This window comes from Nonomuraea pusilla, from assembly GCF_900109355.1.
In the GTDB taxonomy this organism is placed as follows: Bacteria; Actinomycetota; Actinomycetes; order Streptosporangiales; family Streptosporangiaceae; genus Nonomuraea; species Nonomuraea pusilla.
In genome coordinates this window covers 393275-504238 of record NZ_FOBF01000005.1, presented here as the reverse complement: position 1 = coordinate 504238, position 110964 = coordinate 393275, and the positions used below count along the sequence as shown (strand labels likewise).

At 71.5% G+C, this 110964-nt stretch carries 114 protein-coding genes (2 of these 114 only partly in view); 33 read left to right on the top strand and 81 right to left on the bottom strand.

Annotated features, from left to right (window positions below; all coding sequences use genetic code 11):
* The 4 genes from BMX74_RS46630 to BMX74_RS14170 form a co-directional block, all read left to right on the top strand.
* Nucleotides 1-65: the 3' portion of a putative leader peptide gene (locus tag BMX74_RS46630; RefSeq protein ID WP_350669203.1), read on the top strand. Its footprint begins 25 nt before the window's first position; only the last 65 of its 90 coding nucleotides appear in the window; its start codon lies beyond the left edge, outside the window; the stop codon is at nucleotides 63-65.
* 134 nt (nucleotides 66-199) lie between these two features.
* Nucleotides 200-2044: a 2-oxoacid:acceptor oxidoreductase subunit alpha gene (locus BMX74_RS14180; RefSeq protein WP_091100665.1), complete on the top strand. Its 1845-nt coding sequence runs from the start codon at nucleotides 200-202 to the stop codon at nucleotides 2042-2044.
* Nucleotides 2037-3083, top strand: coding sequence for a 2-oxoacid:ferredoxin oxidoreductase subunit beta (locus BMX74_RS14175; protein ID WP_055504721.1), 1047 nt, complete (start codon nucleotides 2037-2039; stop codon nucleotides 3081-3083). Before BMX74_RS14180 ends, BMX74_RS14175 begins: the two co-directional genes overlap by 8 nt.
* Nucleotides 3084-3149: 66 nt before the next feature.
* On the top strand, nucleotides 3150-4019 hold the full coding sequence (locus BMX74_RS14170) for an NAD-dependent epimerase/dehydratase family protein (RefSeq protein ID WP_082535137.1): 870 nt from the start codon (nucleotides 3150-3152) through the stop codon (nucleotides 4017-4019).
* Here the strand turns inward: BMX74_RS14170 and BMX74_RS14165 are convergent.
* Genes BMX74_RS14165 through BMX74_RS14155 form a run of 3 tightly spaced genes read right to left on the bottom strand, consistent with a single transcriptional unit; the run spans nucleotide 4009 to nucleotide 8218 of the window.
* Nucleotides 4009-5352 carry a hypothetical protein gene (locus tag BMX74_RS14165; protein WP_091100662.1) on the bottom strand — a complete coding sequence of 448 codons (1344 nt, stop codon included), beginning with the start codon at nucleotides 5350-5352 and terminating at the stop codon, nucleotides 4009-4011. The two genes, BMX74_RS14170 and BMX74_RS14165, sit on opposite strands and share 11 nt — an antisense overlap.
* Nucleotides 5352-7403, bottom strand: coding sequence for a glycosyltransferase (locus tag BMX74_RS14160; RefSeq protein ID WP_091100660.1), 2052 nt, complete (start codon nucleotides 7401-7403; stop codon nucleotides 5352-5354). The genes BMX74_RS14165 and BMX74_RS14160 overlap by 1 nt, the downstream gene beginning before the upstream one ends.
* A gap of 14 nt (nucleotides 7404-7417) precedes the next feature.
* Nucleotides 7418-8218, bottom strand: coding sequence for a WecB/TagA/CpsF family glycosyltransferase (locus BMX74_RS14155; protein WP_256256943.1), 801 nt, complete (start codon nucleotides 8216-8218; stop codon nucleotides 7418-7420).
* A 267-nt stretch (nucleotides 8219-8485) separates the two neighbouring features.
* On the opposite strand from BMX74_RS14155, the gene BMX74_RS14145 reads away from it, so the two are divergent.
* Entirely contained in the window at nucleotides 8486-9034 is a 549-nt protein-coding gene (locus tag BMX74_RS14145) for a dTDP-4-dehydrorhamnose 3,5-epimerase family protein (RefSeq protein ID WP_055505402.1), read from the top strand.
* On the opposite strand, the gene BMX74_RS46275 is transcribed toward BMX74_RS14145, so the two are convergent.
* Both BMX74_RS46275 and BMX74_RS14135 read right to left on the bottom strand, forming a co-directional pair.
* A complete protein-coding gene (locus tag BMX74_RS46275) occupies nucleotides 8973-10424 on the bottom strand; it encodes an O-antigen ligase family protein (protein ID WP_091100655.1) in 1452 nt (483 codons plus the stop codon). The two genes, BMX74_RS14145 and BMX74_RS46275, sit on opposite strands and share 62 nt — an antisense overlap.
* The gene (locus BMX74_RS14135; protein ID WP_055504717.1) at nucleotides 10421-11152 is read right to left on the bottom strand and encodes a hypothetical protein; all 732 of its coding nucleotides are present in this window, start codon (nucleotides 11150-11152) and stop codon (nucleotides 10421-10423) included. The genes BMX74_RS46275 and BMX74_RS14135 overlap by 4 nt, the downstream gene beginning before the upstream one ends.
* 148 nt (nucleotides 11153-11300) lie before the next feature.
* Between BMX74_RS14135 and BMX74_RS14130 the strand changes: the two genes are divergently transcribed.
* Nucleotides 11301-12107, top strand: a complete 807-nt coding sequence (locus BMX74_RS14130; protein WP_091100652.1) for a 2OG-Fe(II) oxygenase — start codon at nucleotides 11301-11303, stop codon at nucleotides 12105-12107.
* Between the two features lie 35 nt (nucleotides 12108-12142).
* Here the strand turns inward: BMX74_RS14130 and BMX74_RS14125 are convergent, their stop codons facing one another.
* Nucleotides 12143-13012, bottom strand: a complete 870-nt coding sequence (locus BMX74_RS14125) for a hypothetical protein (protein WP_091100650.1) — start codon at nucleotides 13010-13012, stop codon at nucleotides 12143-12145.
* Between the two features lie 343 nt (nucleotides 13013-13355).
* On the opposite strand from BMX74_RS14125, the gene BMX74_RS14120 reads away from it, so the two are divergent.
* Nucleotides 13356-14576: an acyltransferase family protein gene (locus BMX74_RS14120; protein WP_091100648.1), complete on the top strand. Its 1221-nt coding sequence runs from the start codon at nucleotides 13356-13358 to the stop codon at nucleotides 14574-14576.
* A 270-nt stretch (nucleotides 14577-14846) separates the two neighbouring features.
* Here BMX74_RS14120 and BMX74_RS14115 read toward each other — a convergent pair whose 3' ends face one another.
* The 4 genes from BMX74_RS14115 to BMX74_RS14100 are packed head-to-tail and all read right to left on the bottom strand — an operon-like array spanning nucleotide 14847 to nucleotide 19146.
* Nucleotides 14847-16061 (bottom strand): alpha-L-fucosidase, encoded by a 1215-nt coding sequence (locus tag BMX74_RS14115; protein WP_091100645.1) that lies wholly within the window; start codon nucleotides 16059-16061, stop codon nucleotides 14847-14849.
* A gap of 6 nt (nucleotides 16062-16067) precedes the next feature.
* Nucleotides 16068-16934, bottom strand: coding sequence for a carbohydrate ABC transporter permease (locus BMX74_RS14110; protein WP_055504712.1), 867 nt, complete (start codon nucleotides 16932-16934; stop codon nucleotides 16068-16070).
* Nucleotides 16931-17869 (bottom strand): carbohydrate ABC transporter permease, encoded by a 939-nt coding sequence (locus BMX74_RS14105; RefSeq protein ID WP_055504711.1) that lies wholly within the window; start codon nucleotides 17867-17869, stop codon nucleotides 16931-16933. The genes BMX74_RS14110 and BMX74_RS14105 overlap by 4 nt, the downstream gene beginning before the upstream one ends.
* Nucleotides 17866-19146, bottom strand: a complete 1281-nt coding sequence (locus BMX74_RS14100) for a sugar ABC transporter substrate-binding protein (protein ID WP_082535227.1) — start codon at nucleotides 19144-19146, stop codon at nucleotides 17866-17868. The genes BMX74_RS14105 and BMX74_RS14100 overlap by 4 nt, the downstream gene beginning before the upstream one ends.
* Before the next feature lie 191 nt (nucleotides 19147-19337).
* On the opposite strand from BMX74_RS14100, the gene BMX74_RS14095 reads away from it, so the two are divergent.
* The 3 genes from BMX74_RS14095 to BMX74_RS14085 all read left to right on the top strand — a co-directional run bounded on the left by BMX74_RS14095 (nucleotide 19338) and on the right by BMX74_RS14085 (nucleotide 22604).
* Nucleotides 19338-20318, top strand: coding sequence for a hydroxyacid dehydrogenase (locus tag BMX74_RS14095; RefSeq protein ID WP_091100643.1), 981 nt, complete (start codon nucleotides 19338-19340; stop codon nucleotides 20316-20318).
* Nucleotides 20319-20323: 5 nt separating this feature from the next.
* A complete protein-coding gene (locus BMX74_RS14090) occupies nucleotides 20324-21136 on the top strand; it encodes an AraC family transcriptional regulator (protein WP_236714897.1) in 813 nt (270 codons plus the stop codon).
* A gap of 67 nt (nucleotides 21137-21203) precedes the next feature.
* Entirely contained in the window at nucleotides 21204-22604 is a 1401-nt protein-coding gene (locus BMX74_RS14085; RefSeq protein ID WP_176573417.1) for a polysaccharide lyase 6 family protein, read from the top strand.
* Here the strand turns inward: BMX74_RS14085 and BMX74_RS14080 are convergent.
* From BMX74_RS14080 to BMX74_RS14035, 10 genes are all read right to left on the bottom strand, one after another.
* Entirely contained in the window at nucleotides 22601-23506 is a 906-nt protein-coding gene (locus BMX74_RS14080) for a hypothetical protein (RefSeq protein WP_236714838.1), read from the bottom strand. The genes BMX74_RS14085 and BMX74_RS14080 overlap by 4 nt on opposite strands.
* A gap of 70 nt (nucleotides 23507-23576) precedes the next feature.
* Nucleotides 23577-24467 (bottom strand): glycosyltransferase family 2 protein, encoded by an 891-nt coding sequence (locus tag BMX74_RS14075; RefSeq protein ID WP_055504706.1) that lies wholly within the window; start codon nucleotides 24465-24467, stop codon nucleotides 23577-23579.
* Nucleotides 24468-25916 (bottom strand): oligosaccharide flippase family protein, encoded by a 1449-nt coding sequence (locus BMX74_RS14070; RefSeq protein WP_091100641.1) that lies wholly within the window; start codon nucleotides 25914-25916, stop codon nucleotides 24468-24470.
* A gap of 10 nt (nucleotides 25917-25926) precedes the next feature.
* The gene (locus BMX74_RS14065) at nucleotides 25927-26931 is read right to left on the bottom strand and encodes a hypothetical protein (protein ID WP_143078652.1); all 1005 of its coding nucleotides are present in this window, start codon (nucleotides 26929-26931) and stop codon (nucleotides 25927-25929) included.
* Entirely contained in the window at nucleotides 26928-28199 is a 1272-nt protein-coding gene (locus tag BMX74_RS14060; protein WP_218153949.1) for a DUF4910 domain-containing protein, read from the bottom strand. The genes BMX74_RS14065 and BMX74_RS14060 overlap by 4 nt, the downstream gene beginning before the upstream one ends.
* Nucleotides 28196-29215 (bottom strand): NAD-dependent epimerase/dehydratase family protein, encoded by a 1020-nt coding sequence (locus BMX74_RS14055; protein WP_055504703.1) that lies wholly within the window; start codon nucleotides 29213-29215, stop codon nucleotides 28196-28198. The genes BMX74_RS14060 and BMX74_RS14055 overlap by 4 nt, the downstream gene beginning before the upstream one ends.
* A 4-nt stretch (nucleotides 29216-29219) precedes the next feature.
* Nucleotides 29220-29879: a PIG-L deacetylase family protein gene (locus tag BMX74_RS14050; protein WP_256256942.1), complete on the bottom strand. Its 660-nt coding sequence runs from the start codon at nucleotides 29877-29879 to the stop codon at nucleotides 29220-29222.
* Entirely contained in the window at nucleotides 29867-30643 is a 777-nt protein-coding gene (locus BMX74_RS14045) for a glycosyltransferase family protein (RefSeq protein WP_055504701.1), read from the bottom strand. Before BMX74_RS14045 ends, BMX74_RS14050 begins: the two co-directional genes overlap by 13 nt.
* A complete protein-coding gene (locus tag BMX74_RS14040; RefSeq protein ID WP_055504700.1) occupies nucleotides 30640-31848 on the bottom strand; it encodes a class I SAM-dependent methyltransferase in 1209 nt (402 codons plus the stop codon). Before BMX74_RS14040 ends, BMX74_RS14045 begins: the two co-directional genes overlap by 4 nt.
* A complete protein-coding gene (locus BMX74_RS14035; RefSeq protein ID WP_091100635.1) occupies nucleotides 31849-32748 on the bottom strand; it encodes a phytanoyl-CoA dioxygenase family protein in 900 nt (299 codons plus the stop codon).
* 57 nt (nucleotides 32749-32805) lie between these two features.
* Here BMX74_RS14035 and BMX74_RS14030 point away from each other — a divergent pair, with 57 nt between their 5' ends.
* Nucleotides 32806-33384, top strand: a complete 579-nt coding sequence (locus BMX74_RS14030) for a dTDP-4-dehydrorhamnose 3,5-epimerase family protein (protein WP_091100632.1) — start codon at nucleotides 32806-32808, stop codon at nucleotides 33382-33384.
* Here the strand turns inward: BMX74_RS14030 and rfbD are convergent.
* The 9 genes from rfbD to BMX74_RS13985 all read right to left on the bottom strand — a co-directional run bounded on the left by rfbD (nucleotide 33366) and on the right by BMX74_RS13985 (nucleotide 41408).
* Nucleotides 33366-34247 (bottom strand): dTDP-4-dehydrorhamnose reductase, encoded by an 882-nt coding sequence (gene rfbD / locus BMX74_RS14025; RefSeq protein ID WP_082535134.1) that lies wholly within the window; start codon nucleotides 34245-34247, stop codon nucleotides 33366-33368. The genes BMX74_RS14030 and rfbD overlap by 19 nt on opposite strands.
* Nucleotides 34248-34330: 83 nt before the next feature.
* Complete coding sequence (gene rfbB / locus BMX74_RS14020; RefSeq protein WP_091100630.1) at nucleotides 34331-35266, bottom strand: dTDP-glucose 4,6-dehydratase; 936 nt, start codon at nucleotides 35264-35266, stop codon at nucleotides 34331-34333.
* Nucleotides 35266-36330, bottom strand: a complete 1065-nt coding sequence (locus tag BMX74_RS14015) for a glucose-1-phosphate thymidylyltransferase (protein WP_091100628.1) — start codon at nucleotides 36328-36330, stop codon at nucleotides 35266-35268. The genes rfbB and BMX74_RS14015 overlap by 1 nt, the downstream gene beginning before the upstream one ends.
* On the bottom strand, nucleotides 36331-37785 hold the full coding sequence (locus BMX74_RS14010) for a sugar transferase (RefSeq protein WP_055504696.1): 1455 nt from the start codon (nucleotides 37783-37785) through the stop codon (nucleotides 36331-36333).
* 280 nt (nucleotides 37786-38065) lie between these two features.
* Entirely contained in the window at nucleotides 38066-38416 is a 351-nt protein-coding gene (locus BMX74_RS14005) for a hypothetical protein (protein WP_055504695.1), read from the bottom strand.
* Nucleotides 38417-38512: 96 nt separating this feature from the next.
* On the bottom strand, nucleotides 38513-39145 hold the full coding sequence (locus BMX74_RS14000; protein ID WP_091100625.1) for a GntR family transcriptional regulator: 633 nt from the start codon (nucleotides 39143-39145) through the stop codon (nucleotides 38513-38515).
* Nucleotides 39142-40017, bottom strand: a complete 876-nt coding sequence (locus BMX74_RS13995; protein ID WP_055504693.1) for a DMT family transporter — start codon at nucleotides 40015-40017, stop codon at nucleotides 39142-39144. Before BMX74_RS13995 ends, BMX74_RS14000 begins: the two co-directional genes overlap by 4 nt.
* Before the next feature lie 264 nt (nucleotides 40018-40281).
* Nucleotides 40282-40659, bottom strand: coding sequence for a hypothetical protein (locus tag BMX74_RS13990; RefSeq protein WP_055504692.1), 378 nt, complete (start codon nucleotides 40657-40659; stop codon nucleotides 40282-40284).
* 185 nt (nucleotides 40660-40844) lie between these two features.
* Complete coding sequence (locus BMX74_RS13985) at nucleotides 40845-41408, bottom strand: GNAT family N-acetyltransferase (RefSeq protein WP_055504691.1); 564 nt, start codon at nucleotides 41406-41408, stop codon at nucleotides 40845-40847.
* A gap of 37 nt (nucleotides 41409-41445) precedes the next feature.
* Here BMX74_RS13985 and BMX74_RS45555 point away from each other — a divergent pair, with 37 nt between their 5' ends.
* Entirely contained in the window at nucleotides 41446-41571 is a 126-nt protein-coding gene (locus BMX74_RS45555; protein WP_256256941.1) for a hypothetical protein, read from the top strand.
* Between the two features lie 23 nt (nucleotides 41572-41594).
* Here the strand turns inward: BMX74_RS45555 and BMX74_RS13975 are convergent, their stop codons facing one another.
* The 6 genes from BMX74_RS13975 to BMX74_RS13950 all read right to left on the bottom strand — a co-directional run bounded on the left by BMX74_RS13975 (nucleotide 41595) and on the right by BMX74_RS13950 (nucleotide 46681).
* Complete coding sequence (locus BMX74_RS13975; RefSeq protein WP_055504690.1) at nucleotides 41595-41960, bottom strand: MmcQ/YjbR family DNA-binding protein; 366 nt, start codon at nucleotides 41958-41960, stop codon at nucleotides 41595-41597.
* Nucleotides 41961-42213: 253 nt separating this feature from the next.
* Nucleotides 42214-42918, bottom strand: coding sequence for an ABC transporter ATP-binding protein (locus BMX74_RS13970; protein WP_055504688.1), 705 nt, complete (start codon nucleotides 42916-42918; stop codon nucleotides 42214-42216).
* Entirely contained in the window at nucleotides 42911-43678 is a 768-nt protein-coding gene (locus BMX74_RS13965) for an ABC transporter ATP-binding protein (RefSeq protein WP_055504687.1), read from the bottom strand. Before BMX74_RS13965 ends, BMX74_RS13970 begins: the two co-directional genes overlap by 8 nt.
* The gene (locus BMX74_RS13960; protein WP_055504686.1) at nucleotides 43675-44643 is read right to left on the bottom strand and encodes a branched-chain amino acid ABC transporter permease; all 969 of its coding nucleotides are present in this window, start codon (nucleotides 44641-44643) and stop codon (nucleotides 43675-43677) included. Before BMX74_RS13960 ends, BMX74_RS13965 begins: the two co-directional genes overlap by 4 nt.
* Nucleotides 44640-45533: a branched-chain amino acid ABC transporter permease gene (locus BMX74_RS13955; protein ID WP_055504685.1), complete on the bottom strand. Its 894-nt coding sequence runs from the start codon at nucleotides 45531-45533 to the stop codon at nucleotides 44640-44642. The genes BMX74_RS13960 and BMX74_RS13955 overlap by 4 nt, the downstream gene beginning before the upstream one ends.
* Nucleotides 45530-46681, bottom strand: a complete 1152-nt coding sequence (locus tag BMX74_RS13950) for a branched-chain amino acid ABC transporter substrate-binding protein (protein WP_055504684.1) — start codon at nucleotides 46679-46681, stop codon at nucleotides 45530-45532. The genes BMX74_RS13955 and BMX74_RS13950 overlap by 4 nt, the downstream gene beginning before the upstream one ends.
* 238 nt (nucleotides 46682-46919) lie before the next feature.
* On the opposite strand from BMX74_RS13950, the gene BMX74_RS13945 reads away from it, so the two are divergent.
* The 4 genes from BMX74_RS13945 to BMX74_RS13930 all read left to right on the top strand — a co-directional run bounded on the left by BMX74_RS13945 (nucleotide 46920) and on the right by BMX74_RS13930 (nucleotide 50212).
* Nucleotides 46920-47846, top strand: coding sequence for an SPFH domain-containing protein (locus BMX74_RS13945; RefSeq protein ID WP_091100621.1), 927 nt, complete (start codon nucleotides 46920-46922; stop codon nucleotides 47844-47846).
* A gap of 2 nt (nucleotides 47847-47848) precedes the next feature.
* On the top strand, nucleotides 47849-48094 hold the full coding sequence (locus BMX74_RS13940; protein ID WP_091100619.1) for a type II toxin-antitoxin system antitoxin: 246 nt from the start codon (nucleotides 47849-47851) through the stop codon (nucleotides 48092-48094).
* A gap of 13 nt (nucleotides 48095-48107) precedes the next feature.
* The gene (locus BMX74_RS13935) at nucleotides 48108-48734 is read left to right on the top strand and encodes a GOLPH3/VPS74 family protein (RefSeq protein WP_063792154.1); all 627 of its coding nucleotides are present in this window, start codon (nucleotides 48108-48110) and stop codon (nucleotides 48732-48734) included.
* A 155-nt stretch (nucleotides 48735-48889) separates the two neighbouring features.
* Entirely contained in the window at nucleotides 48890-50212 is a 1323-nt protein-coding gene (locus BMX74_RS13930; RefSeq protein WP_055504681.1) for a serine hydrolase domain-containing protein, read from the top strand.
* A gap of 151 nt (nucleotides 50213-50363) precedes the next feature.
* Here BMX74_RS13930 and BMX74_RS13925 read toward each other — a convergent pair whose 3' ends face one another.
* On the bottom strand, nucleotides 50364-50714 hold the full coding sequence (locus BMX74_RS13925) for a hypothetical protein (protein WP_091100617.1): 351 nt from the start codon (nucleotides 50712-50714) through the stop codon (nucleotides 50364-50366).
* A 147-nt stretch (nucleotides 50715-50861) separates the two neighbouring features.
* On the opposite strand from BMX74_RS13925, the gene BMX74_RS13920 reads away from it, so the two are divergent.
* Both BMX74_RS13920 and BMX74_RS13915 read left to right on the top strand, forming a co-directional pair.
* Nucleotides 50862-52856, top strand: a complete 1995-nt coding sequence (locus BMX74_RS13920; RefSeq protein ID WP_091100615.1) for a sensor histidine kinase — start codon at nucleotides 50862-50864, stop codon at nucleotides 52854-52856.
* Nucleotides 52844-53485 carry a response regulator transcription factor gene (locus BMX74_RS13915; protein ID WP_091100613.1) on the top strand — a complete coding sequence of 214 codons (642 nt, stop codon included), beginning with the start codon at nucleotides 52844-52846 and terminating at the stop codon, nucleotides 53483-53485. Before BMX74_RS13920 ends, BMX74_RS13915 begins: the two co-directional genes overlap by 13 nt.
* Before the next feature lie 448 nt (nucleotides 53486-53933).
* Here the strand turns inward: BMX74_RS13915 and BMX74_RS13910 are convergent, their stop codons facing one another.
* The 3 genes from BMX74_RS13910 to BMX74_RS13900 all read right to left on the bottom strand — a co-directional run bounded on the left by BMX74_RS13910 (nucleotide 53934) and on the right by BMX74_RS13900 (nucleotide 55922).
* On the bottom strand, nucleotides 53934-54224 hold the full coding sequence (locus BMX74_RS13910) for a helix-turn-helix domain-containing protein (RefSeq protein ID WP_055504676.1): 291 nt from the start codon (nucleotides 54222-54224) through the stop codon (nucleotides 53934-53936).
* Entirely contained in the window at nucleotides 54221-54571 is a 351-nt protein-coding gene (locus tag BMX74_RS13905; RefSeq protein WP_055504675.1) for a type II toxin-antitoxin system RelE/ParE family toxin, read from the bottom strand. Before BMX74_RS13905 ends, BMX74_RS13910 begins: the two co-directional genes overlap by 4 nt.
* Nucleotides 54572-54791: 220 nt before the next feature.
* Nucleotides 54792-55922: a helix-turn-helix transcriptional regulator gene (locus BMX74_RS13900; protein WP_055504674.1), complete on the bottom strand. Its 1131-nt coding sequence runs from the start codon at nucleotides 55920-55922 to the stop codon at nucleotides 54792-54794.
* 94 nt (nucleotides 55923-56016) lie between these two features.
* Here BMX74_RS13900 and BMX74_RS13895 point away from each other — a divergent pair, with 94 nt between their 5' ends.
* Nucleotides 56017-56415 (top strand): VOC family protein, encoded by a 399-nt coding sequence (locus BMX74_RS13895; protein ID WP_055504673.1) that lies wholly within the window; start codon nucleotides 56017-56019, stop codon nucleotides 56413-56415.
* 39 nt (nucleotides 56416-56454) lie between these two features.
* Here the strand turns inward: BMX74_RS13895 and BMX74_RS13890 are convergent, their stop codons facing one another.
* The gene (locus BMX74_RS13890; RefSeq protein WP_055504672.1) at nucleotides 56455-57069 is read right to left on the bottom strand and encodes a histidine phosphatase family protein; all 615 of its coding nucleotides are present in this window, start codon (nucleotides 57067-57069) and stop codon (nucleotides 56455-56457) included.
* A gap of 44 nt (nucleotides 57070-57113) precedes the next feature.
* Nucleotides 57114-58370: a PEP/pyruvate-binding domain-containing protein gene (locus tag BMX74_RS13885; protein ID WP_055504671.1), complete on the bottom strand. Its 1257-nt coding sequence runs from the start codon at nucleotides 58368-58370 to the stop codon at nucleotides 57114-57116.
* Between the two features lie 58 nt (nucleotides 58371-58428).
* Here BMX74_RS13885 and BMX74_RS13880 point away from each other — a divergent pair, with 58 nt between their 5' ends.
* The 6 genes from BMX74_RS13880 (at nucleotide 58429) to BMX74_RS13855 (ending at nucleotide 65037) form a co-directional block, all read left to right on the top strand.
* On the top strand, nucleotides 58429-58824 hold the full coding sequence (locus BMX74_RS13880) for a hypothetical protein (protein ID WP_055504670.1): 396 nt from the start codon (nucleotides 58429-58431) through the stop codon (nucleotides 58822-58824).
* On the top strand, nucleotides 58821-59456 hold the full coding sequence (locus tag BMX74_RS13875; protein WP_055504669.1) for a hypothetical protein: 636 nt from the start codon (nucleotides 58821-58823) through the stop codon (nucleotides 59454-59456). Before BMX74_RS13880 ends, BMX74_RS13875 begins: the two co-directional genes overlap by 4 nt.
* Nucleotides 59457-59575: 119 nt before the next feature.
* Entirely contained in the window at nucleotides 59576-62266 is a 2691-nt protein-coding gene (locus tag BMX74_RS13870) for a helix-turn-helix transcriptional regulator (protein ID WP_055504668.1), read from the top strand.
* Nucleotides 62267-62375: 109 nt separating this feature from the next.
* Nucleotides 62376-63623: a M24 family metallopeptidase gene (locus BMX74_RS13865; protein ID WP_055505396.1), complete on the top strand. Its 1248-nt coding sequence runs from the start codon at nucleotides 62376-62378 to the stop codon at nucleotides 63621-63623.
* Nucleotides 63620-64042 (top strand): SRPBCC family protein, encoded by a 423-nt coding sequence (locus tag BMX74_RS13860; protein ID WP_091100611.1) that lies wholly within the window; start codon nucleotides 63620-63622, stop codon nucleotides 64040-64042. The genes BMX74_RS13865 and BMX74_RS13860 overlap by 4 nt, the downstream gene beginning before the upstream one ends.
* Nucleotides 64039-65037, top strand: a complete 999-nt coding sequence (locus BMX74_RS13855; RefSeq protein WP_201784612.1) for an MBL fold metallo-hydrolase — start codon at nucleotides 64039-64041, stop codon at nucleotides 65035-65037. The genes BMX74_RS13860 and BMX74_RS13855 overlap by 4 nt, the downstream gene beginning before the upstream one ends.
* An 89-nt stretch (nucleotides 65038-65126) precedes the next feature.
* On the opposite strand, the gene msrA is transcribed toward BMX74_RS13855, so the two are convergent.
* Nucleotides 65127-65789 carry a peptide-methionine (S)-S-oxide reductase MsrA gene (gene msrA / locus BMX74_RS13850; protein WP_055504665.1) on the bottom strand — a complete coding sequence of 221 codons (663 nt, stop codon included), beginning with the start codon at nucleotides 65787-65789 and terminating at the stop codon, nucleotides 65127-65129.
* A 118-nt stretch (nucleotides 65790-65907) separates the two neighbouring features.
* On the opposite strand from msrA, the gene rarD reads away from it, so the two are divergent.
* Complete coding sequence (gene rarD / locus BMX74_RS13845; protein ID WP_055505395.1) at nucleotides 65908-66831, top strand: EamA family transporter RarD; 924 nt, start codon at nucleotides 65908-65910, stop codon at nucleotides 66829-66831.
* Here rarD and BMX74_RS13840 read toward each other — a convergent pair.
* From BMX74_RS13840 to BMX74_RS13760, 17 genes are all read right to left on the bottom strand, one after another.
* The gene (locus tag BMX74_RS13840; protein ID WP_055504664.1) at nucleotides 66799-67788 is read right to left on the bottom strand and encodes a polyprenyl synthetase family protein; all 990 of its coding nucleotides are present in this window, start codon (nucleotides 67786-67788) and stop codon (nucleotides 66799-66801) included. The genes rarD and BMX74_RS13840 overlap by 33 nt on opposite strands.
* A gap of 11 nt (nucleotides 67789-67799) precedes the next feature.
* Nucleotides 67800-69386, bottom strand: a complete 1587-nt coding sequence (gene nuoN, locus BMX74_RS13835) for an NADH-quinone oxidoreductase subunit NuoN (RefSeq protein ID WP_055504663.1) — start codon at nucleotides 69384-69386, stop codon at nucleotides 67800-67802.
* On the bottom strand, nucleotides 69383-70939 hold the full coding sequence (locus BMX74_RS13830; RefSeq protein ID WP_055504662.1) for an NADH-quinone oxidoreductase subunit M: 1557 nt from the start codon (nucleotides 70937-70939) through the stop codon (nucleotides 69383-69385). The genes nuoN and BMX74_RS13830 overlap by 4 nt, the downstream gene beginning before the upstream one ends.
* Nucleotides 70939-72786, bottom strand: coding sequence for an NADH-quinone oxidoreductase subunit L (gene nuoL / locus BMX74_RS13825; RefSeq protein ID WP_176573451.1), 1848 nt, complete (start codon nucleotides 72784-72786; stop codon nucleotides 70939-70941). Before nuoL ends, BMX74_RS13830 begins: the two co-directional genes overlap by 1 nt.
* A 73-nt stretch (nucleotides 72787-72859) precedes the next feature.
* Nucleotides 72860-73156, bottom strand: coding sequence for an NADH-quinone oxidoreductase subunit NuoK (gene nuoK, locus BMX74_RS13820; protein ID WP_055504660.1), 297 nt, complete (start codon nucleotides 73154-73156; stop codon nucleotides 72860-72862).
* Nucleotides 73153-73938: an NADH-quinone oxidoreductase subunit J gene (locus BMX74_RS13815; protein ID WP_055504659.1), complete on the bottom strand. Its 786-nt coding sequence runs from the start codon at nucleotides 73936-73938 to the stop codon at nucleotides 73153-73155. The genes nuoK and BMX74_RS13815 overlap by 4 nt, the downstream gene beginning before the upstream one ends.
* Nucleotides 73931-74446: an NADH-quinone oxidoreductase subunit NuoI gene (gene nuoI / locus BMX74_RS13810; protein ID WP_082535225.1), complete on the bottom strand. Its 516-nt coding sequence runs from the start codon at nucleotides 74444-74446 to the stop codon at nucleotides 73931-73933. Before nuoI ends, BMX74_RS13815 begins: the two co-directional genes overlap by 8 nt.
* A complete protein-coding gene (gene nuoH, locus BMX74_RS13805; RefSeq protein WP_055504657.1) occupies nucleotides 74433-75734 on the bottom strand; it encodes an NADH-quinone oxidoreductase subunit NuoH in 1302 nt (433 codons plus the stop codon). The genes nuoI and nuoH overlap by 14 nt, the downstream gene beginning before the upstream one ends.
* Nucleotides 75731-78118 carry an NADH-quinone oxidoreductase subunit G gene (locus BMX74_RS13800; RefSeq protein WP_091100608.1) on the bottom strand — a complete coding sequence of 796 codons (2388 nt, stop codon included), beginning with the start codon at nucleotides 78116-78118 and terminating at the stop codon, nucleotides 75731-75733. Before BMX74_RS13800 ends, nuoH begins: the two co-directional genes overlap by 4 nt.
* Nucleotides 78115-79404, bottom strand: coding sequence for an NADH-quinone oxidoreductase subunit NuoF (gene nuoF / locus BMX74_RS13795; protein WP_091100607.1), 1290 nt, complete (start codon nucleotides 79402-79404; stop codon nucleotides 78115-78117). The genes BMX74_RS13800 and nuoF overlap by 4 nt, the downstream gene beginning before the upstream one ends.
* Entirely contained in the window at nucleotides 79401-80057 is a 657-nt protein-coding gene (gene nuoE / locus BMX74_RS13790; RefSeq protein ID WP_055504654.1) for an NADH-quinone oxidoreductase subunit NuoE, read from the bottom strand. The genes nuoF and nuoE overlap by 4 nt, the downstream gene beginning before the upstream one ends.
* The gene (locus BMX74_RS13785; RefSeq protein ID WP_055504653.1) at nucleotides 80054-81379 is read right to left on the bottom strand and encodes an NADH-quinone oxidoreductase subunit D; all 1326 of its coding nucleotides are present in this window, start codon (nucleotides 81377-81379) and stop codon (nucleotides 80054-80056) included. Before BMX74_RS13785 ends, nuoE begins: the two co-directional genes overlap by 4 nt.
* The gene (locus BMX74_RS13780) at nucleotides 81376-82080 is read right to left on the bottom strand and encodes an NADH-quinone oxidoreductase subunit C (RefSeq protein WP_055504652.1); all 705 of its coding nucleotides are present in this window, start codon (nucleotides 82078-82080) and stop codon (nucleotides 81376-81378) included. The genes BMX74_RS13785 and BMX74_RS13780 overlap by 4 nt, the downstream gene beginning before the upstream one ends.
* Nucleotides 82077-82628 carry a NuoB/complex I 20 kDa subunit family protein gene (locus BMX74_RS13775; RefSeq protein WP_055504651.1) on the bottom strand — a complete coding sequence of 184 codons (552 nt, stop codon included), beginning with the start codon at nucleotides 82626-82628 and terminating at the stop codon, nucleotides 82077-82079. Before BMX74_RS13775 ends, BMX74_RS13780 begins: the two co-directional genes overlap by 4 nt.
* Before the next feature lie 4 nt (nucleotides 82629-82632).
* Nucleotides 82633-83028, bottom strand: coding sequence for an NADH-quinone oxidoreductase subunit A (locus BMX74_RS13770; RefSeq protein ID WP_055504650.1), 396 nt, complete (start codon nucleotides 83026-83028; stop codon nucleotides 82633-82635).
* A 76-nt stretch (nucleotides 83029-83104) separates the two neighbouring features.
* Complete coding sequence (locus tag BMX74_RS13765) at nucleotides 83105-84358, bottom strand: geranylgeranyl reductase family protein (RefSeq protein WP_055504649.1); 1254 nt, start codon at nucleotides 84356-84358, stop codon at nucleotides 83105-83107.
* 813 nt (nucleotides 84359-85171) lie between these two features.
* On the bottom strand, nucleotides 85172-85888 hold the full coding sequence (locus tag BMX74_RS13760; RefSeq protein ID WP_055504648.1) for a demethylmenaquinone methyltransferase: 717 nt from the start codon (nucleotides 85886-85888) through the stop codon (nucleotides 85172-85174).
* A gap of 78 nt (nucleotides 85889-85966) precedes the next feature.
* Between BMX74_RS13760 and BMX74_RS13755 the strand changes: the two genes are divergently transcribed.
* Nucleotides 85967-87175 carry a hypothetical protein gene (locus BMX74_RS13755; protein WP_256256940.1) on the top strand — a complete coding sequence of 403 codons (1209 nt, stop codon included), beginning with the start codon at nucleotides 85967-85969 and terminating at the stop codon, nucleotides 87173-87175.
* Here the strand turns inward: BMX74_RS13755 and BMX74_RS13750 are convergent.
* Nucleotides 87172-87390: a DUF4229 domain-containing protein gene (locus tag BMX74_RS13750; RefSeq protein ID WP_055504646.1), complete on the bottom strand. Its 219-nt coding sequence runs from the start codon at nucleotides 87388-87390 to the stop codon at nucleotides 87172-87174. The two genes, BMX74_RS13755 and BMX74_RS13750, sit on opposite strands and share 4 nt — an antisense overlap.
* Before the next feature lie 256 nt (nucleotides 87391-87646).
* Between BMX74_RS13750 and BMX74_RS13745 the strand changes: the two genes are divergently transcribed.
* Complete coding sequence (locus BMX74_RS13745) at nucleotides 87647-87868, top strand: BldC family transcriptional regulator (RefSeq protein WP_026214226.1); 222 nt, start codon at nucleotides 87647-87649, stop codon at nucleotides 87866-87868.
* Nucleotides 87869-88027: 159 nt separating this feature from the next.
* Here the strand turns inward: BMX74_RS13745 and BMX74_RS13740 are convergent, their stop codons facing one another.
* Together BMX74_RS13740 and BMX74_RS13735 are read right to left on the bottom strand one after the other, a co-directional pair.
* A complete protein-coding gene (locus BMX74_RS13740) occupies nucleotides 88028-88270 on the bottom strand; it encodes a hypothetical protein (protein ID WP_055504645.1) in 243 nt (80 codons plus the stop codon).
* 10 nt (nucleotides 88271-88280) lie between these two features.
* Entirely contained in the window at nucleotides 88281-89294 is a 1014-nt protein-coding gene (locus tag BMX74_RS13735; RefSeq protein ID WP_091100604.1) for a hypothetical protein, read from the bottom strand.
* Between the two features lie 126 nt (nucleotides 89295-89420).
* Between BMX74_RS13735 and BMX74_RS13730 the strand changes: the two genes are divergently transcribed.
* A complete protein-coding gene (locus BMX74_RS13730) occupies nucleotides 89421-89711 on the top strand; it encodes a PLD nuclease N-terminal domain-containing protein (protein WP_091100603.1) in 291 nt (96 codons plus the stop codon).
* On the opposite strand, the gene ccsA is transcribed toward BMX74_RS13730, so the two are convergent.
* The 13 genes from ccsA to BMX74_RS13665 form a co-directional block, all read right to left on the bottom strand.
* A complete protein-coding gene (gene ccsA, locus BMX74_RS13725) occupies nucleotides 89708-90661 on the bottom strand; it encodes a cytochrome c biogenesis protein CcsA (RefSeq protein ID WP_091100600.1) in 954 nt (317 codons plus the stop codon). The genes BMX74_RS13730 and ccsA overlap by 4 nt on opposite strands.
* Nucleotides 90651-92210 (bottom strand): cytochrome c biogenesis protein ResB, encoded by a 1560-nt coding sequence (gene resB / locus BMX74_RS13720; protein WP_091100597.1) that lies wholly within the window; start codon nucleotides 92208-92210, stop codon nucleotides 90651-90653. The genes ccsA and resB overlap by 11 nt, the downstream gene beginning before the upstream one ends.
* Entirely contained in the window at nucleotides 92210-92932 is a 723-nt protein-coding gene (locus tag BMX74_RS13715; RefSeq protein WP_055504640.1) for a cytochrome c biogenesis CcdA family protein, read from the bottom strand. The genes resB and BMX74_RS13715 overlap by 1 nt, the downstream gene beginning before the upstream one ends.
* Nucleotides 92925-93500: a TlpA family protein disulfide reductase gene (locus tag BMX74_RS13710; RefSeq protein WP_055504639.1), complete on the bottom strand. Its 576-nt coding sequence runs from the start codon at nucleotides 93498-93500 to the stop codon at nucleotides 92925-92927. The genes BMX74_RS13715 and BMX74_RS13710 overlap by 8 nt, the downstream gene beginning before the upstream one ends.
* Nucleotides 93501-93555: 55 nt before the next feature.
* Nucleotides 93556-94194: a histidine phosphatase family protein gene (locus BMX74_RS13705; protein ID WP_091100596.1), complete on the bottom strand. Its 639-nt coding sequence runs from the start codon at nucleotides 94192-94194 to the stop codon at nucleotides 93556-93558.
* Between the two features lie 60 nt (nucleotides 94195-94254).
* Complete coding sequence (locus BMX74_RS13700; protein WP_055504637.1) at nucleotides 94255-95175, bottom strand: LysR family transcriptional regulator; 921 nt, start codon at nucleotides 95173-95175, stop codon at nucleotides 94255-94257.
* A gap of 258 nt (nucleotides 95176-95433) precedes the next feature.
* Nucleotides 95434-96723: a glutamate-1-semialdehyde 2,1-aminomutase gene (hemL, locus tag BMX74_RS13695; protein ID WP_055504636.1), complete on the bottom strand. Its 1290-nt coding sequence runs from the start codon at nucleotides 96721-96723 to the stop codon at nucleotides 95434-95436.
* 64 nt (nucleotides 96724-96787) lie between these two features.
* On the bottom strand, nucleotides 96788-97429 hold the full coding sequence (locus tag BMX74_RS13690) for a bifunctional DNA primase/polymerase (protein WP_091100593.1): 642 nt from the start codon (nucleotides 97427-97429) through the stop codon (nucleotides 96788-96790).
* Between the two features lie 128 nt (nucleotides 97430-97557).
* The gene (gene hemB, locus BMX74_RS13685) at nucleotides 97558-98541 is read right to left on the bottom strand and encodes a porphobilinogen synthase (RefSeq protein ID WP_055504634.1); all 984 of its coding nucleotides are present in this window, start codon (nucleotides 98539-98541) and stop codon (nucleotides 97558-97560) included.
* Entirely contained in the window at nucleotides 98538-100043 is a 1506-nt protein-coding gene (locus tag BMX74_RS13680) for a bifunctional uroporphyrinogen-III C-methyltransferase/uroporphyrinogen-III synthase (protein ID WP_091100591.1), read from the bottom strand. The genes hemB and BMX74_RS13680 overlap by 4 nt, the downstream gene beginning before the upstream one ends.
* Nucleotides 100044-100078: 35 nt before the next feature.
* Nucleotides 100079-100999 carry a hydroxymethylbilane synthase gene (gene hemC, locus BMX74_RS13675; protein ID WP_082535132.1) on the bottom strand — a complete coding sequence of 307 codons (921 nt, stop codon included), beginning with the start codon at nucleotides 100997-100999 and terminating at the stop codon, nucleotides 100079-100081.
* Nucleotides 100996-102261: a glutamyl-tRNA reductase gene (locus tag BMX74_RS13670; RefSeq protein ID WP_055504632.1), complete on the bottom strand. Its 1266-nt coding sequence runs from the start codon at nucleotides 102259-102261 to the stop codon at nucleotides 100996-100998. The genes hemC and BMX74_RS13670 overlap by 4 nt, the downstream gene beginning before the upstream one ends.
* On the bottom strand, nucleotides 102258-102935 hold the full coding sequence (locus tag BMX74_RS13665) for a redox-sensing transcriptional repressor Rex (RefSeq protein WP_236714834.1): 678 nt from the start codon (nucleotides 102933-102935) through the stop codon (nucleotides 102258-102260). Before BMX74_RS13665 ends, BMX74_RS13670 begins: the two co-directional genes overlap by 4 nt.
* 116 nt (nucleotides 102936-103051) lie before the next feature.
* On the opposite strand from BMX74_RS13665, the gene BMX74_RS13660 reads away from it, so the two are divergent.
* Entirely contained in the window at nucleotides 103052-103288 is a 237-nt protein-coding gene (locus tag BMX74_RS13660; protein WP_055504630.1) for a glutaredoxin family protein, read from the top strand.
* A 7-nt stretch (nucleotides 103289-103295) separates the two neighbouring features.
* Here BMX74_RS13660 and BMX74_RS13655 read toward each other — a convergent pair whose 3' ends face one another.
* Nucleotides 103296-104756 carry an antibiotic biosynthesis monooxygenase gene (locus BMX74_RS13655; protein ID WP_091100589.1) on the bottom strand — a complete coding sequence of 487 codons (1461 nt, stop codon included), beginning with the start codon at nucleotides 104754-104756 and terminating at the stop codon, nucleotides 103296-103298.
* 178 nt (nucleotides 104757-104934) lie between these two features.
* Between BMX74_RS13655 and BMX74_RS13650 the strand changes: the two genes are divergently transcribed.
* From BMX74_RS13650 to BMX74_RS13640, 3 genes are read left to right on the top strand one after another with little or no spacing between them, the layout of a single operon-like run.
* Entirely contained in the window at nucleotides 104935-105576 is a 642-nt protein-coding gene (locus BMX74_RS13650) for a sigma-70 family RNA polymerase sigma factor (RefSeq protein WP_055504628.1), read from the top strand.
* 56 nt (nucleotides 105577-105632) lie between these two features.
* Nucleotides 105633-106430, top strand: coding sequence for a DUF5667 domain-containing protein (locus BMX74_RS13645; RefSeq protein WP_055504627.1), 798 nt, complete (start codon nucleotides 105633-105635; stop codon nucleotides 106428-106430).
* Nucleotides 106431-106440: 10 nt separating this feature from the next.
* On the top strand, nucleotides 106441-107313 hold the full coding sequence (locus tag BMX74_RS13640) for an HAD family hydrolase (protein WP_055504626.1): 873 nt from the start codon (nucleotides 106441-106443) through the stop codon (nucleotides 107311-107313).
* 21 nt (nucleotides 107314-107334) lie between these two features.
* On the opposite strand, the gene BMX74_RS13635 is transcribed toward BMX74_RS13640, so the two are convergent.
* The 5 genes from BMX74_RS13635 to BMX74_RS13615 form a co-directional block, all read right to left on the bottom strand.
* Nucleotides 107335-108342, bottom strand: coding sequence for an LCP family protein (locus tag BMX74_RS13635; protein WP_091100585.1), 1008 nt, complete (start codon nucleotides 108340-108342; stop codon nucleotides 107335-107337).
* Nucleotides 108342-108923, bottom strand: a complete 582-nt coding sequence (locus BMX74_RS13630) for an RNA polymerase sigma factor (RefSeq protein WP_055504624.1) — start codon at nucleotides 108921-108923, stop codon at nucleotides 108342-108344. The genes BMX74_RS13635 and BMX74_RS13630 overlap by 1 nt, the downstream gene beginning before the upstream one ends.
* A gap of 75 nt (nucleotides 108924-108998) precedes the next feature.
* The gene (locus BMX74_RS13625) at nucleotides 108999-109793 is read right to left on the bottom strand and encodes an SDR family NAD(P)-dependent oxidoreductase (RefSeq protein ID WP_091100582.1); all 795 of its coding nucleotides are present in this window, start codon (nucleotides 109791-109793) and stop codon (nucleotides 108999-109001) included.
* A gap of 68 nt (nucleotides 109794-109861) precedes the next feature.
* Nucleotides 109862-110761 carry a lysophospholipid acyltransferase family protein gene (locus BMX74_RS13620; RefSeq protein WP_420538129.1) on the bottom strand — a complete coding sequence of 300 codons (900 nt, stop codon included), beginning with the start codon at nucleotides 110759-110761 and terminating at the stop codon, nucleotides 109862-109864.
* Nucleotides 110758-110964, bottom strand: the 3' portion of a protein-coding gene (locus BMX74_RS13615) for an NAD-dependent epimerase/dehydratase family protein (protein ID WP_055504622.1). 789 nt of this gene lie beyond the right edge of the window; only the last 207 of its 996 coding nucleotides appear in the window; its start codon lies off the right edge, out of view; it ends in the stop codon at nucleotides 110758-110760. Before BMX74_RS13615 ends, BMX74_RS13620 begins: the two co-directional genes overlap by 4 nt.

Here is a 110964-nt window from a genome sequence, read left to right as displayed (position 1 = left end):
GCCTGCATGTCGATCTCTGCAGGCTCGCCTCCGGGCTGTGTCGTCGTTCTCGCACTTCACCCTGACGACCCGTCGCGTCGCCCACTTGCCCGGGGCCACTTCCCCAGGGTGGGAACGCGTGACCTTTCGAGGATCTAGCATGGAAAAAGAGAACGCGCCAGAAGCGACCGCGCAGTGGCGCGTCGAGGAGGACTGAGCTGTGACGAAGCAGGTCCAGCAACTCGACCGCGTGATCATCAGGTTCGCCGGTGACTCCGGCGACGGCATGCAGCTCACCGGCGACAGATTCACGGCGGGCACCGCCGAGTTCGGCAACGACCTTTCCACGCTGCCCAACTTCCCGGCCGAGATCCGCGCGCCCGCGGGCACCCTGCCCGGCGTGTCGAGTTTCCAGCTGCACTTCGCCGACCACGACATCCTGACGCCGGGCGACGCGCCGAACGTCCTCGTCGCGATGAACCCCGCCGCGTTGAAGGCCAACCTGGGCGACCTGCCGCGCGGCGCCGACATCATCGCCAACACCGACGAGTTCACCAAGCGCAACCTGCAGAAGGTCGGCTACGACGCCAACCCTCTGGAGGACGGCTCGCTGGCCGAGTGGCGCCTGCACGCCGTGCCGCTGACCTCGCTCACCGTCAAGGCGCTCGAAGGCTTCGACATCTCGAAGAAGGACGCCGAGCGGGCCAAGAACATGTTCGCCCTCGGCCTGCTGTCGTGGCTGTACCACCGGCCGACCGAGCAGACCATCGCGTTCCTCGAGCAGAAGTTCGCCAAGAAGCCCGACATCGCCAAGGCCAACATCGCCGCGTTCCAGTCCGGCTGGAACTACGGCGAGACCACCGAGTCGTTCTCGGTGTCGTACGAGGTGAAGCCCGCCCAGCTCGCGCCGGGCCTGTACCGCAACATCTCCGGCAACCAGGCGCTGGCCTACGGCCTGGTGGCGGCGAGCGTGCAGGCGAAGCTGCCGCTGTTCCTGGGGTCGTACCCGATCACCCCGGCCAGCGACATCCTGCACGAGCTGTCCAAGCACAAGCGGTTTGGCGTGCGCACGTTCCAGGCCGAGGACGAGATCGCCGGCGTGGGCGCGGCGCTCGGCGCCGCGTTCGGCGGCGCGCTGGGCGTGACCACGACCTCAGGCCCCGGCGTGGCGCTGAAGGCGGAGACGGTCGGCCTGGCGGTCACCACCGAGCTGCCGCTCGTCATCGTGGACGTGCAGCGGGCCGGGCCGAGCACCGGCATGCCGACCAAGACGGAGCAGACCGACCTGCTGATGGCGATGTTCGGCCGCAACGGCGAGTCGCCGGTGCCGATCGTCGCGCCGATGTCCCCGAGCGACTGCTTCGACGCCGCGATCGAGGCGGCCAGGATCGCGGTCAAGTACCGCACGCCTGTCATGCTGCTGTCCGACGGCTACCTGGCCAACGGCTCCGAGCCGTGGCGGCTGCCGGAGATCTCGGAGCTGCCCGACATCTCGCAGGAGTTCACCACCGCGCCCAACGGCGAGGACGGCCGGTTCCTGCCGTTCAAGCGCGACGAGGAGACCCTGGCCCGCCCGTGGGCCATCCCCGGCACGCCCGGCCTCGAACACCGCATCGGCGGCATCGAGAAGGCCGACGGCACCGGCAACATCTCCTACGACCCGAACAACCACGACCTGATGGTCAGGCTGCGCGCGGCGAAGATCGCCGGCATCGACGTGCCCGACCTGGAGGTCGACGACCCCGACGGCGACGCCAGGGTGCTGGTGCTCGGCTGGGGCTCGACGTACGGGCCGATCGCGGCGGCGGCGCGGCGCATCAGGCGCGAGGGCGGCAAGGTCGCCCACGCCCACCTGCGTCACCTCAACCCGCTGCCCGCCAACACCGGCGAGGTGCTCAAGCACTACGACAAGGTGCTGCTGCCCGAGATCAACCTCGGCCAGCTCGCGCTGCTGCTGCGGGCGCGCTACCTCGTCGACATCATCAGCTACAACCGCGTGCGCGGGCTTCCTTTCAAGGCCGAGGAGCTGGCCGGAGTCATCCAGGACGTGATCGACAGTGACTGAGCTCGTGAACGGGAAGGGCCTGTCGCTCATCCCCAAGACCGACGCCAAGCAGAGCCTGAAGGACTTCAAGTCCGACCAGGAGGTGCGCTGGTGCCCCGGGTGCGGCGACTACGCCATCCTGGCGGCGGTGCAGAGCTTCCTGCCCGAGCTGGGGCTGCGGCGCGAGAACATCGTGTTCGTCTCCGGCATCGGCTGCTCCTCGCGCTTCCCGTACTACCTGAACACCTACGGCTTCCACTCCATCCACGGGCGGGCGCCGGCGATCGCGACGGGCCTGGCCGCCTCGCGGCCCGACCTGTCGGTGTGGGTGGTCACCGGTGACGGCGACGCGCTGTCGATCGGCGGCAACCACCTGATCCACGCGCTGCGCCGCAACGTCAACCTCAACATCCTGCTGTTCAACAACCGGATCTACGGTCTGACGAAGGGCCAGTACTCCCCCACCTCCGAAGTCGGCAAGATCACCAAGTCGACGCCGATGGGGTCGCTGGACAAGCCGTTCAACCCGATCTCGCTGGCGATCGGCGCGGAGGCCACGTTCGTGGCGCGCACCCTCGACTCCGACCGCAAGCACCTGCAGTCGGTGCTGCGCGAGGCCACCGCGCACCGCGGCACGTCGCTGGTGGAGATCTACCAGAACTGCAACATCTTCAACGACAACGCGTTCGAGCCGATGAAGGACCCGGACGTGCGCGACGACATCACGCTGCGGCTGGAGCACGGGCAGCCGATCGTGAGCGCGTCCAAGGCGGTCGTGCGGGGCGCCAACGGCGGCATCCAGGTGGTGCCGCGCTCCGAGGCGAGCGAGCAGGACATCCTGGTGCACGACGCGCACAACCCCGACCCGTCGGTGGCGTTCGCGCTGTCGCGGCTGGACGAGCCGGCGTTCGAGCACGTCCCGGTCGGCATCTTCCGGCAGGTCGACCGCCCGGCCTACGACGTGCTCATGGCCGAGCAGCTCGACCAGGCGGTGGAGCGGCAGGGGCCCGGCGACCTGAGCGAGCTGCTCATGGGCGGCGACACCTGGCGCATCGGCTGACGTCCGCTTGGTTCGACGGGGCCCGCTCGGCGTGAGCGGGCCCCTTCCGCGTCCGGAGGTGGTCCGGTGGACTGGCAGGGCAGGCGGGTCCTCGTGACGGGGGCCACCGGCTTCATCGGCGGGCACCTGGCCAGGCGCCTGGCCGAACTGGGCGCCGAGGTGCACCCGGCGGGCAGGCGGCAGGCCGACCTGCGCGACGCGGGCGCGGCGGCGCGGCTGGTCCGCCAGGTCGCGCCCGACGTGGTGTTCCACCTCGCGGGCCAGGTGGACGGCGCGCGCGACCCCGGCGTGGTCAGGCCCACCCTCGACGGCAACCTCGTGGCCACCGTGAACCTGCTGGACGCCGTCGTGCGCTCCGGCTGCCGGGTGGTGCTCGCCGGGTCGAGCGAGGAGCCGCGTCCCGGCAACGGCCACTGCCCGCCGCCGTCGCCGTACGCGATGGCGAAGGCCGCGGCCTCCGGGTACGCCGAGCTGTACCGGCGGCTGTGGGACCTGCCGTACACGATCGTGCGGCCCACCATGGTGTACGGGCCGGGCCAGCGCGACACCTCGAAGGTGGTGCCGTACGTGACGCTGGCGCTGCTGCGCGGCGCGACGCCGCGGCTGACCAGCGGCGCCAAGCCCGTGGACTGGGTGTACGTCGAGGACGTCGCCGAGGCGTTCGCGCTGGCGGGCGCGAGCGAGCGGGCCGTCGGCGCGGCGTTCGACGTGGGCACGGGCACGACGGTGCCGGTGCGGGAGGCGGTCGGGCTGCTGTACCGGATCGCCGGCGAGGAGTCGGAGCCGCCGTTCGGCTCGGCGCCGGACCGTCCGCTGGACGTGCCGCAGGCCGCCGACCCCGGCCCGGCCAGGGAGCTGCTCGGCTGGGAGGCGCGGGTCCTGCTGGAGGAGGGGCTGCGCAGGACCGTCGCCTGGTTCTCCGCGCTCAGGGCGTGATCTTGTAGATGTGGTAGGAGTACTCCTGGGCGAAGGAGTCGGTGAACGCGCCGCCCGAGACGGGCACCCGCCGGTTCTCGAAGAGCACCTCCACGTCCCGGACGGCGAGGCCGCGCGGCAGGGTGAAGGTGCGCGCGCCGGGCGTGGTCCCCGCGCCGGTCATCGCGAACACGTAGAGGGAGCCCTTGTACTCCTTCAGCATCGTGTCGAGGCCCTGGCCGAAGTCGTGGACGAGCGACTGGGTGTTGAGCACCGGGGCGAGCTGCCTGATCTGCCGGTTGACCTCGATGACGGCGGGCCTGGTGCGCGCGCCGCAGGAGTCGCGCAGGACGTGCTGGCTCTGGCACGGCCCGCCGAAGCTGTGGTTGAAGTAGACGACGCCCCTCGCCTCGTGGATGAGGGAGTTCATGACGGCGCCCTTGAGCTCGGCCGCCTCGATGGCGCGGGTGTCCTCGGCGGCGGGCCGGCCGACCTCGACGAACGCGTAGACGGGCTGCCTCCTGCCGTCGGCGGCGTCGAGCTTGCGCAACCGGTCGATGATCATGCCGTAGTTGGCCGCCCTGCGGCACTGCGCGGCCGGGATCCTGAGCCAGCTCTGCGCGTCCTGGCAGGCGTAGAGGCTGGTGTACCAGTAGACGTCGAGCGAGACGAGGTCGGTGTAGTCGTTGACGAACCTGCCGGCCTGCCGGTCGTTCTGCCAGATCATGACGCCCTTGCCGTAGTTGGCGTAGTGCGGGCGGCCGTCGCCCTTCGGCAGGCGGTCCTTCAGCGTCCTCATCACCGTGTAGCCGCAGCGCTCCTTGTGCGGGTCGTCGGGGACGCACAGCGGGCCCTCGCCGGGGAACCTGCCGGTCCAGCCGTCGTCGCCGGGCCCTGCCCACATGTCGGCCTCGTCGGTGATGAGCCAGGCGACCGTCTCGGCGCCGTGGCCCGGAAGGGGCCTGCTCGGGATCGCGAACATGCCGTTCCGCCTGATCAGCGCGAGGTCGCTGGTGTCGGTCAGCTCCACGTAGGTGTTGACGCCCGCCTCCTTGTCCTTGTCCACGTCGCCCTGGCCGGTCACGGACTCGTACCAGACGCCGACGGGGAAGAACGACGGGTCGGACCAGCCGGCGGCGGCCGTCGCGGGGAAGCGCGCGTAGTAGGCGGGGCCGCCCTCCCAGGGGACGCGGGGCAGACCGGAGGCGGGGGCGGGCCCGTCCCCGCGCGACGAGGAGGGGGACGTCCGCGGCGCGGCAGGCGACTCGCCCGGCGGCGTGCCGAGCGCCGACCACGCCAGGATCCCCGCGGCGAGCAGGCCGGCCACGGCCAGCACCGGGCGCGTCGCCCGCATCAGCCCTCCCCCTCCGCCAAGGCCATGAGCTCGGCCGCCCGCGACGACCAGGACGCGTCCAGCACGGACGCGCGCAGCTCCTCCGCTGGTCTCGGCCCGCCCGTCTCCAGCGTGACCCTGACGGCCGCGACGAACCGGGCGGGGGACGGCGCCCGGATCACCCGGCCGGTGTAGGCGGCCAGCTCGGCGAAGTCCGTGCTGACGACGGGAAGCCCCAGGGCCAGGTACTCCTTGAGCTTGATCGGGTTCGAGTGCCGGATCCAGGGGTTGTCCAGCCACGGCATGATCGCCACGTCGAAGCCCGACCCGTACGCGGGGATGCGCTCGTACGGGCGGAAGCCCAGCCAGTGGACGTTCGGGTACTTCGTGAGCCGGTCCATCGGCGCGGTGGCGTCGCCGATGAGCACCAGCGACACGTCCGGCAGGGCGGCGGCGAGCTGTTCGAGCAGGTCGAAGTCCACGACGAAGTCGTCGAGCGCGCCGAAGAAGCCGACGCGCGGCCCAGGGATCGCGGCGAGGTCGGCGGGCAGGTCCGAGGTGCGGGTGAAGTGCTCCAGGTCCACGCCGTGGTCGAGGAAGTGGGCCCGGCCGCCGGTGAGCGGGCGCTCCTCCTCCATCAGGGCCCTGCTGACGTACACGACGCGGTCGGCGCCGCGCAGCAGCCCGCGCTCCAGCGCCTCGATCGTGGCCCGGTCGGACTCGGGGAAGGCCGAGTGCCGGTCGGAGCGGTTGAACACCAGCGACCGCCTGGCCAGGGGGCGGACGACGTCCCAGGCGGTGGGGATGGTCACCACGAACACCGGGCGGCGCAGGCCGAGCGCCAGGCACACGGCCCTGACCTGGGCCCGTACCAGGGCGGCGCCGGCGCGGCGGAGCAGCGGCGAGCCGTAGAACGGCAGCGGCAGCGGCGACATGACGTGGAAGCCGGGCTGCGGCTCGCGCAGGAACCTGGCGACGCTGCCCAGCTTGCGCAGGATGCGCCGGGCGACCTGCGTGGACCTGCCGGGCGTCGGCATGCGCATGCCGATGCTGTTGACGACCAGCACCCTGCGGTGGGCGGCGATCGAGCGCATGAGCTGGAAGTCCGAGTGCGCCCGGTTGTGGTACCACCAGTCCTGCGCGGAGAAGCACACGTAACCCGGCGGCTCCGGCGTGCCGGGAGGTCTCGCCGGCCAGCGCCGCGGCGGCCACAGCGCCCGCAGCGCGGCCCGGTGGCGGGCACCGCCCGCGCGGCCCCTGGCGGCGGCCCGCAGCGCCTCGTTGAGCGTGACGGCCAGCCTCATCGCCAGGGCCCGCGCCCGGCCGTGGCGCTCCCTGTGCAGCCTGACCCGGTTCGCCGCCGACAGCGCCCACAGCCCGCTGGACGTCTCCTGCTCGCCCCCCAGGTGGACGGCGACCGCGTCCGGCGTGTAGCGGACCTCGAAGCCGAGGTCGCCGGCCCGCAGCAGGTACTCGGTCTCCTCCGAGTACAGGAAGTAGCGCTCGTCGAGGGGGCCCGTCGCGTCGAGGCAGCGGCGGGAGACCAGCCAGGCGGCGCCCGTGGCCCACGCGGCCGTGCCCGGCCTGGCGTACGACTCCGGCGCGACGACCAGCTCGCCGAGCGGGGCGTGCCGTCCGGCCCGGTGGCCGCCGAGCAGCGCCTCGCCGAGCGCCCGCAGCACGGTGGGCCGCCGCCGCAGCGAGAGGTGGGTCGTGCCGTCCTCGCCGGTCAGGCGGGGCACGGCGACCCCCGTGCCGGGCACGTCCAGGGCGGCGCGCAGCGCGGCGATCGCGCCGGGGGCCAGCCTGACGTCCGGGTTGAGCACGAGGACGTCGCAGCCGGGCGCGGCGGCCACGCCCGCGTTCACGCCCGCCGCGAACCCGGCGTTGCGTCCCGTCGCGACCACCTCGACGTCCGGCATGGCCTCGCGGGCGCGGGCGAGCGTCGCGTCGGCGGAACCGTTGTCCACCACGATCACGCGGGCGCCGCCCGCGCCCGCCCTGGGCAGCGAGCGCAGGCAGTCGCCGATCACCCGTTCGCTGAAGTACGTGACGATCACTATCGCGAGCATGCGGTCGTGGCCTCTCAGGATCGACGGTCGCGGCCTGCCCTCACGAGGAGCGCGCGGGTGACGCGGGAACGGACGAGAAGAGCACGGGCGAGGAGCGCGCGGGCGAGCAGCGCGACGGCGAAGGGGGCGTCGTCGCGCAGGTAGCGGCGGGCCAGGCGGCGCGGTTCCAGCACGAGCCTGTGCAGCCACTCGCCGCCCACGCGCTGCAGGGCGGCGGGGGCGCGGCGGAACCGCCCTGCCGCCATCGCGATGCCGGCGCCGCAGCCCAGGTACCAGGCGCGGGGGTGCGCGGCGCGCAGGTCCTCGATGAGCCGTTCCTGCTTGGGGAAGCCGAGACCGACGAGCACCAGGTCGGGACGGGCCTCGGCGACGCGGCGCACGGCCTCGCGCCGCCCGTCCCGGTCGGCGTCGAAACCGAACGGCGGCGCGTGCGTGCCCGCGACCCGCAGCCCCGGGAACCGGCCGGCGAGCGCCCGCGCGGCGGCCTCGGGCACGCCCGGCTCGCCGCCCAGGAGGTAGACGGAGCGCCCGTCGCGGGCGGCGCGCCGCGCCAGGGTGTGGACGAGCGACGCGCCGGTCACCCGCTCGGGCAACCGGACGCCGGCCAGGCGTCCCGCCCACACCACCGGCATGCCGTCGGCGACGACCAGCTCGAAGCGGGCGACGAGGGCGGCGAGCGCGGGGTCGCGGGTGGCGGCCCTGACGATGTCCACGTTGGCGGTGACGATCGCGCCTCCCTCGCCACGCGACCAGCCGAGGGCGACCTGCTCGGCGACGGCCGCCTCGGTGACGGCCATGACCTCGATCGCGCCCACGCGCACCCGCGACGGTGCGCCGGGTCCTGATGCACCCGGCCCTGATGCACCCGGCCCTGATGCGCCCGGCCCTGATGCGCCGGGTCCTGATGCGTCAGGTTCCGATGCGCCGGGCGCCGTCAGGAAGGGATCCGCCGGAATGTCCTCGCTCCTTTTCCTGGCCGAGCCCCCAGTCATCCCGACCTTTCGCCTGATAATCGATATGGGCGGAAATTGCGTTACCGCTGGGCCTGGCCGGGCGCGGCGACGATCCGCGACCATGGCGGCATGAGAGTGGAACGAGGCACGCTCGACGGGGTCCTGATCTTCCACCCCACGCCGCACCACGACGACAGGGGCCTGTTCACGCGCACGTTCGACGCGGCCGTGGCCGCCGCCCACGGCCTCGACCCCGCCGCCTTCATCCAGGACAGCCAGTCGCGCTCCCGCCTCGGCACCGTCAGGGCGCTGCACGGGCGCTCAGGACGCGGCGAGGCGAAGCTCGTCAGGTGCGCCCGCGGCGCCGTCCACGACGTGCTCGTCGACGCCAGGCCCGGCTCGCCCACCTTCGGGCAGGCCATGAGCGTCGTCCTCGACGACGAGGCGTTCGCCCACCTGTACGTCCCGCCCGGCCTGCTCCACGGCTACCAGGCGCTGACCGGGCAGGCCGACGTCTGCTACCGCATCGACAGGGAGCACGACCCGGCCGAGGACGTCTCCGTCCGCTACGACGACCCCGACCTCGCCATCGCCTGGCCGCTGCCCGTCACCGCGATCAGCGGGCGTGACCTGTCGGCGGGCTCGTGGAAGGACCTGCGCCGCCGTCTCGGCGCCTGAGACGCGCCTCCCTGTGACGCGCCTCCCCCGGGCGCGCCTCCCCGGGGCGCGCCTCCCTGAGGAGCGCCCCCGCCGCGCCCACCAGCAGGAACGACAGCCCCGTCACCACCGCGTACGAGCGCAGGTCGAACGTCGCCGACCCGATCAGCGGCACCACCAGGCAGGCCGCGAGCGTCAGCCCGAGGTCGCGGTCCACCGGGCCCGCCGCGAGCCGCCTCGCCCGCAGCGCCGACCAGATCCCCGCCGCGAACAGGCCCACGAACGCCGCCAGGCCGATCAGCCCCGTCTCGACGGCCGTCAGGATGTACTGGTTGTCGAAGACGAGGTACTTGGGGGCGTACCAGGTGCCCAGGCCGCGGCCCAGCCACGGGTGCCTGGCGATCTCGGTGGCGGCGGTGGCGTAGTCCATCGTCCGCCAGCGCAGGCTGGAGTCGGTCGAGATCGTCGTGAACAGGTTCACGATGGCGCCGAGCACGCCCGGCACCGCCACCTTCACCGCCGCCAGGAACAGCAGCATCGCGCCCGCGGCCAGCAGCCGCCGCACCCGGGGCCAGCCCACCAGCAGCACCGCCGCGGCCCCCGCCAGGCCGACGAAGGCCGAACGCGACACCGAGAAGACCATCCCCGACGCGATCAGCGCCGCGCACACCCACCAGCGCAGCGACGGCCGGCCCTGCTCCCTGGCGCGGAAGGCGAAGTGCAGTGCGATCGGCAGGATCATCGCGCACACCACCGCGAACTCGATCGGGTGGCCCGTCGTGGCGGCCACCCTGCTGAGGCCGTTGCGCTCCAGGATGAACAGCTCCTGCTGCGTGTAGCGCAGGCCCGGCAGCACCATGTACGCGGTCGGGTCGAACCTGACCAGGAACTGCACCGCGCCGATCACGCCCAGCACGGCGCCCATCACCGCGACGCTCTTCAGCACCAGGTCCAGCCGGTCCCTGCCGCGCACGCCGTCGACCACGAGCAGCACCACGCCGATCATGGAGGTGGCGGTCACGGCCAGGTGGTCGGCGAGGTCCAGCTCGTCCCTCGGCAGGTAGCCGGCCGTCGCGTACGCGTACGTGGCGAGCAGCGAGGCGGCGTACACGAAGACGGCGGTGCGGACGAGGGTGCGGCCCTTGGCGGCGCCGAGCGTGTCGGTGAAGTGCGCGCACAGCCACCACACCATGGCGAACAGTCCGACGGCCTCGGCCGGCGTGATCGCGAACGACAGCCCGCGGAAGACCAGCCGCGCCGGGACGATCATCAGGATCACCACGAACACGACGGCCACGGTGGCGCCGTCGGCGCGGTGCGGCCGCGTCGCCCTGCGCGGGGCCGCCTGGAAGGCCGCCCGCGGCGGCGCCTGGGGCTCGGACTGAGGCTCGGCCTGGGGCGTGACCGTCATCGCCGCAGCGCCAGCGGCTCGTCCCGGCCAGGCGGAGCGCCCGGTGGCAGGGGGTCGGGTGGAACGGTCCCCTCGCGCCTTCGGCGCAGCGCCGCCGCCACGCTCTCGGCGGCGAACCCGGCCGTCAGGCTGCAGAACAGGCCGAGCACCAGCACGGCCGCCGCGGTGCGGCTCTTGCCCCCGCGCTGCTCCTGCGGGCTGGTCGGCGGCACCATCTCCGTCAGCCTGATGTACGTACTCGGCGGCGCCTGCAGCAGCCGCTGCCGCGCGGCCAGCTCCTGCTTCGCCCGTGCCACGATCTTCGTGACCAGCTCGCGCGCGGCGACGGGCGACGGGCTCTTCGCCTCGATGATCACGAACGGGCCGCTGGCCAGCAGCTCGGGGTTGGAGCTGCCGTTGTTGACCGTGTACGTCGTCAGGCCGCCGGGCGGGGCCCCGAGCTGCGCCGCCGTCTCCGGCGCGCTGAGCGTCTGGAGCAGGATCGACGCCGACACGTTGAGCGCGCCGTCGTAGTTCAGCAGCGGGTTCGTACGGGGGTTCGGGTAGGCGGGGTCGACGGGAACGCTCCCGCCCGTCACCGGGATGGTCAGCACGAGCACGGCGTTCGACTGGTACATCGCGGGGATCCTCAGGTACACCGCGAACGAGACGCCGAGGGCGAGCAGGAACGCGGGAATCGTGACGTACCAGCGGCGGAAGACGACGCGGACGGTCCCCCAGAAGTCCAAGACACGTCCTTCCTCAGCGAATTCGTGCCTCCCCAAGAGCATCGGACCACCAGGTACTCGGCGTTACCGGGATATTTGTAACGGGCCACAGAAGGGGGGCGATGATCCTCGCGGGGCACTCCGACGGCAACCAGGGTGGGGAGCACCAATGCAGAGAGTGCGCAGCTTTGCCTTCCGCCGCGACCAGCTCCTCCCGCTCGCCGACAGCCTGCGGGAGACCTTCAACGCCGCCACGCCGTTCCGGCACGTGGTCATCGACGACTTCCTGCCGCCCAGCGCGCTGGAGCCCGTGCTCGCCGAGTTCCCCGAACCCCGCGACGTCGAGTGGCAGCGCTTCGACAACGCCAGGGAGATCAAGCTCGCGCTCGCCGACACCGAGCGCATGGGGCCCGCCACGCGGCACCTGCTCGCGGAGTTCAACGGCCAGGTGTTCGTCGACTTCCTCGAACGGCTCACCGGCATCGAGCACCTCGTCCCCGACCCGCACTACGACGGCGGCGGCCTGCACCAGATCAAGCCGGGCGGCTTCCTGAAGGTGCACGTCGACTTCAACCGGCACCGCAGACTGAACCTCGACAGGCGGCTCAACGGCCTGCTCTACCTCAACAAGGACTGGGAGGACTCGTACGGCGGGCACCTCCAGCTCTGGAACAGGGACATGACGGCGTGCGAGCACCGGATCCTGCCGGTGTTCAACCGGTTCGTGCTCTTCGCCACCACCGACGACGCCAACCACGGCCACCCGGAGCCCCTGGCCTGCCCGCCGGACCGGGCCCGGCGGTCGATGGCGCTGTACTACTACACCAACGGCCGGCCCGCCGAGGAGGCGGCCGACGAGCACGACACCCGGTTCAAGCAGCGGCCGGGCGAGACCTGGAGGTCCAGCCTGCGCCAGACGGCCAGACGCTGGCTCCCCCCAGCCCTCCTCGACCTCGCCAACCGCCGCACCACCTGACCGTTCGGTCCGGTGACGAGGGGGCGGGAGGCGGGTCAGCGGGCGTTGAGGCGGACGACGTCGATGGGGCCGGTCTCGTCCAGGTCGGTGAGCGCCGGGGGCGGCGTCACACCGTTCCCTTGGCCGTCAGCGTCACCGGGCGTCCGGCCGTTCCCCTGGCCGTCGGCGTCGTCGTTGCCGTCGCCGGGCGCGGTCCGGGCGGGCTCCGGTAGCGCCACCGCCGGGGCCGCCGAGGCCGCCGGGGCCTCCGGAGCCTCCGGGGTGAGGATGAGCTTTCTGCGTTCCACGGCGTAGGCGGTGCCCAGGCCGGCCAGCAGGCCGAGCAGGGCCCCGCCGACCGCGCCCTGCAGCTTGGCCGTCAGGTCCGACTCGGGTGGGAGCCGTACGACGTCCTCCACCTGCACGAACGTGATCGGGTGCGCCTTCAGCTCGTTCTGGCGGTCCTCCAGCTCCTCCTTGAGCCGTTCCTCGGCCGCTCCGAGCACCTTGGACGCGGTGGCCGGCGAGTCGCTCTCGACCTGCATGTAGATGAACGGCCCCGTGGTGCCGACGCCGAGGAGCTGCGGGTTGCTGCGCCCGTCGTCGATCGTGAGGTCGGTGGGGCCGTCCTCGGTGACGCCGAGCGAGGTGAAGACGTCGGTGGTGTTCATGGCCAGGATGAGGATGCTGGCGGTGGTGCGCAGGTCGTCGGTGAACTGCAGGAGGGGGTTGGTCTGGGCGACGGGCTTGGTCCTGTCGATGGAGCCGCCGCCCGACGGGGTGACGAGCACCATGGAGGCGCTGGTGACGTACCGTTCGGGAAGCAGGGCCCAGCCGGCTGCGGCCAGGGCGAGAGTGAGCGCGAACACCGGGATCGCGACGACCTTCCGGCGGGTCAGGCCGAGAATGGTCTTCCAGAACTCCATGTGTCCCCCGCCCTTGACCCGAAGCAACGGGGCGCAGCCAACCCCCGGGAAAACCGTTCCAATGTGGACATCGCGCTTTCCTCGGCGGCTGTTACAGGGACTGTTACGCCAGGCGGGCGCGCCGCGATAGATCCGACGGGGGCCGAGTCGCGGCCGTGACGGGGGCAGGGGTGGGCCGGTGGACTCCTCGGCGGACGAGCTCTCGGACCCGCGACCGGGCCCCCCGGCGATCCAGGCGACCGGGCGCGAAGAGACGACCGGGTGCGAAGAGGCCGCCGCCCGGGAGGACGCGTCCAGACGCGAAGAAGCCGCCGGGCGGGAAGGGGCCGAGGGGCGTCAGGGGGTGGGCGGCGGGAGGTTGGGCGGGCTCGACGGGGTGCGCGGGCTGGCGGCGCTGTTCGTCGTGCTGCACCACTGCCGGCTGCTCGCCTACCCCGGTTTCCCCGCCGACACCGGCCCCTGGTGGGCGAGCTGGCTGCTGTACGGCCACTTCGCGGTCGTCGTCTTCATCGCGCTCTCGGGCTTCTCGTTGGCGGTCTCCCCCGCGAGGGCGGGCTGGCGGCTCGGCGGGGTGCGCCGTTTCGCCCGCCGCCGCGCCTGGCGCATCCTTCCGCCGTACTGGGCGGCGCTGCTGTTCAGCCTCGTGGTCGCCTGGACGCTGGCACCGCAGCCCGGCCAGCCCGTGCCCACAGGTAAGACGGTGGTCGTGTACGGGCTGCTGCTGCAGGACGTGTTCGGCTCGCCCAGCCCGAACGGCGCCCTGTGGTCGATCGCCGTGGAGGCGCAGCTGTACGTGCTGTTCCCGCTCCTGCTCCTGGCGGTGCGCCGGGTGGGCGCGACGGTGACGGTGGGCGCGGTCACGGTGGTCGTGGTCGCGGTGGGGCTGCTCGCGCCCTCGGTCCCCGCGGTGGGGGCGCTCATGCGGCTGACCCCGCAGTTCGCGGTGCTGTTCGCGGTGGGCGTCGTGGCGGCAGCAGCGGCCCGCGAAACCTCGCGGCCCGCCCGCCAACCCTCAGGACGCGCCCGCGAACCCTGGCGGCGCGCCCGCCAACCTTCCGGACCCGCCCGCGAAACCTCGCGGCCTGCCTGGGGGCGCCGGGGGGCGGCTCTGCCGTGGCTGGCGCTCGCCGCCGCGGCGCCCGTGGCCGTGCTGATCGCGGTGCGCAGCCCGGCGTGGACGATCGGGCAGTTGTTCTGGGTGGACCTGGCGCTCGCGCCCGCCGCCGGGCTGCTGCTCGCGTCGGTGGCGCGGGGCCGTCCCGCGCCGCTGGTCCGCCTGCTGGACACCCGCCCCGTACGGTCGCTCGGCTCCTTCTCCTACAGCCTCTACCTGGTGCACGCGCCGATCGTGGTGGCGCTCGACCGCTACGTGGCCGCGCCGCTGGCGGAGCCGGGCACGGGCAGGTTCCTGCTGCTGCTGGCGCTGGCCGTGCCGGTGTCGCTGGTGTTCGCCAGGGGGTTCGCGGCGGTGTTCGAGCTGCCGTTCCAGCGGCACCGCAGCGGTGCCGCGCTGCGCGCGGCGGCACGCAACCGCCTCACCCGACAGCCCGGCCGCCCCGCCTAGGACCTGTCTCCGGTCGGCGTCCGCCGGACTGCCCTGTTACGGTTTCCTCGCATCATGGCTCAATCACTGACAGAGCGACCCGGACACGGTAGACAGGACGTCGAGCTCCCCCTGGTCTCCTGGGCGACCGTGATGGAGGCGCCGCACACCTACTACCTGGTGTCATCATCCGTCCATGGCGCTCGTGGCCCCGCCCAGGAGCGGGCGGTGCGGGACCTGCTTCTCACGTTCCGCGCCGACCGGCCCTGACACGCCTGCCTCGCCTGCCTGTCATTCCAGGAAGAGTTCGACGACGGGCACCAGGACGTCGGGGCGTTGCACCGGCAGCTCCAGCGTGAGCGTGCCCGGCGCCTGGCCGCCCATGCGGGTGTTCTGGGCCTCCTGGTCCGGGTCGGTGCTGACGAACCTGATCTCCGAGGCGTCGTTGAGCAACTGCGCGTAGCGCACCTTGCCCGCCAGCCCATCCAGGTGCACGTGGCGCAGCGGCCAGCTGAAGAGGTGCAGGTAGAGGCGGTCGCCGCGGCGGGTGTAGCGGCAGTCGGCCGGGGGGTGGTACTCCGCCGGGCCGCACCCGCGGATGGAGCGCTCGTGCAGCTCCATCCAGCCGCCGATCCGGGCCAGCAGCGCGGTGGCGCGCGGGTCGATGCGCCCGCGCCCGTCAGGGCCGACGTTGAGCAGCAGGTTGCCGCCCTTGGACACCCCGTCGACCAGCATCTTCACCAGCAGGTCCGCGCTCTTGTAGTCGAGGTTGTCGCGGTCGTAGCCCCAGCTTCCGTTCAGCGTCTGGCAGGCCTCCCAGAGGCCAGGCATGGGCGCGGAGGGCTGGTACTGCTCAGGGGTGACGAAGTCGCCGGGAATGCCCAGGCGGTCGTTGACGAGAATGTCGGGTTGCAGCTCGCGCACCATCGCCAGCAGTTCTTCCGAGCCCCAGTCCTCGGGGCCTTTTCCGCCCCACCATTCGCTCCGGCCGGCGTAGGAGAAGTCGAAGAAGAGATAGTCGACCGTTCCGTAACGGGTAAGGAGTTCCCTGACCTGGCCGTGCAGGTATCGCCGATACACCGAGACGTCACGTTCGGGAATAGGGCGGACATCGCGCTGTGGATGGGTTCCGTCCAGGGGGAACTCCGGGTGGTGCCAGTCGATCAGCGAATGGTAGAAACCCACCTTCAACCCCTCGGCGCGGCACGCCGCGACGAACGGTTCTACCAGGTCACGGGGGGCCTTGTAGTCCGTCAGGTCGCTGTCCCAGAGGCAGAATCCGTCGTGGTGCTTGGTGGTCAGCACGGCGTAACGCATGCCCGCCGCCCTGGCGGTCCGCGCCCACGCGGCGGGGTCGTACAGGTCCGGCGAGAAATGGTCGACATAGGGCTGGTATTGCGCGTCGGTCAGTTTCTCGCGCGACTTCACCCACTCGTGCCGGGCCGCCAGCGAGTACGGACCCCAATGCACGAACATTCCAAAACGATCATTGATCAACCAGTTCATGAAAAATCATCCCTTGAGGGCGCCCGACGACAGTCCATGCACGAACGAGCGCTGGAAGAACAGGAACACGATCACCGACGGCAGCAGCGCCAGCAGCGAGGCCGCCATCACCACGCCGGGCGTGACGATCGGGTCGATCCGCAGCGTGCGCAGCGCCAGCGGCAGTGTGTAGGTCGAGGAGTCGCTGGCGACCAGCATCGGCAGCAGGTACTGGTCCCAGATCATGGTGAACCCGAACACCCCGATGACGCCCAGCGCCGGGCGGCACATCGGCAGGATGATCCAGGCGAAGATCCGCAGTTCCCCCGCCCCGTCGATCCGCGCCGCCTCCTCCAGCTCGCGTGGCACGTCCCGCATGAACTCCGTCATGACCAGGATGGAGAACGCCCACGCGCCGACCGGCACGATGATCCCGGCCAGCGTGCCGATCAGGTTGATGTGCAGCACCGGCAGGTCCGACAGGATCAGCGACAGCGGGATCGCCAGGATCTCCTCCGGCAGCATGAGCGTGGCCAGGATCGCGACGAACACGAGCGTCATGAACGGGAAGCGCTTGCGGGCCAGCGCGTAGGAGGCCAGCGTCGAGACGGCCACCTGCAGCAGCAGCCCGAACCCGACCACGAAGAAGGAGTTCAGCAGGTACTTCAGCACCCCGTGGTCGACGGCGACCGCGAAGTTGTCCAGCGTCGGGCGCGAGGGCACGACGCTGAGCTGCGTCGGGTCGGAGACGTGGTTGAACGCGCTGACGAGCAGCGCCAGCAGCGGCCCGGCGAACACCACCAGGACCAGCGCGTGGACGACGAGCCTGAGCAGCCGCGCCTGCGGCGTCCTGCTCTCCTTGAGCCCGAGGGCGGTCTCGCTGGCCGCGCTCATTCCTTCTCCCTCCGCCTGAGGACGGACACGACGACGGTCAGCAGCAGCGTCGCCAGGAACAGCAGCACCGCTCCCGCGGAGGCCACGCCCAGCCGGTTCTGTTCCAGGCCCAGCTTGGTGATCAGGGTCATGACGACCTCGGTCGAACCGTTCGGCCCGCCGTTGGTCAGCAGGTAGACCTCGGTGAAGACGCGCAGGCCGCGGATGGCCGCCAGGATGAAGAGGATCGAGAACACCGAGCGCAGCCCCGGCAGCGTCACGTGCAGCAGCCGCCGCCACCGTGACGCGCCGTCGACGATCGCGGCCTCGTACAGGTCCCTGTTCACCCCGGCCAGCCCGGCCAGGAAGATCATCATGTCGTACGGCGCGCCCCGCCAGACGCCGGTGGCGATGACCGAGGCCATCGAGGTGTGCGGGTCGTTGATGAACCCGGACGGCCCGAGCCCGACCAGGCCGAGCAGCGAGTTCAGCATGCCGTCGCCGGTCGGGTGGTACATGATCCGCCACAGCTCGGCGATGACCGCCATCGGCACCACGACCGGCAGGAACGCCGCCGACCTGATGAAGGTCAGCCTGCGGCTCTGCCCCTCCATCAGCAGGGCGAGCACCAGCCCGAGCAGCATCGACCCCGCCGTCTGGAACACCGCGAGCAGGACGGTGTGCCAGGCGGCCTGCTGGAAGCCGTCGGAGGTGACGACCTTGACGTAGTTGTCCTGGCCCACCCACTGGTTGCCGAGGAAGGGCTGCACGTTCTGGAAGGACATCACCAGGGCGTTGCCCATGGGGATGAACTTGAAGTACAGGAACAGGACGAGCGCGGGGGCCAGGAACAGCCACGGAACCCACCAGCGCCCGCTCCGCCCGCTCCTTCCGCTCCGGCCGCTCGGGCGCTCCTGCCCGGCCACAGGGGCCGGATCGACCTCCACCGCCGTCATGACGCGGCGACGCCCTGCTCGGCCAGGATCCCGGCGAGCTTGGTGTCCAGCTTCTGCAGCTCGCCCTTCAGGTCCAGGCCGCAGTCGGCGACCAGGGCGTTGACGGTGTCGGCGGCGGCCTGCCGCACGGGGGTCCAGTTGGGGATCGACGGCGGGTAGTGGCCGGAGCTCTGGTAGACGTCGGCGTAGGTCTTCCACCTGGGATCGGGGCGGACCTGGCCGATGTCGACCGTCTTGTTGACGGGCAGTTGCACGATGTAGGCGGTGTCGCCCTCCATGCCGACCTTCTGGCCCTCGGCGGAGATGGCGTAGGACGCGAAGGCGTCCTGGCCCGCGTTGTTGGGCGAGCCGGCCATCAGGTAGATCGCGCCGCCCTCGGCGAGCACGTCGGCGTTCTTGGCCCCCTGGGGCATGGGCACGACCTCGTACTTGTCCTTGCCGAGCGACTTGTCGTAGCGGGGCATCAGGTAGGGGCCGACGACGTACATGCCGGTCTTGCCCGACTCGAACGTCTCGTTCGTCGGCGGGGTGTCCATCGTGACGGCGCCCGGCTGGATGACCTTGTCCTTGCACGCCAGGTCGCGGAACCATTGCGCGGCCGCGACCGACTCGGGGGTGGACATGGCCGGCTTGTACTTTCCGCCGCCCGCGTCGGCGACGAAGTCACCGCCGCCCGCCCACAGGAAGTTGGAGAAGTACCAGGAGGCGTAGCCGCGCTTGGTCGACAGCGGCGCGGCCAGCCCGTACGTGTCGTTCTGGCCGTTGCCGTCGGGGTCCTTCTCGGTGAAGGCCTTGGCCAGGGCGGCCAGCTCCGCCCAGCTCTGCGGGGGCTTCAGCCCGAGCTTCTCCCGCCAGTCCTTGCGGATCAGCAGCGCCGTGGCCTGCGCGGAGTACGGCACGCCGTACTGCTTGCCGTCCACGCCCTTGCCTGAGGCGAGCGCGCGCTCGGACACGTTCTCGGCCCCGGCGAGCTTGGTGAGGTCGATCTCCCTGAGCAGCCCCTGGCTCTGCATCGTTCCCAGCTGGGCGACGTCGTTCATGACGATGTCGGGCAGGTCCTTCTGGGCGGCCCGCTGCTGCATCTTCGTCTCGAAGTCGTCGAAGATCGCGGTCACCTTGACCTTGTGGCCGGTCGCCTTCTCGAACGCGGCGGCCAGCCTGAGCGTGCCCTGCTCGCCGGGCCCGCCGGGCGTGGTCCTGGTCCAGAGTTCGAGTGTGGCCTTGGCGTCCTGCTCGACGTTGGTCCCGGCGGTGCCTGACGAACATGCTGTGAGCATCACCAGGCATGCCAACATTGTGGATGGGGTTCGCATATGTGGACGGCTCCCTCTCCTTGGCAAGCGATTTCCCGGAAGGTAGCGGTGGTCACGTTCCCCGGTCAATGCTCCGATGAATAAACGACCCCCGATAGAGCTGTCCCGTTATGCGGCACCCTGTCTTCCCAGGCATCCGATGAAACGAGGAAGAGATGATCAAAGCACTGCTGGTGATGGAGGAGCGCAGACGGGCCGACGTCTACCCCGCGCACGTCCTGGAAAGGCTGGCCGACCTGGTCGAATGGCAGGCTCCCGCGATGACGCGGGAGCAACTGGCCGCCGATCCCAGCGTGCTGTCGGAGGTGGAGGTCCTGCTCTCCGGCTGGGGCGCCCCGGAGCTCGACGCCGGCCTGCTCGGTCACGCTCCGCGCCTGCGGGCGGTGCTCGTGGCGGCGGGCTCGGTGCGCCCGCTGACCACGCCGGAGTTCTGGGCGCGGGACATCCCGATCGTGTCGGCGGCCTCGGCCAACGCGGTGCCGGTGGCGCAGTTCACGCTGGCCCAGATCCTGCTGGCGCTCAAGCAGTTCCACCGGATCTCCCGCGAGATCAAGGAGCTGGGCCGCTACCCGGACGAGGTGCGCGTGGCCGGAGCCTACCGGTCGCGGGTGGGGCTGCTCGGCCTGGGCGAGATCGGCCGCCTGGTCGCCTCCCACCTGCGCGCCTTCGACCTGGAGGTGGTCGCCTACGACCCGCACGCCTCCTCGGTGCTGGGCGTCCCGCTCCTCCCGCTGGCCGAGCTGTTCGAGACCTGCGAGGTCGTCAGCGTGCACGCCCCGCTGCTGCCCGAGACCACGGGCCTGGTCGACGGCCCGCTGGTGGCGCGGCTGCCCGCGGGCGCGACGCTGGTCAACACCGCCCGCGGCGCCGTCCTCGACGAGCCGTCCGTGGTCGAGGTCCTGCGCCGGCGGCCCGACCTCACCGCGGTCCTCGACGTCACCTGGCCCGAGCCGCCGGAGCCTGGATCGCCCCTGTACGGCCTGCCCAACGCGGTCCTGACCCCGCACCTGGCCGGGGCGATGGGCGCCGAACGCGGCAGGATGGGCGAGCTGGTGCTGGCCGAGGTCGCCCGCCTGGCCGCGGGCGAACCGCTGCGGCACGCGGTGAACCCGGCGCTGGCGAGCCTGCGGGCGTGACCGCGATGGACCCGGCACTCAGGGAGCACCTGCGGCGGCTCGATCTCGACCTGCTCATGGCGGGGCACGCCGATCCCGTCCCCGCCGGCTGGGGGCGTCAGGCGCGGACCGACGGCTACAACCGGATCTACCTCATCCTCGACGGGGTGGGTTCGATCACCCTGGACGGCGTGGAGTACCTGCCGCGTCCCGGCCAGCTCTACTTCCTGCCCGCCGGGTCCGCGCTGGCCTTCTCCAGCTCGAAGGAGCGCCCGTTGCGCAAGTACTGGGCGAACTTCACCGCCACCGTGGCCGGGCGCGAACTGGCCTCGCTGGTCGCGCTCCCCCGGGTGATGGAGGTGGAGGATCCGGCGGCCGTACGGGAGATGTTCGTCAGGCTGCTGGCGGCGGGCAGGGGCACGACGCAGGTGACAGGACCGCTGCGGCAGCGGGCGGTGCTCATGGAGCTGACGGCCTACCTGGTGGACCACGCGCCGCTGGGCTCGTTGCGGCCGCTCAGCGAGGGGCCGGGCCGGATCCTGGAGTACATCGACGCGCACCTGGCCGAGGCGCTGACGGTGGGGCGGCTGGCGGAGGTCTTCCACTACAACCCGACCTACTTCATCACCTACTTCGCGCAGCTCTTCGGGGTCTCCCCCAACCAGTACATCCGGCAGCTCCGGGTCGAACGGGTCAAGCAGGCGCTGATCCACACCGAGCAGAGGATCGAGGAGATCGCCGGGACGGTGGGCTGGGAGGCCTCCTACCTGTCACGGGTCTTCCGCCAGGTGACCTCGCTGACGCCCACGCAGTACCGGGCCTTGCACCAGGCATCCTGAGGATCGTCCTAGGACTGCCCGAGTTTTGCCCATGCCCAAGGAAAAGCGCTTTCCCTACGTTGCCGGTATGAACCGATTGGCAGCCCTTGTCGCGGCGGCGTCCCTGCTGCTGCCCGCCGCGCCCGCGCACGCCTCGACGGACGGGGAACGGCTCGTCTCGAACCAGGCCGAGCTGAACGCGGCGATCGGGACGGCGGGCACCATCGTCATGGCCGACGGCACCTGGCAGGACACCGTCATCGACCTGCGCGCCCCCGGGCCCCTCACGCTCAGGGCGCAGACGCCCGGCAAGGTGCTGCTCACCGGCAGGTCGGCGCTGTCGCTCAACAGCCCCGACCTGACCGTGAGCGGCCTGACGTTCACCTCCGGCCAGGCGCCCGACGGCGCGGGCTCGGTCATCTCCTTCAACAGCGACCGCGGCAGGGTCACCGACACCGCCGTGATCGACTTCAACCCCGGCGATCCGGCCACGCCGTACTACTGGGTCTTCTTCAAGGGCGGGCACAACCGGTTCGACCACGGTCTGCTCAAGGGCAAGGCCCACCAGGAGCCGCTGGTCGGCAACGACCGGGGCCCGGCGGCCACCTACAACCGGGTGGACCACACCCGCTTCGCCGACGTCCCCAACCTCCGCCGCAACGGCATGGAGGCGCTGCGCATCTGGGGCTACGGGCAGTGGGCGGAGGAGGGCGCCGAGGAGGGCGCGTACTTCACCATCGACAACAACCTCTTCGAGCATGTCGACGGCGACGACGAGATCATCTCGCTGAAGTCGAACCACAACACCGTCCGCAACAACACCATCAGGCAGTCCAGCGGCGGCCTGGTGCTGCGCTACGGGAACTACAACACGGTGGAGAGCAACGCCATCATCGGTGACCGTTACCCGGCCAGCGAGGGCATCCGCGTCAGCGGCGACCACCACGTGGTGCGCGGCAACTACGTGCAGGGCGTCTCCGGCTACGGCCTCAAGGTCACCAGCGGGGAGCATCTGTTCGACGAGAACAACCAGCTCGACTACCTGACGCCGGACTTCGTCCCGCAGCCGAACCCGCGCACGCCCCACGGCTACCTGTTCCACTACGGGCAGGTGACCGACAGCGCGTTCACCGGCAACGTGTTCACCGGCAACGCCAAGAGCGACATCCACATCGGCTGGTTCTACAAGAACCACTGGCCCGGCTACCAGATGGTGCTGCTGCCCGAGCGCAACACCTTCACCGGCAACCTCAGCCACAGGCCCGAGGGCGGCGTGGCCGTGACCACCTCGGTGCAGGACACGGCGCCGCCGCTCGCGAAGTTCTCCTTCCAGCCGAACGCCTTCCGCGGGAACGTCGTCTACGGCGGGACGCTCGACGTCAACCCGCCCAACAGCACCGAGGGGATCAAGGTCGTGCCCTCCCGCGACTGGACCCCGCCCGCCCCGCCGCGGACGGAGGAGACCGGGCCGTCCTGGCAGGCCGGCTAGCCCCGGCGGGCCAGGGCGAGGGCCTCGCTCTCGTACGCGGCGGCCAGCTCCTCCGGCATCGGCGCGAGGTCGGAGGAGCGCCTGAAGTCGCGCAGCGTCGTGCCCACGCAGCGGGAGTCGACGTTGGGCGCGCCCCTGCGGGCGGCCACGTCGTCGATGTGGACGGTTCTGAAGTCGATGCTGAACCTGGTCCTGCCGGAGGTGTTGGGGACGGTGGAGTGGAGCTGCGCGCCGGAGAACAGGATGGCGCCGCCGGGCTCGGGCACCACGCGCAGCTGCGGGTGCAGCTCGATCTGCTCCTGCGGCCTCGGCTGCTCCCTGGTGTCGCTGTGGACGTGCTTGGGCGCGTCGGGACGCTCCACGCTGTTCCAGACGGCGTAGTCGTAACGGTCGCTGCTGTTGCGCACGGGGTTGTCGAAGTAGCGGGGGTGGAAGGCCATCACGTTCTCCTGCACCACCCCGTACACCGGGATCCACCAGTTGACCTGGTTGAACGGCGCGGAGTACCAGCAGTCCCTGTGGGCGTGGTAGGCGTACGAGATGCCGGAGGTGAGGTAGTCGTCCGAGGTGGAGGTGCGCAGGCGGGGGACGTCGTAGTAGGTCGTGCCGAGGTCGCAGCCGAACTCCTCGAACACGGCGGGCAGCAGCTCCTCGCACCGGGGGTGGTGGATGAAGCGGGGCTTCAGGTCGGCCAGCAGCGCCGCGAACTCCTCTACGGGCATGTCGAACTGCGCGGTCTCCGGGTCGTGCGGCCCGAAAGCCTCCCTGATCAGCTCGTCGGCGAAGGCGATCAGCTCCTTCGTCGCGGGCGATGCCGAGTAGACGAAGACCTGACCTTCGAAGATCAGCCCCCGGCGCGTCTCGTCGTCCACCTTGCTGTTGGAATAGACGGTGGTCAGCATTGCGGATGTCCTTTCCGATCACCCCCCGAGCACTCCGTACTCGCCGGTTCGGCGGCGTTCGTTACAAGGGCTAGCGCCGGACGAGCGCCGAGCCCATGGCGGCGAGCCTGCGCCCGCGCCGCAGGGCCGTGCCGCCGTGCCTGCGCAGGTACATGGCGGCGACGGCGGCCCGGCCCCTTCTGCGCTGCGCGGGGGTGAGCGCGGCCTCGTCCAGCGCGCGCAGCAGCTCCCCGCACTGGATGAGGGTGGAGAAGCGGGCCTGCCAGGGCGGCACGCCGATCTTGCGGGCGATGTCGGACAGGCGCTGCGGCTCCCAGTTGCGGCCCGCGAGCACCTCGGGGACGTGCCCCCACGGGCCGGCCAGCGCCATCCTGGCCGCGTAGATCTCGTCCTCGCGCAGCAGGGTCCTGCCGCGGTCCACCTTCATGATCTGCTCGCGGCGCATGAGGCCGTAGAGCGGGTCCATGGCGAACGGGTCGCCGGTGAACGCCCGCAGCGCCTCCTCGAAGCGGTCCACCGGGTCGTCGGACAGGTAGCCGGTCCCCGTGTACGCCGCCGTGCCGGTGGCGCCGTCCGGCCCGGTGTAGGACTGCTGGGTGGTGACGAGGATCAGCCGCTCGTCGGCCTCGAAGACGTCCAGGCAGCGCGAGACGTAGTCGGGGGCCAGCCAGTTGTCGTCGCCCGCCCAGCGGTAGAACTCCCCGCTCGCCCGGTGCAGCGCGTCGGTGAAGTTGGGGATCTGGCCGATGTTGTACGGCTGCCGGTGGTAGACGATCCTGTCGTCGCCCGCGGCGAGGGCGCGGCAGATCTCCTCGGTGCCGTCGGTCGAGGCGTTGTCGCAGATGACGAGCTCGACGGCGGGGTGGTCCTGGGCCAGCACCGACAGGATCACCTTCTCCACGCGATCGGCCCCGTTGTAGACGGGCAGCCCCACGGACACCAGCGTGTCGGTACGTGCCATTCAGGCGCTCCTTCTGACCAGTTTGCTCAGTGTGGTGCCCGGCACCGCGACCAGGACGAACAGCAGCAGTCCCCCGCCTCCTGCGACGACGAGCTGCACCGGCGCGGGCCCCGACCGGGTCAGCCGCTCCAGCAGGAGCATCAGCGCGCCCGCGGCGAGCCCGCCCAGGGCGGGCCTGACCAGGTCGGGCAGCGTGGGCGCGAGCCGCACCCCGGCCCGGCGCAGGACGAACAGCGCGATCGGCACGGTGACGGTCACGGCGACGACGGCGTGCGCGACGGCCGCGCCCCTGATGCCGCCCAGGTGCGCCCCGGCCACGAGGGCGGGCAGCAGCGCGACGGCCCAGCAGAGGTTGAGCACGACGGTCGTCCTGGTGGCGCCGAGGCCGGTCAGGATGTCCACGGCGAGGAACGAGATCAGCATCCTGACGACCATGAGGACGGCGAGCCAGCGCAGCACCCCGGCGGACAGGTCCCAGCGGTCGCCGTACAGGAACGTGATGAGGGGGTGCGCGAGCACGGCCATGACCAGCGCGGGCGGCAGCACGAACGCCACCATGACCGGCACGGACCTGCGCACGCCCTCCGACAGCGCGGCGGGGTCCTCGGCCAGCCGGGAGAAGCTGGGCAGCGAGACGTAGCGCAGCGCGGTGCCGATGATGCCGGGCACCCAGCTCGACACGTTGAACGCGAGCAGGTAGTAGCCGAGTTGCTCGGAGCCGAGCACGTCGCCGACGACGACGTAGCTGGAGTTCATCAGGACGGCCTCCAGGCCGAACCCGAGCGCCGACGGCACGCCGAACCGCAGCAGCTTCGCCGCCACCTCCCGGTCGAAACCGATCTCGACCGGCACCCAGCCCCAGAAGAAGATCAGGATCCCGGTGACGACCGAGGCGGCGACCTGCCCCCACGCGAAGCTGTAGGCGCCCGCGCCGCCGAGCGCGAGCGTGATGGCCACCGCCGCGTTCGCCACGAAGCCGATCATGATGGCCAGCGTCAGCTTGTCCTGGTCGAACCTGCGCAGCAGGGCCGCGCTGCGGACCGCGGTGAACGCCTCGATGAGGATGATCGAGGTGAGCAGCCTGACGACGCCCGCCGCGCCCGCGTTGCCCGCCATGGCGGCGAAGGCCGGGGCGAACGCCCAGAAGACGGCGTACAGGCCGGTGGCGAACAGGAAGCTGAGCACGGTCGCCGTGGGCGCCATGTCCTCCAGGCGGCCCCGCCACTGGATGGTGGCCGCGTGGATGCCGACGTCCTTGATGTGCATGACGATCTGCGTCGCCGCGAGCGCCACCGCGTATGTGCCGAAGTCGTCAGGAGCGAGCACCCGGGCCAGCACGAGGCCCATCGCGAACGAGCCCGCCCGGGTGACGAGGTTGCCCAGGAGACTCCAGCGCAGCCCTCGTCCGGCTCGCGCGCCGATCTCCTCGACCCGCTCCGTCTTGTCCATGGGCGCCCTTCTACGTGGTCACCCGTTCGAGCCAGATCTCGCGCCAGAACGGCACGAACTCGCGCGGGCAGTTGAGGCTGTGCACCCCCTGGCAGACCACGTTCTCCAGAGTGATGCAGGGGGACTTCATGGTGAGCAGGCGGCCGGTGCGCTCGTCGATGCAGCGTTCGACCCTGGCCTGGACGCGGGCGACGGTGCCGCAGTAGCGGGCCATCTCCTCCTCGAAGCCGAGGCCCCTGTTGAGCATCCGCTCGTTGAGGGTGGCGAGGATCTCGGCCTTGGGCTTGACGCGTACGAGCTCGCCGGGCCGCAGGCCGAGCGTGCCGGTCGGGGTGGCGCCGCGCAGGCCGGGCCGCAGGAAGCCCCAGCGCCTTCCCTCCCTGAACCGCAGCCGGGCGGGCAGGACCCGCGCGCTGACCGCCTGCACGCGGTTGAAGACGCCGATGAGCAGGGCGTGCAGGGTGCGCAGCGGGCCGGCGTTGCCGCTGCGGACGTCGGTGACGTACTGGCCGACGCTCCTGACGGGCAGGCAGACGGGCGCGGCCCGCAGCAGCTCGGTGGCCTGGCAGGAGTAGCGTTCACCGCCGTCGTCGCCGGGCGGCCTGCGGGTGTTGGGCTCCAGCAGCGCGAGCAGCCTGCCGTCGGGCACGGCGTCGGGCACGGCGTCGCTCTCCGCCGTTCCTGGCTCGACGCGGCGCAGCCAGGCCTCCTTCCAGTACATCGAGCAGGCCGTCTGGCAGCCGCCGTGCGCCGAGCCGTCGCAGCGGGCGCCGGTGAGGTGGACGGCCCGCTCCATCCTGCGCAGTCCGGTGCCCGTCTGCGTGTCGCACAGCTTGTGGGCGACCTTGTGGACGGTGAGGCGGCGCCCGCAGTAGCGGGCCATCTCCGGCATGAACGGCAGCCCGTCGAGCTCGCCGCGTCCGTCGAGCGTGGCGAGGATCTCGGCGGCGGGCCGCACCTCGACGACGTCTCCGACCCTGAGGCCCATCAGGTCTCCCCCACGCCTTCCCCTCACGCGTGCTCCTTCAGCAGGCCGGCGTCGCGCAGGGCGAGCGCCGCCTCCTCCACCAGGGCGAACGGCAGGCCCGAGCGCGTCGCGACGTCGAGCAGGCTGTGCTCGCCGTCGGACAGGTTCAGCACCCACAGCATCGCGAGCTGCCCCTGCCGCGTGTCGCTCCTGCCGCCGAGCGACCCGTAGAGCCCGCGCCGCCCGAGCTGCGGCTCCCCGTACGGGCTGAGGTTGAGGTACGTGCGGTCGCCCTCCAGCACCCTGGTGACCTGCCACAGGGCGTCCAGCGTGTCCTCCATGGCGTCAGGGGTGACGAATCCGGGGTCGTCGCCGGAGGTGTGGTACTCCGGGTAACCCGCGTACGGGGTCCTGGTGAGGCCGCCGAACGGCAGGTCGAACCCGGGCGAGCAGAACTGCCGCTCGTCGTAGCCGTACGGGGAGAAGTCGAGCACCCGGTGCGGCCGGTCGCGGAGGACGTGCGTCACCGCCCGGTCGATGGGGGCGTCGCCGCGCCTGCTCCGCTTGTACGTGAGCGGCCCCGGGTCGCCCGCGCAGGCCAGCGTGAGCCCGTGCGCGATGCGCCGGAGCCGGTCCCGGTTCAGCGCGAGCCAGGTGATCGCCCCGATCGTGCCCGGCATGAACAGGAACCGGTAGGTGTGGCGCGGCCGGCCCGCCGCGGCGATCCGTCCGGCCAGCGCCACGGCGACCGCGACGCCCGCCAGGTTGTCGTTGGCCAGCGAGGGGTGGCAGACGTGGCAGGAGATCACCACCTCGTCCGCCAGCTCACCAGGCACGACGTGCTCGGCCAGCGTCAGCGCGCCGTCCTCCAGCGTGGAGTCGACGAGCACCTCGTACGGCCCGTCCGCGAGCCCGTCGAGGACGTCCTGGCTGAGGCAGAAGCCCCACGTCTCCGCGTAGTAGCTGGTCCGGTAGGGCACGAGCGCGGGCTGCTCGGGCAGCGTGTGCAGCCGGGGCCGCAGCTCCTCCAGCGGGTACGTGCCCGACACCGGCACGCTGTAGCCGACGACGTGCAGGTTCGAGGCCCGGAAGTCGACCACCCGGCGGCCCGTGGCGTCCTTGATGTACGCGTCGCGGATGTTCCATTCCTTCGGCACGGTCCAGTCGAGCACCTCGGTGCCCGTCGGCACCTCGGTCACGGTGAGCGGCAGACGCTCGCCGACGATCTCCAGGGTGCGCCGCACCCCGTCGCCGGTGATGCTCCTGCAGATCGGGTAGAGCCGCTCGACGAGGGCGTGCATCTCCTCGCCGGTCAAGGGCGCAGCTCCTCGTCGATCGTGCCGGCGGCCCTGCGGTCGGACAGCCGGGCCAGGCGGGTGTAGCGGCGGTCGAAGTCGTGCCTGGTCAGCCCGTACGCGCGGTACGCCTCCACCAGCTCGGCGGCGCCTGCCTTGACCGTCCAGCGGGCGTCGTAGCCGGGCAGCGCCCGCCGGATGCGGGAGAAGTCCACGCGGTAGGAGCGCGGGTCGTTGCCCGCCTCCCCGGTGATCACCAGGGCCGCGCCCGGCACGGCCTCGGCGACCTCCTGGGCGATCTCGGCCACGGTGACGTTGTTGCGTTCCGTGCCGACGTTGAACGCCTGCCCGTGCACGGCCTCGCGCGGCGCCTCCAGCGCCATCAGGAACGCCTCGGCGATGTCCATGGCGTGCACGAGCGGACGCCACGGCGTGCCGTCGGACAGCACCCGCACCTCGCCCGACAGCACGGCGTGCCCGACGAGGTTGTTCAGCACGATGTCGGCGCGCAGCCGGGGCGAGAAGCCGAACGCGGTGGCGTTGCGCATGAACACCGGCGAGAAGTCCGCGTCGGCCAGTTCGGCCAGGTCGTCCTCGACGCGGACCTTCGACTCGGCGTACGGGGTGACCGGCCGCAGCGGCGCGTCCTCGTCCACCAGGTCGTCCCCGCCGGACGCGCCGTAGACGGAGCAGGTGGAGGCGTACACGAACCTGCGCACGCCGGCGTCGCGGGCCAGCGTGGCCAGCCGCACGGAGGCCCGGTGGTTGATGGCGTACGTCAGCTCGGGCGCGAGCGAGCCGAGCGGGTCGTTGGACAGCGCGGCGAGGTGGGCGACGGCGTCGAAGCCGGCGAGCAGGCCGGGCGGCACGTCGCGCAGGTCGGTCCGGTGGCCCGGCGGGTCGCCGGGGGCGGGCCCGAGCACGCAGTCGGCGAACAGCCCGGAGTCCAGTCCCACCACCTCGTGCCCGGCGGCCGACAGCACGGGGGCCATCACGCTGCCCAGGTAGCCCTGGTGCCCGGTCAGAAGAATGCGCAAGGTCTCAGCCTCCGGCCAGATCGATGGTCAGCTTGGTCGTGTGGAAGCCCTCGGCGTAGCGGGCACCGCACTCGATGCCGCGGATGCGGGCGAGCCCGAGGAACGCCTCGGCGTCGTACCAGGGGCGGTGCCGCTGGGAGGGGTAGTGCTCCAGCAGCAGGCGCGCCTTGGTCCGCGCGGCCTCGGGCGTCAGCGGCTGGTAGACGGAGGGGCGGCCGAGGTCGCCGTCCCATTTGACGATCTCGTAGCCAAGCGCGAGGTGGTCGCGGAAGGCGGTCGGCACCAGGCGGGCCAGGCCGCGGTGGTCCTGGTGGGCGTCGCCCGCCCAGGGGGCGAGGACGAGCCCGGGGTCGGTCCTCGCGCGCAGGTCCTCCAGGGCGTCCTTGGCCTCGTCCCAGTGGGCGGGCAGCCGCCCGTCGGGGATCGTGAGCACGGTGAGCCTGAGGTCGGCGCCGGGGCAGAACGCGGCGAGCGCGGCGCGCTCCTCCTCCTCGCGCGCGGTGCCGCCGCCCGACAGGACGAGGGCGTCCACGCGCAGGCCGGGCCTGGCCGCGCACAGGGTGTGCAGGGTTCCGCCCGCGCCGATGGCCAGGTCGTCGCAGTGGGCGCCGAGCGCGACGACGGCGTCCAGCGCCGGGGGCCGCAGGCCGATCACGATTCCCACAGCGCCCACGGGCGCTCGCCGCGCGCCCAGGCGCGGTCCAGTTCGAGCCGCTGGTTGACGGTGTCGCTCGGCCGCCAGTAGCCGCGGTGCGGGTACGCCATGAGCCTGCCGCGCTTGGCCAGTTCCGCGCAGCCGTCGGCGACGAGGTCGCCGTTCTCCGGGATGTGGTCGAAGACCTCCTGGCGCAGGACGAAGAAGCCGCCGTTGACCCACAGCGGCAGCTCGCTGACCGGGGTGATGCCGCCGACCAGGCCGCCTTCGCCGACGTCCACGACGTGGAAGGTGTTGGTGGGCGGCACGACCATCATGGACGCCCCCGCGCAGGAGGCGGTGAAGCGCTCGACGATGCGCGGCAGCGGGGCGTCGGTCAGGACGTCGGCGTAGTTGGCGAGGAACATCTCGTCGCCGCCGAGGTGGGGGCGGACGCGGCGCAGCCGCTCGCCGATCGGGGAGTCGAGGCCGGTGTCCACGAGCGACACCGACCAGTCGGAGATGTCCGTGGACAGCAGCTCGATGGCGCCGTTCCGCAGGATGAAGTCGTTCGACCCCGTTTCCTGATATGTCAGGAAGAAGTCTTTGATGTGGTGGGCGCCGTACCCCAGGCACAGGATGAACTCCTTGTGCCCGAAGTGCGCGTAATACCGCATCACATGCCATAACAGTGGACGCGGGCCGACGAGCTGCATCGGCTTCGGCATGTCGCCGCCCGGCAGGTCGCTGCGCATCCGCGTGCCGCGCCCCCCGCAGAACAGGACGACCTTCACGCGACGACCTCCAGGCGGGGAACCGGGAACACCAGCCGCCCGCCCCACCCGCGCACGTACGACAGCTGCTCCACCAGCTCGTCACGCAGGTTCCACGGGAGCACGAGCACGTAGTCGGGCCGATCCTCGGCGATGCGCTCGGGCGGCAGGATCGGGATGCGCGACCCCGGCGTGAACCTGCCGTGCTTGTACGGGTTGCGGTCCACCGTGTACGCCAGCAGGTCCGGCCGCACCCCGCAGTGGTTGAGCAGCGTGTTGCCCTTGCCAGGAGCGCCGTACCCCACGACCGTCCTGCCCGCGTCGGCGGCGTCCACCAGGAAGCGCAGCAGGTCCCGCCTGACCTTCGCCACCCGCGCCGCGAAGTCGCGGTAACCCGACAGCTCGTGCAGGCCCGCCGCCTTCTCCAGCGCCAGCACGTCGTCCACCCGCCGCGACACCGGAGCCTCGCGCGGCGTCGCCCACAGCCGGATCGAGCCGCCGTGCGTGGGCAGCGGCTCGACGTCCACCAGGTGCAGCCCGCCGCTCTCCAGCGCCCGCCTCGCCGAGGCGACCGTGTAGTACTGGAAGTGCTCGTGGTAGATCGTGTCGTACTGGTTGCCCTCGATGAGGGCGAGCAGGTGCTGCACCTCGACGGAGACCCGGCCGTCGTCCGCCACCAGGGCGCGCAGCCCCTGCGTGAAGCCGACGACGTCCGGGACGTGGGCGTAGACGTTGTTCGCCACCACCAGGTCCGCCGGGCCGTGCTCGGCCCGCACCCGCGCCCCCACCTCCGGCGACAGGAACGCCGTCAGCGTCGGCACGCCCTTCTCGGCCGCCGCCCTGCCGACGTTCTCCGACGGCTCGATCCCGAGACAGCGGACGCCGCGTTCCACGACGTGCCGCAGCAGGTAGCCGTCGTTGCTGGCCACCTCCACCACGAACGAGTCCGGCCGCAGCCCCGCGCCCGCCACGAACCGCCGCGCGTGCTCCACCCACGACGTCGAGTACGACGAGAAGTAGGCGTACTCGGTGAACGTCTCCTCCGGGGTGATCAGCGGCGGGAGCTGCGCCAGCCAGCAGCTCGTGCACACCCGCAGACGCAGCGGGTACGTCACCTCGGGCAGGTCGAGCTGCTCGGCGGTCAGGAACAGCTCGCACGGCGGGGTCGCCCCGAGGTCCACGACCCCCGCCAGGGACGCCGATCCGCACAGACGGCAGGTGCTCATTCAGCTCACTCCAGCCAGGGCCCGGGCCTCGTACTCCAGCGCGAGGTCTTCGGGCACGCGGCTCAGATCGTTACAGCGGACGAAATCGCGCAGCGTCGTGCCCGTGCACTCGGCGTCCACGTTCGGCGCGCCCCGGTGCTCCCGCACGTCGCCGAGGTGGACCGTGCGGAAGTCGATGCTGAAGCGCGTCCTGCCCGACGTGTTCGGCACCGTCGAGTGGAGCTGCGCGCCCGAGAACACCAGCGTGCCGCCCGGCTCCGGCACCACCCGCACCTGCGGCTCCAGCTCCACCGGCTCCTCCGGCCTGGGCTGCGCCCTCGGGTCGCTGCGGACGTGCCGCGCCGCCGTGCGCCTGCTCGTGCGGTTCCACTCCGCGTAGTCGTAGAGCCTGCTGCTGTTGCGCACCGGACGGTCGAAGTAGCGCGGATGGAACGCCATGACGTTCTCCGCCACCACCTCGTACACCGGGATCCACCAGTTCACCTGCGAGAACGGCGCCGAGTACCAGCAGTCGCGGTGCGGGTGGAAGGCGTACGAGATGCCGGAGACCAGGTATGCGTGCGAGGTGGAGGTGCGCAGCCTGGGCACGTCGAAGTAGGTCAGCTCCGGGTCGCAGCCGCGCTCCTCCAGCACGGCGGGCAGCAGCTCCTTGCAGCGGGGATGGTGGATGAAGCGGGGCTTGAGATCCGCGAGCAGCCCGGCGAACTCCTCCACCGGCATCTCGTGCTGCGCGGTCTCGGGGTCGCGCCCGCCGAACGCCTCCTCGATCAGCTCGCGGGCGAACCCGACCAGCTCGGACGTCGCGGGCGAGGCCGCGTAGACGAACACCTCGCCCCGGTAGAGCAGGTCTCGCCGGGCGTCGTCGTTCACTCCGCTGTCGGAGTAGACGGCGGTCATCATGAAAGATCCCTCTCGGTCGGTCTACAGGGCGGCTGAACGGTCTGGCATGCTGCGATCATGGATCGCCTCTCCATCGCGGGGGCGTGGGTCTTCACGCCGCGCGTCCACGCCGACCCCCGCGGGAGCTTCCTGGAGGCCTTCCGCGCGGCCGACCTGCCGCACCCGATGCAGGTGGCGCAGGTCAACTGCTCCGTCTCCGCGGCCGGCGCGCTCCGCGGCGTCCACTTCGCCGACGTGCCCCCCGGCCAGGCGAAGTACGTGATGTGCGTGTCGGGCCGCGTCATGGACGTGGTCGTGGACGTGCGCGCCGGCTCCCCCACGTTCGGCCGCTGGGAGGCGGTGACGCTCGACGACCGGGCGCGGCGGGCCGTGCTCATCGCCGAGGGGCTCGGCCACGCGTTCATGGCGCTGACCGACGACGCGACCGTCGTCTACCTGTGCTCGCAGCCGTACAGCCCCGGGCGGGAGCACGGCGTCCACCCGCTCGACCCCGCCCTCGCGATCACGTGGCCCCCCGGAGTCGAGCCGGTGCTGTCCGGCAAGGACGCCGGCGCGCCCACCCTCGCCGAGGCGCTGGCCGCGGGGCTGCTCCCCGACCACGCCGCCTGCCAGGAGCTCTACGGCACGCCGCACTGACCGCCCGCCTTCACGTCGGCGCCCGCCACGAGCCGGCCCGTGAGGGCGGGCCAGGCCGCGTGCAGCGCCTCCCGCCAGTCGCGGATCGGCGCGCACCGGGTGCAGGCCAGCACCCCGTACGCCGGGCGGCGCGCCGGCCTGGTGACGGCCGACGTCGGCACCGGCCGCACCAGTCCGGGATCGGCCCCGGCCAGCGCGAAGATCTCCCTGGCCAACCCCCACCAGGTGGTCTCGCCCGAGCTGGTGCCGTGGTAGACGCCCGGCGGCAGGCCGGAACGCGCGAGACCGACCAGGAAGGCCGCCAGGTCCGCCGTCCAGGTGGGCTGGCCGCGCTGGTCGTCCACGACGTCCACGGGACGCCGCTCCCCCGCCAGCCCGATCATCGTGCGGGCGAAGTTCGGCCCGCGCGCCCCGTACAGCCAGGCGGTGCGCACCACGTACTGGCCGTGCTCCAGGGCCCCGGCCTCCCCGGCCAGCTTGCTCCTGCCGTACGCGTTGACCGGCCCGGTCGGCGCGTCCTCCGGGTACGGCCGCCCGGAGCCGCCGTCGAAGACGTAGTCCGTGGAGACGTGCAGCAGCCGCGACCCGACGCGGGCGCACACCTCGGCCAGCCACGCCACCGCCGCGCCGTTGACGGCCGTGGCCTCCTCCTCGTGGGTCTCGGCGGCGTCCACCGCCGTCCAGCCCGCGCAGTTGACCACCACCCCCGGCCGGTACGCCGACACGAAGTCGCGCACCGCGCGCCGGTCCAGCAGGTCCAGCTCCGGCCTGCCGAGCGCGAGCACCGGCTCGCCCGTCAGCGCCACGCTGTCGAGCACGTCCTCGGCCAGCATGCCGCCCGCGCCCGTGATGAGCCACCTCACGCCCCGCCCTCCTCAGCGACAGCGCCCCTTCGGCGTCCTTGCGGGCTCCCAGGAGCCCAGACCGATCACCCGGCCTCGGCCGATCAACCGGCCCACCAGTGCGGGTGCTCGGCATACCAGCGGACCGTCTCCTCCAGGCCCTGCTCGAACGGGACGCTCGGCCGGTAGCCCAGCGCGCGCAGCCTGGAGTCGTCCAGCGAGTACCTGCGGTCGTGGCCCTTGCGGTCCTCGACGTGCTCCACCAGCTCCCAGCTCCTGCCGCACGCTTCCAGCAGCAGGCCGGTCAGCTCCTTGTTGGTCAGCTCGGCCGTGCCCGCGACGTGGTAGACCTCGCCCGGCAGGCCCTTCCGCGCCACCAGCCTGATGCCGGCGCAGTGGTCGGCGACGTGGATCCAGTCGCGCACGTTGCCGCCGTCGCCGTACAGCGGCACCTTCCTGCCGCGCAGCAGGTTCGTCACGAACAGCGGGATGACCTTCTCCGGGTACTGCCGGGGGCCGTAGTTGTTGCCGCACCGGGTGATCGAGACGTCCAGGCCGTGCGTGATCGCGTACGAGCGGGCGACGAGGTCGGCGCCCGCCTTCGAGGCCGCGTACGGCGAGCGCGGGCGCAGCGGCGCGTCCTCGTCCCACGAGCCGACGTCGATCGAGCCGTACACCTCGTCGGTCGAGACGTGCACCACCTTCCGCACGCCCGCCTCCAGGCACGCCTGCAGCAGCGTCTGCGTGCCCAGCACGTTGGTGCGCACGAACTCCGCGGCCCCCGCGATCGACCGGTCCACGTGCGACTCCGCGGCGAAGTGCACCACCAGGTCGTGGCCGGGCACCACCTCGGCGAGCAGCCCGGCGTCGCACACGTCGCCGTGGACGAACGCGTGCGGCACGCCGTCCAGGTTGTCGCGCCTGCCGGCGTAGGTGAGCTTGTCGAGCACCGTGACCGACGGGGAGCCCGTGTCGAGCAGCCCGCGGACGAAGTGCGAGCCGATGAACCCCGCACCTCCCGTCACCAGGATCTTCCTCATCAGCTGATCTGCACCTTGCTGTGATCGCCCAGCACGAGGCGGTGGGCTCTGGGCGTGGCCGGGGCCGGGGTGACCTCGACGTCGTGACCGATGAGCGACGACTCGATGCGGCCCACCCCGGCGATGGAGGCACGGGGCAGCACGATCGAGTACTCGATCTCGCTGCCGCTGATCGAGCAGTCGGCGCCGATCGAGGTGAAGGGGCCGACGTAGCTGTCGGCGACGCGGGCGCGCGGGCCGACGACGGCCGGCCCGACGATGCGGGAGCGCTCCACCACGGCGCCCGGCTCCACGACCACGCGCCCGATGAGCTCGCTCGCGCCGTCCACCCGGCCGTCCACCCGCGGCTCGACGGACTCCAGCACCAGCCGGTTCACCTCCAGCATGTCCGCGACGTTGCCGGTGTCCTTCCAGTAGCCCGAGATCACCGAGGACTCCACGCGCAGCCCCGCCTCGATCAGCCACTGGATGGCGTCGGTGATCTCCAGCTCGCCGCGCCACGACGGCTTGAGCTCGGCCACCGCGTCGTGCACGGCCGGGCTGAACAGGTACACCCCGACGAGGGCGAGGTCGCTCTTCGGGCGCTCCGGCTTCTCCTCCAGGCCGACGACGCGACCGTCCCTGCCCAGCTCGGCGACCCCGAACTGGCGCGGGTCGCCGACCCTGGTGAGCATGATCTGCGCGGCGGGACGCTCCCTGGCGAACCGCTCCACCAGGCCGTTGATGCCGCCCACCACGAAGTTGTCGCCGAGGTACATGACGAAGTCCTCGTCGCCGAGGAAGTCGCGGGCGATGAGCACGCCGTGCGCCAGCCCGAGCGGCGCCTCCTGGCGCAGGTACGTCACCTCCAGGCCGAACGCCGAGCCGTCGCCCACGGCCGACTCGATCTCCGCGTGCGTGTCGCCCACCACCAGGCCCAGCTCGCGGATGCCGGCCGCGGCGATCGCCTCCAGGCCGTAGAAGAGCACCGGCTTGTTCGCCACGGGGACGAGCTGCTTGGCGGACGTGTGCGTGATGGGCCGGAGCCGGGTGCCCGCCCCTCCGGCGAGCACGAGCGCTTTCACCTAGTAAGCCCCTTCCCCGCGGGCCACGACCGACCACGTCTTCCACAGGATCTGCAGGTCGAGGATGAGCGACCAGTTCTCCACGTAGCGCAGGTCCAGGCGGACCGACTCCTCCCAGGTGAGGTCGGAGCGGCCGCTGACCTGCCAGAGACCGGTCATGCCCGGTCTGACGACGAGGCGGCGGCGCACGTCCGTGCCGTACTGGGCGACCTCCTCGGGGAGCGGCGGGCGGGGGCCGACGAGCGACATCTCGCCGCGCAGCACGTTGAGGAGCTGCGGGAGCTCGTCGAGGGAGTAGCGGCGCAGGAAGCCGCCCACGCGGGTGACCCTTGGATCGTTCCGGATCTTGAACAGCACGCCGTCGAACTCGTTGTCGGGGAGGAGGTGGGGCTTGAGCCGCTCGGCATCGGCCACCATCGTACGAAATTTCACGACACTGAACTCTTTGCCGCCTTTGCCGACCCGGGTCTGGTGGAACAGCGCCGGCCCCCTGCTCGTCAGGCGGATGAGCAGCGCGATCGCCAGCAGCGGCACGGCGAGGACCAGCAGCGCCGCCACCGCGACCAGCCGGTCGAACACCGTCTTGACGACCTGCCGCGCGCCGTCGAACTCCGGGTGCTCCACGTGCAGCAGCGGCATCCCGGCCACCGGCCTGATGCTGATGCGCGGCCCGGCCACGTCCATCAGGGCGGGCGCCACGAACAGGTCCGTACGCGCCGTCTCCAGGCTCCACGCCAGCCGGCGCAGCGCCGCGCCGTCCAGTTCGGGGCAGGCGAGCACCGCCACGGCGTCCGCGCGCGTGCGCGCCACCACCTGCGCCACGTCCCCGAACGACCCCAGCACGGGGACGCCGTCGAGGTCGACGTCCATGCCGCCGTCCGGCAGGCAGGCGCCCACCACGCGCATCCCGTGGTACGGCTGGCGGCGGAACTGCATCACCAGGTCGATGATCGACTCGCGGTGCCCCACGGCGATCACCTGGCGCAGGTAGTCGCCGACCTCGCGGCGCCGGTGCAGCCGCTTGCGCATGCGATAGCGGAAGTACAGCGTCGACAGCAGCGCCAGCGGCAGCATCGCCATGACGAAGCTGCGCGCGATGACGGTCTGCGTGGCGTACGCCATGATGGCGACGGCGGCCATCAGCGCGACGCCGCCGTTGAAGACCGACTTGAACTCCTCGGTGCCCTCGCCGTTGGCCCGCTGGCGGTACGCGCCTCCCATGGCCAGCGCCACCGGCCACGCCGCGATCAGGCCGAGCCCGAGCGCGAACTCGACCACCGGGACGAACGCGCCGAACGCCAGGCGGGCGCCCAGCACGCAGACGCACGCGAGCAGCGCGCACGCCGCGTCCCCGCACAACAGAAGCCGGAGATAGGCCCGCGTCCAGATGCTCGACGCACGGCGTGGCACTGTTTCGAGGAGCACGACGGCGGACTCCCCAGTCCCCACCCTCATACCACCACCCTGACGACACCCTGGCGGCCTCGGTGCGCCGCGATTAACGAGACGTTCCTTGGATCACAGTGGTTGACAAGAGCCACAATGATTTCAAGAGCGGCGGCCCCCACTAAAGACTAAAGATCAATCCCAAGCGGGGGAATAAGCGGAAATGTCCACAATCGGACGTTACCCAGTGGCATCGAGGGCTTGACGGAACGGTCCACAAGTGCGTGTGCCGAGCAGGGAAAAGGGCGATTTACGCCGGTATTTCGGCATGCTGCCGGGCGATGAACGCCTAGTCGTACTCCAGATCCGGCAATGCGGTCGGCGGCTCGGGGCTGCGCCACACGACCACAACTCCGTCACGTACCGAATCGGCCGCCAACATCAGGCGATCAATGTCGAAATCCGGCAAATAGCGGAGTCTTGCTAGAAAAGTGGCATCTGTCGCCGAACGCGGGACGACACAGCCCTGCCCATCACGATCCAGCAGGATGTAGAGCAGATCTTCCGGCGAGTCGCTCGTGACACGGACCTCCACGACGTCCTCCCATGCGAGAGCCTCGACGCTGCCGTCCGCGTAGTGACGGGCGACGCCCTCTTCCGTGACATACACGTAGGAGTCCGGCATCGGATTGCCGTGCATGGCCGCGATTCTTGCGAGTCACGGGGCCGGACCGCAAGACTTCCCGCTCAACGGTGCGCCGGATCTCCCCACGAGCGGGGCGAGACGCGCCGCCGCTCACCGGTGCGCCGGATCTCCCCAGGAATGGGCGAGATGCCGCGCCACCGCCGCCCGCGCCGCGTCCTCCGGGCCGTTCGCGATGGCGTCCAGCAGCTCCCTGTGCTCCCGCACCAGGACCTCCCTGTCGGGGTACACCTCACGGAGCCGCACCAGGCCGAGCCGCGTCTCCGCCGCCAGCGCGCCGTACAGGCGCTCCAGGCGCGGGCTGCCCACCGCCTCGATCAGCGCCTCGTGCAGCGCCATGTGCTCCGCCACCATCGCCGACCACGGTGCGGTCACCGGCAGCCCGTCCATCCTGGCCAGCGCCGCCTCCGCCTCCGGCACCCGGCGGCCCGTCACCGCCCGCGCCATCAGGTCCTCCAGCGGCCTGCGCACGTACATGAGGTCGTCGAGGTCCTCGATGGTCACCTCCGGGACGTACGCGCTGCGGTTGCGCTCACGTCTGAGCAGGCCCTCGTGGACCAGGACGGCCAGCGCCTCCCGCACCGTCGGCCTCGCGACGCCGTACGACGCGGCGAGCTCCTGCTCGGGCAGCGGCGTCCCCGGCTCGATCTCGCCGGACAGCACGCGGGTGCGCAGCGCGTCGGCCAGCGCGCCGACGGTGGAGACGGGTCTGAGCGGCAACGTCACGGCTGCGACTCTAACGCCCTTTCCCGCGGCGCCCGCTCCGGGACGGCCACGGCCACCAGGCTCAGCGCCAGCAGGACCAGCCCCGCCACCGACACCGGGGCCAGCCGCTCCCCGAGCACGACCACGCCGAGCAGCGCCGCCACGGCCGGCTCCGCCAGGGCCAGCGTGGCGGCCGTGGCCACCGGGGTGGTCCTGAGCCCCTTGCCGTACAGGAGGTAGGACACCGCCGTCGTGCCGAGGCCCAGGTAGAGGACGGCGAGCAGGCCGCGCGGCTCCGCCAGCCACCGCACGCCGTCGAGCAGCAGCACCGGCAGCATGATCACGGCGGCGCCGCCGAACAGCACGCTCATCACCGCGTTCGACGGCGCCCCCGCCTCGATCGCGCGGGCCGCCGACACCGCGTAGAAGGCGTACAGCAGGCCACCGAGCAGCGCGAACAGCACCCCCGACACCACCTGGCCGCCCGCCTGCGCGCCGCCGCCCCCGATCAGCGCCGCGCAGCCGCAGACGGCCGCCGTGGTGGCCAGCGCCCAGCGCGTGCTCGGCCTGCGCCCGTGCAGCACCCACGACAGCAGCCCGGTGAACACCGGGCCGCTGCCGATCGCGACCACCGTGCCGATCGCCACGCCGGTGCGTCCCACCGCCGCGAAGAAGCACAGCTGGTACGCCGCCACCGCCACCGCCGCGAGCAGCAGGCCCGGCGACACCACCCGCCGGAACCCCCGGCCCGCGAACAGCGCCAGCGCCGACCCGCCGATGACCAGCCGCGCGGCGGCCAGCGCGACGGAGTCGGCCGAGACCAGCAACCCGGCCGTCCCCGCGGTCCCCCACAACACGGAGGCGCCCACGACAGCGAGAGGTCCGTTCTTCATGCGACGATTGTATCCAGATTGTCTGACAACCAGACAATAGAGAAGGGCATGGCGGCAGGACGGAATGCCACTGATCACCGGAGCAGGCGGGAGGGGCGCGTCACGCGAGCAGGCCGGAGCCGGGTGAAGGCGCGGGCCACGCGAGCAGCACGAAGTCAGGTGGAAGGCGGATCACCCACGCAGGACGGAGCCGGAGGAGAGGGCGGATCGCGGGAGTAGGTCCGAGCAGCGGAAAGCGAGCAGGTCCGAGCAGCGGAAAGGCGCTCAGCCGAGCTCTTCGAGCAGGCGGTCGATGACGCGTCCCGCCGGGGCCGCGACCTCCGCGGCGTAGTCGTCGAGCGCTGCCAGCGCCTCCCGTACACCGGGGACGCTGACCCGCGGCAGGCCGAGCAGCACGTCGTCCTCGGCCGCGACCGACCCGTCCACGTGGAAGAAGCCGCCGGAGGCGGCGACGGACACCTCGAAACGGACCTCACGCCCGTCGGGCAGAACGAAGGTCGTGCCGGTGCGCGCCCCGGCCGGGGGCAGGAAGTAGGAGAAGGGGCAGCTTCTGGCGAACGGATGGCGTAACTCCGCGAGCATCGCCGACGCCCGGCTCAGGGCCTCCAGCACACCGGCCGCGGCCAGGCTCTCGCTGTCCACAGGACCACCCTAGATCACCCATACGCCCCACCACCACCCAACCCCGCACCAACCAGGGCTGGACGTGGGACTACCCGCCGACCAGGACCCGACGGCGGGGGCTACGTGCAAACCGGGGCGGGGCCACGCACAGACCGGGACCCGACGGCGGGCGCTACGCGCAAGCCGGGACCGGATGCCGGGAGCTACGCGGCAGCGGCCAGGAGGGTGTGGTGTTCGATGTCGCGGCGCACGCCGTCGCGGAGCAGCCTGCCCCGCTCGACGCCGTCGGCCACGAAGCCGGCCCGGGTGGCGACGCGGCACGACGCCGGGTTGTCCGTGCGGTGCTCCAGTTCCAGCCGGCGCATCCCCCGCTCGCCGAACGCCCACCGTACGAGCGCGAGCACGGCCGCCGTGGCGACACCCCTCCCCCTGGCCTCGGGCACCACCCAGTAGGACACCATGCCGGCCCCGCCCTGGAAAGGAGCGCCGGGCGTGCCGGCGACGGCGCCGGCCTCGGACGGGCCCTCGAAGGCAGGGACGACGGGGGTGACGGCGACGTTGCCGACGACCAGGCCGCCTCGTGTCATGTCGGTCACGGCGAAGGCGTGCCCAGCGCCCCGCCAGGACGCGATCCAGCCCTCGGCGTCCTTCAGCGTGACGATCGGCCAGGACGCCTGATCCCTCAGGTCGTCACCCTGAAAGGCCCGCAGCACGACAGCCGCGTCACCCACCCGCCACTCCCGCAGCACGACAGCGGCGTCACCCATCCGCCACTCGCGCGGCCGAACGCGGCCCTCTGGCCGGGTGGCCGTGGCCATCGCCGTGGCCATCGCCGTGGCCATCGCCGTGGCCGTCGCCGTGGCCGTGGCCGTGGCCGTCGCCGTGGCCGGCTCCTGCGGCCGGATGTCCGCCTCCGCCTTCGTCACGTAGCCCGAGGTTACCCGCAACCGCCTCTATAGAGGGGTTTGCCCGATCTTGTGCTTCTCCTCGAACGCCGTCACGAGCCCCTTCGGCGCCGTCAGGCACCAGGCCTCGGCCACCAGCTCGAACAGCTCGTCGGCCTCGATGCGGTCGAGATGCACGACCACCCAGCCGAACCGCCCCGCCGTGAACTGCACCTCGAACACCTCGGGCCGCTCGGCCACGAGCGCGATCTGCTCCTCGACGGTGGCCTTCAGCCCGACGGTCTCGGTCTCCTCCCACAGGTAGGCGAAACCCTTGCCGCGCACCTTGATGCCGACCCACTCGCCCGCCTGGTTGAGCCGCACCTCCGGCAGTTCGTCCAGCATCGCGAGGAACTCCTCGACGCTCACACCCATGGCCGCTGTCTACCAGACGCCACCGACAACTCCCGCCCGCGCGTCCCGCGGCGGAGGCACAATGATCACATGACCTCGCCCACGGCGACCCGCATGCCCCTGAGCGTGCGCGGTGCAGGCCTCCTCATGACGCTGCAGGTGGCCTTCGGCCTGGTGGCGCGACCGCCGTCCTGCTGCTGAGCCCGGCCGCGAGCCACTGGTTCGGCCGCTGACGCTGGGCCCGTCGCCGGCCGAGGGCCGGCCGGCGGGCGGGTCAGCCGCCCAGGTACGCCTCGGCGACCCGGGTGTCCTCGCGTAGTTCGGCGGCGGAGCCCTGGAGGACGCAGGCGCCGTTCTCCATCACGTAGCCCCGGTGGGCGATCTTCAGTGCGGCGACGGCGTTCTGCTCGACGAGCAGCACGGACGTGCCCTCGGCGTTGATCTGGGCGATCGTCTCCATGACCGAGGCCACGATCAGCGGGGCCAGCCCCATGGACGGCTCGTCCAGGAGCAGCAGGCGGGGCCCGGTGACCATGGCGCGGCCGATCGCGAGGAGCTGCTGCTCGCCGCCGGAGAGGGTGCCGCCCTGCTGGGCGCGCCGCTCGGCGAGCCGGGGCATCACGTCGTAGACCCGGTCGACGCGCCTGCGGATCTCGGCGTGGTCGCGGACGAGGTAGCCGCCGAGCTGGAGGTTCTCGTGGACGGTGAGGGTGCTGAACACCCTGCGGCCCTCGGGGACGTGCACCAGGCCCAGCGCCGCGATCTTGTGTGCCTTCTCCCTGGTGATGTCCCGGCCGTCGAAGGTGACGGCGCCGCCGCTGGGCCGTACCAGGCCGGACGCGGCGGACAACGTCGTCGTCTTCCCCGCGCCGTTGTTGCCGAGCAGGGCGACGATCTCGCCCGGCCCCACGGTCAGCGACAGTCCGCGGAGCGCGTGGACGCCGTCGTAGTGGACGTCCAGGTCGCGCAGCTCAAGCATGGGCCTCGCTCCCCAGGTAGGCGGCGATGACGGCCGGGTCCTTGCGGACGTCGTCGGGACGGCCGTCGGCGATCTTCTGTCCGAAGTTGAGCACGACGACGCGCTCGGACACGTCCATGACGAGCCCCATGTCGTGCTCGATGAGGACGATGGCGATGCCGAGCCCCTGGACGCGCCTGATGAGGTCGAGCATCTCGGCCTTCTCGCCCTGGTTGAGCCCGGCGGCGGGCTCGTCCAGCAGGAGCAGGTCGGGGCGGCGGGCAAGGGCTCTGGCGATCTCGGCGCGGCGCTGCTCGCCGTACGGCAGGTTGCGTGCCGCGCCGTACCGGTCGCCGCGCAGGCCGACGAAGTCGAGCCAGTGGTGCGCCTGTTCGGTGCACTCGCGCTCGGAGCGCCGGTAGCGGGGCGTGTGCAGGAGCGCGTCGAGGATGCCCTGTCTCAGCCACAGGTGGGCTCCGGCGCGCACGTTGTCCAGGACGGACAGCTCGCCGAAGAGCCTGAGGTTCTGGAAGGTCCGGGCGATGCCCCGCGCGGCGACGGCGGAGGGCCGCAGGCCGAGCAGGTTCTCGCCGCGCAGCGCGAGCCGCCCGGACGAGGCCCGGTAGAACCCGGTGACGCAGTTGAACGCCGACGTCTTGCCCGCGCCGTTCGGCCCGATGACGGAGACGATCTCGCCCTCCTCGACGGAGAAGCTGAGCCCGTCGATGGCGAGCAGTCCGCCGAAGCGCAGGCGCAGGTCCTCGACCTCCAGCAGGCTCATTTCAGTGCCTCCTTGGAACGGGCGGGCCAAAGGCCCTGGGGACGCACGAGCATGACGACGATGAGCAGCACCCCGAACAGGAAGAAGCGGTAGTCGGCCAGGTCGCGCAGGAACTCGGGCAGCAGGCTGATCACGACGGCGCCGACGACGACGCCGGGGATGGAGCCCATGCCGCCGAGCACCACGGCCATGAGGACGAGCGCCGACTGCAGGAACGTGAAGCTCGTGGGCGAGATGGCCGACAGGTGCGCGGCGAACAGCACTCCTGCGAGCCCGCCCCACACGGCCCCGGCGATGTACGCGGCCAGCTTGACCTTGTACGTGTGCACGCCCATGGCCTCGGCGGCGTCCTCGTCCTCGCGGATGAACCGCCAGGCCCTGCCCATGCGGGAGCGCCCGAGCCGGGCCGCGCCGAGGACGGCGAGCGCGACCACGGCCACGGTCACGTAGTAGAAGACGACGGGGTTCGCGGTGAGCGACGGGATGCCGTAGATGCCGGACGGGCCGCCGGTGACGTCGAGGTTGTTGGCGGTGATGCGGATGATCTCGCCGAAGCCGAGCGTCACGATGGCCAGGTAGTCGCTGCGCAGGCGCAGCGTGGGCGCGCCGATGACGACGCCGGCGATCACGGTGACCACCAGCACCGCGGGCACGGTGGCGAGCAGCGGCAGGCCGACGCGGGTGGTGAGGACGCCCGCCGTGTACGCGCCCACGGCGAAGAACGCGACGTACCCGAGGTCCAGCAGGCCGCAGTAGCCGACCACGATGTTCAGTCCGGCGGCGAGCATCACGAAGATGGCGGCGCTGGTCATGACCGACAGCGCGTACGGCGTGGCGATCACGAACGGGGCGAGGACCGCGACGAGCAGACCGGCCAGGCCCGCCCAGCGGTTGTCCATCAGCCGCGAGACGAGGGTGGGCGGTTTGTCGGTCCCGAGGAGGCGCGGCTGTCCTGTCGTCGTCACACCCGCTCCACGACGCGTTCGCCGAGCAGGCCGGTGGGCCGCACGGTCAGGAAGAGGATGAGCACGCCGAAGGCGAACACGTCGCGCCACTCGCCGCCCAGCCAGAACGTGCCGAACGACTCCAGCAGGCCGAGCAGCAGGCCGCCGAGCATGGTGCCGGGGATGTTGCCGATGCCGCCGATGACCGCCGCGGTGAACGCCTTGAGCCCGATGAGGAAGCCCATCAGGAAGTCGATCTTCCCGTAGTAGGCCCCTGCCATGACCCCGGCGGCGCCGGCGAGCGCGGAGCCGATGAAGAACGTCCGGGAGATCACGGCGTCCACGTCGATGCCCATGAGCCTGCTCGTCCGCGGGTCGAGCGCGATGGCCCGCATCGCCCGCCCCTCCCTGGTGCGGGTGACGAGGAGGTTGAGCCCGGCCATGAGCACCACCGCCAGCCCGATGAGCACGAGCTGCTGGAGGGTGACCCGCGCGCCGAGCACCTCGAACGAGGCTCCGTCGAGCCGTACCGGGTAGACCCGGGGATCGGCCCCCGCGCCGGCGCGCATGCCGTACTCCAGCGCGAACGACGCGCCGACCGCGGTGATCAGGAGGGACAGGCGCGGCGCGTGGCGCAGCGGCCGGTAGGCGATGCGCTCCAGCGCGACGCCGGCGAGGCCGGTGCCCGCCATGGTGGCCACCAGGACGGCGAGCAGGACGGGCAGGGTCATGGCGGGCGACACGCCGCCGGCCGCGCCGAGGATGGCGAAGCCGACGAACGCGCCGAGCATGTAGAGGTCGCCGTGGGCGAAGTTGAGCAGCTTGATGATCCCGTAGACCATGCTGTAGCCCAGCGCGACCAGCGCATAGAACGAGCCGACGAACAGCCCGTTCCACACCAGCTGCGTCATGTCAGGGGGTCCTGCAGGGCGAAGGCGCCGTCCTTGACGACGAGGATCTGGAAGCCGCCGCTCGCGAGCGTGTGCTCGGGCGTGAACTTCAGCGGCCCGGAGAACATCTGGAAGCCGTCCATGGCCTCCAGGGCGGAGATGACCTTGGCGCCGTCGGTGCCGCCCGCCTTGGTGATGGCCTCGGCGGCCAGGCGCACGGCGTCGTACGACTGGTTGGAGTAGGGGCCCGGCTCGCTGCCGAACTTCTTCTTGTACGCGTCGATCCAGCCGCTCGCCCCCTGGATGGTGTCGGGGGTCTGGGTCATGGTGGCGTACACGCCTTCGGCGGTGGAGGCGCCGGCGATCTCGGCCAGCTTGGGTGACACGGAGCCGTCGCCCACCATGATCGAGCCCTTGTACCCGGCCTGACGGAGCTGGCGGATGATGAGGCCGCCCTCCTGGAAGTAGCCGGTCCAGTAGACGAAGTCGGGCTTGTGCGACAGCACGTTGGTGACGTTGGCGCTGTAGTCGCTCTCCTTGGGCGTGACCGCCTCGACGGCGACGGCCTGCGCGCCGAGCAGTTCCTTGGTGCGCAGTGCGATGTCCTTGGAGTAGCTGGTGTTGTCGTGCATCAGGACGGCGCGGGTGCCGCCCTGCTTGGCGATCCACTTCTGGGCGGCGGCGGCCTGCTGGGAGCCGGTGCCGTTGATGAGGAAGACGTGCTTGAGCTTCTGGTCGACCAGTTCCTGCGAGTTGGCCGCCGGGATGATCATGGGGATGCCGGCCTTGCCGAAGATGGGCAGGGTGGGCAGGGTCGCGCCGGAGCAGTAGCCGCCGACGGAGACGGCGACGCCCTCGGTGACCAGCTTGTTCGCGCCCGCTGACGCGGACTGCGCGTCGCAGGCGTCGTCGGCGGTCTTCAGTTCGAGCTTGCGTCCGAGGACGCCGCCCTTGGCGTTGATCTCGTCGATGGCGAGCTGCGCGGCGTTGCTCATGTAGGGGCCGATGGCGGCCTCGCTGCCGGACTGGGGGATCAGCATGCCCAGGACGATCGGGCCTGCCTGCTTGTCGCTGTCGCTTGCTCCACCGAGCAGCCCCTGACCGCATCCGGCGGTCAGGAGGCTGATGGCGGCGAGCGCGGCAATGGATTTCAGGGGGATGGCGCGCATATGCGGACTCCTCGCTGCACGAGGTTGGTGGCGTGTGATATTGCACCAGCAGTGTGCTATTGCACACGTCTCCGCCACGCACCGTCAAGGGGCGGAAACCGACCTTTACCTTTATGCAACAGGCCGCCTTCTCTCCGCCCTGACCTGCCGCCCGACGTCCGCCGACCTCGGGGGTGGGCAGCCGGGCGAAAAAGTGATATCACTTTGCTAGAGCGATGATAGACATCGAGGAGAAGCCATGACAGACACGAGCATCGCCGTCGAGATGCCGGCCCCGCAGACGCAGGAGCAGGCCGCGTGGGGCGCCAAGGGCTGGCCCATGCTGGCGCTGGCCGCGATCGGCCCGCTGGCCGCGATCGTGCTGATCCCGCTGGGAGCCACCATGGCCGACGAAGGGAGCGCCGCCGCGGGGGCCACCCTGATCGTCCTCGCCGTCCTGCTGCTCCTGGCGGCCTGCGTCATCTTCACCGGGCTCACCGCGGTCGCCCCCGGCGAGGCGCGGGTGATCCAGCTGCTCGGCCGCTACGTCGGCACCGTACGCACCCCGGGCCTGCGGTTCGTCGTCCCCTTCACGCAGAAGCAGCGGGTGTCCACCCGCATCCGCAACCACGAGACGGACGTCACCAAGGTCAACGACGCCGACGGCAACCCGATCGAGATGGCCGCGGTCGTGGTGTGGCAGGTCGAGGACACGGCGAAGGCCATCTTCGAGGTCGACGACTTCTTGGAGTTCGTCGCCTTCCAGACGGAGACCGCCGTCCGCCACATCGCGGGCAGCTACCCGTACGACGGGCACGACGACACGCTGTCGCTGCGCGAGAACGCGGACGAGATCACCGGCCGCCTGTCAGCGGAGATCCAGGCCCGGGTGGCGTCGGCGGGCGTCAAGGTCATCGAGTCGCGCATCACGCGCCTCGCGTACGCGCCCGAGATCGCGCAGGCGATGCTGCGGCGCCAGCAGGCCGGAGCCGTCGTCGCGGCCCGCCAGCGGATCGTGGAGGGCGCCGTGGGCATGGTCGAGGCCGCCCTCGCCCGTCTGGACGAGCACGACGTCATCGAGCTGGACGAGGAGCGCAAGGCCACCATGGTGAGCAACCTGCTCGTCGTCCTGTGCGGCGACCGCGACGTCCAGCCCGTGGTCAACACCGGCTCCCTCTACCACTAGCCGTGGCGACCGAGCGGAAGAGCATCCTGTTGCGGCTCGACCCCGCCGTGCACGACGCCCTCGCCCGCTGGGCCGGCGACGAGTTGCGCAGCACGAACGCGCAGATCGAGTTCCTGCTCCGCCGGGCGCTGGCGGAGGCGGGACGGCTGCCGGGGAACACCGCCCGCATCCCCCGCCGCGGACGCCCCCCGAAGAAGCCCCGCCCCCCGGCGGAACAGGAACAGGAACAGGAACCCGACGACGGCTGAGAGGAAGACCTCCGTGGACATCCCCGACTCCCTGCCCGCGCAGCTCTACCTCCTCTGCTACGACCCGCGCCGGCGGCGGGTGGTGACGAACCACCGCTCCCCGTACCTGCTCCAGGCGGCCGCCCTCACCGAACTGCTGCTCAGGGGACGCCTCGCCGACGACGGCGGCCGGGTGCGGGTCGTGCGGGACGACCCGGTGGGCGACCCGGTCCTCGACGACGTGCTGCTGCGGGTCGCCGGGTCGCGTCCCCACCGGTGGCGGCACTGGATCAGCAGGGACGGCCGGGCGACGGCGCGGGCGGTCCTGGACGCCCTGGAGTCCGGCGGGTGGGTCCGCGTGGAGCGGCGCAGAACGCTGCTGCTCCTCACGAGGAGCGAGGTCCGGGTACGCGACGCCCGCGTGCCCAAACGGCTCGCGACCCGGGTCTCCGGCGCCCTCACCGGCCCGCTGTCCCGGGTCGGCGAGCAGCAGGCCGCGCTCGTCGCGCTGGCCGCCGCCGGAGAGGTGCGGACGGCGCTGCCGAAGGCGAAGCTGCGGGCGTACGAGGAGCGCGTCGCCCGGCTGACGGAGCGCAGCGGGCGCGCGGCCCCCGAGCTGCGCAAGGCCATCAGGAACCTGCACGCGAGCGCCGACGGCTGATCGGGACGTCCCGCACCAGGCCGCCCGATCATCCCGGCCGCCCGATCATCCCGGCCGCCTGATCAGCCTGGCCGCTGCCTTCCGCGACGAACGGCGCGCAGGAAATGGTGCGGACGCACAAAGCCCGAGGCCGCCGCGGCGAGCAGGATGAGCGAATGGCTGACCTCAACCCCCTGCAGAGCCTGCTCGACAGCGAGGCGACATCCCGCTGCGTCCCCGGCGCCGCCGTGGGCGTGCTGCTCGACGGCACGGAGCACGTCCTCACGACCGGCGTCGCCAGCGCCGACGCGCCCGCCCCCGTGACGGCCGACACGCTGTTCCAGATCGGTTCGACCACCAAGACGATCACGGCGACGGCCATCATGCACCTGGTCGAACGCGGCCTGCTCGACCTGGACGGGCCCGTACGGCGGTACCTGCCCGGCTTCAGGCTCTCCGACGAGCGGGCGGCCGAGGAACTGACCATCCGGCACCTGCTCACGCACACCGGCGGGTTCCTCGGCGACGTCGACGACGGGGCCACCTGGGACACCGACGCGCTGGCCGCCTCGATCCGCTCGTACGACGAGCTGCCGCAGCTCTTCCCGCCGGGCCTGACCGCCTCGTACAACAACGCCGGGTTCAGGCTGCTCGGCCGGGTGATCGAGGTCGTGTGCGACGAGCCGTACGAGAACGCGGTCAGCCGCATCGTGCTCGGCCCGCTGGGGATGGATTCCAGCTTCTTCTTCCCCTGGGACGCGGCGACCCGTCCGCACGCCGTCGGCCACACCGTACGCGACGACGGCCCGCACGTCGCCCACACCTGGGGGCTGTTCCGCGAGGCGATGCCGGAGGGCGGCCTGCTGTCGTCGGTACGCGACCAGCTCCGCTACGCCGCCTTCCACCTGGGCCTGGGCGGCGAGGAGCCGGTCACGTCCGCGACGAGGGAGCTGATGCGGGCCGAGCACGTACGGGTCGGCGCGCCGTGGGCCGGCATCGGCCTGCCGTGGCTGCTGGACGACCGTGCGGGACTGCGGCTGGTGACGCACGGCGGCAACATCGGCAACCTGCAGCTGTCGACGTTCGTCCTGGTGCCGGAGCGCGGCTTCGCCGTCACCACGCTCACCAACTCCGCGCCGGGCAAGGCGCTGGGCGAGCTGGTCACCGACTGGTGCCTGGAGCACCTGCTCGACGCCAAGCCGGAGCGGACGCGGCTGACGCTGCGCGACCCCGAGCCGCGGTACGCGGGCAGCTACGACGCCGGGCAGTGGACCGTGGAGGTCGACGAGCACCTGACGGCCCGGTTCGTCCTGCGGCCCGCACTCGTGGCGGCGGAGGTGGAAGGCTTCCCGGACATGCGGCTCGCGCTGGTCGAAGGCGGCGACGACCTGACGCTGGCCGCCGACCCGAGCCGCCGGATCGGCCGCTTCCTGCGGGACGACGCCGGCCAGATCGCCTTCCTGCACCTGGCCGGCCGGGCCGCCAGACGCATCACCTGAACCGTCCCGGCCTGACGGGGACCTCGTCATCGAGCGGTGCGCAGGAGGCGGGCACCGCGACCGCCGGCCCGGCCGCCGCGACGCGGCGACGGTGCCGAGGCGGTACGGGTGCGGGTGGGCGGCGGCCGGCGCGAGCGCCTCGAAGACGTGGTCAGGCGTGCGACCGCAGCGCGGGCGCGACCAGGGCGATGCAGCCGAGCGTGAGCACGACGCCGACCGCGGCCCCGCCCACCGCCTCGGGCGGAACGCCGTCGGCGAAGAACGCGGGCACGGCCGTCAGCCCCGACAGCAGCCGGGACACGATCACGGCGGCCGCGCCGGTCCGGCGGCCGCGCCAGGCCGCCACGACGCCGCCCAGGGTGACCAGCCCGAGGACGGCTCCCACGACGGCCACCGCGAACGGAGGGTGCTCGCCGTCGCCGAACGGCAGCGCGGCCACGTCGAAGAGACCGAGCAGCCCGCCCAGGACCAGCCCTGCGAAGAGAACGGGGGAACGCTTCATGTGCGCCTCCTGTGAGTGGGGGGCAGTGTTCCTGCCGACCCGCAGTCTCCGCCGCGTGGACGGGCCGGCGGATCCGGGCGGGCGCGGAACCGGTCTCCGTACTGGCACGTATTCACCCGGCCGGGCCGCTGGGCTTACCGTCGAGACGTGGCCACCCCCCGCCTGCTCACGTTCGCCCTCGCGGCCCTGACGAGCCTGCTCGCAGGCGCCGGGGTCGTGCTGGCGGTGATCGGCGGTGACGGGCGGGCGACGACGGAGTTCGCCGCCGGCGTGACGCTGGCGCTCCCCTCCGCGGCGCTCGGGACGGTGATCGCCGTCCGGCGTCCCGCCAGCATGGTCGGACCCCTGCTCGTGCTGGTCGGCACCGCGGCGGTATGGGTCACCGTCGGCGACCTCTACGCGAGCGCCGTCGCCCGGCAGCCGCGCCTGCCGCTCTCGGCGCTGTACGCGGCCCTGTCGCAGGGCGACTGGATGTTCCTGTACGTGCCGGCGGCGCTCCTCATGCTGGTGTTCCCCGACGGGCGGCTCCCGGGACGCCGGTGGCGCTGGGCCGTCGTCGGGCTGCTGACCGTTCCTGTGCTCTTCATGCTCATCGTGGCGTCCGACCCAGGCTCCTACCGGCCGCCGTTCGAGTCCACGCCGCGCCTCCTGCTGCTCCCGGCCCCCTACCAGCCGGTGGTGCGGGCGGCGTCCATCGCGCTGCTGCCGGTCTTCCTCGGGCTGCTGGTCGCGTCCGCGACGGCGGTGGCGCTCCGCTACCGGAGGGCGACAGGGGAGGTGGCGCGGGCCCAGCTCAAGTGGTTCGCGCTCGGGGCCGCCTGCCTGCCGCTGACCCTGCTGCTCTGCTGGGCGAGCTACCTGTTCCTCGGCGGTCCCGAGCTGGCGCTCGCGGGCCTCGCGGCGACAGCCCTCGCGATCCCGGCGGCGACCGCGATCGCCGTGCTGCGGCACGACCTCTACGACATCGACCGCGCGATCAGCGCCGCCGTCACCTACGGCCTGGTGACCGCGATCCTGCTGGCCTTCTACACGGCCGCCTCGTTCCTGGCGGGCCTCGGCGCGGGCCGGAGCTCGCCCGTCGCCGCCGCCGCGGGCACCGCCGTCTGCGCCGCCGCGCTGTCCCCCCTGCGCGTACGGCTCCAGCGCTGGGTCGACCGCCGGTTCTACCCGGCCCGGCAGGCCGTGCTGACCGCCGTCGAAGAGCTGCGGGGACGTACGCACGCGGGCCAGGCGCAGCCCGAGGAACTGGAGGCCACCCTGCGCGCGGCGCTGCGCGACCCCGCGCTGCGGGTCGGCTACCGGCTGCCCGGCGCGTCCGGGCTGGTCGACGCGGCCGGAGCTCCGGTGGACCCCGGCGACGCCTTCGCCGCACCCGTACGACTCGGCGGCCACGACATCGGCGCCGTCGTCCGCGGCGGCGCCGGCACGCGGGAGCTGCTGCGCGAGGCGGCCTCCGCGGGCGCGCTGCTCATCGAGGTGGTCCGGCTGCGCATCGAGGTGAGCAGGGCGCTCGACGAGGCCGAGGCGAGCCGGGCGCGGATCCTGCACGCCGGGTACGAGGAGCGGCGGCGGCTCGAACGCGACCTGCACGACGGCGCGCAGCAGCGCCTCGTCTCCCTCGGCATGGCGATCCGGCTCGCGCAGCGCCACCTCCACGACGGCGCGCTCGACGCGCACGGGCTGCTGGACCAGTGGGTGGCGGAGCTGGCCGCCGCCGTCACCGAACTGCGGCAGATCGCGCACGGCCTGCGGCCGAGCAGCCTCGACGACGGGCTCGGCAACGCCCTGTCCATGCTGGCCGGCACGGTGCCGGTGCCCGTGACCCTCGACGTGGCGGCCGACCTGGCGGCCGGCGACCTGCCGGACGACGTGGCGATGACCGCCTACTACGTGGCCAGCGAGGCGGTGACCAACGCGGTCAAGCACGCCGGGCCCGCCACCATCGGAGTCCGCGTCAGCCGGGCCGGCGACCGGGTCACCGTGCGGGTCAGCGACGACGGGCCAGGAGGGGCCGAGATCCGCCCGGGAACCGGCCTGGCGGGACTCGCCGACAGGGTGCAGGCGGCCGGGGGCGCGCTGCGGCTGTCCAGCCCGGCGGGCGGCGGCACCCAGGTCGAGGCGGTGCTGCCGTGCGCGTGGTGATCGGCGAGGACTCCGCCCTGTTCCGCGAGGGACTGGCCCGCCTGCTCGCCGACGCCGGGCACGAGGTGGTGGCCAAGGCACACGACGCCCCCGGGCTGATCGCCGCCGTCGCCACCGCCGACCCCGACCTCGCGATCATCGACGTCCGGATGCCGCCCGACCTCACCGACGACGGCGCCCGAGCGGCCCGCCTGATCCGCGACACCCACCCCGACCTGGGCATCGTCCTGCTCTCCCAGCACGTCGAGACGCGGCACTCCGTCGACCTGGTGTCCCTAGGCAGGTTCGGCTACATGCTCAAGGACCGGGTGTTCGACGTCGACGACTTCGTCGACTCGCTGGAGCGGGTCGCGGCCGGCGGCTCCGCCCTCGATCCCGAGGTCGTCTCCCGCCTCATCGGCGCCCGCCGGGCCGCCGACCCCCTGGCGTCGCTGAGCGCGCGGGAACGCGAGGTCCTGGCCCTGATGGCGGAGGGCCGCACGAACGTCGGCATCGCCCGCCGCCTCTGGCTGACCGACCGCACCGTGGAGACCCACGTCAGCTCGATCCTCGCCAAACTCGGCCTCGCCACCTCCGACGAGGACCACCGCCGCGTCCTCGCCGTCCTCCTCTACCTCAACCACCCGTGACAGGAACCACTACTCGGTGTCCTTGGGATGCCGCGGCAACGCATGGACCACCCAAACAGTACGGGCGACGTCATCAACGGCATAACGCACGCGCCCACCGCCGGTGACCGCTCCCCCGCCAGGCGGGCGATCGCCTCCGTCTCCTCGCGCAGCACGTCCCAGGGCACCCTGCTCCAGTCCGACGCGGCGAGCACTCCGGGCGGGCCCGAGGACATCACGTGCTTGCCGGGATACGTGACGGCGCCCTCGGGAAACTGCACCAGACGGGCCCCTGCGGCGGCCGCCTCCCGCATCAGATCGCGTATCCCCGCACCGCTCTCCCGCAACGTCGCGGGCTCGGTGGGATCCTCAGGCACCGCACTCTGCGCAACCGCGAGCCGTAACGTCCTCGCCGACGACATACCTCATCATCATGCACCAGGACGTTGTCCGGAGCCCCGGCATTGAGTCACGCCGCGGGGGCGCGGGGGCTGATCCGCACCTCCAGGTCAGCGTCCAGGGCCTTGGCCAGACGCTCAAGGACCGGCAACGTCGGCACGGTCCCGCCGGCCTCGAAGCGGGCCACGGCCGACTGCGTCATGTCGGCCCTGTCGGCCAGTTCGCGCTGGCTCCAACAACGGGATTCGCGCATCTGCCGTACGGTACGACCGAGCTCGAAGGCCAGACGGGCTGCGTCATAGGCTTCGGCCGCCCCCGGCTCCGCCAGCCGTCGCTCCCTGAGATCGGCCCACTCGGTCATCGCCACTCCTCGTCCACCGTATGCGCCTCGTCCTTGCATCGGCGCAGTGCCCGGCGTGCACGGTCCACTTCTCGATCTTCCCTCATCCGCGTCTTGCGGAACACCGTCAGAAGGATGATCCGCCGACCCGAGGCGATCCAATACGAGATCCGAATCGTCGCATCGTCCAGGTAGAACCGGAGCTCACGGAGCTTGCCGTCAAGCTGTCGCGCATACGGCTCTCCCAGCAATGGACCTTGCGCCGCCAGGAGATCGATGGAGAAAGCCGCTCGCGCGAACGACTCGGCCGAGAGCTTCTCAAGCCACTCGCGAACCTCCGGTTCAAGTTCCACATTACCCCAGGCCATAGCAGCAATGCTATGAGCGAAGGCCGACGCCGGTCTGGCCGATGGCAGAACTGCTCACTCTTTGTCAGCATTCGACTACGCTTGCTGTTCCCGTCGACAGGCGGACCTCCGGCTACGGTGTCGCAGACCTTGCGGTCGCCGGTTGCCTTCTCCGCCTCGGTGACCGGAAGATGTCTCCGCTCCGGCCTTCACGTGATGCCGTTGATGCCGGTGTTTCGCTTCAGGTGGCACCTGTGCCTGTCGTGGGTGGGAGTCTCTGGGCGGAGGCGGCGAGCCGGGTCGCGAGGGCGGCGACGAGGTCGCGGAGGGTGTCCGGTCGCTCGATGACGAACGGCCGGTCGAGCGACGCGAGCACCGGAGGAAGCCAGTCGAGCCGCTCCACGCGCAGCTCGACCCGGAGCCAGCCCTCGGTGGCGGCGTCCGTGCCGCCAGGGGGCTCCTCCACGGTCGCGACGGCGGCGGGGAGCCGGGCGCGGATCTGCTCGACCGTCGCCTGGATGCGCAGGACCACCTCATGCCGGTACGGGGCCGTGGCCAGCGCGGACAGGACGCGCTGCGCGGGATCGACCCCGGCGGGCGGCTCGAACGAGCCGGGCAGGGTCCTCGCGTCCGCGATGCGATCCAGCCGGAAGGTCCGGTCCTCGCCGATCCCGGGATCCGTGCCCGTGACGTACCACCGGCCCGAATGGGCGACGAGCCCGTACGGATGCAGCGTGCGTTCGCTGCGCCGGCCGTCGGCGGCGGTGTACCTGATCGAGACGGGCCGGTGATGGCGGACCGCGTCGGCGATGGAGAGCAGGACCGCGGTCTCCGGCGTGTCGGGCCGGCCGGGCGGAGCCGTGAAGGCGAGGGATTCGAGCACGGTGTCGAGCCTGCGGGCGAGCCGTTCGGGCAGGACGCGCCGGATCTTGGCCGCCGCCGTCTCGCCCGCCGTGCCCGCCGCCGTCTCGCGCGCCGTCTCGCCCGCCGTGCCCGCCGCCGTCTCGCGCGCCGTCTCGCCCGCCGTGCCCGTCGCCGTGCCCATCTTCGTGCCCGTTGTCGTGCCCGTTGTCGTGCCCGTCGCCGTCGTCAGCCCGGCCCTGCGACCGGCGACCAGGCCGAGCAGCACGGCGAGCGCTTCGTCGTCGCTCAGCATGAGCGGGGGCAGGCGGTACCCGGGGCCGAGCCGGTATCCGCCGTAGCGGCCGCGTACCGACTCGACGGGCACGTCGAGGTCGATCAGGTGGTCCACGTAGCGCCGCACCGTGCGCTCGTCGACGCCGAGCCGGTCGGCGAGCTCGGCCATGGTGCGGGTGCCGCCCGACTGCAGGAGCTCCAGCAGGGTGAGCACGCGATGAGTGGGTCGAGCCATGTCACACAACTTAGCGACGATAGTGGACGTTTTCTGTCCAGTATCAGTCCTAGTGTGCCGTGGGAGAACGACCCCGACCAACAGGGAGATCACCATGGACTTCGTCTCGATCCGCATCATCACGGGCGACGTCGCGCGCCTCGCCGGCTTCTACGAACGAGCCACGGGCGTACGGGCCAGGTGGTCCAGCGAGGACTTCGCCGAGCTCGTAACCGCCTCCGCCACCCTCGCGATCGGCAGCACGCGCACCGTCCCGCTCTTCGCGCCCGGCGCCGCCGGTCCGGCCGACAACCGCAGCGTGATCGTCGAGTTCCTCGTGGAGGACGTGGACGGCGTGCGTCAGAACCTGGCCGGCTTCGTCGAGGAGTTCGTCACCGAGCCGACCACGATGCCCTGGGGCAACCGGTCGCTCCTGGTGCGCGACCCCGACGGCAACCTGGTCAACTTCTTCACCCCCGTCACCCCGGCCGCCGTCGCGAAGTTCGCTCGCTGACGACGTCGCGACCCCCACCCCGCGCGGGCGCCGACCGCCTCACGGTCTGGTGCCTTCGGGGAAGCCGGTCCAGCGGAGGGCGGGTGGGAGGTGGCTCATGTCGTTGAACATCACGAGCGTGGGCGGCAGGCCGTCGCGGTACTCGATGACCGTCAGCGCGGTGTTGGCGCTGTTCAGGCCGAGCCACCGGGACGGCGGCGCGTCCAGTGCGTGCCGCACCAGCCACGCGATCGGGTAGGCGTGCGTCACCAGGACCTCGTGGGTGCCGGGCCGGGCCCGTTCCATGGACGTGCCGGGTGGCTTCGCGAACCGGGCCACCAGGGCCTCGGCGAGTCTCCGGCCCGAGGCCGCCTCGTTCTCGTCGTACCCGTCGAAGAAGCCCGCCCAGGAAGGGGGCGTCTCGGCCGCGCCGGGAACGTGGGGCACGTGGTCGGCGAGTTCGGCGGCCTCGGCCACGGGCACGTCCGGTAGGTGGCGGGCGAGTTCGCGCGCGCTCGCCGCGGCGCGTGGCAGCGGGGAGTGCCACACGGCGTCGACGGGTACGCCGGCGAGCCGCTCGCCCAGCAGGCCGGACTGTCGGCGCCCGATGTCGGTGAGCTCCCCGAAAGCGTCGGCCGCGCCGTGACGTGCCAGGTAGAGGCGTCGCATCGTCATGCCTGCGCAGGGGGAGGCCGGTACGGGCCCTTCCCGTCGGTGGATCACGCGTTCGTGGCGGTGACGGTGCCGGCGGTGCCGTCGACGGTGACGACGGTGCCGTCGCGGAGCCTGCCCGTCGCGTTCGGGATGCCGAGGACGGCGGGGATGGCGTGTTCCCGAGCGACGATCGCGGCGTGGGAGAGCACGCCTCCGGCTTCCGTGACGACGCCGCCGGCGATGCGCAGCAGCGGCGTCCAGGCGGGGTCGGTGAAGGGGCAGACGAGGACGTCGCCCGGGCGCACGCGGGCGAAGTCCCCGGGGCCGCGGACGATCCTCGCGGTGCCGGTCACGGTCCCGTGGCTGCCCGGCGTCCCGGTGAGCGCGGCGGCGGGGGCGACCGTGGCGTCCCGGACGCCGGGAGGCGACGCCGGCGGCGGGGGTGCGGCGGTGACCGGCCGTGCCTGCAGAACCCAGGTACGGCCGCCGGCGATCGCCCACTCGACGTCCTGAGGTCCACCGCGTACGGCGGCGATCCGCCGGCCGAGCTCGGCCAGCCGCCTGGCGGTCACGTCGTCGAGCACCGGCTGGTTCCTGTCGGCGGCGGGCACGTCGCGGACGACGAGCCGGGCGCCGCGCCGGTCGAGGCGCCGCCGTTTGTCCGCGACGGTGCGGGTGACCGACCCGTCCTCGGCGACGCGGTACGCGTCAGGGGTGACCTTGCCCTCGACCACGCTGGGGCCGAGACCCCAGCATGCCTCGATCCGGGTCGCGTCGTCGGGGTCGGCGGGCGTGAACATGACCCCGGCCGCCTCGGCGTCCAGATGGCGTTGGACGATGACGGCCATCAGGAGCTCCCCGGACGGTCCGTCGTCGTGGCCGGAGGCGGCCCGGTAGGCGATGGCACGCGGGGAGAACAGCGAGGCCCAGCAGGCGCGTACGGCCCTCGCGACCTCACCGGCTCCGTGCACGGCGAGGAAGCTGTCGTGCTGACCGGCCGCCGACGCCTGGCCGGTGTCCTCCTTCGCCGCCGACGACCTGACCGCGACGGGCGGATCGCCGAGTTCGTCGAGGGCGCGTCCCAGCGCGTCGATCACGGCGGCGTGGAGGGTGCGGGCCTCGATCGTCCGCCGCGCCGCATCGAGGTCGTCGGGCTCGCCGGCGAACCGGCCGGGGTCCAGGTCGCGTACGGCGGCGAGGTAGGCGGCGAACGGGACGACGAAGCCGTCGGGGACCGGCAGACCCGCGCGGAGCAGCGCGCCGAGCGCGGCGGCCTTGCCCCCGCAGGTGTCGGCGACGGCCTCCTTGAGGGGTACGATCATCCGCTCCGCCCTTCAACAGAAGATTGACAACAATTTGTTGATTGTGCATGCTCTCCCCATGGATGGCAACCACCACATCGGGCACGGCGCACACGCCGACCACGCCCAGGCGCAGCGTGAGCAGGACGCGCGCGAACGTCTTCTGAGGCTGGGCGCGGACGAGCTGGACGCCCGCCCGTGGCGCCCCGCACCCGCCCCGCCGTCCGCGGTCGACCTCGCGCACTTCGCCGTCTGGCGCTGGGCCGACCTCGACCAGGAAGACATCCTGAACGCGCTCGCGCTCCTGCCCGCCGCGCGCGCCGAGGTCGAAGGACTCGAAACCGCCCTGCTGTTCACGGCCCGCAGCGCGGGACTGACCTGGGCGCAGATGGCGCACGCGATGGGATTCAACTCCCCGCAGGCGTGCCAGCAGCGGTACACGCGCCTGACGGCGCGGCAGGACGCCGACTCGTGACCCGGGACTCCCCGCACGACCTGCTGGTCCTGCACGCCGTGCGCATCACCGGGTTCGCCGACACCCCGGTGATCGCCCGCCGGTACGGGCTCGACACGACCACGACGGAAGAGGCGCTGCGCGACGCCGAGGCGCGTGGCTGGGTCGCGCACACCGCCTTCGCCGGCACTGGAGGCTGGTCGCTGACCGGACCGGGGCGGGCCGAGAACGAGCGCCGGCTCGCGGCCGAGCTGTCCCGCGTCGGCGCCGCCGACGAGGTGCGGGACGTCTACCGCGCGTTCCTGCCGCTGAACGCGATCCTGCTGCAAGCCTGCACCGACTGGCAGCTCCGGCCCACGGCCGGCGATCGGCTCGCCGTGAACGACCACTCCGATCCCTCCTGGGACGCCGGAGTGCTCCATGAGCTCGCCTGCGTCGACCGGGCGCTCACGCCGCTGGCGCACCGGCTCGGTCGCGTCCTCACACGGTTCCGCGGCTACGACACCCGCTTCGCCGCGGCCCTGGCGCGGGCCCGGGCCGGGGAGGGCGCCTGGGTCGACCGCACCGACGTGGACTCCTGCCATCGCGTCTGGTTCGAGCTCCACGAGGACCTCATCGCCACACTCGGCCTCGACCGCCACGCACACCCCTGACCCGCCCCAGGGCACCGGCCCGCTGCCGCCACGGCGGTGCTCGCCGCGGGCTCGTGGGCCGCGCCTCAAGCAAGGGAGCGATCAGCGCGAGCGATCAGCGCTGGGGCAGACTAGGAGGCATGCTGCACGGGCGCGAGGCGGAACAGTCGGCCATAGATCGCCTGCTGGCCGACCGCACCGGTGTGCTGATCCTCCGCGGCGAGGCGGGCATCGGGAAGACCGCGCTGCTGGAGTACGCCGCCTCCGCCGCCCAGGGGCGCGTGCTGCGGGTGAGCGGGGTCGAGTCGGAGGCCGAGCTGCCGTTCGCCGCCCTGCACCTGCTGCTCCACCCGATGCTCGACCGCATCGAGGCGCTGCCGGGACAGCAGGCGGACGCCTTGTTGAGCGCGCTGGGGCTGGGCAGGGCGGCGCCCGGTGACCGCTTCCTCATCCGGCTCGCCACCCTGAGCCTGCTGACCGAGGTGGCGGCCGATCAACCGCTGGTATGCCTGGTGGACGACGCCCAGTGGCTGGACCAGGAGTCGGCGGACGCCCTGATGTTCGCGGCCCGCCGCCTCCACGCCGAACCGATCGCCGTCATCTTCGCCGTACGTGACGACGGAACGTCTTTCCCGGCCTCCGGCCAGCCGGAGCTGCGTCTGGCCGGGCTGCCCCCGGTGTCGGCCGCAAGCCTGCTCGCCGAGCGGTCGGGCGAGCTGGCTCTGGCCGTCCGCGAGCTGATCATGGCTGAGGCGCAGGGCAATCCGCTGGCGCTGCTCGAACTGCCACGGACGCTCACACCCGAGCAACGAGCCGGAGCCTCCGTGCCGCTGGCCTTCTCCCTCGGCGGAGCCGAGCCCGTCTCCAGCCGGGTCCTGGCGGGCTTCCGCACGAGGATCGGGGAGCTTCCCGCCGCGTCCCGCTCCTGCTTGCTGGTGGCGGCGCTCCACGACAGCGGCGACCTCCACACGCTCGACCGCGCCCTGCACGGCATGGGCGTCTCGCTCACCGACTTCGCTCCCGCCGAACGCGCGGGGCTGGCCCGGGTCGACGCGGCGGGCGTCACCTTCCGCCATCCCCTGATCCGTACGGCGGCGCGGCTGGCGGCGGACGTGGCCCAGCGGATGGCCGCACACCGCGCGCTGGCCGAGGTCACCGACGATGACCGCCGCGCCTGGCATCTCGCGGCGGTGGCCACCGGCCCCGACGAGCAGGTGGCGCGGGAACTGGAGGAGGTGGCCAGGCGTGCCGCCGGGCGCGGCGGCCAGGCGGCCGCCTCGGCGGGGTACGAGCGGGCGGCGCGCCTGTCGGCCGATCCGGTGGCACGGGCACGCCGGTGGACCGCCGCCGCGACCGCCGCTCTGGACGCCGGTCTGTGGCCGCGGGCCGAGGAGCTGACCCGCCACGCCTCGCCGTCGGCGTCGGACCCGTCGGTGGTGGCCGAGCTGGCACGGGTGCGGGGGATCCTGGCCTTCCACGCGGGCCGCCCGCTGGAGGCCACCCGGCTGCTCCACGCCGGTGTCGAGGCCCTGGCGGGGGCCGACCCGGAGATGGCGCTGTCCATGCTGAGCCTGGCCAGCATCTACACCTGGAGCACGCGGCCGCACCCCGATCAGGTCGTCCTGGCCCGGCGCACCGTCGCGCTCACCCCGCCCGTCGAAGGGCCGCTGAGCGTGATCAACGAGTTCAACCGGCAGATGCTGCACCTGCTGGAAGGCGACGTCATGGCCGCCATCAACCTGCCCGCCGATCTGGGGCACCAGCCGGAGATCCCGTTTGAGATGCGGGTCATGGCGGCCAATGTCGGCTTCATCCACGGCGACCAGACCGTCATGTTGGAGGACGCCGGCGACCTGGTCGCCGAATGCCGCAGGGCCGGACGGGTCGGGCGCCTGCCGCAGGCCATGATGCTGCAGGCGGCGGCGCAGATCCTCAGCGGGCGCCATCGTGCCGCGCGGGCCAGCGTGAGCGAGGGGTTGCAGATCGCGGAGGACATCGACCAGCCGTACTGGCACCGCTACCTCACCGGCGTCTCCGCCTGGCTCGCGGCGGCGGCCGGGGCCGAGGAGGAGTGCCGCGAGCTGATGGCGCGAGCACGCGAAGGCGACGTGTGGATGACCGGCACCGCGTGGGCCACCTACGCGTCCATCATGCTGGACCTGGGAGCGGGCCGCTACGCGTCGGTGCTGGAGTGCATGGACGGGATCGCCGCCGGAACCACCCGGCACGCGTTCATCTGGAGGTACGCCTATCCGCAGTACGTCGAGGCCGCCGTCCGCATGGACGCCGCCGGCCGGGCCAGGGAGGCGCTCGAACGCTTCACCACGTGGGTGCGGGCCGTCCGGCGGCCGTGGGCGATGGCCGTACTGGAGCGCTGCCACGCCCTGGTGACCGGCGACGGCACGGCCTACGAGCGGGCGCTGGCCCTGCACCGCGAGGGCGATCAGCCGTTCGAGCAGGCCCGGACGGAGTTGCTGTACGGCGAGTGGCTGCGGCGGCACCAGCGCCGCGCCGAGGCGCGAACGCATCTGAACGCGGCCATGGAGACCTTCGCCCAGCTCGGCGCCACCCCCTGGTTCGAACGCGCGGCGGCCGAACTGCGCGCCACCGGCGCACCGCTGTCCCCTCGTCACCGCAGCCAGGACGTGCTGACGGCGCTCACCCCGCAGGAGCTCCACGTGGTACGGCTGGCGGCGAGCGGCGCCTCCAACCGGGACATCGCCTCGCAACTGTTCCTGAGCCCGCGCACTGTCGCCTACCACCTGTACAAGGCCTTTCCGAAGCTGGGCGTCAACTCGCGTGCCGAGCTCGGCAGATTCGTCTTCGCGTAAGTACCTCACCGGGCGGTCGTGATTACCTAAGCGGGCCGCCGGACCCCGCCGGCCACTCACGTCATGTGACGGAGGCGGTCCGGTGCCGCCGGTTCCTACCGTCGACCGCATGAGCATTCCCACCTATTCACTCGCGGAGCGGGACCGGCGCTGGGCGCTCGCTCGCGAGATCATGGAAGCCGAGGATGTGCAGGCGCTCATCGCGTACGGTGAGCACGAGTGCGTCGACCTCGCCCCCTTCGCTCCGGACGTCTACTTCACCAACGACCGGCCCGGGGCGATCGTCATCTTCTGCCGCGACGCCGACCCCATCGAGCTGACCTGGTCGACGCTCCCCGTCGCCGACCACATCCAGGCGGGCAGACGAGGCGAGACCCTGTGGATCCCCCCGGAGCGCATCCGCGTCGCCAAGCACGCCGCCGGTGTCGTGGAGGTCCTCCGGGAACACCGGCTGGAGGCGGCGTCGGTCGGCGTGCTGGGGCTGGACCCCTACCCCCCGTTCCACATCAATCCGATCATGCCGCACGGGCTGTGGTCCGCGGTGCTGGCCGAGCTGCCCGAGGTGACCTTCAAACCCGTCGGGCTGAGCTACCTGTTCGCCACCGTCTGCCAGTCCGATGAGGAGCTCGCGGTCATCCGGCACTCCGCCGAGACCGGCGACGCCATGGCCGCCGCCATGCTGGAGGTGGCACGGCCGGGCGTCAGCGAAGCCGACGTCTACGCGGCCGGCATGGCGGCGGCGTTCCGGCGCGGCCTGGCCGCCCCCGGCATGCTGCTGTCGTCCGGCCCCGGGTTCGTCTCCTGGGGGCCGCCCGCCTGGTCGTACCGGCCGCAGGCGCCACGGACGATCGAGGAGGGCGACGTCGTCATGGCGGAGGTGTTCTGCCGCTTCGGCATGAAGGAGACCCAGCACCAGGTCGCCATCGCCGTCGGCGAGCCGCACCCCGACATCGAGGCCGGCGCGAAGGTGGCCCGTGCCAGCTACGAGGCCGGATTGGCCGCGGCTCGTCCGGGCAACACGTTCGGCGACATGGTGGAGGCCATGGAGGGCCCGCTGCGGGACGCCGACGCCTGGAACGTCCACCCGTTGGTCCACACCCTCAACCCGATGGGCCCCGTCTGCGGCTTCGGGGCGGGCCTGCGCAGGCTGCCCGAGGCGGCGCGGTACGGGCGGCTGTTCGACCTGCCCACCATGGGCGGCGAGCTGCCCCTGGCCCCCGGGATGACCTTCGCGTTCGAACCCAACGCCGTGATCGGCGAGCGCCTGACCAACCTCGGCGGAACCGTCGTCATCGGCGAGGACGGCCCCGTCGAGCTCAACCCGTTCACCGCTCAGCTGCTGAGGAGCCAGTCATGATCACCGTCGACCACGTCGCCGGATTCCCCCACGCTCCGGGGACGGTCTTCGCCGTCCTGTCCGACATCGCGGGGTATCCCGCCTGGCAGTCGGACGTGCTGGAGGCCCGCGTCGAGGGCCCGCTCCGTGAGGGCGCGCCGGTCAGCCAGGTGCGCAAGGTGATGGGGCGGCGCACCGAGCTGGACCTCACCGTCGACGACTACGTCCCGGGCGAGCAGATCACCTTGCGGACCGCTCCCGGCGCCCGTCCCGGCGTGACCCAGAAGTACGCGGTGCGGCAGTCCGGCGACGGCTGCGAGGTCGAGTTCCGGCTGGAACTCGACGGTGTGCCGAGAATGGCCGAGCATCTGGTCCGCGCGCAGCTCGGCAAGCAGGTGCCGCTGCTGTTCGAGCGGCTCGGCGCGCTGCTGGAGGCATGATGCGAGACCATCACGTCATCCTCGACCGGGAGTTGGCCGAGCGGCCGAGCGGGTACGCGGGGCCGAACCTCTCGCCGTCCGGCCTGCGGCTGGTGCCTCACACGCTGGCGGACGGCGTACACGCGCTCATGGCCAACATTCCTCCCAAGGACAACAACGGGCTCGTCTCCGGCCGCGACGCCGCCCTCGTCATCGACGCGGGGATCACCCCGGCGGTCTCCGAGCAGATCCTGTCGCTGGCCGGCGAGCTGACCGACCGGCCGGTGCGGTTCCTGGTCAACACGACCTACCACGGGGACCACACCTTCGGTAACCAGGCGTTCCCCGCGGACACCGTCATCGTGTCGTCGCGGGCGAACAAGGAGAACATGACCGACCTCGGCTACGAGAAGCAGGTCAGGTCGGGGAACATGTACGGCGATGAGGCCGTCTTCGACACGGTGACCAGGTGGCGGACCCCGGATGTCGTCTTCGACTCCTTCGCCGAGATCGATCTGGGCGGGCGGGCGGTCCAGCTCTGGCACTTCGGCCCCGGCAACGGTCCCGGCGACACCGTCGTCTACGCGCCGGACGCCCGCGTCGCCTGGGTGGGCAATCTCCTGTGCCACGAGGGCATCGCCCCGATGCTGCTGCAGGGCGGCCCGGAGCCGTACCTCCGCACGCTGCGCGCCATGAAGGCGGCGCTGCCCGGCCTGGAGACGATCGTGCCCGGGCACGGGCCCGCCGGTGACGGCCACGCCGCCATCGACTGGCTGGTCACGTACCTGGAGCGCCTCCATGACGAGGTCGTCACGGCAGTGGAGGCGGGCCGCACGGTGGAGGAGACCATGGCGGCCTGCACCGACCCGTGGGCGGAGCGGCTGACCCCGGCGCTGGCGGCCGCGATGGCGCGGTACAAGGTCCCCCAGGACATCGCCCAGCAGGCCATGCTCGCCCTGTGCCGCAACCTGCACCGGCTCAACGTCCTGGCCACCTACCGCCTCTACACGCGCTGACGAGCGGTGGCGGCGACGGCTCCGCCGGCCGTCGCAGCCACCGCCCCCTGTGCTCAGTCGTCCAGGTGCGCCCGGGACCGTCCCGGGCGCTACGCCTCGCCGGAGGTCAGGCCGACAGGGCAGGCGACCCCCGTGCCGCCGAGGCCGCAGTAGCCGTCCGGGACCTTGAACAAGTACTGCTGGTGATACTCCTCCGCGTAGTAGAAGGGGCCCGCGGGGGCGAGTTCGGTGGTGATGGGGCCGTGGCCGGCTGCCGTCAGCACCTTCTGGTACGCCTCGCGCGACGCCTCGGCCGCCTTCTGCTGCTCGGGCGTGTGGTGGTAGATGGCCGACCGGTACTGGCTGCCGACGTCGTTGCCCTGGCGCATGCCCTGCGTCGGGTCGTGGGACTCCCAGAAGACCTTGAGCAGCTCCTCGTACGAGATCCGCTCGGGGTCGTAGACGACGCGGACGACCTCGGCGTGGCCGGTGAGGCCGGTGCACACCTCCTCGTACGTGGCGTTGCGCGTGTAGCCGCCCTGGTAGCCCACGGCGGTGCTGACGACGCCGGGGAGCCGCCAGAAGGCGCGCTCCGCGCCCCAGAAGCAGCCGAGCCCGAAGTCGGCCACCTGGGTGCCCGGAGGGTACGGCGGGGCGAGCGGGGCGTCGAGGACGGCGTGCCGCGCGGGCACCCGCATCTCCTCGTCGCGGCCCGGCAGGGCCTCCTCGGGTCGGACCATGGATGTCTTGTAGCCGCCGAACAGCCAGCCCATACGGATCCACCTCCAGTAGCCAAGCCTACGCCAGCGCCAACGCTTAAGCCGATCTAAACATTTCCATATAGCGGACGACATTTGTGTTTAAGGGTGGTAATGCCCGACTATGGGGTACATGCCTGACTATCGGCGCGGTGTGCTGTTCGGGATCGCCGCCTACAGCATGTGGGGACTCTTCCCTCTCTACTGGCCTCTCCTGAAGCCGTCCGGGGCCGTGGAGATCCTCGCGCACCGGATGGTGTGGTCGCTGGCCGCGGTGGCCGTCGTCCTCCTGGTGCGCAGGCACTGGTCGTGGATGCGCGAGCTGCTGAGGCAGCCGGCCAAGCTCGGCCTGCTCGCCCTCGCGGCCGTCGTCATCACCGTCAACTGGGGCACCTACATCTACGCCGTCAACACCGGCCACGTCGTCGAGAGCGCGCTGGGCTACTTCATCAACCCGCTGGTCAGCGTGGTGTTCGGGGTGGTGCTGCTGCGCGAGCGGCTGCGCCCCCTGCAGTGGATCGCGGTCGGCTTCGGCGCGCTCGCCGTGCTGCTGCTGACCCTCGACTACGGCAGGCTGCCGTGGATCGCGCTCACGCTCGCCGTCAGCTTCGGCGTGTACGGGCTGCTGAAGAAGCAGGCCAACGTGGGCGCCGCGGAGAGCCTCACGGTCGAGACGCTGGTGCTGCTGCTGCCCGCGCTCGGCTACCTCGGCTACCTGCAGGTGGCCGGCCAGTCGACGTTCGGCGACCAGGGGGCGGGCCACGCGCTGCTGCTCGTGGGGGCCGGCGTCATCACGGCCATCCCGCTGCTGTGCTTCACCGCCTCGGCCATCAGGGTGCCGCTGAGCACGATCGGCCTGCTGCAGTACATCGCGCCGATCCTGCAGTTCCTGGTGGGCGTGCTGATCGCCAAGGAGGTCATGCCGTCGAGCCGGTGGATCGGCTTCTCGATCGTCTGGCTGGCGCTGGCCATCTTCACGTACGACAGCATCCGGGCGGTCCGCGAGACCGCCCGGATCAGGAAGTCAGCCCGAGCGCTCGACCACGTAGTCACATAGCGCCAGAAACGCGGCCTTGGCGGGGATGTCGGGAAGGGCGGAGATGTCGTTCCGGGCCCGGTCCACCCACGCCTCCAGCTCCGCGCGCGCCCGCGCCATCGCCGGGTGCGCGCGCAGCAGCGTCAGCGCCTCCTCGACGTCCTCCTCGGCCACCGGCCCCGCCAGCAGCTCGGACAGCCGCGGCGAGTCGCCGGACGCGAGCGCGTACAGCACGGGAAGGGTCTTGACGCCCTCGCGCAGGTCGGTGCCGGGCGTCTTGCCCGACTGCGTCGCCGAGGACGCCACGTCGAGCAGGTCGTCGCCGAGCTGCCAGGCCACGCCGACGGCCTCGCAGGCGCGGCTCAGCCGCTCCTCCACGTCGGCGGGGGCGCCCGACAGCAGCGCGCCGAACCGGCCGGACGCCGCGATCAGCGACCCCGTCTTGTCGGCGAGCACGCTCAGGTAGTGGGCGACGGGGTCCTCCCCCGCGCGCGGCCCGATCGTCTCGCGGATCTGCCCCTGCACCAGGCGCGAGAACGTCTGGGCCTGGATGCGGATCAGCTCGGGGCCGAGGTCGGCCAGGAGGTCGGACGCCTGGGCGAACAGGTAGTCGCCCGTCAGGATGGCCACGGTGTTGTCCCACCGGGCGTTGGCGGACGGCGAGCCCCGGCGCACCGGGGCCTCGTCCATCACGTCGTCGTGGTAGAGCGAGCCCAGGTGGGTGAGCTCGATCACCACGGCGCCGGGCACGACGCCCGGCGCCGACGGGTCTCCGAACTGCGCGGCCAGCAGCACCATCAGGGTGCGGAAGCGCTTGCCTCCCGCCTCGATGAGGTGCTTGGACGCCTCCGTGACGAAGGCGTCCTCGCTCTCCACGGACGAACGCAGCAGCTTCTCGACCGCGGCCAGTCCGTTGGCCACGTCCTGCGCCAACCGCTCGTCCTCGATGGGAAGGTCAACCACGGGAGGCGCGGACATACGAGATCCCCTTATCTGATGAACAGGCTGGAAGCAGCGTCATTGGCAACGGCGAGCACGGACTCCGGGTAGAGCCCCACTCCTACCGTAACCAGGAGGGAAACGGCGATGACCGCCACGGTCCCCATACTGGGGACCGCGATGGCCGGGCCGTCGGCCGCCGGCTCGCTGAAGAACATCAGCACGATGACGCGGACGTAGAAGAACGCCGCGATCGCCGAGGCGATGACGCCGACCACGACCAGGCCCGCCATCCAGCCGCCCATCTGGTCGCCGGGCTGCGCGCCGCTGTTCAGCGCGGCGGCGAACACGGCGTACTTCCCGAAGAAGCCGCTGGTCAGCGGGATTCCGGCGAAGGCCAGCAGGAAGAAGGCGAACACGCCGGCCAGCACCGGGGAGCGCTTGCCGAGTCCGGCCCAGCGGGACAGGTGCCCCGCCTCGCCGCCGGGGTCGCGCACCAGCGTGACCACCGCGAACGCGCCCACCGTGGTGATGCCGTACACCGCCAGGTAGAACAGGATCGCCTTCAGCGACTGGGCGTTCTGCTCGGCGCTGCCGAACGTCGCCATCACACCCACGAGCAGGAAGCCCGCGTGCGCGATGGACGAGTAGGCGAGCATCCGCTTGATGTCGGTCTGGGTGATGGCCAGGATCGCACCCACGATCATGGTGAGCGCGGCCACGCCCCAGATGACCGGACGCCAGTTCCAGTCGAGGTTGCCCAGGGCCACCCAGAACACCCGCAGCAGCGCGCCCACGGCCGCCACGAGCGTGCCGGAGGCCATGAGGGCGGTGATGGGCGTGGGAGCGCCCTGGTAGACGTCCGGCTTCCATGCCTGGAACGGCGCGGCGCCGATCTTGAACAGCAGGCCCACGCCGGTCATGGCGAAGCCGATCAGCAGCAGCGGGTCGAGCAGCGAGCCCGTGGACATCGCCTTGCTGATGCCGCCCAGCGACACGGTGCCGGCGTAGCCGTAGAGCATCGCGGTGCCGTACAGGAAGAACGCCGACGAGAAGGCGCCCAGCAGGAAGTACTTCATCGACGCCTCCTGCGACAGCAGGCGGCGCCGGCGGGCCAGGCCGCACAGCAGGTACAGCGGCAGCGACATGACCTCAAGGGCGACGAACATCGTCAGCAGGTCGTTCGCGGCGGGGAACAGCAGCATGCCGCCCACCGCGAACAGCACCAGCGGGTAGACCTCGGTGTGCTGGTTGCCCGCCGCCTCGGCCTCGGCCTCGTCGGAGCTGCCGGGCACGGCCGCCGCGGAGGCGACGAAGTGGCCCTCGTCGTTGATCAGCAGGACGCAGACGAACGACAGGACGAGGATGACGCCCCAGATGAACAGCGAGGGACCGTCGACCGCGACGGCGCCCATGGCCGACGCGGACTTCGGCACGCTGTTCACCGCGACCTGCACGATGACCAGCGCGAACGCGCCGGCCAGGCTCAGCAGCGTGAGCGGCACGTGGACGGACTTGCGCAGGTAGCGCGGCGCGAACGCCTCCACGAGCACGCCGATGATGGCGGCGCCGAAGACGACCAGCAACGGCGCCAGCGTGCCGTACTCGATCGTCGGCGCTTGGATGACGTCGTTCACTGACCTGTCCCTCTCTCAGCGATGGCGGTGCTCACGTTGACGTTGGTAAGCGTGTGGACCACCGACGGCTGGATCACGTCGATCAGCGGCTTGGGGAAGAACCCGAACCCGATGATCAGGGCGATGAGCGGGGCCAGCACCCACACCTCGCGCGCGTTAAGGTCCTTGAACGCCTTGACCGGCTCGGCGGTCGGGCCGTTCAGGGTCCGCTGGACCATCCACAGGATGTAGACGGCCGCGAGGATCACGGCCACCGCGGAGATGCCCGCGGCCACCGTGAAGGCGCCGGAGCCGTGCGCGGAGCTGGAGTACGTGCCGATCATGACCATGAACTCGCTGACGAAGGACGAGAGCCCGGGCAGCGAGAGCCCCGCGAGGCCGGCGACGAGGAAGAAGCCCGCGAGCAGCGGGGCGACCTTCTGCACGCCGCCGTAGTCGGCGATGAACGGCGAGCCGCGCCTGGCGATCAGGAAGCCCGCCGCGAGGAACAGCGCGCCGGTGGCGAAGCCGTGGTTGACCATGTAGAGCGCGGCGCCCGTCTGGGCGATGTTCGACATGGCGAACACGCCGAGCACGATGAAGCCGAAGTGCGAGATCGACGTGTAGGCGATGAGCCGCTTCATGTCGGTCTGCCCGATGGCCACGATCGCGCCGTAGATGATGCTGATCACCGACAGCACGACGATCGGCATCGTGAACGACTTGGCGGCGTCGGGGAACAGCTCCAGGCAGAAGCGGAGCATGCCGAACGTGCCGACCTTGTCGAGGACGCCGACCAGCAGCACGGCCGCGCCGGCCGGGGCCTGGGCCGCCGCGTCGGGCAGCCAGGTGTGCACCGGCCACAGCGGCGCCTTGATCGCGAAGGCGATGAAGAAGCCGCCGAACAGCCACTTCTGCGTCGTCGGGTCCTTCACGGCCCCGATCAGCGGCTCGAACATGAACGTGCCCTTGGACGCCGCCACGTACAGGCCGATGACCGCGACCAGCATGAGCAGGCCGCCGAACAGCGAGTACAGCAGGAACTTCACGGCCGCGTACGACCGCTGGGCGCCGCCGTACGACCCGATCATGAAGTACATCGGGATGAGCATGGCCTCGAAGAACACGTAGAACAGGAAGACGTCGGTCGCCGCGAAGACGCCGATCATCATCGCTTCGAGGACGAGCAGCAGCGAGAAGTACGTCTTGACCGACCGCTTCGGCGTGACGATCGTGCCGTCGGCCGTCTTGACGCCGTCGGCGTCGTACCAGGAGGCGAGCACCACGATCGGCACCAGCACCGCGGACAGCGCGATCAGCACGAGCGCGACGCCGTCGACGCCGACCCCGAACTTCACGCCGAAGCTCGGGATCCAGTCGTACTCGGCGGTGAACTGGAACCTCGCGCCACCCGGCTTGAACTGCGCCGCCATGACGCCCGTCAGCACCAGCACGAGCAGCGAGACGGCGAGCGTGACCTGCTTGGCCAGTTTGTCGCCGCCCTTGGGGAGCAGGGCCACCACGATGGCGCCCAGGACGGGCACCGCCATGAGTATCGGAAGCCAGGGTGACATCAGATGGTCCCAACGAGGAGCAGGGCGCCGGTCAGCAGGGCGGCACCGATCAGGATGGACAGCGCGTACGTTCTGGCGAAGCCCGTCTGGAGCCTCCTCAGGCGCCCTGAGCTCCCGCCGATGCCCGCGGCCAGGCCGTTGACGACACCGTCCACGCCGCGGTTGTCGAAGAACACCGCGAGCCTGGTGAGCCACTGGCCGGGGCGCATGAACAGCGACTCGTTGATCGCGTCGCCGTACAGGTCGCGCCGGGCGAACGTGGTGAGGAACGAGCCGCGCGGCTGGACGGCGGGCACCTCGGCCTTGCCGTACTTCATCCAGGCGTAGGCGGCGCCGACCGCGACGAGCGCGAGCGTGGCCAGACCGGGCGTGGTGAACGGGTGGAACTCGGGCCTGACCTCGGGCGCGCCGACGGCCGGGGCGAGGAAGTCCATGAGCGTGTTGCTCAGGATGAGGTAGCCGCCCAGGAAGATCGAGCCGATCGACAGGATGATCAGCGGCAGGGTCATGACGGCCGGCGACTCGTGCGGGTGGGCGTTCTCGGCCCAGCGCTTCTGGCCGAAGAAGGTCATGAAGACCATCCGCGACATGTAGAAGCCGGTGATGCCCGCGCCGAGCACGGCCAGCCAGCCCAGCACCGGCTGGTGGTGGACCGCGGTCTCGATGATGCCGTCCTTGGTGAAGTAGCCGGACAGCAGCGGGAAGCCGATGATCGCCAGGTAGCCGACGATGAAGGTCACGAAGGTCAGCGGCATGTACTTGCGCAGGCCGCCGTACTTGCGCATGTCGACCTCGTCGTTCATGCCGTGCATGACGGAGCCGGCGCCGAGGAACATGTCGGCCTTGAAGAAGCCGTGCGTGATCAGGTGGCCGATCGCGAAGGCGTAGCCCGCCGGGCCGAGGCCCGCGCCGAGCATCATGTAGCCGATCTGCGACATCGTCGAACCGGCGAGGCCCTTCTTGATGTCGTCCTTCGCGCAACCGATGATCGCACCGGCGAGCAGCGTGGCCGCGCCGACGATCGCGACGGCGAGCGCCTGCGCCGACCCCTCGGGGAAGAAGAACGCGCCGGAGCGGACCACCAGGTAGACGCCGGCGGTGACCATGGTCGCGGCGTGGATGAGGGCCGAGACCGGGGTCGGGCCCTCCATCGCGTCGAGGAGCCAGGACTGCAGCGGCAGCTGCGCGGACTTGCCGCAGGCGCCGAGGAGCAGCAGGAGGCCGATGGCGGTGAGGGTGCCGTTGGAGGCGCCCTTGCCGACCTCCTCGCCGAGCTGGCTGAAGGTGAGCGTGCCGAACGTCGTCCACATGATGAACATGCCGACCAGCAGGCCGAAGTCACCGACGCGGTTGACGACGAACGCCTTCTTGGCCGCGGTGGCGGCGGACGGCTTGAACTGCCAGAACCCGATCAGCAGGTAGGACGCGAGACCCACGCCCTCCCAGCCGATGAACAGGCCCACGTAGTTGTCGGCGAGCACCAGCAGGAGCATCGCGGAGACGAACAGGTTCAGGTACGAGAAGAACCTGCGCCGGTGCTCGTCGTGCGCCATGTAGCCGATCGAGTAGATGTGGATCAGCGATCCGACACCCGTGATCAGCAGGGCGAAGCTGATCGACAGCGGGTCGATCAGCAGGCCCATGTCCACCATGCCGGGAATGAACTCGTACAGATGGACGGCCTGGCGACGCTGCTCCTCTCCGAGTCCGAGCAGCTCGAAAAAGGCCAGCACCGCCACGACGAACGAGGCGAGGGACATGGCCACGCCCAGCAGATGGCCCCACCGGTTCGTGAACCGGTTGAACACCAGCAGGATGAACGCCCCCAGCAACGGGAAGGCGATCATCAGCCAGGAGGCCCCGATCACGCCGCCGGCGGTGTGCTGGACGATCTCAACAGGAGATTCCACCAGTCACCTCTTAGTACTTCAGCAGGTTGGCGTCGTCGACCGACGCGGACCTGCGGGTTCGGAAGATCGTCACGATGATGGCCAGGCCGACCACGACCTCGGCGGCGGCCACCACCATCACGAAGAACGCGATGATCTGGCCTTCCAGGTTGCCGACCTGCCTGGCGAAGGTGACGAACGCGAGGTTGCACGCGTTGAGCATGAGCTCGACGCACATGAACACCACGATCGCGTTGCGCCTGACCAGCACGCCGAGCGCGCCGATGGCGAACAGCAGGCCCGACAGGATGAGGTAATGCGTCGTCACTTGGTCACCTCGTTGGTTCCCTCGGCCTCGGAGCCCTCCTCGACCGTGTGCTTGATCGCCTCGGCCAGCTTGGGGTCGTCGGGCAGGTGGCCCTGCTCGACGTCGTACCGGGCGATGTAGCGGTTGACCGAGGACTCGGCGACCGATCCGTCGGGCAGCAGCGCCGGCATGTCGATCGCGTTGTTCCTGGCGTACGTGCCGGGGCCGGGCAGCGGCGACGGGCGGTCGCCGAGGAACCGGGCACGCGACAGGTCCTTCTGCGTGGGCTTGACGGTGAGCCGCTCCTTGTGCGCCAGCACCATCGCGCCCAGCGCCGCGGTGATGAGCAGCGCCGAGGTCACCTCGAAGGCGAAGACGTACTTGGTGAACAGCAGCAGCGCGATCGAGCGGACGTAGCCGCCCTGCCCGGTGGCCGCCGCGAGGCCCGCCTCGCGGCCGAACACGGCGTTGCCGACGGCCAGGACGAACAGCGTGGCGAAGCCGATGCCCGCGATCACGGCCCAGAAGCGCTGACCCTTGAGCGTCTCGACGAACGAGTCGGACGAGTCGACGCCCACCAGCATGAGCACGAACAGGAACAGCATCATGATCGCGCCGGTGTAGACGATGATCTGCACCGCGGCCAGGAACGGCGCGTCCTGCACGGCGTACAGGACCGCGAGGCTGAGCATCACGGTGCCGAGCATGAGCGCCGAGTAGACGGCCTTCCTGTTGAAGACCATGCCGAGCGCGGCGCCGACGGAGACGACGGCGAGCACCCAGAACGTGATGGTCTCACCCATTGGTCCGTCCCAGCCGGTAGTAGTCCTCTTCGGTCTCGCCGAGCCGCATCGGGTGCGGGGGCTGCTCCATGCCCTGCGTGAGCGGCGCGAGGAGCATCTCCTTGGTGTAGATGAGGCCCTCGCGGCTGCTGTCGGCGAGCTCGTACTCGTTCGTCATCGTGAGCGCCCGCGTGGGGCACGCCTCGATGCACAGCCCGCACAGGATGCAGCGCAGGTAGTTGATCTGGTACGTGCGCCCGTACCGCTCACCCGGCGAGAAGCGCTCCTCCTCGGTGTTGTCCGCGCCCTCGACGTAGATCGCGTCGGCGGGACACGCCCAGGCGCACAGCTCGCACCCGACGCACTTCTCCAGCCCGTCGGGCCAGCGGTTGAGCTGGTGCCGCCCGTGGAAGCGAGGAGCCGTCGGCTTCTTCTCCTCCGGGTAGTTGGTCGTGACGGGCTTCTTGAACATCGTGTGGAAGGTGACCCCGAAGCCCTTGACGGGGTTCAGCCAATCAGTTAGTCCCACTGGGAATCTCCTTGTGCTGCACCCCGTGGTAGTGCGGCAGGTCGAGCGGCGGCACAGGGAAGCCGCCGGCCGTCGGCTCGTTGGACAGCTGCTCGAACTCGGCTTCGACCTGGGCCTTCTGCGCTTCCTTGCGGCGCTGGTTGACGGTGTCGATGCGCAGCCAGATGGCGAGCGCGCCGATCACCGTGAGGCCGGTCAGACCGAGGCCGATCGTCTTGTCCCCCTCGTTCACCACGAGGTTGCGCACCGCGGCCACGATGAGGATCCAGCCCAGGTTGACCGGGATGAGGACCTTCCAGCCCAGGGCCATGAGCTGGTCGTAGCGGACGCGGGGCAGCGAGGCGCGCACCCACACGATGAAGCAGAAGGTCAGCACGAACTTGATGAAGAACCACAGCACCGGCCACCAGCCCTGGTTGGCGCCCTCCCACAGCGAGATGGGGAACGGCGCCCGCCAGCCGCCCAGGAACAGCGTGACCGCGATGCCCGAGGCGGTGAAGGTGTGGAGGTACTCGCCCATCATGATCAGAGCGAACTTCAGCGACGAGGAGTACTCGGTCTGGAAGCCGCCGACCAGCTCGCCCTCGCCCTCGGGCAGGTCGAACGGGATGCGGGCGGCCTCGCCGAACATGCAGACCACGTAGACCAGGAAGGACGGGATCAGCAGCACCGCGAACCAGGTCTGCTCCTGCGCCTTGACGATCTCCGAGGTGGACAGCGTGCCGGCGAACAGGAAGATGGCCACGAACGACAGACCCATCGCGATCTCGTACGAGACCACCTGGGCCGCCGAGCGCAGGCCGCCGAGCAGCGCGTACGGCGAGCGCGACGACCAGCCGGCCAGCACTACGCCGTAGACGGAGACGGCGCCCATGGCGAGCATGAACAGCACCGCCACCGGCAGGTCCACGAGCTGCAGCGGCGTCTGCACGCCGAACAGGTTCACCATCGGGCCGAACGGCACGATGGAGAAGGCCAGGAACGCCGGGACGACCATGATGACGGGCGCCAGCAGGTACAGCACCTTGTCGACGGTGCGAGGGAAGAGGTCTTCCTTCAGACCCATCTTCAGGCCGTCGGCCACGGACTGCAGGAGACCGAACTTGCCGGCCCGGTTGGGGCCGTACCTGTTCTGCATCCTGGAGATCAGCTTACGTTCGAACCAGACGCCGAACAGGATGCCCAGCATCAGGAAAGCGAACAGCATCACGGCCTTGATGATGGTGATCCACAGAGGGTCCTTGCCGAAGTCGGCGAGGGTGGGATCGGCCGCGAGAACGTGGGTCATGACGCGCTCCCGATGGTGACGATGTCGCCGGCCACCGCGCGCAGGTCACGCGTGACCGAGCAGCCGCCGGAGTTGGACGGCACCCAGACCACCCGGTCGGGCAGGTCGGCCACCCGGACGGGCAGCGTGACCGAGCCGGTGACCGGGTCGCCGATGACGACCTTGTCGCCGTCGGTGACGCCGATCTCGGCGGCCGTGCTCTCGGAGACCAGGGCCTCGGCGGTGCGTGCGGTGCCCGCCAGGTAGGGCTCGCCGTCCTGCAGCCTGCCCTCGTCGAGCAGCAGGTGCCAGGTGGCCAGCAGCGCCTGGCCGGAGGCGGGCGCGTCCTGGGCGCGGGTGGCGGCGTTCGGCGCGGCGACGCGGGTGCCGCGCCAGGCGCCGATGGCGGACAGCTCGCGCCGGGCGGCCTTGGCGTCCGGCAGGCCGAGGTGGACGTCCATGCGGTCGGCCAGGTTCGTGACGACGGCGAGGTCGCTCTGCAGGCCGGGCACCTTGATGGGCGCCTCGAACGAGCGGCCCCTGCCCTCCCAGTCGACGAACGTGCCGCTCTTCTCCTGGACGGCCGCGACCGGCAGCACCACGTCGGCGCGGTCGGTGACGGCGCTCGCGCGGATCTCCAGGCTGACGATGAACGGGGTGTTCTCCAGCGCCTCCAGCGCCGCGGCGGGGTCGGCCAGGTCGTACGGGTCGACACCGGCGACCACCAGCGCGTCGATCTCGCCGTCGCGGGCGGCGGCGAGGATGCCGGTGGTGTCGCGGCCGGGCGCGGCGGGCAGCGAGGCCACGTTCCACACCTTGGCGACCTCGGACCTGGCGGCCTCGTCGGCGACCGGGCGGCCGATCGGCAGGAGGTTCGGCAGGGCGCCGGCCTCCAGCGCGCCGCGCTCGCCCGCCCTGCGCGGCACCCAGGCGAGCCTGGCGCCCGAGGCGGTGGCGAGGCGCACCAGCGCCGACAGCGCGCCGGGGACGGTGGCCAGCCGCTCGCCGGCGAGCACGATCGTGCCCTCGGCCAGCGTGCCGACCAGGTCGCCGATGGCGTCGGCCTCGGCGCCCGGCGCCGTGCGGACGAGCGTGCCGCCCATCTTGGCCAGGCCGTTGGTGGCGAACGGGGCGATCGCGGTGACCTTCAGGCCCTTCTTGCGCCACGCCTTGCGCAGGCGCAGGAAGACGATCGGCGACTCCTCCTCGGGCTCGAACCCGACGAGCAGCACGGCGGGGGCGTTCTCGAGGTCGGCGTAGCTGATCTCGATGCCCTTGCCGGCGACCGCGTGGGCCAGGAACTGCGCCTCCTCGGCGGAGTGCGGCCTGGCGCGGAAGTCGATGTCGTTGGTGGCGAGCGCCAGCCTGGCGAACTTGGCGTAGGCGTAGGCGTCCTCGACGGTGACCCTGCCGCCGACCAGCACGCCGGCCTTGCCGCGGGCCTTGGCGAGGCCCTCGGCGGCGACGCTCAGCGCCTCCGGCCACGAGGCGGGCACGAGCACGCCCTCCTCGTTGCGGACCAGCGGCGTCTTGAGCCGGTCGGGCTGCGTGGCGTACGTGAACGCCCAGCGGCCCTTGTCGCAGTTCCACTCCTCGTTCACCTGCGGGTCGTTGCCCGCCAGGCGGCGGGTGACCCTGCCGCGCCTGTGGTCGGTGCGCATCGCGCAGCCGGAGGCGCAGTGCTCGCACGCGCTCGGCGTGGAGACCAGGTCGAACGGGCGGGCGCGGAAGCGGTAGGCGGCGCCGGTGAGCGCGCCGACCGGGCAGATCTGCACCGTGTTGCCGGAGAAGTACGACTGGAACGGCTCGCCGTCGGCGACGCCGACCTGCTCCTTGGCGCCGCGCTCGAAGAACTCGATGAACGGGTCGCCGGCGATCTGGTCGGAGAAGCGGATGCAGCGCGCGCACTGGACGCAGCGCTCACGGTCGAGCAGCACCTGCGTGGACAGCGGCAGCGGCTTCGGGAAGGTCCGCTTCTGCTCCTGGAAGCGGGACTCGCCCTGGCCGTTCGACATGGCCTGGTTCTGCAGGGGGCACTCGCCGCCCTTGTCGCAGACCGGGCAGTCGAGCGGGTGGTTGATGAGCAGGAACTCCATCGCCGCCCGCTGCGCCTTCTCGGCGACCGGGGAGGTCAGCTGGGTCTGCACCACCATGCCCTCGGCGACCTCGATCGCGCAGGACGGCTGCGGCTTGGGGAAGCCGCGGCCGTTGCCCGCGTCGGGGATGTCGACGAGGCACTGCCGGCAGTTGGCGGCCGGGTCGAGCAGCGGGTGGTCGCAGAACCTCGGGATCTGGATGCCCAGCAGCTCGGCCGCCCTGATGATCAGGGTGCCCTTGGGGACGCTGACCTGGAACCCGTCGATGGTCAGGGTCACCAGGTTCGTTTGGGTCTCTACGACGGTCACTGCTCACCCCAGAGAGTGGACTTCTTCGGGTCGAACGGGCAGCCGCCGATCTCGAAGTGCTTGAGGTACTCCTCGCGGAAGTACTTCACCGAGGAGTGAATCGGGCTGGTGGCGCCGTCGCCGAGGGCGCAGAACGAGCGGCCGAGGATGTTGTCCGCGATGTCGGTGATCGTGGACAGGTCCTCCTCGGTGCCCTGGCCCTTCTCCAGGCGCTTGAGCACCTGCTTGAGCCAGTACGTGCCCTCGCGGCACGGCGTGCACTTGCCGCACGACTCGTGCGCGTAGAACTCGGTCCAGCGCAGCACCGTGCGGACCACGCAGGTGGTCTCGTCGAAGATCTGCAGCGCGCGGGTGCCGAGCATCGAGCCCTTCGCGCCGACCGCCTCGAAGTCGAGGGGCACGTCGAGGTGCTCGTCGGTGAAGATCGGCGTGGACGAGCCGCCGGGGGTCCAGAACTTGATCTGGTGCCCCTCCCTGATGCCGCCCGCCATGTCGAGCAGCTCGCGCAGCGTGATGCCGAGCGGGGCCTCGTACTGGCCGGGCCTGGTGACGTGGCCGCTCAGCGAGAAGATGCCGAAGCCCTTCGACTTCTCGGTGCCCATGGAGGCGAACCAGTCGGCCCCGTTGGCGACGATCGAGGGAACACTGGCGATCGACTCCACGTTGTTCACGACAGTAGGCGAGGCGTAGAGGCCCGCCACGGCCGGGAACGGGGGCTTGAGCCGAGGTTGACCCCTGAAGCCTTCGAGCGAGTCGAGCAGCGCCGTCTCCTCGCCGCAGATGTACGCCCCGGCGCCGCTGTGCACGACCAGTTCGAGGTCGTAGCCGGAGCCGAAGACGTCCTTGCCGAGGTAGCCCTTCTCGTACGCCTCACGCACGGCCGCGTGCAGCCGGCGGATGACGTGCAGCACCTCGCCGCGCACGTAGATGAAGGCGTGGTTGGCCCGGATCGCGTACGAGGTGATGATGACGCCCTCGACCAGCGCGTGCGGGTTGGCCATCATGAGCGGGATGTCCTTGCAGGTGCCCGGCTCCGACTCGTCGGCGTTGACGACGAGGTAGTGCGGCTTGCCGTCGCCCTGCGGGATGAAGCCCCACTTCATGCCGGTGGGGAAGCCCGCGCCTCCGCGCCCGCGCAGGCCGGAGTCCTTGACGGCCTGGATGACCGCGTCGGGGTCCATGCCGAGCGCCTTCTTGGCCGCGTCGTACGGGCCGTAGGCGTCGATGGTGAAGGAGTTGGGCTGGTCCCAGTTGGCGGTCAGGACCGGGGTGAGAGTGGTGCTCATGCCTCGGGGGCCTTCCATCCGTTGGCCTTGGCGACCTTCAGGCCCTCCAGCGAGGCGCCGGCGGCCGACGGGCCCTCGCCCGCGAGCTCGTCGGGCAGGCCCGAGAGCACCCGGGACGCCTCCTTGAAGGTGCACAGCCGCTTCGGGCCGCGCGTGGGACGCACGTCCTTGCCGTCACGCAGGTCGTCGACGAGCTGCTTGGCCGACTCGGGGGTCTGGTTGTCGAAGAACTCCCAGTTGACCATCATGACGGGGGCGAAGTCGCAGGCCGCGTTGCACTCCAGGCGCTCCAGCGAGATCTTGCCGTCGGGGGTCGTCTCGTCGTGGCCGACGCCGACGTGCTCCGACAGCTCCTCCCAGATCTGGTCGCCGCCCATGACGGCGCACAGCGCGTTGATGCAGACGCCGACGTGGTAGTCACCGGCCGGCTTGCGCTTGTACATCGTGTAGAAGGTCGCCACGCCGACGACCTCGGCCTTGCTGATGCCGAGCATCTCGGCGCAGAACTCCTGGCCGTCGTCGGAGACGTAGCCGTCCTCGGACTGCACGAGGTGGAGCAGCGGAAGCAGGGCGGACCGCGTCTTCGGGTAGCGGCCGATGATCTCCTTGGCGTCTCGTTCGAGCCGCTCGCGGACTTCCGGTGAGTAAGTCACCGGTCCACACCTCCCATGACGGGGTCGATAGATGCCACCGCCGCGATCACGTCGGCGACCTGGCCGCCCTCCGCCATCGCGGGGAAGCCCTGCAGGTTGCAGAAGGACGGCTCGCGGAAGTGCACGCGGTACGGGCGCGTGCCGCCGTCGCTGACGACGTGCGCGCCGAGCTCGCCCTTGGGCGACTCGATGGACGCGTACGCCTGGCCCGCCGGCACACGGAAGCCCTCGGTCACCAGCTTGAAGTGGTGGATGAGCGCCTCCATCGAGCTGCCCATGATGTGGGCGATGTGGTCGGGCGAGTTGCCGAAGCCGTCGGGGCCGAGCGCGAGCTGCGCGGGCCAGCCGATCTTCTTGTCCTCGATCATGACGGGCTCGCCCTTGAGCGGACCGGCGATGCGGTCCAGGGCCTGCTCGACGATCTTGAGGGACTCCTCCATCTCCTTCATGCGGACGAGGTAGCGCGAGTACACGTCGCAGCCGCGCTCGGTGGCGACGTCGAACTCGTAGGTCTCGTAACCGCAGTAGGGCTGCGACTTGCGCAGGTCCCAGGGCAGGCCGGAGGCCCGCAGGATGGGGCCGGTGATGCCGAGCGCCATGCACCCCGTGAGGTCGAGGTAGGCGACGTCCTTGGTGCGGCGGACGTAGACGGGGTTCTCGTCGAGGAGCTTGCGGATGTCCTTGATCCGCTTGGGCATCTCCTTGAGGAACTCGCCGACCTTGTCGACGGCGCCCGCGGGCAGGTCGACGCTCACGCCGCCGGGCCGCACGTACGCGTGGTTCATGCGCAGGCCGGTGATGTACTCGAACAGGTCCATGACCATCTCGCGGTCGCGGTACCCGAAGAGGAACGGCGTGGTGGCGCCGAGCTCCATGCCGAACGTGCCCATCGCGACGAGGTGCGAGGAGATCCGGTTGAGCTCCATCATCATCACGCGGATGGCCTGGGCCCGGTCAGGGACGCGGTCCTCGATGCCGAGCAGCTTCTCGACGCCGAGGCAGTAGGCCGTCTCGTTGAAGATCGGCGAGAGGTAGTCCATGCGGGTCACGAACGTGGTGCCCTGGGTCCACGTCCGGTACTCCATGTTCTTCTCGATGCCGGTGTGCAGGTAGCCGATGACGCCGCGCGCCTCGGTCACCGTCTCGCCGTCGAGGGTGAGCACCAGCCTGAGCACGCCGTGCGTGGACGGGTGCTGCGGGCCCATGTTGACGACCAGCCGCTCTTCCTCGGAGTCGCGGACGCCGGTGACGACCTCGTCCCAGTCGGCCCCGGTGACCGAGTAGACCTTGCCCTCGGTCGCCTCTTCGTATCCGGTGGTCACGAGTAAGACCTCCTGTGGTCGGGCGAGGGGATGGTGGCGCCGCGGTACTCGACCGGGATGCCGCCCAGCGGGTAGTCCTTGCGCTGCGGGTGACCGTCCCAGTCGTCCGGCATCATGATCCGGGTCAGGCCCGGGTGGCCGTCGAAGACGATGCCGAAGAAGTCGTACGCCTCCCGCTCGTGCCAGTCGTGACCAGGGTAAACGCTGACCGTGGATGGAATGTGCGGGTCGGAGTCGGGGCAGCTCGTCTCGACGCGGACGCGGCGGTTGTGGGTGATCGAGCACAGGTGGATGACCGCGTGCAGCTCTTCGCCCTGCTGGTGCGGGTAGTGCACGCCGGTGACGCCGAGCGACAGCTCGAAGCGCAGCGCCGGCTCGTCGCGCAGCCTGGTGCACACCTCGACCAGCCGCTCGCGCTTGACGTGCAGCGTCAGCTCGCCGCGGTCGACGACGACGCGCTCGATCGCGTCGTCGAGGGCGAGGGTGTCGACGATCTCGTCGAAGTAGCCGCCGTACGGGCGGGGCGTCGAGAGCTGCGGCGCCCGGCGCACGACGAGGCCGCCGTAGCCGGAGGTGTCGCCGGAGTCGTGCGCGCCGAACATGCCGCGCCTGGCGACGGGCGGCTCCGCGGGCGCCGGGGTCTCGGCGACCTCGGGCACCTCGGGGTTCGGGACCTCGGGGAGGTTGTCGGGCGACGTCACTTCGCGGCCCCCTGGTCGATCAGCGGCAGCGTGCGCAGCGCCTGCAGTTCGAGCTCCTCGATCTGCTTGGCCCGGTGCGCGCCGAACTTCATGTTCTGGATCTTGTCGTGCAGCTTCACGATCGCGTCGATGAGCATCTCGGGCCGCGGCGGGCAGCCGGGCAGGTAGATGTCCACCGGGACGACGTGGTCGACGCCCTGCACGATGGCGTAGTTGTTGAACATGCCGCCGCTGGAGGCGCACACGCCCATGGCGATGACCCACTTGGGCTCGGCCATCTGGTCGTAGATCTGCCGCAGGACGGGCGCCATCTTCTGGGAGACGCGGCCCGCGACGATCATGAGGTCGGCCTGGCGGGGAGACGCCGAAGCGCGCTCCATGCCGAAGCGCGCCAGGTCGTAGTGGGGACCGCCGGTGGCCATCAGCTCGATGGCGCAGCAGGCGAGGCCGAAGGTGGCCGGCCATACGGAGTTCTTGCGCGCCCAGCCCGCGGCCGCTTCGACCGTGCTGAGGATGAACCCACTGGGGAGTTTCTCTTCAAGTCCCATTTTTTCAGTCCCAGTCCAGACCCTTGCGGCGCCACACGTACGCGTAGGCGACGAGCACGGTGACGATGAACAGGAGCATCTCCACGAGCGCGAACAGCCCGAGCCCCGACGAGATCACGCTGCCCGCGTCGTTCTTGAGCGGCGCGAACGAGACCGCCCAGGGGTAGAGGAAGATGATCTCGATGTCGAACACGATGAAGAGCATCGCGGTGACCATGTATTTGAGCGGGAACCGTCCGCCACCGACAGGCTGGGGCGTCGGCTCGATGCCGCATTCGTAGGCGTCAAGCTTGGCGCGGTTCCAGCGCTTGGGACCGGTGAAGGGAGCGATGGCGACCGAGAAGATCGCGAAGCCCCCCGCGAGAACGGCGAGCACCAGGATGGGCACGTAAAGGTCCATCGCTACGCCTCCTCTGGAGTCGCCGCGCGCGCGGGCGCGCAGCCTGATCTATGGGTTTGCCTGGTGAGTGTGAGGTTCATGCTGGTGGGGCGACCTTCGAGAGTGCGTTGATGATCATGTCGGACGCATCGCCTCGCCGGTCGGTGAGATTACCAAGGAGTTTGAGCGCGAAGCGCATCAGCCTCGGGTGAGGCAGACCGTGGCGAGTGCCGAAGCTCATCACGCCCGGCTTCCCGATCGCCTCGACGAACCACCGTCCGAGCGTGAAATATCCACCGTACGCGTCTTTGAGCACCTTGGGGTACGTGCGCAGGGTGCGCTCGCGCTCCGCCGGGCCGGCCGCCGCGAGGGCCTTCGCGATGACCTCGGCGGCGATCTCGCCGGTCTCCATCGCGTACGCGATGCCCTCGCCGTTGAAGGGGTTGATGGAGCCGCCGGAGTCGCCCACCAGCAGGAGGCCTCGGGTGTAGTGCGGCTGCCTGTTGAAGGCCATCGGGAGCGCGGCGCCGCGGATGGGCGTCGTCATGTTCTCCTCGGTGAAGCCCCACTCGGCGGGCATCGACCTGCACCAGCGCCTGAGCAGGTCGCGGTAGTCGATGTTCTTGAACTGGGCGCTCGTGTTGAGCAGGCCGAGCCCCACGTTGGAGGTGCCGTCGCCCACGCCGAACACCCAGCCGTAGCCGGGCAGCAGCGTGTCGCCGTCCCACAGTTCGAGCCACGTCTCCAGGTAGTCGTCGTCGTGGCGGGGGCTCTCGAAGTACGTGCGGACGGCCACGCCCATCGGGCGGTCCTCGCGCTTGTGCAGGCCCATGCCGATGGCGAGCCTGGTGCTGTTGCCGTCGGCGGCCACGACCAGCCTGGACCGGAACGTGCGGCCGTCCTTCGTGGTCACGCCGACGATGTGGCCGCTGCGGTCGTCGAGCACGGGCTCGGTGACGGTGACGCCCTCCATGAGCCTGACGCCGTTCTTGACGGCGTTGGCCGCGACGATCTGGTCGAAGTCCTGGCGGGTGCGTACGAGCCCGAAGTCGGGGAAGCGCTCGAGGCTTGGCCAGTCGAGCTCGAATCGGAGGCCGCCGCCGACGACGCGCAGGCCCTTGTTCCTGATCCAGCCGGGGGCGTCGATGTCGACGCCCATGTTCAGCAACTGCTTGACCGCGCGGGGCGTGAGCCCGTCGCCGCAGACCTTCTCGCGGGGGAACCTGGTCTTCTCCAGGAGCAGCACGTCGAGACCGGCCTGAGCGAGGTAAAAGGCGGTTGCGGAACCGGCGGGACCGGCGCCGACGACGATGACGTCGGCGTCAGCCTGTATGGCTGCTGGCACGGTCACTGGACTGTCCTGTCCTACACGCTCGAAGGCCTCGGGGTGTGGCGCCTTCGTTCCTTTGTGAACCCCTTCACAAACTTGTCGGCCCGAAGTCTACTGCTTTTCTCACACAAAGTGTCAGTGGGGGTGCGTCGGCGGGGCATGCCAAGACCGCCGCCGGAGAAAGGCGGGGCCAGAGCGACGATTGGGCCGTTCGGGGGCGTCCTGGGGGGCCCGCCGGCGCCCCGTGCGCCGCGATTCCCGCCGACTTCGCCCACTTGCCGATTCCCTCGTCGAGGCCGCTCCCGCCCGGCCTCCGCGGACGCGGCGGGAACGGCGTGCGACCGTGTCCGGCGCCCGCCGCCGCCGGGGCGATCACGCCCGCGAGCCGGGGCCGGGCCGCGATCCGGCCACGACTTCGTCACCGTGACATCACGATTATCCGGGCGCCCACGCTACCAGCCGCGGGGCCGCGGGCCCGCGCAGGCGCGCGCGGCCCTCCTCCGCGCGACGCCCCTCGGTGTGCGGGAACGCGCCGTATTAATCGCGCGGTGACCGCTGTTCCGGATGCGGGAAATAGCGGATTAGCGGCGGGCCAGTTACGCAAAGGAGTGCCCCGCCGCAGGCGATAGCGCCCCTGGCGAAAATGCCGCGGGGACGCGCCCGGCGCGCCAGAAGAGACGCGCCGGAGAATCCCCGGGAATGCGCGTTAAACGCGGTGGGCCGCCACGTTCACGCGGGCCTGAAGCAGCAGTGGGCCGCAGCGTTCACGCGGGCCTGAAGCAGCAGTGGGCCGCAGCGTTCACGCGGGCCTGAAGCAGCAGTGGGCCGCAGCGTTCACGCGGGCTTGAAGCCTCGGTGCATCGCCACGATGCCGAGCGTGAGATTGCGCCACGCCACCCGCTCCCAGCCGGCCTCGCGGATCATCGCGGCCAGGGTCGGCTGGTCGGGCCAGTCCCTGATGGACTCGGCGAGGTACTCGTACGAGTCGTCGTTGGAGCCGAACACCGCGGCCACCTTGGGCAGGAACCGCATGAGGTACTCGCGGTAGACCAGGTCGAACGGCGCGTAGGTGACGTGCGAGAACTCCAGGATCACCAGCCGCCCGCCGGGCCTGGTCACGCGCAGCATCTCGCGCAGCGCCCGCCCGGTGTCGTGGACGTTGCGCAGCGCCACGGAGATCGTCACGGCGTCGAAGGAGTCGTCGGCGAACGGCAGCCGCATGGCGTCGCCCGCGACGAACGGCACGCCGGGCCCCGACAGCGCGTTGCCGCCGTGCCTCGCCACACCGGTGCGGAGCATGCCGAGGGAGAAGTCGGAGGCGATGGCCCGCGCGCCCAGCGAGGTGAAGGAATCGGTGGACGTGCCCGTGCCCGCGCCGAGATCGAGCACCAGCTCGCCGGGACCGGCGTCGACGGCCGCGGCCACCGCCCTGCGCCAGTACCTGACCTGGCCGAGGGAGATCACGTCATTCACCAGGTCGTAGCGCCGGGCCGTGCGATCGAACATCGCGGCGACCTCGGCCGGCTTCTTGTCCAACTGAGCGCGCGTCATGCGCCCAAGCCTATGGCCATCCCGACGATCGACGGAAAGTAGCCGCCTCATTACCGTTCGTCTGCTATCTATTGGCAAATGCTTGCCCGTGCCGCCCTGGCGGCGTTCCTCACGGCGTCCCCCGTCGCGCATCCCGTGGTGGTCTCGGCCGACCCCGTCGACACCACGCCCCACGTGCTCGACGGCATCGTCAACGCCATCACGCTCGTCGGCTCCACCGTCGTCGTGGGCGGCTCGTTCACGGAGGTGGCCGACGCGGGGCGCACCACCACCTACCCCCGGTCGAACCTGTTCGCCTTCGACCTGGCCACCGGGCGGGTCCTGCCGGACTTCGCGCCCGACGTCTCAGGCCCGGTCTACGGCCTCGCTCCGGGCGACGACGCCACCGTCTACGTCGGCGGCGCCTTCACCGGCGTCAACCTCGACCCGGCCAGGGCGCTCGCGAAGCTCAGCCTGGCCGACGGCGAGGTGGTCGGCGGGTTCAGGCCGGGCGTCTCCGGCGGCATGGTCACCACGCTCGCGAGAAGCGGCTCACATCTGTACGTCGGCGGCGACTTCGAGCGCCCGCGCCCCGCGCTGGCCAGGCTCAGCGCGGCCACCGGCGCCGCCGACCCCGGGTTCTCGATCGAGCCGGGGGCGCCGCTGGGGCCCAGGGTGAAGGTGCAGGCGCTCGCGGTGTCGCGCGACCGGCTGGCCGTCGACGGCAACTTCACCACGCTCGACGGGCAGTCCAGGCCGCAGCTCGGGCTCATCGACGTCAGCGGCCCCACCGCGCGCGTGGCGCCCTGGCGCACCGACGCGTACGCGCGCCGCTGCATGGTCGACTTCCCCTCGTACGTGCGCGGCCTCGACTTCTCGCCCGGCGGCTCGTACTTCGTGGTGGTCACCACGGGCGGCTGGCGGGGCGGCGGGATGTGCGACACGGCGGCCAGGTTCGAGACGTACGCCAAAGGCACGCGCATCCGTCCCACCTGGGTGAACGCCACCGGCGGCGACTCGCTGTACGCGGTGGCGGTGACGGGCGCGGCCGTCTACGTGGGCGGGCACCAGCGCTGGCTGGACAACCCGAAGGGCCGCGACACGGCCGGGCCCGGGGCGGTGTCACGCCCCGGCATCGGGGCCGTCCACCCCGGCACGGGAAAGGCGCTCAGCTGGAATCCGACCCGCGAGCGCGGCATCGGGGTCAAGGCGTTCCTCGCCCACAAGGGCGGACTACTTGTAGGTAGTGACACGACGAGCCTCGGACGGGAGTACCATGCCCGGATCGGCATGTTCCCCCTGCCCTAGTCGTCGTGCTGCTCCGGCCGGCCCATCCTGTCGCTGATCCGCGCGCTCATGGCGTCGCGCTGTTTCGACAGCAGGACGTAGCTGGCGATGCCGCTGAGCAAGAAAGAGGCTGCGAGCAGGAACAGCAGGTTTTGCACGCCGAGCAGAAGCAGTAGGCCGGCTGCGACGACAAACAGACCGATCCGCGACGCGGTGTAAACGAGAACGGGACGCACGGTTCGAGGTTACTCGGACTCGTGGACCGGTCTCTCTTCGCATCGGACGCGAGCACTGCTACTGTTCCCAGTTAGGGTGTTTCGTAAAGAAACACCCACGAGAGCCCCAAAGAGGCTCTATCATATAACAATCGGGCAGTCAGCTGATAACAACCCGTGATCTTTGGCGAAAACCACGGATAAATCAGGCTTCGCTCGACACACTGGTTACCTGTCCGCCCGCTGGCAGGAAGCGGGATGCGAGGGGGAGAGATTGGTGGAGAGTAGCAGCGAGCGTCTGCTGACCCCAGGAGAGGTTGCCGCCCTCTTCCGGGTTGACCCAAAGACGGTTACGCGCTGGGCTGCGGCAGGCCGCATCAGCAGTATCCGCACCCCCGGAGGGCACCGGCGGTTCCGCGAGTCGGAAGTGCACGCCCTTCTCCGAGGCGAGGACGTTCTAACGGCCGACCGGCCCGCAGGTGAGTCCCCGCGCGTCTGACGTTCGTCCAGACGGTGATCCTGCGCGCCAGGATCACCGCGGCGGAGTCACTGTTCGCGTGCTTCCCTACCTCACGTCCGTACGGCAAGCACGGGGCGGCGCCAACCGCCGACCGTGGCTGGCGCCTGTCCGCACCCCCGTTCGTCCCCCGTCGGCCGCTCACGCGCCTTCCTGGTCGGCCTTGAACGCCAGGAACTCACGCTCCAGCGCGTCGTCCTCCTCCGCCCACCGCCGCCGGCGCTCCGCCGCCTCCTCCTCGGTCAGCGACTCGGGCAGCCACTGCTCGTAGTCGGGGTCGCCGGGACGCAGCTCCACGTACGCGTTGCCGATGAGGCGCCCGTCCTCACTGGTCAGGCTCTGCGGTACGCGCAAGGTCCCGTCCGCGAGCCGGATGACGTCCATGGTGGATCACCTAGATTCCGTAGCGCCGGTTGAAGAACAGCATGATGGTGAGCGCCGTGCGCGTGTCGCCCCCCAGCATGTCGACCAGCGCCGGGCGCTGGCGGGAGGCGATGGCGGCGAAGGCGTCGGCGAAGAACTCCTTGCGGCCCAGCCCGCCGGGCTGCCGGTGGAAGGCCGAGACCAGCAGGGGCGCGACCTTCTCGTACAGTGCCACGAACTCCGGCGAGTCGGAGACCCATTCGCCGTGAGCCGAGTCGAGGTCGTCGATGGCGTGGCCGACCTCGTGCATCATCACGTCGGGCGTGGGCGAGGGCCGGTCACCCACCACGATCTTGCGGTCGCCGTACGCGCCCGCGCACATGTCCCAGGTGGCCCGCCCCGACGGCAGCGGCGCGTTGCGCAGGTAGCCCATGTCGTCGAGGTCGGGCACGCCGCCGGGGCCGATGTAGACGCCCTCCAGGCCGCCCGCCAGCATCTCCTTCAGACGCTCCGGCAGCCTGGCGAGGCTCTCCACGGCGCGTACGGCGTCGGCGGAGGGCGGCCCGAACCTGGCGTCCCACTGGCGGTGCAGGATCGACTCCAGCTTCCCGCAGTGGCGCAGGCCGTCGCCCCGCGAGGGCGCGCCTGGCAGGTCGGGCCGCGCCCTGGGCGGCGCGTCGTCGAGCTCGAAGTCGTGCCAGGTGTAGGCGGGCTGCTCGGCCACCGCGGCGGACAGCCGCTCGGGGCGCGAGCCCCAGCGGGGCCGGTCGTCGGTCCGGCGCTCCTGCGGCCCCCTGCCCTCGTCACGGGCCTCGGGCACGTCGCGCGCCTCCGGGGTGGCGGGGCGCTCCCGGAACAGCCTGGAACGCTCCCTGTCGCCCCTCAGGCCGCGGCGCACCTCCGAGCGGGCGCTCGACCAGAAGGACCGCGCCGCGTCGGGAGGAGCCTCCCTGCGCCGCGAGAACAGGTACGAGCCGCGCCGCCACCACCGGCCTCTGCGGTGGCGCCCCCTGTCCGGGGAACCCTTGTCCTGAGAAAAGGCCATCGCACCTCTCAAGCCCGGGCCGGCTGGGTCGGATCGGGTTCCACGGTACGACGCCGATCTTCGTCAGTCACCCCAAAGGGGGCATCGAGCGGCACGATCACGTCGCGGATGGCTTACAGTTCGGGCATGGCAGGTGTTCTGATCGGCCTGGCGTTGCTGGCCTTCTGGCTCTTCTCCCTCTTCGACGTCGTCACCACCCCCGAGGACGACGTCAGGAACGTCCCGAAGCCGCTGTGGGTGCTGATCGTCGTGGTCGTGCCGTTCCTCGGCGGCCTGGTCTGGCTGATCAAGGGCAGGCCGCGCGCCGCCCGCGCCGCCTGGCCCGTGCCCCCCGGCCCGGGCATGCCGAAGGGACCCGACGACGACCCCGAGTTCCTCAAGGAGCTCGAACGACGGATGCGGGGCGGCGACGACTAGCGGGCGCCGGCGACGTCCGCGTAGCTGTGCAGGCCCGAGATGAAGATGTTGACCCCCACCAGGTTGAACAGCAGGCACGCGAAGGCCACGAGCTGCACGATCGTGGCCGCCCTGCCGCGCCACCCCGCGGTCACCCTGGCGTGCAGGTACGCCGCGTAGGCCACCCAGGTGATGAACGACCAGACCTCCTTGGGGTCCCAGCCCCAGTAGCGCCCCCACGCGCGGTCGGCCCACAGGGCGCCCGCGATGACGGCGAACGTCCAGATGGGGAACGACAGCACGATCGCGCGGTGCGCCACCCGCTCCAGGTCGGCGCGCGACGGCAGCCGCGACAGCCCGTCGCCGCGCACCAGGTAGAGCACGCCCGAGACGCCGGCCAGCGTGAACAGGCCGCTCGCCACGATGGCGGCGGTGACGTGGATGGCCACCCAGTACGAGTTGAGCGCGGGCACCACGGGCCCGGCCGCCGTGTAGAGCACCTTCACCGCGAAGCCCAGGCCGAGCGCGGCTGTGAGCATCACGAACGCGCCCAGGAAGCGGACGTTCTGCCGGACCTGGGTCACGAGGAACGCCGTCACCACCGCGAAGCAGATGGCCACCACGAACTCGTACATGTTGCCCCAGGGCCACCGCTCGACGGCCAGGCCGCGGGTGATGATGGCGCCCAGGTTGGCGGCCCAGCCGAACCAGGCCATGCCCAGCGCGGCCACACCGGCCTTCGCCGCCCAGGGGGCCGCCTGCACGACCTTCGGCTCGGGGGCGTCCTCGGCGATCTCCTCGCCGGGGCCGCCGGCGCCTGCGGCGACCAGGCGCCGCCTGGCCGGCGCCGCCCCGGCGCGCGCCTGACCGTACGCCAGCTCCAGCGCGAACGCCACCATGGCGAAGACGTAGAGCAGCACGGCGCCGACGACGAAGAGGTCGCTCAGCCCTGCGAGTTGCTCAGCGGGCATCCTTGTCTCCTGCGGATAGAACCTTGACGATGTCGGCGAACTCCTCGGCGAAGCCCGCCGCGGAGCCCTCGGTACGGGTGAGCCCGCCCACCTCGGCGCGGCCGTCCTTGACACGGACGAAGACGCGGCGGCGGCGGATCATGAGCGACAGCGCGATGGCGACGACGGCCGTGCCCGACGCGAGCAGGGCGGGGAAGCGGCCGGGGTCGTAGGCGATCTGGAGTGTGATCCACTCCTTGACGCCGGTGAACTCCAGCTTGCCTGTGCCGTCCGGAAGGTCGAGCTTCTGCCCCACTGCGAGGGGCTTGGGCACCTTCGTCCCCATGACGAGGGGCTTGAGCTTCCGCATGACCTCGGGCTTGGCCAGCTCGTACACCGACTGCGGCTCGCCCGAGCGCACGCCGAGGTCTCCCCCGAACACGCCGAGCACCTGCACCTCGGGGTTGACCGCGCCGGGGAACGCCGACGCGTACGAGCCGTCGGTCAGCGGCACGCTGGTGGGCAGGAAGCGCAGGAGGAAGCCGAGCTGCGTCGGCTGCGCGTCGGGCGCCTTGACCACGCAGCCGGACGTCAGCGTGGGCTTGAGCTCGATCAGGCACGGCACCGGACCCTCGAAGGCGACCTGGCCCTTGCCGTCGGTCACCTTGAAGACGGGCGCGTAGCCGTGGCCGATCAGGTACGTCTGCGTGCCGTTGATCTCCAGCGGCTCGTTGACCTTGAGCTCGTAGTCGCGGGCCGGCGCGCCGGGCGAGTCGTTGACCTTGAGGTAGGCGGAGTAGTCGAGCTCCTGGCCGCGCTTGTCGCCCTGCACCTGGTAGGTGGCCTTGAAGTCGCGCAGCTCGAACGAGAACGGCTCCAGCGACTCGGCCGACACCTGGTTGCCGGGGATGAACCGGTCGTAGGCGGCCACGGTGTTGGCGAAGCCGTCGCCCTCGACGACGAGGACGTTGCCGCGGTAGCCGTACAGGGAGCCGACGGCCACGGCGACGAGCACGCCGAGCAGCGCGACGTGGAAGAGCAGGTTGCCGGTCTCGCGCAGGTAGCCCTTCTCCGCCGACACCCAGCCGTCGCCGGTCTCGACCCGGAAGCGCAGGCGGCGCAGCCGCCGGGCGGCCTCCTCCGCCGTCAGGTCGCCGTCGATCTCGGCGTGGTGCGGCAGCTTGGACAGGTTCCTGGGCGCGGCGGGCGGCCTGCGCCGCAGCTCCCGCGCGTAGGTGAGGGTGCGCGGGATGATGCAGCCGACGAGCGACGTGAACAGCAGCAGGTAGATGGCGGCGAACCAGACGGAGGTGAAGACCTCGAAGAGCTGCACCCGGTCGTACCACTCGGCGAGAGTGGGGTACTGCTGGTAGAAGCGCGCCACCTTGTCGGGCTCGACGCCGCGCTGCGGCACCAGCGAGCCGGGCACCGAGGCGAGCGCCAGCAGGAACAGCAGGATGAGGGCCGTCTTCATCGAGGTGAGCGTGCGCCACACCCACCGCAGCCAGCCGACGAGCCCGAGCCTGGCCTGCTTGGGCGCCTGCTCCTTCTCCAGTTCCTCGACCGTCATCAGATCACCGGCCTGAACGCGCCGACGACGCCCTGGATCGCTGCGATCATCTCTCCCCACAGGCCGGTCACGAGCAGCACGCCGACGGCGACCATCATCCCGCCGCCGATCCTGGTGATCAGCCGGGAGTGCTTCCTGATGGCGCGGAAGGTGCGAAGGGCCTTGCTGTAGGCCAGCGCGGCGCCCACGAACGGCAGCCCGAGGCCCAGCGCGTACGCGACGGCGAGCAGGGCGCCCCGCGCGGCGCTGCCCTCGTTGAGGCCGAGCGCCAGCACGACGGCGAGGGTGGGGCCGATGCACGGGGTCCAGCCGAGGCCGAACACGACGCCGAGCAGCGGCGCCCCGGCGAGCCCCGCCGAGGGCACCTTGTGGATGCGCACGTCACGCATGAGCCCGGGGACCACGCCGAGGAACGCCAGCCCGAGCAGGATGGTCAGGACGCCGAGCACCCTGGTGATGACCTCGGCGTTGCCCAGCAGCACGGAGCCGAGGCCGCCGAACAGCGCCCCGCTGAGCACGAACACGGCGGCGAACCCCGCCACGAACAGCGTCGCCCCGAGCACCAGCCGCCCGCGCCGCGGGTCGGCGCTCATGCCCGTCACGTACGACAGGTAGCCGGGCACCAGCGGCAGCACGCAGGGCGAAAGGAACGAGACCACTCCCGCGAGCACCGCGATGGGCACGGCGAGCAGGAGCGAGCCCGAGGCGACGACGTCACTCATCGCGCACCTTGGTGACCGTGGTCATGAGGTCGGTGTACTTGACGGCGCCGAGCGCCCTGGCGGCGATCCTGCCCTGCTTGTCGATGATCAGGGTGGAGGGGATGGCCGCGGGCGGCACGGTGCCCTGGAAGGCGAGGGCGACCTTGCCCGGCTGGTCGAAGATGTGCGGGTAGCCGGTCTGCTCGGTGCGCTCGAACGCCACCGCGTCGGCCTGGCGGTCCTTGAAGTCGACGCCGAGGAACTGCACGCCGCCCTTGGTCTTGGCCGCGACCTCCTTGAGCACCGGCGCCTCGGCCCGGCAGGGCCCGCACCAGGAGGCCCAGAAGTTGAGGACGACGACCTTGCCCTTGTGCTCGGCGAGCGACGCCTTGCCGCCGTCGAGCGTCGTGCCCTCGACGGCGGGCGCGGGCCTGCGGTCGGCGGCGTCGAACACCTGCATCTTCCCGTCGCCGGGGACGAACCGGGTGTCGCCCGCCTGGGGCTGGCCGCCCTGGTTGCCCGCGCAGCCCGCCGCGCCTCCCGTGACCAGGGCAGCCAGGAGGACGAGAGAGACGGACTTCGCGCGCACGGAGGGAGATCTCCTTGTACTACAGCTGGTAGAGCTTGCAACTCTACCGGTGGGGTCAGGCGCCCGGGACGCTGGGGCCGTGGTCGATCGAGCCGGCGGGCTCGCTGTAACCGATGCTGATGAGGCGGTCGCCGTCGAAGCTGAACGTGGTGAGGCTGGCGAGCGCGCACTGCCTGCGCCGCGGGTCGTGCCACAGCCTGCGGCCCTCGGCGGCCATCCTGATGGCCCAGATGGGCAGCTGGTGGCTGACCAGCACCGCCTCGTGCCCGCGCGCGGCGGCCCTGGCGTCGTCGATCATGGAGCGCATGCGCCGCACGATCTCGGGGTACGGCTCGCCCCACGACGGCCGCATCGGGTTCCAGAAGTAGCGGTAGTTGCGCCAGTCGCGCAGGATCGCGAGCCCCTGGCCGACCGGGCGGCCCTGAAGCTGGTTGCGGGCCTCGATGAGCCGCTCGTCGGTGACGACGTCGAGGCCGAACGTCTCGGCGAGCGGGGCGGCGGTCTCCAGCGCGCGCTCCAGCGGGGAGCTGTAGAGCGCCACGACGTCGCGGCCGGTGATGACCTTGGCGACCGTCTGGGCCATCAGCCGGCCCGTCTCGGACAGGTGGTAGCCGGGCAGCCTGCCGTACAGGACGCCGCTGGGATTGTGCACCTCACCGTGGCGCAGCAGGTGGACGACGGTGGTTTCAGCCATGGTGTCGCAAGCCTATCCGCTGGCACGGCGTGCCTGACGGCAGGGACCTGCGACGGGGCGTCAGCGGACGGCCCAGGCGTTCTCCTGCTCCCTGCTGACGGCCGCGAGGGCCTCGACGGTGGCCCTGATGGCCGGGCGCCTGGCCGCGTCGGTGCGCCAGACGGCGTAGATGCGCCTGCTCTGGCGGGGCCTGGTCGGGACGAGGCGGACGCCGTCGGGCACGCAGTCGCGGCCGAGCCTCGGCACGACGGCGCAGCCCAGCCCGGCGCCGACCAGCGCGAGCTGCGTCGGGTACTCGTCGGCCATGCAGGCGATCTCGGGCTCCACGTCGGCGTTGCGCAGCGTGAAGACGAGCCAGTCGTGGCAGACCGTGCCGGGCGAGGAGCTGATCCAGCGCTCGCCGCGCAGCGCGGCCAGTTCGAGCTCCTTCTGGCCGGCCAGCGGATGGGAGGCGGGCAGCGCCACGTCGGCCACGTCGTCGAGCAGGGTCGCCCTGGACAGCCCGTCGGGCAGCGCCATGGGCCGGTTGAGCCAGTCCTGGATGATGCCGAGGTCGAGCTCGCCGCGCGACACCTCGCGCAGCACCCGCTCGGGCTCGCGCTCGTACAGCTGGAGCCACAGGTCGGGGTGGCGGTCGCGCAGCGAGGCCACCGCGCGGGGCATGAGCCCGCGGGCGGCGGTGGGGAACGCGGCGACGTTCAGCCGCCCGACGACCTCGCCGCGCAGCGCCTCGAAGTCGGCCTTAGCGGTCTCGACGAGGGCGAGGATGCGCTCGGCGTGCTCGGCGAGCAGCCCCGCGGCGTCGGTGAGCCGCACACCGCGCCCGCTGCGCTCCATCAGGCGGGCGCCGGTCTCGCGTTCGAGCTTGGCGATCTGCTGGGACACGGCTGACGGGGTCACCTTCAGCGCGTCGGCGGCGGCGCCGACGGACCCGTACACGTGGACGGCGTGAAGCGCCTTGAGCCGGTTCAGGTCCAACATGTAAGCCAGCCTAAAGGGTTTAGCGTAGAAAGTCTCGCTTGTCCTTCAATCTGTAGCGACTGAAAATATATGCATGAGAATCTTCAAGTCGAAGCAGCCTGAGCAGCGCACCACGTCCTACCTCAAGGTGCTGGCGGAGCAGGCGCGCGAGCAGCGCATCAGGTACCAGAAGTCCCGCACCGCGTAGATCCCGTAGATCGCGCAGATCTGCCGGCCGGCATGCGAGCGGGCATGCCGGCCCGGGCCGCCGTCAACCGCCTAGAGCACCGCCGCCGCGGCCTTCGCCGCCGCCGGAAGCGCGTCGGCCACCCGGCTCAGCGCCTCCTCGTCGTGGGCGGCCGACAGGAACCACGCCTCGTACGCCGACGGCGGCAGATAGACGCCATGGTCGAGCATCGCGTGGAAGAACGCCGTGAACGCCGCCGTGTTCTGCGTCCTCGCCTCGTCGAAGTTCGTCACCTCGGCCTCGGTGAAGAAGATCGAGAACAGGCTGCCGGCCCGCTGGAGCCGGTGCGGCACCCCCGCCGCCGTCAGCGCCTCGGACGCGGCGTCGCCCACCGCGAGCGCCGCGGCGTCGACCCGCCCGTACGCCTCGGCGTCGAGCGCCCGCAGCGTGGCCACCCCGGCCGCGCACGCCAGCGGGTTCCCCGACAGGGTGCCCGCCTGGTAGACCGGCCCCTCGGGGGCCAGGCAGGCCATGACGTCGGCCCTGCCGCCGAACGCCGCCGCCGGCAGCCCGCCGCCCATGACCTTGCCGAACGTCATCAGGTCGGCGTCGACCGGGTCGAGGCCGTACCAGCCGGACGGCGACACGCGGAAACCCGTCAGCACCTCGTCCACGATGAGCAGCGCCCCGTGGGCGGTGCACAGCTCGCGCAGCTTCGCGTTGAAGCCGTCGCGCGGCGGCACCACGCCCATGTTGGACGGGCACGCCTCGGTGATCACGCACGCGATGTCGGCCGACGCGAACGCCGCCTCGACCGCGGCCACGTCGTTGTACGGCAGCACGATCGTGTCGGCCGCCGACGCGCCCGTCACGCCCGGCGTGTCGGGCAGCCCGAACGTCACCACGCCCGACCCGGCCGACGCCAGCAGCGCGTCGACGTGCCCGTGGTAGCAGCCGGCGAACTTGACCACCTTGGAGCGGCCCGTGAAGCCCCTGGCCAGCCGCACCGCGCTCATCGTCGCCTCGGTGCCCGAGCTGACCAGCCTGACCTTCTCCACCGGCGCCATCCTGGCCACGATCTCCTCGGCCAGCTCCACCTCGCCCGGCGTGGCGGTGCCGTAGGAGAACCCGTGCGCCGCCGCGGCGGAGACGGCCTCGACGACCGCCGGGTGCCGGTGCCCGAGGATCATCGGGCCCCAGGAGCAGACCAGGTCCACGTACCGGTTGCCGTCGGCGTCGGTGATGTAGGGCCCCTGGCCCGAGACCATGAAGCGCGGCGTGCCGCCGACCGCGCCGAACGCGCGCACCGGTGAGTTGACGCCCCCCGGCACGACGGCGCGGGCGCGGGCGAAGAGGTCTTCGGAGTTCTGTGTACTGCTCACCCGACCCAGGTTAGCCGCGGGCACCCGTGGTGCCTCCCTGACCTCCCCCGGCCTCCCGAGGCCGTCAGTCGGCCAGCCACTCCAGGATGCGCAGCGGGTCGGGCAGCGGGCGGCCGTCAGGGGGCCGCAGCCACGCGGCGGGCTGACCGGCGGCCAGCCTGGACGGCGGGGCGAGGACGTAGCTGTCGCGGCAGTGCCAGCGCAGCCCGGGGGTGTCGTCGATGGTGGCCGGGTCGCAGTCGAGCTGGCACGACCACCACTCGTCCTCGTCCTCGGGGTTGCCGCGGGTGGCCACGTAAAACAAGACCCGGTCGCCGTTGGCGGCGACCGGGCCGGGGTGGGCTCCCGCGGCGTCGATCCTCGAAAGGGCCGACAGGCCGACGGGCAGGGGTACGTCGAAGACGTCGAACACGCGCCCTGTGGGCAGGATCACGTTGGCCTCGGGCTCGGCCTGCCACCAGCGCGTGAGCAGCGTCGTGTCGGTGGTGGCCTGGAGCTGCCAGGCCGGCGACAGCGGGTGGGCGCCCGGGTCGGGACAGCCGACCCGGTCACAGGAGCACGCGCGGGGGCCCTGGGACAGCGGGTGGGCACCCTGGACGACGGGCCAGCCGACGGCCGCGTACTGCAGCACAGAGTCGAGCATCGAGTCGATGCGCGCCGGACGCGCCCGTTTTCTGGTACGCCGAGCCAGCGGTACCCCCACCATGGTGTCTCCCGTCAGAGTCCCGTGCCCGAGATGGTCCCGGCTCCGGGCGCGACGCGCACGCGGGACACAGCAGCACTTCTCATCGCACTTTAACGCACAGGCCACAGCAGTTGACGGGAAACCCCCGGTTAGAGCTTCCGCGCCACTTCCGTCGCCCAGTAGGTGAGGATCAGGTCCGCGCCCGCCCGCTTGATCGACACCAGGGACTCCATGATCATCCGGTCGCGGTCGATCCAGCCGTTGGCCGCCGCGGCCTCGATCATGGAGTACTCGCCGCTCACCTGGTACGCGGCCACCGGGACGTCCGCCTCCGCGCGGACGGCGGCGATGACGTCGAGGTAGGCCATGGCCGGCTTGACCATCACCGCGTCGGCGCCCTCGGCCAGGTCGAGGCGCACCTCACGCAGCGCCTCGCGCACCGAGCCGGCCGGGTCCTGCTGATGGGTGCTGCGGTCGCCGAACTGCGGCGCGCACTCGGCGGCGTCGCGGAACGGCCCGTAGAACGCCGAGGCGTACTTGACCGAGTAGGCGAGGATCGGCACGTCGGCGAAGCCGGCGCCGTCGAGCGCCGCCCTGATCGCGCCGACCTGGCCGTCCATCATGCCGCTCGGCGCCACCACCTGCGCGCCGGCCCGCGCCTGCGCCACCGCGGTCGAGGCGTAACGCTCCAGCGTGGCGTCGTTGTCGATGTCGCCGGACTCCGTCAGCAGACCGCAGTGGCCGTTGTCGGTGAACTCGTCGAGGCAGGTGTCGGCCATCACCACGATGGAGCCGCCCACCTCGGCCGTCACGTCACGCAGCGCGACCTGCAGCACGCCGTCGGGGTCGTCGGCGGCCGAGCCCCGCGCGTCCTTCACCGCGGGGATGCCGAACAGGATGACACCGCCGACGCCCGCCTCGGCCGCCTCGTGCGCGGCCTTGCGCACCGAGTCGCGGGTGTGCTGGACGACGCCCGGCATCGACGCCACCGGCCGCGGCTCGTCGATGCCCTCCTTGACGAACAGCGGCAGGATCAGGTCGGCCGGGTGCAGCCGGGTGCCCGCCACCATGCGCCGCAGCGCGGGGTCGCGGCGGAGCCGCCGCGGGCGGGCGTGGGGGAACTGCGCGCTCATCTGCCTCTCCTTCTGGCGCCACGGCGGTTCTGCGACGGCCGGCGCGGGGTGTCGCCCGCCGTCAGCGCCGCCTGGCGCTGCTTGGCTCCGAACTCGGCCAGCGCGGCCGCCAGGGCCGACGCCGACGGCGTGTCGGCCATGACGTCCACGCGCAGGCCGAACTCCTCGGCCGTCTTGGCCGTCTGCGGCCCGATGACGGCGATGACTGTGACGTTGTGCGGCTTGCCGGCGATGCCGACCAGGTTGCGCACGGTGGAGGACGACGTGAACAGCACCGCGTCGAACCCGCCGCCCTTGATGGCCTCGCGGATCGGGGCGGGCGGCGGCGCCGCGCGCACCGTGCGGTACGCCGTGACGTCGTCGCACTCCCAGCCCAGCTCGGTGAGCCCGGCCACGAGGGTGTCGGTCGAGATGTCGGCGCGCGGCAGCAGCACGCGGTTGATCGGGTCGAGCATGGAGTCGTACGGCGGCCACTCGGCGACCAGGCCCTCGGACGACTGCTCGCCCGACGGCAGCAGGTCGGGCTTGACCCCGAACTCGACGAGGGCGCGGGCCGTGGCGTCGCCGACGGCGGCCACCTTGAGCCCGGCGAAGGCGCGGGCGTCGAGGCCGTACTCCTCGAACTTCTCACGCACCGCCTTGACGGCGTTGGCGCTGGTGAAGGCCACCCACTCGTACCGGCCGGTGACGAGGCCCTTGATCGCGCGGTCCATCTGCTGCGGGGTGCGGGGCGGCTCGACCGAGATGGTCGGCACCTCCTCGGGCACCGCGCCGTACGAGACGAGCTGCTCCGACAGGCTGCGCGACTGCTCCTTGGTACGGGGCACGAGCACCCGCCAGCCGAACAGCGGCTTGGTCTCGAACCACGACAGCCGGTCGCGCAGGCCCACGGCCTCGCCGACGACCATCAGCGCGGGCTCGGTGAACCCGGCGTGCTTCAGGTCGGGCTGCAGCCTGCCGAGGGTGGTGACGACGGTGTACTGCTCGGTGGTGGTGCCGCCGCTGCTGACCGCGACCGGCGTGGTGTCGGGCTTGCCCCCGGCGATCAGGGCCTTGCCGATGGCCACGGCCTCGGCGACGCCGTTGTAGATCACCAGTGTGCCGCGGCAGGCGGCGTGGACGGCCCAGTCCTGCTCCTGCGCGGCGTCGACGATCCTGAACTCGGGCACCCCGGCCGCCGGCGGGATGCCGGCGTAGGTGAGCACGGCGGTCGCGGGCGGCACGCCGGGAACGATCTCGAAGTCCACCTCCGCGGCGGCGCACGCCGCGACCTCCTCGGTGATGGAGGAGAACAGCATGGGGTCGCCCTCGCACAGGCGCACGACGAGCTGCCCGGACTTGGCGCGCCGCACGAAGTCGTCGCCGGCGACCTCCACGCCTTCGCGGCAGTGCTTCAGCAGCGGGCCGAACGCCTCCTCGTCGAGGACGACGGCGTCGGCCTTGCCGAGGAGCTCCGCGGCACGGAGGGTGAGCAGGTTGGGATCGCCGGGGCCCGCACCCACGAAGGCGACGAGACCGGAGGTTGGACTATCGGAGCTCAATGGGAATGCTCCCCCATCAATCTGTCGGCTCCTTCGGCGATCATCTCGGCCGCGAGGCGGCGGCCCAGCTGAGCGGCCTCCGAAGGGGAGCCGGCGGCGGACTTGCGTACCGCCTCCCGGCCGTCGATCGCGACGACCGAGGCGGTCAGGTTCAGAGTGTGCCCGTCATCGACCGCGAACGCACCCACGGGCGCCGCGCACCCCGCCTCGAGTGCGGCCAGCACGGCCCTTTCTGCCGCGACCGCCGAGCGGGTGCGCGGGTCGTCGAGGACGCCGAGGAAGGACACGAGGTCCGCCCTCTCGGTGAGGCACTCCACCACCAGCGCGCCCTGGCCGGGCGCTGGGAGCACCTCCTCCACCTCGAAGACCTGCGCGATCTCCGACTCGCGGCCGAGCCTGGCCAGCCCTGCGGCGGCCAGCACGACCGCGTCGAGCTCACCTGAGGCTACCTTGCCGATACGGGTGTCGGCGTTGCCCCGGATCGGGACGTACTGCAGGTCAGGGCGCAGCGCGCTCAGCATGGCGATGCGGCGCGGCGAGCCGGTGCCGACCCGGGCGCCGGGCGGCAGGTCGGCGAACTTGACCGGCCCGACCAGCGCGTCGCGGTGGTCGTGCCTGGCCGGGATCGCCGCCAGCGTCATGCGGGGGTCCTGCGTGGTGGGGATGTCCTTCAGCGAGTGGACCGCGAAGTCGATCTCACCGTCGAGCAGCTTGTCGCGCAGCGCCGTGACGAACACGCCCGTGCCGCCGAGCTGCGCCAGGTGCGCCTTGGTGACGTCGCCGAAGGTCGTGATGCCGACCAGCTCGATCGCCTGCCCGGTGCGCTCGGTGTAGGCGTCGGCCACCATCTGCGACTGCGTGGTGGCCATGAGGCTGCGGCGCGTGCCGAGCCGCAGCGTACCCAGCCGTGACGTCACAGCTCCACCTCCCTCACGGCCTCGGGCATCTTCGGATCCAGATCGAACAGCTCACGCAGCGCCTCCGCATAATGATCGCCTCCTGGCGAGGCGGCGAGCTGCTTGACACGCACAGTCGGCTCATGGAGCAGTTTGTCGACGACCCTCTGCACGGTCATGGCGATCTCGTCTCTCGCTCTCTCGTCGAGACCGGGCACCCGTGTCATCAGGCGGCCCAGCTCGGATTCCACCACTCCGGCCGCCTTGCTGCGCAGAGCCACCACGGTCGGGGTGACGGTGGCGACCCGCTCGGCGTCGAGGTAGGCGGCCAGCTCCTCGACGACGAGCCGGCGCACCGACTCGACGGCGTCGCCGCCGCGCGAGCCGACGCCGGACTCCTGGATCGTCTCCAGGTCGACCAGCGTCACGCCGGGCAGGGAGCGTACCGCGGGATCGACGTCGTGCGGCAGTGCCAGGTCGAGGACGAACACCTCGCGGCCCGCCCCGTCGAGCATCTCGGGGGTGACGACGTGGCGGCCCGCGCCGGTGCAGGTGATGACGAGGTCGGCCGCCGCCAGCTCTCGGGGAACCGCGGAGAACTCGACCGCCCTGCCGCCGACGGAGGCGGCCAGGCGCGCGCCCCGCTCGTACGTGCGGTTGGCCACGACGATGTCGCCGACGCCCGCGCGGGACAGCGTCGCCGCGGCGAGCGAGCTCATCGAGCCGGCGCCGACCACCAGGGCGCGCCGGCCCGCGACGTCGCCCGCGAGCGCCAGGCCCGCGCTGACCAGGGAGGCGCCCGCCTTGTCGATGCCGGTGTCGGTGTGCGCCCGCTTGCCGACCCGCAGCGCCTGCTGCACCAGGTCGTTCAGCGTCGCGCCGACCGTGCCCTGCTTCTGCCCCAGCTTCAGCGCCTGGCGCACCTGGCCCAGGATCTGGCCCTCGCCCACCACCATGGAGTCGAGGCCGCACACCACGGAGAACAGGTGCTTGACGGCCTGCTCCTCGTAGTGGACGTACAGGTGGGGGGTCAGTTCCTCGGCGGGCACGCCCGAGTGCACGGCGAGCAGCGCGCTGACCGCGTTGACCCCCGCGTGGAAGCGGTCGACCGTGGCGTAGACCTCGACCCTGTTGCAGGTCGAGACCACCATGGTCTCCGCGACGCACGCGTCCTGCCGCACGTCGTGCAGCAGCTTCACGAGCGCGTCACCGGTGACGGAGACGCGTTCGAGCAGGGCCACCGGCGCGGTGCGGTGGCTGAGTCCGACAACCAGAACACTCATTGACTGTCCACCGCCATGAGTGGCCCCCCAGCCTTGCGTTGCTCGTGGAACGCGAGAATCTGCAGTTCGATAGATAGGTCGACTTTACGGACATCGACGCCGTCGGGAACAGACAGGACGACGGGGGCGAAGTTCAGGATGCTGGTCACGCCCGCGGTCACCACGCGATCGCACACCTCCTGCGCCGCCGCCGCCGGTGTCGCCAGTACCACGATGGAGACTCCACGCCGTTTGATCACGGCTTCCAGGTCGTCGATGTGTTCAACATTCAACCCCGCGATGGTGTCGCCCACCACTTCGGGGTCGGCGTCGACGACCGCCGCGATGCGGAAGCCCCTGGAGACGAAACCGCCGTAGTTGGCGAGGGCGCGGCCGAGGTTTCCGACGCCCACGATGGCGACCGCCCAGTCCTGGGTGAGGCCGAGTTCGCGGGAGATCTGGTAGACGAGGTACTCGACGTCGTAGCCTACGCCTCGGGTGCCGTACGAGCCCAGGTGCGACAGGTCCTTGCGGAGCTTGGCCGAGTTGACGCCGGCCGCCACCGCGAGGTCCTCGGAGCTGACCGTCGCCACGCCCCGCTCCGCCATGCCGTGCAGCGCCCGGAGGTACAGCGGAAGCCTGGCCACCGTCGCCTCGGGAATACCGCGGTCACGGGGCTGGGACGGGCTCTTCACGTGCCGTGGCTCCAGGGGACGGGCGGCTTGGGAGCCGCGGGAACGGATTCGGACCGTCTTTCAGGTTAATCCCTTTGTGAACCGGTGCACAAAGTCGGGGCGATACGGTGGGTGCCATGCATCGCATCACCCTGTTCGGCCGGCCCGGATGCCACCTGTGCGACGACGCGCGCGCGATCATCGCCAGGGTGGCGGGCGAGCTGGGCGTCCCCTGGGAGGAGATCAGCATCGACTCCTCCGACGAGCTCAGGGAGAAGTACGGCGAGATGATCCCCGTCACGCTGATCGACGGCGTGCAGCACGACTTCTGGCGCGTGTCGGAGCACCGCCTGCGGGCCGCGCTGAGCGGGTAGCCGGGCGCTAGAACATCGCCGTGGGCAGGGGCACCACCTTGGCCGCGTTCACGGTGAGCTCGATGACGTTCGTGGCGAGCACCATGGTCTGCCGCTCGCTGACGAACCGCTCGACGTGCGGCTGGCGCTGGTGGTCGCGGTAGGCCACCTCGTCGCGGTACAGCTCGTAGACGATGCGCTGCAGCGGCGCCGACTTCACGGCGTGGCAGGCGTACACGAGGGTGTCGGGCTCGCCCCTGCGCACGGCCTCGACCGTGGCCTCGGCCAGCCGGTCGAACGCCTCGCCCGAGCCGTCGACGATGGTGAAGACGGTCAGCAGGCCGTAGATGCTCGGCGACGGCCTGGCGGAGCCGGGCTGCGGCTGCGGGGGCGCGAACACGTCCTGCCCGGGGTGGGCCGCGCCCGTGGCGGGCGGCGCCTGGACCGGGGCGTGCGGCGGGGCGGTGTTCATGATGTAGCCGGTGGCGGGGCCGGGATCGGCCGCCTGCGGCATCCTGGACGCGGCCTGCGCGTCGAGGTCGCCCGCGCGGTACTCGGCCACCAGGTCGCCCAGGCCTGACGCCCTGCGCGGCGGCACAGGCGGCGCGGAGGGCGGCATGGAGGGCGGCATGGAGGGCGGCGCGGGCGGCGGGGGCGCCTCCGCGGCCATCGTGACGGGCTCGGGCGCGACCCTGCGGCCCAGGGGCTCCGACAGCGGCCCGCGCGCGTCGTCGAGGTGCCTGCGGCCGGGCTCGGGCGCGGCCCTGCGCCCGCGCGACGGGGGCTCGTCGTCGAAGTCGTCGTCGTCCTCGTCGTCCTCGTACGGCGCCAGCGGCCGCAGCACGGTGTACCAGACGGCCGCGCCCGCCACGGCGAGCAGCGCGGTGGTGAACAGCGCGGGCACGGTGAAACGCATCGCGCCGACGAGCGCGATGCCCGACGGCGCGACGACCAGGGTGGCGTGCAGGTTGTCGGTGTCGTAGTCGTCGCCGTTGCGCCACTTGAGCGCGGCGACCACCAGGGCGCCGAGCATGATGAGCACGGCGACGGAGTGCACCGCGACGAGCAGGTAGCTGGGGAAGATGTTCCAGTGGGCCGCCCCCGACGGCAGCGCCTTGCCCATCTCCTCGGACTTCAGCGGGTCGATCACGAGGATCGCGGCCGAGACGACGGTGAAGGCGATGCCGAACAGCCAGCCGAGGAACTTCGGCGGCACCTTCTCAGGCAGGAGCTGCACCAGCCCGACAGCCAGCCACAGCGGCGCCAGCAGGGATCCCGTGAGCTGGTACAGCCGGAACGTCACCGGGCCGAACCCGACCAGGTACCCCACCCCGATCGCGCCGAGCGACAGGCACAGGGCGACGGCTGCCACGGTCCAGGCGATCAGCCACCCCTCGGGCTCCTCGCGCAGCCGGCGGACCAGCGCCCCGGCGCCGATCGCGGCCAGGAGCGCACCGGCGAAAGCAATGACAGCAACGAGGATCTCCATGGTGACTCCAATGCTGCCGGACGATCCTCACCTGGCGGTAGCCGAAGAGGGAAGGGGACGGTCCACACGTTAGCTGCCGGTTAAAGCGAGTCATGACAGCAGGGAGTGGATTGTGGAATTTCCAGTTGATTTCTAGAGTGTTCGAGCACGCCGCACCCCTTACCCCTAGGGATATCGGATGCCTGACTCGTGGCCGTTCGCCGGGCTGCTTGCGCCAGCGGTCGCTGGCCCCGCCCGGACGAGCGAGCTTGACGTGCGTGAAGAGGCTCCCGACGACGACATCCGCACCCTCGTGCTGAACGCCAAGAACGGATGCACGGAGTCCTTTGGCACGCTCTATGACCGCTACGTCGACCTGGTCTACCGCTACATCTACTTCAGGGTCGGCTCCCACCCCCTCGCCGAGGACCTCACCAGCGAGACGTTCCTGCGCGCCCTGCGCAGGATCTCCGACTTCACCTGGCAGGGCAGGGACTTCGGCGCCTGGCTCGTCACGATCGCCAGGAACCTGGTGACCGACCACTTCAAGTCGGGCCGCTACCGGCTGGAGGTCCCGACGGGAGAGGTCATCGACGTTCCGCTCGAAAGCTCGCACATCCCGGAGAACGCGGTGGTCACGGCCATCATCAACGACCGGGTGCTGCGGGCCGTCCGAGACCTCAATCCCGAGCAGCAGGAGTGCGTGGTGCTGCGGTTCCTGCACGGCCTGTCCCTCGCGGAAACCGCGCTGATCATGGGGAAGAAGAGTGGAGCGATCAAAGCGCTGCAGTTCCGTGCCATCCGGGCACTGGGCAGGGCGCTCAAACACGACCTGGCGTAACCTGCCGGGCGGGCTCCTCGTTGAGCAGGTGTCACGACCGTTGTCAGGGAGCTGCCATGGGTAGGGCGCGCAGGCGGCGGGAGCGCGTGCTGGAGCACCTCACGGAGCTGCGCGCGCTGCCCCTCGGCGGAGGGCCCGACCCCGCCTTTCGCAACCGTTTGCGTGACGCGCTCGTCTCCGGCCTCCCGCTCGCCCCCGATCATCCCTCCGCCCCCTCCATCGAGATCCCCACGCTGCCGAGGAGCCTCGCCGACGCCGCCGGCGGCGGCCCGCTGCCCGCCGACACGGCGCGCAGGCTCCTGGACGACACCGCGCGCAGGCTCGTCGAAGGGGAGCCCGCCGCGGAGGGCGCGGGGCACGGCCGCGCGGGACGCCGCCGGCGTCGCCGCGCGCCCCGCCGGCAGCCGGTGCTGTACCAGCTCGCCTCCTTCGGGCTGGCGGCCGCCATGACGCTCTCGGCCTTCGCCACGTACTGGTCCGTGCCTGGCGACACCCTGTACCCGCTCAAGCGGGCCGCAGAGAGCACGCTCGTGCAGCTCAGCATCGACGACGCCGAACGCGGCGAGCGCGAGCTCGACTCCGCGAGGACGCGCGCCAAGGAGGTCGCCTCGCTGCTCGGGTCGTCCCGCGACGACAGGCTGGTGAGCAGGACGCTCAAGGACATGGAGGACTCCACGCGTTCCGGGATCAATCGCCTGGAACGCGTCGAACCGCGCTCCCCGAAGATCAAGAACTTCGCACGCGACCAGCGCGACACGGTCGAGCCGATGCTCGACCAGCTCGACGAGGCGCAGCAGGGCCAGGCGGCGGGTTACCTCGACTACATCGAGGGCCTCGTGGCCCCGGCTGGGTAAGCTGAGCGGCATGCGGCTCATTCCACGACGACACCCTGCCGGGGCCCAGGCCGCCGGCGAGGCGGCGGCGCAGGCCGCGGTGACCGTCGCCCCGGTCGAGCCCGACCTCGACGCCGCGGCGTTCTTCGACGTCGACAACACCATGATGCGCGGGGCGTCGATCTACCACTTCGCCCGCGGGCTGGCCACGCGCGGCATGTTCACCACGTCCGACCTGTTCAAGTTCGCCGTCGGCCAGGCCGTCTTCCGGCTGCGCGGCAACGAGAACCCCGAGCACATCGCGGTCGCCCGCGAGACCGCGCTCGCGTTCGTCGCGGGCGCCAAGGTCGACGACGTCGTACGCCTCGGCGAGGAGATCTACGACGAGGTCATGGCCGACCGCATCTGGGGCGGCACCAGGGCGCTCGCGCAGAGCCACCTCGACGCGGGCCAGCGGGTCTGGCTCGTCACCGCCACCCCCGTCGAGCTGGCCAGGGTCATCGCGCAGCGGCTCGGCCTCACCGGCGCGCTCGGCACGGTGGCCGAGACCAGCAACGGCGTCTACACCGGGCGCCTGGTCGGCGACCTGCTGCACGGGCCCGCCAAGGCTGAGGCGGTGCGGGCGCTGGCCCGCAGGGAGGGCCTCGACCTGACCCGCTGCACCGCCTACAGCGACTCGGCCAACGACCTGCCCATGCTGTCGCTCGTCGGCCACGCGGTGGCCATCAACCCCGACAGCGAGCTGCGCGAGCACGCCAGGAAGCACGACTGGCCGGTCAAGGACTTCCGCACCGGCCGCAAGGCGACCCTGGCCGCGCTGCCGATCGCCGCCGGGGTGGGCGCCGTGGCCGGCGGCGTCGCGGCGGGCATCGCCCTCCGCAAGCTCTACCGCGGCGCCCGCTGACCCCGCCCCCCGGGCGGGCGGTCAGCGCAGCCCGTCGAACAGCCGGCGCGCCTCGGGCTGCTTCCACTGCAGCCGGTTCCGGTCCCGCGGGTGCGGCGCGTACGGCACGGTGACGAACGTGACGCTGGTCTGCCGGAGGCCGTCCGCGAGCTGGTACATCGCCTCCAGGTCCAGGTCCGTCCTGACCGCGGCGCGCACCTCGCCCAGGAACGCCCGCAGCCGCTGCGGGTCGGCCGCCGCCGTCTTCACCTTGTCCAGCATGGCGCGGAGGAGCTGCGCCTGCCGCTTGATCCGCGCCACGTCGCTGCCGTCGCCGTAGTGACGCAGACGGGCGTAGCCGAGCGCGGCCTCGCCGTTCAGCATGCTCTTGCCCGCGGGCAGCCGCAGCTTGGAGGCCCGGTCGTCCACCGCCCTCGGCAGGGTGACCTCGACGCCGCCGAGCGCGTCCACCATCGACTTGAACCCGGTGAAGTCCACCTCGACGGTGTGCGCGATGCGCAGGCCGGTCAGCTTCTCCAGCGCCGTGCGCAGGCAGGACGCCCCACCGGTGTCGTACGCCGAGTTGATCATGTCGGTCCTCGCCGGGGACGAGCCGCAGCGCGGGATGGGAACCATCGAGTCGCGCGGCACGCTCACGGCGGTGGCGCGGCCCCGGTCGGCGGGCAGGTGCACGATCACGATGCTGTCGGAGCGCGCTCCCGCGCCGCGCATCCTCGGCCCGTACCGGGCGTTGCCGTCGCCGTCCCGGGTGTCGGAGCCGATGAGGAGCACGTTCAGCGCGCCGGAGACGTCCACGGCGCCGACGCCCCCCGCGGACGGCGGGGCCGGGGCGCGTCCGCCGACGAGCACCGCGGGAACGGCGACGGCCAGCGCGGTCGCGACGGCGACGAGACCGGCGGTCCACCAGCCCGTCCACCTGCGGCGCGGACGGACGCGCAGGTGCCGGTCGCGCTGCCGGGCGAGCGTCGCGGGCGGCTCGTGCTCCAGTTCCCTGCCGAAGTCGCGGAGCAGGTCCAGGTCGTCCATCATCACTCCTCCTCCAGCATGGGATTGGTGTCGCCCAGCGCGGCGCGTACCTTCCGCCTGCCCCTGTTGAGGCGGGAGCGCACGGTTCCGACCGGGATGCCGAGAGCGGTCGCGACCTCCTCGTACGTGAGGTCGCCCCAGGCGATCAGCAGCAGCACGTCGCGGTCCTTGGCGGGCAGGGCGGCCAGGGCTCCGGCCAGCTTCCCGCGGGCGGCCTGGGCGGTCACGCCGGCCGCCACGCGGTCGGCCGGCGACTCCACGTCCTGGTCGACGGGGGCGCGCAGCAGCGTGCGGTAGCGGGCCGCCTCGCTGCGGTGGTGCCGGGAGATGAGCTTGGTGAGGATGCCGAAGAGCCACGGCCTGGCGTCGGCGTACGCCAGGTCGTAGCTCTTCCTGCGGGAGAACGCCACCAGGAACGTCTCGCCCACGAGGTCCTCGGCCGGTTCGGGGCCGAGGCGTCTGGAGACGTACCGGTAGAGCATGGCGGAGTAGCGGTCGAACAGCGCGGAGAACGCCTCGGGTTGGGTCCACGAGGCGCTCACGAGTTCGGAGTCCGCGCCGCCGACGGCGGGCTGGGTGATCATCTCCGCCCTTCTGTGGGGGAACGGGGTCACCGATGTCTTGCCATCACCCGCCGCCGGGGTTCACGCGGGGGTCGCCTAGATCTCCTTCAGGAAACCCCCGTCCACCGCGAACTCGGCGCCGGTGGTGCTGCCCGAGCGCGGGGACGCGAGCAGCGCGACGGCGTCGGCGACCTCCTGGGGCCGCACCAGGCGGCCGGTGACGAGCCGCATCATCTGCGGCGCGGCCGACTCGATGACGGCGTCCCTGTCGCCGCCCGCCATGCCGGCGATCACGTCGGCGGCGCCGCCGGGCTTGGTCCACCAGTCGGTGAGCACCGGGCCGGGCGAGACGGTGTTGACGCGCACGCCCCGCGGGCCGTACTCCTCCGACAGCGCCTTGCTCACGTGGTTCATGGCGCTCTTGGCGGCGCCGTAGTCGACGTTCATGGCGCCGGGCTGGCGGGCCATGCCCGAGGAGACGTTGACGACGGAGCCGCCGCCGCGCTCCAGCATGACCGGCAGCGCCGCCCTGATCATCCGTACGGCGGAGAACAGGTTGAACTCGAACATGGCGAGCCAGTCGGCGTCGTCGGGGGTCATGAAGCCGACCCTGGGCAGGGTGACGCCGGGCGGGGGCCCGCCCGCGTTGTTGACGAGGACGTCCACGCCCCCGAACTCCTCCACCGCCCGCTCCACCACCCGGGCGGGGGCGGCGGGGTCCATGAGGTCGGCGGCGACGTGCAGCACGCCCTCGGGCAGCTCACTCGTACGGCTACGCGAGACGGCCACGACGCGGGCGCCCTCCTCCGCGAGGGTGCGGGCCACGGCCAGGCCGATGCCCTTCGACGCACCGGTCACGACGGCCACCCGGCCGGAAAGCTGAAGATCCATGATGTTCCCTTCGGTGTCACTCGGACGGATGGGGAACACCGGATCGACCGGATCGGTTGCGCCCGCGGCTAGAAGAACGGCGGGAAGGCGTGGCCCCTGCGCAGCCGCAGCTCGTTGAGCATCTGCTGGATGACCTCGCGGACGTGGTCGGTGAGGTTGAACACCAGCATCGGGTCGTCGGCGGCCGACGGCTCGTACTCGTCGGTGCGGATCGGCTCGCCGAACTCGATCAGCCACTTCGACGGCAGCGGCACCAGCCCGAGCGGCCCGAGCAGCGGGAAGAACGGCGTGATCGGCAGGTAGGGCAGCCCGAGCAGCCGCGCCAGCGACGGCAGGTCGCCGATCTTGGGGTAGATCTCCTCGGCGCCGACGATGGCGGTGGGCACGATCGGCACGCCGGCGCGGATCGCCGAGGCGACGAACCCGCCGCGGCCGAACCGCTGGAGTTTGTACCGTTCCGAGAAGGGTTTGCCCACGCCCTTGAAGCCCTCGGGGAACACCCCGACCAGCTCACCCTTGCGCAGCAGCCGGTCGGCGTCCTCGGGGCAGGCCAGCGTGTGGCCGGTCTTGCGGGCGAGCTCGCCCAGCACGGGGAGCTGGTAGACCAGGTCGGCGCCGAGCAGCCGCAGCGGCCTGCCCGCCTCGTCGTGCAGCGCCACCTGCATCATCAGCGCGTCGAGCGGCAGGGTGCCCGAGTGGTTGGCGACGACGAGCGCGCCGCCCTCCTCCGGCAGGTTCTTCAGCTCCAGCGTCTCCACCCTGAACCAGCTGCGGTAGAGGGGCCGCAGCAGTTCGAGGACGACCTTGTCGGTCAGTTCGGGGTCGTAGCCGAACTCGTCGACCTCGTAGTCGCCGGTGACGCGCCTGCGCAGGAACGCGAGCGCGCGCGCGACCGGGTCGGGCTCCTCGTAGGAGGGCGCCGCGCTGATCGGGATGACCCGCGCGTCCTCCTCGTGGGGCACGCTCACCGCCGAACACCTCCCAGCGGATGCAGGTCCCGCGAGCGCAGGAAGTCGTCGAACGCCGCCGCCGTGGTGAACTTGGGCCTCCAGCCCAGCTCGGCCTCCAGGCTGGAGGTGTCGACGGCCCGGCCGTAGCTCATCAGCCTGAGCTGCTCGGGTGAGTACTCGACCAGCCCGAACCGCCGCGCGGCGTTGCCGATCATCTTGAA

Bases quoted from the DNA above. Each gene is read 5' to 3' on its own strand.
- BMX74_RS13735 (WP_091100604.1), bottom strand. From the start codon at position 89,294: ATGGCCTTTTCTCAGGACAAGGGTTCCCCGGACAGGGGGCGCCACCGC.
- nuoH (WP_055504657.1), bottom strand. From the start codon at position 75,734: ATGACCCACGTTCTCGCGGCCGATCCCACCCTCGCCGACTTCGGCAAG.
- BMX74_RS13890 (WP_055504672.1), bottom strand. From the start codon at position 57,069: ATGACGATGCGACGCCTCTACCTGGCACGTCACGGCGCGGCCGACGCT.
- BMX74_RS13635 (WP_091100585.1), bottom strand. From the start codon at position 108,342: ATGATGGACGACCTGGACCTGCTCCGCGACTTCGGCAGGGAACTGGAG.
- BMX74_RS13855 (WP_201784612.1), top strand. From the start codon at position 64,039: ATGATGCGAGACCATCACGTCATCCTCGACCGGGAGTTGGCCGAGCGG.
- BMX74_RS14095 (WP_091100643.1), top strand. From the start codon at position 19,338: ATGATCAAAGCACTGCTGGTGATGGAGGAGCGCAGACGGGCCGACGTC.
- BMX74_RS13740 (WP_055504645.1), bottom strand. From the start codon at position 88,270: ATGGACGTCATCCGGCTCGCGGACGGGACCTTGCGCGTACCGCAGAGC.
- BMX74_RS13900 (WP_055504674.1), bottom strand. From the start codon at position 55,922: ATGGCTCGACCCACTCATCGCGTGCTCACCCTGCTGGAGCTCCTGCAG.
- BMX74_RS14165 (WP_091100662.1), bottom strand. From the start codon at position 5,352: ATGCGGGCGACGCGCCCGGTGCTGGCCGTGGCCGGCCTGCTCGCCGCG.
- BMX74_RS13670 (WP_055504632.1), bottom strand. From the start codon at position 102,261: ATGAGTGTTCTGGTTGTCGGACTCAGCCACCGCACCGCGCCGGTGGCC.
- BMX74_RS13970 (WP_055504688.1), bottom strand. From the start codon at position 42,918: ATGCTTGAGCTGCGCGACCTGGACGTCCACTACGACGGCGTCCACGCG.
- BMX74_RS13630 (WP_055504624.1), bottom strand. From the start codon at position 108,923: ATGATCACCCAGCCCGCCGTCGGCGGCGCGGACTCCGAACTCGTGAGC.
- BMX74_RS13985 (WP_055504691.1), bottom strand. From the start codon at position 41,408: ATGGGTGACGCCGCTGTCGTGCTGCGGGAGTGGCGGGTGGGTGACGCG.
- BMX74_RS13925 (WP_091100617.1), bottom strand. From the start codon at position 50,714: ATGAAGCGTTCCCCCGTTCTCTTCGCAGGGCTGGTCCTGGGCGGGCTG.
- BMX74_RS46275 (WP_091100655.1), bottom strand. From the start codon at position 10,424: ATGACGGTCACGCCCCAGGCCGAGCCTCAGTCCGAGCCCCAGGCGCCG.
- msrA (WP_055504665.1), bottom strand. From the start codon at position 65,789: ATGGGCTGGCTGTTCGGCGGCTACAAGACATCCATGGTCCGACCCGAG.
- BMX74_RS13625 (WP_091100582.1), bottom strand. From the start codon at position 109,793: ATGGATCTTCAGCTTTCCGGCCGGGTGGCCGTCGTGACCGGTGCGTCG.
- BMX74_RS13640 (WP_055504626.1), top strand. From the start codon at position 106,441: ATGCGGCTCATTCCACGACGACACCCTGCCGGGGCCCAGGCCGCCGGC.
- BMX74_RS14090 (WP_236714897.1), top strand. From the start codon at position 20,324: ATGGACCCGGCACTCAGGGAGCACCTGCGGCGGCTCGATCTCGACCTG.
- BMX74_RS13830 (WP_055504662.1), bottom strand. From the start codon at position 70,939: ATGTCACCCTGGCTTCCGATACTCATGGCGGTGCCCGTCCTGGGCGCC.
- BMX74_RS14115 (WP_091100645.1), bottom strand. From the start codon at position 16,061: ATGAACTGGTTGATCAATGATCGTTTTGGAATGTTCGTGCATTGGGGT.
- BMX74_RS13775 (WP_055504651.1), bottom strand. From the start codon at position 82,628: ATGGGACTTGAAGAGAAACTCCCCAGTGGGTTCATCCTCAGCACGGTC.
- BMX74_RS13905 (WP_055504675.1), bottom strand. From the start codon at position 54,571: ATGGCCTGGGGTAATGTGGAACTTGAACCGGAGGTTCGCGAGTGGCTT.
- BMX74_RS14105 (WP_055504711.1), bottom strand. From the start codon at position 17,869: ATGACGGCGGTGGAGGTCGATCCGGCCCCTGTGGCCGGGCAGGAGCGC.
- BMX74_RS13755 (WP_256256940.1), top strand. From the start codon at position 85,967: ATGCTTGCCCGTGCCGCCCTGGCGGCGTTCCTCACGGCGTCCCCCGTC.
- BMX74_RS13645 (WP_055504627.1), top strand. From the start codon at position 105,633: ATGGGTAGGGCGCGCAGGCGGCGGGAGCGCGTGCTGGAGCACCTCACG.
- BMX74_RS13770 (WP_055504650.1), bottom strand. From the start codon at position 83,028: ATGGACCTTTACGTGCCCATCCTGGTGCTCGCCGTTCTCGCGGGGGGC.
- BMX74_RS13700 (WP_055504637.1), bottom strand. From the start codon at position 95,175: ATGTTGGACCTGAACCGGCTCAAGGCGCTTCACGCCGTCCACGTGTAC.
- BMX74_RS13660 (WP_055504630.1), top strand. From the start codon at position 103,052: ATGCATCGCATCACCCTGTTCGGCCGGCCCGGATGCCACCTGTGCGAC.
- BMX74_RS13945 (WP_091100621.1), top strand. From the start codon at position 46,920: ATGACAGACACGAGCATCGCCGTCGAGATGCCGGCCCCGCAGACGCAG.
- BMX74_RS13715 (WP_055504640.1), bottom strand. From the start codon at position 92,932: ATGAGTGACGTCGTCGCCTCGGGCTCGCTCCTGCTCGCCGTGCCCATC.
- resB (WP_091100597.1), bottom strand. From the start codon at position 92,210: ATGACGGTCGAGGAACTGGAGAAGGAGCAGGCGCCCAAGCAGGCCAGG.
- BMX74_RS13950 (WP_055504684.1), bottom strand. From the start codon at position 46,681: ATGCGCGCCATCCCCCTGAAATCCATTGCCGCGCTCGCCGCCATCAGC.
- BMX74_RS13910 (WP_055504676.1), bottom strand. From the start codon at position 54,224: ATGACCGAGTGGGCCGATCTCAGGGAGCGACGGCTGGCGGAGCCGGGG.
- BMX74_RS13895 (WP_055504673.1), top strand. From the start codon at position 56,017: ATGGACTTCGTCTCGATCCGCATCATCACGGGCGACGTCGCGCGCCTC.
- rfbB (WP_091100630.1), bottom strand. From the start codon at position 35,266: ATGAGGAAGATCCTGGTGACGGGAGGTGCGGGGTTCATCGGCTCGCAC.
- BMX74_RS14125 (WP_091100650.1), bottom strand. From the start codon at position 13,012: ATGGAGTTCTGGAAGACCATTCTCGGCCTGACCCGCCGGAAGGTCGTC.
- BMX74_RS13930 (WP_055504681.1), top strand. From the start codon at position 48,890: ATGGCTGACCTCAACCCCCTGCAGAGCCTGCTCGACAGCGAGGCGACA.
- BMX74_RS13870 (WP_055504668.1), top strand. From the start codon at position 59,576: ATGCTGCACGGGCGCGAGGCGGAACAGTCGGCCATAGATCGCCTGCTG.
- BMX74_RS14085 (WP_176573417.1), top strand. From the start codon at position 21,204: ATGAACCGATTGGCAGCCCTTGTCGCGGCGGCGTCCCTGCTGCTGCCC.
- BMX74_RS14145 (WP_055505402.1), top strand. From the start codon at position 8,486: ATGAGAGTGGAACGAGGCACGCTCGACGGGGTCCTGATCTTCCACCCC.
- BMX74_RS13880 (WP_055504670.1), top strand. From the start codon at position 58,429: ATGGATGGCAACCACCACATCGGGCACGGCGCACACGCCGACCACGCC.
- BMX74_RS13955 (WP_055504685.1), bottom strand. From the start codon at position 45,533: ATGACGCAGCTGGTGTGGAACGGGCTGTTCGTCGGCTCGTTCTATGCG.
- BMX74_RS13975 (WP_055504690.1), bottom strand. From the start codon at position 41,960: ATGGGTGTGAGCGTCGAGGAGTTCCTCGCGATGCTGGACGAACTGCCG.
- BMX74_RS14040 (WP_055504700.1), bottom strand. From the start codon at position 31,848: ATGAGCACCTGCCGTCTGTGCGGATCGGCGTCCCTGGCGGGGGTCGTG.
- BMX74_RS14075 (WP_055504706.1), bottom strand. From the start codon at position 24,467: ATGGCACGTACCGACACGCTGGTGTCCGTGGGGCTGCCCGTCTACAAC.
- BMX74_RS13760 (WP_055504648.1), bottom strand. From the start codon at position 85,888: ATGACGCGCGCTCAGTTGGACAAGAAGCCGGCCGAGGTCGCCGCGATG.
- BMX74_RS14100 (WP_082535227.1), bottom strand. From the start codon at position 19,146: ATGCTCACAGCATGTTCGTCAGGCACCGCCGGGACCAACGTCGAGCAG.
- BMX74_RS13995 (WP_055504693.1), bottom strand. From the start codon at position 40,017: ATGAAGAACGGACCTCTCGCTGTCGTGGGCGCCTCCGTGTTGTGGGGG.
- BMX74_RS14005 (WP_055504695.1), bottom strand. From the start codon at position 38,416: ATGCACGGCAATCCGATGCCGGACTCCTACGTGTATGTCACGGAAGAG.
- BMX74_RS13650 (WP_055504628.1), top strand. From the start codon at position 104,935: ATGCCTGACTCGTGGCCGTTCGCCGGGCTGCTTGCGCCAGCGGTCGCT.
- BMX74_RS13690 (WP_091100593.1), bottom strand. From the start codon at position 97,429: ATGGTGGGGGTACCGCTGGCTCGGCGTACCAGAAAACGGGCGCGTCCG.
- BMX74_RS14080 (WP_236714838.1), bottom strand. From the start codon at position 23,506: ATGCTGACCACCGTCTATTCCAACAGCAAGGTGGACGACGAGACGCGC.
- BMX74_RS13705 (WP_091100596.1), bottom strand. From the start codon at position 94,194: ATGGCTGAAACCACCGTCGTCCACCTGCTGCGCCACGGTGAGGTGCAC.
- BMX74_RS14035 (WP_091100635.1), bottom strand. From the start codon at position 32,748: ATGATGACCGCCGTCTACTCCGACAGCGGAGTGAACGACGACGCCCGG.
- BMX74_RS13885 (WP_055504671.1), bottom strand. From the start codon at position 58,370: ATGATCGTACCCCTCAAGGAGGCCGTCGCCGACACCTGCGGGGGCAAG.
- hemB (WP_055504634.1), bottom strand. From the start codon at position 98,541: ATGAGCGCGCAGTTCCCCCACGCCCGCCCGCGGCGGCTCCGCCGCGAC.
- BMX74_RS13860 (WP_091100611.1), top strand. From the start codon at position 63,620: ATGATCACCGTCGACCACGTCGCCGGATTCCCCCACGCTCCGGGGACG.
- BMX74_RS14030 (WP_091100632.1), top strand. From the start codon at position 32,806: ATGGATCGCCTCTCCATCGCGGGGGCGTGGGTCTTCACGCCGCGCGTC.
- BMX74_RS14160 (WP_091100660.1), bottom strand. From the start codon at position 7,403: ATGCTCGCGATAGTGATCGTCACGTACTTCAGCGAACGGGTGATCGGC.
- ccsA (WP_091100600.1), bottom strand. From the start codon at position 90,661: ATGCCCGCTGAGCAACTCGCAGGGCTGAGCGACCTCTTCGTCGTCGGC.
- BMX74_RS13730 (WP_091100603.1), top strand. From the start codon at position 89,421: ATGGCAGGTGTTCTGATCGGCCTGGCGTTGCTGGCCTTCTGGCTCTTC.
- BMX74_RS14010 (WP_055504696.1), bottom strand. From the start codon at position 37,785: ATGAGGGTGGGGACTGGGGAGTCCGCCGTCGTGCTCCTCGAAACAGTG.
- BMX74_RS14110 (WP_055504712.1), bottom strand. From the start codon at position 16,934: ATGAGCGCGGCCAGCGAGACCGCCCTCGGGCTCAAGGAGAGCAGGACG.
- BMX74_RS13840 (WP_055504664.1), bottom strand. From the start codon at position 67,788: ATGTCCGCGCCTCCCGTGGTTGACCTTCCCATCGAGGACGAGCGGTTG.
- nuoL (WP_176573451.1), bottom strand. From the start codon at position 72,786: ATGATCGCCTTCCCGTTGCTGGGGGCGTTCATCCTGCTGGTGTTCAAC.
- rarD (WP_055505395.1), top strand. From the start codon at position 65,908: ATGCCTGACTATCGGCGCGGTGTGCTGTTCGGGATCGCCGCCTACAGC.
- BMX74_RS14070 (WP_091100641.1), bottom strand. From the start codon at position 25,916: ATGGACAAGACGGAGCGGGTCGAGGAGATCGGCGCGCGAGCCGGACGA.
- BMX74_RS13965 (WP_055504687.1), bottom strand. From the start codon at position 43,678: ATGAGCCTGCTGGAGGTCGAGGACCTGCGCCTGCGCTTCGGCGGACTG.
- nuoF (WP_091100607.1), bottom strand. From the start codon at position 79,404: ATGAGCACCACTCTCACCCCGGTCCTGACCGCCAACTGGGACCAGCCC.
- BMX74_RS13655 (WP_091100589.1), bottom strand. From the start codon at position 104,756: ATGGAGATCCTCGTTGCTGTCATTGCTTTCGCCGGTGCGCTCCTGGCC.
- BMX74_RS14130 (WP_091100652.1), top strand. From the start codon at position 11,301: ATGCAGAGAGTGCGCAGCTTTGCCTTCCGCCGCGACCAGCTCCTCCCG.
- BMX74_RS13815 (WP_055504659.1), bottom strand. From the start codon at position 73,938: ATGGGTGAGACCATCACGTTCTGGGTGCTCGCCGTCGTCTCCGTCGGC.
- BMX74_RS13865 (WP_055505396.1), top strand. From the start codon at position 62,376: ATGAGCATTCCCACCTATTCACTCGCGGAGCGGGACCGGCGCTGGGCG.